Below are 115,343 nucleotides of genomic sequence, written 5' to 3' on the forward strand. Positions count from 1 at the left end.
CTAATATCTTTTTTTTCTTTATCAGATTTAGAACGAAAAATGTTTTTAAAAATGCTCATTTATAACTTTGCTATTAACCTATTCTGCTAAGGTAATTACCAAATATAAAAAATCTCAAATTAACTATAGCGTTAATTTGAGATTTTAAGACTATTTTATAAAAATAAGGTTTATTCTTCTTCCTCTTTTTTAGAATTGTTTTCTTTTTTTAATAGTTCTGATGGTTTTTCAGAAGTAGTATCAAAAGGACGCTTACCTAATATTTCTTCAAGATCATCTTTAAAAATAACTTCTCTTTCAATTAATCTTTCGGCAAGTTTATCTAGCACATCTCTTTTAGATTCTAAGAGTTCTAATGCACGTTGGTACTGCGTTTCAACTATGTTTTTAATTTCGTTATCTATAAGTTCTGCTGTATTTTCACTATATGGTTTTACAAAACCACTTTCTCCAGCAGGATCGTAATATGTAATATTACCTACTTTTTCATTTAAGCCATAAATCATAACCATAGCTTTTGCTTTTTTGGTTACATTTTCTAAATCGCTTAATGCGCCAGTAGAGATTTCATTAAAAATAATTTTTTCGGCAGCACGACCACCCATAGTTACACAAATTTCGTCTAAAAATTTGCTTGTTCTAGTAATAAAGGCTTCTTGTGGTAAGTACCATGCAGCACCTAATGAGCGTCCACGAGGTACAATAGTTACTTTAACTAAAGGATCTGCATGTTCTAAGAACCAACTTACAGTTGCGTGTCCTGCTTCGTGATAAGCAATGGTTTTCTTTTCTTCGACAGAGAATAAATTACTTCGTTTTTCTAGACCACCAATAATTCTATCTACTGCGTCTAAGAAATCTTGTTTATCTACTGCTTTCTTATTATTTCTAGCTGCTATTAATGCAGCTTCATTACAAAGATTTGCTATATCTGCACCAGAGAATCCTGGTGTTTGTTTTGCTAAGAAATCTACTTCTAAACCGTCTACTTTTTTAAGCGGTCTTAAATGTACTTCAAAAATAGCACGTCTTTCGGTTAGATTTGGTAAATCTACATGTATTTGCCTGTCAAAACGACCAGCACGCATAAGGGCTTTATCTAAAATATCGGCTCTATTGGTAGCAGCTAATACAATAACGTTTGTGTTTGTACCAAAACCATCCATTTCTGTTAGTAATTGGTTTAATGTGTTTTCACGTTCATCGTTACTTCCTGACATTGCATTTTTTCCTCTTGCACGACCGATGGCATCAATTTCATCAATAAATATAATTGCAGGAGATTTTTCTTTGGCTTGTTTAAATAAGTCTCTTACTCTAGAGGCTCCAACACCTACGAACATTTCAACGAAATCTGATCCAGATAATGAGAAAAATGGCACTTTTGCTTCACCAGCAACAGCTTTTGCTAATAAAGTTTTACCAGTTCCTGGAGGTCCTACAAGTAAGGCTCCTTTTGGTATTTTTCCTCCTAAAGAAGTATATTTTTCTGGATTTTTAAGGAAGTCTACAATTTCTTGTACTTCTTCTTTGGCTCCTTCTAAACCAGCAACATCTTTAAAAGTTGTTTTTACTTTAGTATTCTCGTCGAATAGTTTGGCTTTAGATTTTCCTATATTAAAAATCTGACCACCAGCGCCTCCTCCAGCACCACCAGACATACGGCGCATGATAAATATCCAGACAGCAATTAAAAGAATAAACGGTAGTAGACTAAAAAGCAAATCTGATAACAAATTTTCTTCTCTGTCGTTATCGTAAACTGTATTAAGATTATTTTCGTCTATAATACTTGTATACTTATCTTCAAAATTTTCTAAACTACCGTATTGAAAAATGTAGTTAGGTGTTTTAGTAGCACTAAAACTAAAATTATTTGAAACAGACTTTTTATGTTTTTCAAGTTTTTCGGCTGCATCTGTAAGGTATACTTTTACAAAACCAGTGTTTTTAATGACATCAAATTGTTTAACGTCACCATCTTTTAAAATTTGATAAAACTCTATTGGTGTTATTTTTTTATTGTCATTAGTATCGCCTGTTCCAAAAATTTGAAAAGCGATTAATGCAATTAAAAGAGCTCCTGAAATCCAATACGGATTAAACTTAGGTTTTTTTGGAGCTTGCGGTTTATTATTATTTGCCATGTATGGGTTTAAAATTTAGATTCAATAAGTGTAGTTTTAGCGTCTCCCCAAAGACTTTCAATGTCATAATATTCACGAATATGTTTTTGGAAAACATGTACAACAACATTTACATAATCCATTAAAACCCATTCTGCATTGTCTTCTCCTTCTATATGCCAAGGCTTATCTTTTAGCTCTTTGCTTACTTTTTTCTGAATAGAATTAACAATTGCATTTACTTGTGTATTAGAGGTACCTTCGCAAATAATAAAATAATCGCAAACAGTATTATCAATTTCTCTTAAGTCTAGAATAGTTGTTTCTTTTCCTTTTACATCTTCAATACCACTAATAATTGTAGTTATTAATGCATCGTCATTTACTTGTTTTTTAGCCATTAACTAATATTTAATTTGTGCAAAGTTATTATTTTTTGGTTCTTTATACTTTAAAATTTTTATAAAGATTAATTATAAAATTTAAACAACGAAGATAACCAATTTATATGCGTATAATCAAACTTGATGCCATCGATTCTACAAATACTTTTCTAAAAGAGATTAGTAGCGCAGATACTCTTGAAGATTACACTATTGTTGTTGCTAAACAACAGAATAGAGGACGTGGGCAAATGGGCAAAGTTTGGGCTTCTAATGCAGGAGAAAACCTTACGTTTAGTGTGTTTAAACGTATAAGTAACTTGCAGTTTTCTAATCAGTTTTATCTTAGTATTGTTACTTCGCTTGCATTATATAAAACATTAAAATATTATAATGTTCCTAATTTATTTGTAAAATGGCCTAACGACATTTTGTCAGCGAATAAAAAAATAGCAGGTATTTTAATTGAAAATATTGTAAAAAAAAGCAAATTAGAATATTCTATTATTGGCATAGGTTTAAATGTTAACCAAACAGAATTTAATGATTTAGTTAGTGCTACATCCTTAAAAAATAGTTGTGGTAAAACTTTTGATTTAGATGAAGTAATGCATAAGTTTATAGTTGAATTTAAAATGGCATTTAAAAGTTTAGATTCTGGTGCTACTGAAGCATTAAAAGCAGACTATGAATCAAAATTATTTAGAAAAAATAAACCTTCAACATTTAAAAATGCCGAAGGTAATTTGTTTTCTGGTTTTATTAAAGGCGTTTCTTCAAGTGGTAATTTAGTACTCTTATTAGAGGATGAAATTATAGAAGAATTTACTTTAAACGAAATAACCTTATTATATTAAACAGCTACAGTCATGTTTCCAGCTAAAGTGTCTATAAACTTACTTATAGGACCTTTAATCATCATTGCCATCATAGCATTAAATTCTCCTTGAAAGTTTAGTTGCACTTCACTAGTATTGCTATCTATTTCTGTAATATTTGCAATTAGAGAGAAATCTAATTTTCCGCCAGCAGCTCCAAGAATTATTTTGCTGTGTGGTACAGTTTCTTTTTTCTTAAGTACAATTTCTGGCATGCCTTTTAACGCAAATAAAAATTTATCTTCGTCAAGAATTTCAAATTTACTTATGTTTTCTGGCATAAGTGTTTCGAAGTTTTTAACGTTGTTTAAAAAATTAAAAGCGTCTTCGGCAGATTTATTTAAAGTAACTTTTTTAGATTCTAAATTCATATTAGATTTTTTATTATTTTTTTATAGTATTTAGATATCAAGAAGCATTCCATTCGCTAGGATTACTATTCCAAGCAGACAAAGTTTCTAATTGATCTTCTTTTATATAATTTGTTTCGGCAGCTTCAATAAGTAAATTTTCATAATTACTTAAAGTATGTAAATCTATATGTTCTGCTTCAAAATTTTCTTTGGCAATATCAAAACCGTAAGTAAAAATAGCAATCATTCCTTTTACATTTACATTTGCTTGTTTTAATGCTTTTACTGCATTAAGACTGCTCTTTCCGGTGCTAATTAGGTCTTCTACAACAACAACATTTTGTCCGCTTTCAATAAAACCTTCAATTTGGTTTTGGCGGCCATGGCCTTTTGCTTCTGGTCTTACATATATAAAAGGTAAGCCTAAATATTCTGCAACTAACATTCCAATACCTATGGCTCCTGTAGCAACACCTGCTATTGCATCTGGTTTTCCATATTGCTGTTCTATAAACTTAGCCATTTCTTCACGTACATAATTTCTTATAGGTGGAAATGATAAAATAATACGATTGTCGCAATAAATAGGAGATTTCCATCCAGAAGCCCATGTAAATGGTTCTTTTGGGCTTAATTTAATAGCGTTAACTTGTAGTAAAACCTTTGCGGCTTGTCTGGCGATGTGTTTGTCAAAAATCATAATTGCAAAAATAAACAATAATTTAACTTTATGGCTTAGTTATAAATCTAAAAAAATATTTTTTTAAGACGTAAGAAACTAAAATAAAAATAATATTTTTACCAAAGCTAACCAATTGCTAGACGCTAAAATATGTATTACATTTTTGTAAACAACAAACCTATAATTTTAACAACCATAGTTGAAAAAGAAACCGATTTTAAAAACTTTTTGTTAAAAGATGTTGATATTGAAGAAGCTATAAAAGTACTTAAAAAAAAGAAAATTAATTCTATTAGGCTTATTCATCACAACGAAGAAACTATACTAAAAAAGTTTTTAAAAAAATTACCTAACGTTATTGCTGGAGGAGGAAAAGTTTACAATAATAATAATGAAGTATTGTTTATTTTTAGGAACAATAAATGGGATTTACCAAAAGGTAAAGCAGAAAAAAATGAAAGTATCGAGGAAACTGCACTTCGTGAAGTAGAAGAAGAAACAGGAGTTACTGGTTTAAAAATTGTAAAACCATTAGAGACTACTTATCATCTTTTTAAAAGAAACGATAAATTAAAAATTAAAATTACCTATTGGTTTAAAATGAAAACCAATTTTAAAGGTGAATTATATCCGCAAGAAGCCGAAGGTATTACTAAAGTACAATGGCTAAATAAGGAAAAATCTCTAGAAGCGTTAAATAACTCTTACTCAAATATTAAGTTGTTAATAAAAGCAAAAAGTAATAAAATATAAGCGTTTTGTTTTAGAGAGTTTTCTTACAGGTTATTTAATCTTGCTTTTTGCACCATTCGTAGAATAATAGTGTATTATGACCGAGAAATTTTAAGATAAATTTATGATTATTTAAGTTTGATTGTTATTACAAATTAAATTAATTAATCATGAAACAAAAACTACCTAAAAAACTCCCTCAAGTTAAAAGGTTACAAAACTTTTTAGCAGTAATATTGTTGTGTTTTTCATTACAATCTTACGCAACAACCGAAGAAACCTTAATATCTAATGAAGATACCTGGTGCGGTTCTATTTCTGGTTTTAAATTTTCTAATGGAAATTCTTCTACAACTATAACAAATGGTGGAGAATATTACATTGGAGATTTGCCAAACAATTTTTATATAAACGTATTAGTGTCTGGTTATTCTAGAAGTGCTAGAATTAAGGTTAAAAACCTTTACACGGGACAGTATGCTTATATTCAAGAAAACTATTTACCATATACTTTTCCTAACGGCGGAAGTGCATGGAGTTATGGACCAGGTTATTATGAAATTGAAGCAAAAATTTATAAATATAATAGTTGCTCTGGTTGGTACTGTGATAAAGAAAAAATTAGATTTAAGTTAACTAATACTCCTTCTTGTGGTGAAATTGATGGTTTAGTATTCTCTAACGGAACAAACACTGTTAATATTAGCAATGGAGGCAGTTATGATATTGCAACTTTACCATATAACTTTTATGTTGATGTAGTTGTTTCTGGTATGACAGATAGTGCATACAATAAAATAAAAAACTTAAACACTGGTCAAGTTTATACAAATACTGAAAATATATTACCATATACTTATCCAGGTGGAAATGGTGCGTGGTCTTTAGGAACAGGAACATTTCAATTTATTTCTAAAGTGTACAAATACGACAATTGTTATGGTACACAATGCGATTACATTTGTTACACCTTTACATTGTACGAACAAAACTGTGGTGATATAACAGAATTACAGTTCACTAATGGTACAGAAACAACAACTTTAACAGATGGAGCAACTTATCAGTTAAGTGATTTACCATCTAATTTCTATGTAGATGCAATTGTATCTGGAGCATCAGAAAGTGTTAGATTTGAAGTTGAAAATGTAGAAACAAACCAACAATACTCAATAATTGAAAACTATATTCCATATACTTATCCAGCAGGTGGAGGTGCTTGGAATTTAGGAACAGGTACTTTTGAAATTAAAGCTTCTATGTATTCTGGAAACTATTGTAACAGTACACTGTGTGATGAAGAAACAATTACTATTACAATAAGCGATATAGAAGATGTTGCATGTGAAGCAGATTCTGGAACAATATCATTAAGTACTAATACATTACCAATATTAGATTTAAGTTCTACTGTTGCAATTAACATATCTTTAAATGGAGATGCTGTTGTACCATCAGGATTTGATAAAGCATTTATTTTATCTCAACCTAACTTAAATGGTGAGTTAGTAATAAAAAGATGGACGAGAACAAGTAATTCGTTTACTTTTTCAGGATTACAAGATTTAGGTGTTTATAGAGTACATGTTTTAGTATTTAATCCTGCAACTCTTGATTTAGCTACTATACAATTACAACAAACTACTGCAACAGATGTTGAGAATTTAATAAGTTCAAATAACCTATGTGCTTCTTTAGAAGAGGTAGGAGTGCAATTTTTAGTAATAGCACCACCACCAAAACAAGCTTCAACAAATAATGATGATGCATCAGGAGATGTTAAAGATCCTATTGTTAAAGATGTAATTGTTGAAAAAGAAGCAACTGAAGAAGAGTTTAAACCTGTTTTAGATAATAGTACAGATATTAAATTATATCCGAATCCTGCTAGCAACAATTTAAATGTAGAATTGTTATTATTAGATGCAGAGGTTATGCATTATACAGTATATAGTATAAATGGAAAACAAGTGCTTAGAGGAACTTTTGATAATTCTACCTTTGGTAAAACTAAAGTAGATGTTAATGGTCTTTCTAACGGTTTATATATTATAAACTTTAAATCTAACTTTAGAAGCTTTAGTAAAAAAGTTCAAGTTTTACATTAAAGCTTGAATAGTTGTTAAACTATAAAAAAAAGACCACTATTAATTTAGTGGTCTTTTTTTTATTTAAAAATTAATAAAGTACTCTATAAACAGGATACTGTAAATGAGCTTTCTCATAATTTTCGCTATGCTTATGTAGCCAATTTAATTGTTGATACCAGTTATTGTTAAACAGTGAGTCTTCTTCTTTTTTAGTTTCAAACTTTATTTTTAATTCTGCATTACTTTTTAAAAGCTCTAAAGCTTTGTCTTCCCATACGTAAGCAGAAAATCCTTCTTTTTGCTGTAAAATAGTATCGAAAAAATTCCAGTTAAAAAATGAATCTGATGCTTGAGGTTCTAAAGTTTCTATAATATACCTGTAGTTAGGTTGGCCTGTTTTAACCAAGTAATCTCCTTTTTTAAATGTAATAGTTTGTTTAGTTGTAGACACTGAAGTATTAAAGTGAAGATAATGACCTTCATATGGTGTTTTACGGCTTTCATACTCTTCAATTTTATAGCTCTGTACAACTAGCGTAGAATCTTTTTTAAGTTTAGTTATTTCTGTATTGTTCAGTTTTAATAATTCGATAATGTTATACCAACCTTGCGGAATTATATATGCTTTTGGAACAGTAATTTCTGTTGTTGGTTTAAAATAATTTTGATAATTAACAGTTTTTTCAAAAGGCCTGTTTCTGTTATATTTTAGGCGATTTTTGCCAGTAATTTCGCTGGTAATCATTTCTCCTTCATAGCCTTTAAAGTTTAATTGAGAATTTTTGGTAGTATCAATTTCCCAATGTAAAGGATATTTTTTTTGAGCCATAAGTTTATTATATGCTTCAACTCGTAACTTTTTTATTGTTTCTCCATCATTTTCAATAATTTCAATCATACTTTTCATTAATTCATAAGTACCATATACACGTTGCTTGTAGGGTTTTAGCATATGTGTTTCCACCATCATACCAAGTGTGTTAAATAAAGTTGTGTAGCCGGTAGAATAACGAGGAGAATCAAAAAATTGAGAAAAACCATTGTCTGGAGTTTTATTATAGACATTTACATATGGAGTAATATCCCATTTTTTTTCAGCAAGTTTTTGTTCTAAATTAGGCATCATTTTAGTGTGTAGATAATGTCCTAAATCTCCACCAAGTTTATTGTGCTGTGTAAATAAATGTGTTAATGTGTATTGGTAATCTGCACCATTACTTACATGGTTGTCTATAAATACATCTGGTTTTACTAAGTGAAAAATTTGTGCAAATGTTTTAGCGTTTTTAGTGTCAGATTTTATAAAATCTCTATTTAAGTCAAAATTCCTAGCATTTCCTCTAAATCCGTATGCTTTAGGTCCGTTTTGGTTTGTTCGTGTTGTAGAGTTTCTATTTAAACTACCACCAATATTATAAATAGGGATGGTAACTAAAGCCGTTTTTTTAGGAGTTTCTATTTTTCCTTCGGCTAAATCTCTATAGAGTAACATAGTTGCATCTATACCATCACTTTCTCCAGGATGTATTCCGTTGTTTATTAAAAGTATACTTTTGTTTTTTCTTATTTCCGAAAATTTAAAAACGCCATCTTTATTATAGGTTATAATATGAAGTGGTTTTCCAGCGTCTGTTATACCTATAGAATCAATTGAAATAGTTGGGTAAACAGCAGCTAAGTTTTTGTAAAACTCAATAGTTTCAAAGTAAGTAGCAGTTTCTATACCATTAGATTTTTCAAAAACCGATGTAAATTTATATTCTTTTTTAGATTTACAATTAAAAATAAACACAACAAGTAAAAGCGCAACAATTTTTTTCATATTAATTATTTTAAAAATTAAAAGTAAACAAATATAGAATAAGCGACTTTGTCTATCTAGTAATTAAACGTACTTTTGCAGCTTCAAAAAATAGGACAATGACAGAGTTTATTAGAAAAATAGTACCCAATGCGAAAGATGATGTTTTAGCCGGAATTACCGTTTCGTTAGCTATGATACCTGAGGTTGTAGCCTTTGCGTTTGTGGCACAAATAGATCCGTTAATGGCATTATCTGGTGCTTTTATAATTGGTTTAATTACAGCAATTTTTGGAGGTAGACCAGGTTTAATTTCTGGAGCAGCTGGAGCAGTTGCAGTTATTTTTGTTAGTATGATTGCAGATGGGCATACAAAAGGTATGTTAATGGATACGCCTATAGAAAATATGGGTTTCTTTTACCTTATGGCATGTGTTGTATTAATGGGAATAATACAAATATTTGCTGGAGTTTTTAAATTAGGACGTTTTGTACGTTTGATTCCGCATCCAGTAATGATGGGTTTTGTAAACGGTTTATCTATAGTTATTTTTATGGCTCAAGTAAAAATGTTCTCTCATAAATCTTTACAAGTATCAGATGCTGGTGTAAATGAGTATGTAAGTACTTACATGCAAGGTTCAGAGTTATATACCATGATTGGTTTAGTGCTTTTAACTATGGGAATAATTTGGGTGCTCCCAAAAATAACTAAAAAAGTTCCTGCAGCGTTAACAGCAATTTTAATTACTAGTTTTATAGTTGTAGGTTTTAATTTAGATGTTTCTACGGTTGGATCTTACATAGTAGAAGGAGGAGGAACTGGTTTAAAAGGAGAGTTTCCAACACCTAATTTAGAGCTTTGGGAAAAATTGCCTTTTAATTTTGATACTCTTAAATTTATTGCTTTACCTGCGTTTTTAGCTGCGTCTGTTGGTTTAATAGAGTCTTTAATGACTATGAATTTGGTAGACGAGTTAACCGAAACTAGAGGAAATGGAAATAGAGAATGTGTGGCACAAGGTGCTGGAAATATAGTTTCTGGTCTTTTTGGTGGAACAGGTGGTTGTGGTATGATTGGTCAAACGGTAATTAATATAAATGCTGGTGGTCGAGGACGTTTATCGGGAATAATGATGGCTGTAACATTATTATCCTTTATTCTTTTTGCCGATAAATTAATTGAAATGGTGCCAATTGCTGCTTTAGTAGGAGTTATGTTTATGATGGTTATAGAAACGTTTGCATGGTCTAGTTTTAGAATACTTAAAAAAATTCCAATGTCTGATGCTATTGTACTTATTACAGTGTCTTTAGTAACTGTTTTTGTAGATTTAGCAGTAGCGGTATTTGTAGGTGTTATAATATCGGCTTTAGTATTTGCTTGGGAAAATGCTAAGAAAATTAGAGCAAGAAAGCGTATTAAAGAAGATGGAACTAAAGTTTATGAAATTTGGGGACCATTATTTTTTGGAAGTATTCAAGCATTTAACGAAAAGTTTGATGCTAAAAACGATCCGGAAAATATTGAGATTGATTTTGTAGAATCTCGTGTAAGTGATCACTCTGCAATAGAAGCTATTTTTAATTTAGTAGAAAAATATGAAACAGAAGGAAAAAAGATTAAGCTAAAACATTTAAGTGAAGATTGTAAAATTTTATTATATAAAGCTAGTCCAAAGTTTAGAGAGGTAATTGTTGAGGATATAGATGATCCTCGCTACCATTTAGCAGCTAATCCAGAGGAATTTCCAAAACCACTTTCGGAATATAAATTTTAATAAAAAAGCGAGCCAATTGGCTCGCTTTTTTATTTAGTTTATTGTTTAACCCGTACACTATCTGGAACTAAAACAGTGTAGTCTCCATTATTGCGTATTACTTCTCTAACAATGCTAGAACTAATAAATGATGTTCTTGCAGCAGTTAAAAGAAAAACGGTTTCTATTTTAGAGAGTTTTCTATTAGTATGTGCAATAGCTTTTTCAAACTCAAAATCTGCTGGATTTCTTAAACCACGTAAAATAAATTTTGCCTCCATTTCTTTGCAAAAATCTATGGTTAATCCTTTATAAGTAACAACTTTTACTTTAGGTTCGTTTTTAAAAGCTTCTTCTAAAAAACGCTTCCTGTCTTCTAATGAAAACATGTATTTTTTTTCAGAATTTACTCCAATGGCAACAATAACCTCGTCAAAAAGTTTTACACCACGCTTAATAATATCATAATGACCAAGAGTTATAGGGTCAAAAGATCCTGGAAAAAGTGCACGTTTCATGATTGTTGTTTTAATAGTTTTATTCTAAGTAATTATAATATAATTAAATTGTTTAGTTTTTGCAATGTATTTAACTTTAAACACAGTTTAAAGTTAGATATCTTTATTAAATTATTTTAAAGCTTCGTCGATAGCGCTTTCAAATAATTCTGCCATAGAAATGCCAGCTTCTGCGGCTTGTTGTGGTAAAATACTTTCGTTAGTTAAACCAGGAACAGTATTTATTTCTAATAAATGAGGTTCATCATCTTTAAAAATAAACTCACTTCTAGAGAAGCCTTTCATTTTTAAAACATCGTAAACCTTTTTGGCAAGAGTATTTACTTTATCTTCTTGTGTTTTAGTTAACCTTGCAGGAGTAATTTCTTGAGATTTACCAAGGTATTTAGCTTCATAATCGAAAAAATCGTTTTCACTTACAATTTCGGTAATAGGTAAAACTTTAGTTTCTCCTTTGTAGGTAATAACACCAACAGAAACCTCTACGCCATCAAGAAAAGATTCTATAATAATCTCATTATCCTCTTTAAAAGCATGATCTATAGCGGTTTTTAAATCTTCTTTTTTATGTACTTTAGAAATTCCAAAACTACTACCAGCTTTATTAGCTTTTACAAAGCATGGTAAACCTACCTTTGTAATAATATCTTCTTCATTTATACTGTCTCCTAGGTTTAGATAATAACTTTCTGCTGCTAAAATACCATATGGTTTTAATACGCTCAAGCAATCACGTTTGTTAAAAGTTAGAGCAGCTTGATAAGCATTGCAGCTTGTTTGTGGTATGCCAATTAACTCAAAATAAGATTGCATAAATCCGTCTTCTCCGGGAGAGCCATGAATGGCATTAAAAACACAATCGAAATTAATTTTTGTTTCGTTAACCAAAACAGAAAAATCGTTTTTATCAATTGTAAATTCAGTATCATAATCATCTACATAAACCCATTTGTTTTCAAAAATATGTATTCTGTAAACATTATATTTTTCTTTACTTAAAGTATTATAAACTACATTTCCACTTTTTAAAGAAATTTGGTATTCGCTAGAATAGCCTCCCATTATTATGGCAATATTTTTTTTCATTGTTAGTTTCCGCAAATGCGGTAATCTTAAAACAGTTAAACTTCGTATAATAATATTAAAGCTTAATAATAAGCTCGCAATTTATTAGTTTAGCTAAAATATCATTTATTTTATAGCAAACGAAAACCTTTTTGTTTTTATATATTTGCCACAGTATTTTTAACTTAAATCAACCAATGAGTATAATTAAATTTCTTACTAGTAAAACGTTTTTTAAACAACTAGGTTTAGCTATAGTTGCAGTATTAGTTTTATGTTTTATCATTTTTAAATGGTTGAATGTTACTACTAACCATGGTAATTTTGAAACAGTTCCAAACCTAACAGGAAAATCTATAGATGTTGCAAAAATTGAATTAGATGAAAATAACTTGGTTATGGAAATACAAGATTCGGCAAATTTTAATCCAGATTACCCAAAATATTCTGTAATAGAACAAGATCCTCCAGCAGGAGAAAACGTAAAAGAAAATAGAAAAATTTACATTACACTTAATCCTTCTGGTTATCGTAAAATTCCTGTGCCAGATATTATAAACCGTACATTTCGTCAAGCAAGACCAACTTTAGAATCTTTAGAATTTGAAATTGGTAAAAAAACCTACATAGATAATATTGGAAAAGATGAGGTTTTAAGCTTACGCTATAACGGAAAAGTATTAAAACCAGGAACCTTGTTGCCTAAGCACTCTAAAATTGATGTTGTTTTAGGAAACGGAAATCGTGCAAACTAATATAATGGCAGATTACACACCGCAATTACCCGAAAAAAACGAAGAAGGAGAAACGCTTTACGAGCATCATGCCTTTACAGCAGATAAAGGTCAAGCACCTTTACGCATCGATAAGTGGCTAATGAATAAAGTAGAAAATTCTACAAGAAATAAAATTCAAGCAGCTGCTAAAGATGGTAATATTTATGTAAACGATGTTGTTGTAAAATCTAATTATAAAGTAAAGCCTTTAGACGAAATTCGTGTGTTGTTTTCTCATCCACCATTCGAGAATTTATTGGTTGGAGAAAACATGCCTTTAGACATTGTTTACGAAGACGATACACTTTTGGTAGTTAATAAACCAGCAGGTATTGTAGTGCATCCAGGACATGGAAACTATTCTGGAACACTAATAAATGGTTTAATTTATCATTTTGATAATTTACCAAAAAATTCTAGCGATAGACCAGGTTTAGTGCATAGAATAGATAAAGATACTAGTGGTTTATTAGTAGTTGCAAAAACCGAACATGCCATGGCACATTTATCTAAACAGTTTAAAGATAAAACCAGTGAGCGCGAATATGTGGCTATTGTTTGGGGAAATATAACTGATGATGAAGGTACCATTGAAGGCAACATTGGTAGGCATCCTAAAAACCGATTACAAAACACTGTATTTTTTGATGATGAAGCAGATAAAGGAAAACCTGCTGTAACACATTACAAAGTATTAGAGCGTTTAACCTATGTAACCTTAGTAAGTTGCAAGCTTGAAACAGGAAGAACACACCAAATTCGTGTACACATGAAACATATTGGGCACACGCTTTTTAACGACGAGCGTTATGGTGGTGAGCGTATTTTAAAAGGTACAACCTTTACCAAATACAAGCAATTTGTAGAAAACTGTTTTAAAATTTTACCAAGACAAGCACTGCATGCAAAAACTTTAGGTTTCGAGCACCCTAAAACAGGAGAATTTATGCGTTTTGAAACGCCTGTTCCAAAGGATATGCAAGATTGTATAGAGAAGTGGAGAGGTTATAGTACGCACTTAGAATCTTAGTTGGGCGTTACCTAAAGGTCGGGCTTTCCGCTATATCTTTTTTTTACGTGCCTCAAAAAAAGGATGCCGCATCAATCCCTAACGCAATTAACCTATAATCAATATTTATAATTGTATAGAACAATTCATTTTTATTGAGTTAATTTTTATAAGGTAAATTGTAAATTCGTAATAGAAAAAAGAATTTATGAAATTAGTATTATCACCAGCAAAATCTTTAGATTTTGAAAGCAAATTACCAACAGAGAATTATACAGAAGCTCAATTTTTAAATCAGTCTGAGAAAATTAGCAAAATACTTAAAAAGAAATCTGCTAAAGGAATTTCAGAATTAATGCATGTTAGTGATGCTTTAGGGCAGCTTAATTACGAGCGTAATCAAGACTGGCAATTGCCATTTACTACAGAGAATGCAAGGCAAGCAGCTTACGCATTTAGTGGTGATGTTTATAAAGGATTAGATGCTTATACTATTTCAAAAGATAAAATAGACGTTTTACAAGAAAAAGTAAGAATACTTTCAGGTTTGTATGGTATTTTAAAACCCTTAGATTTAATTCAACCATATAGATTAGAAATGGGAACTAAATTACCTATTGGCACCAAAAAGAATCTTTATGAATTTTGGAAAAAAGACGTTGTAAAAGCACTTAATGAAGAATTACAAGACGATGAGGTTTTTGTAAATTTAGCCAGTAAAGAATACTTTAAAGCAATAGATGTTAAGGCGTTAAAAGTACCAGTTGTAACTGTAGACTTTAAAGAGTTTAAAAACGGAAAATATAAAATTGTAGCCTTTTATGCTAAATTAGCAAGAGGCTTAATGGCTAGATATATTGTAGATACAAACGCAAAAACAATAGACGATTTAAAAGGATTTAAAACCGAAGGTTATGGTTTAAGCGATGAGTTGTCTAGTAAAAACCACTTGGTATTTACAAGATAATTATGGCTTAATTTTTTTATTAATTTCAATTTTAGTTTCAGGGCGTACTCGTTTTTTAATTTTTGGTCGTCTAACACCAAAAGTTCCTCTGCTAATTTTGCCGCGTTTTGTTTTTTTATCTCCTCTTCCCATAGTTCTATATAATATTGAATTCATTAAAGATAGCAAATATTTTAGGAGTTACTTTAGTATATTTATCACTTTAAATTAATTTTAACTAATGTATTATTACTTAATTTTTGCTTTACAAGCTTTTTGTATTTATCATGTTATAAAATATAGAAATCAATATTACTGGATTTTTTTAATCCTTTTTATTCCTGTAATTGGTTGTTTAATATATTTAGTAACTCAAGTTTATAATAAGCGCGATGCTAATATTATTAAAGAGAATTTAACTTCGGTTTTAATACCAACAAAAAAGGTTAAAGATTTAGAGAAAAGACTTCAATTTTCAGAGACATTTCAAAATAGATTAGATCTAGCAGATGCTTTTTTTGAAATGAAAGATTATAAAAATGCCATAACGCATTACGAAGTGGCTTTACAAGATAAAAGCCAGAACAACTATTTTATATTAGAAAAATTAATAGCAGCATATTATAACTTAAAAGATTATAATAATACCATTTCTTACGGTGCAAAGCTTAAAAGTCATCCGGAATTTACACAATCGAAATCAGAATTTATTTATGGTTTGGCATTACATAAAACAGGACAAACCAATGCTGCCGAAAAACATTTACAATCTATAGACCAGCGTTATTCTAATTACACCGAGAGATTAGTATTAGCAAAATTTTATATAGAGAATAATAAACTAGAAGCAGCAAAAGATATTTTAAATGAAATATCTACAGAGTCTAAGCACATGACTAAGCCTAACAAAAACAAATACAGGTCAACTATTAATGAGGTAGAAAAGCTTTTAAAAAGTATGTATTAAATGTTTAAGCACAAGCATCCATACAAACCATTTATTAAACACGATACTAAAAAACTTATTGTTGGAACATTACCACCTCCAAGATTTACTACTGGCAATTTACTAGAAAAAGATGTCGATTTTTGTTATGGTAGTTATTATAATAATTTATGGTTGTTTATAGATAAAATACACAATCTCAATTTACATTACGATAATTCTCAAGAAGCGATACAACAAAGAAAAAAATTTTTAATTAATAATAAAATAGGTGTTTGCGACATTGTGGAAAGTTGCGAGCGTGAAAAAATTGATGCTTCAGATTTAGGAATGAAAAATATTAAACTTAGAGATATTATTGGGTATTTAAAAAAATATCCAAATATAGAAACGCTTCTTTTTATTGGTGGACGTTCTAAAAATGGTCCAGAGTACTTTTTTAGAAAGCATATAAAAGCATATAATTTAAAGCTACAATTAATATCTAACAATACTCCTAAAATTCATGAATTTGTTATCAATAATGAAAATAAAGACTCAAAAAAAGCATTAAAAAATAGAGTTGTTAAAACAGTTTCTTTAACATCTTCTTCTGGCGCTGCTAATATTTCAATAGGTAGTAATCCTTTATACAAACAACTTAAAGCTAGCAATCCTAAGTTTAATACTTTCGATTTTAGAGTGCTTCAATACCGTGAGTATTTATAATAATTTAAGATTTTTATAACTGCCTGCTTATTTTCTTAATAGCAGATTCTATAGATTTTTCGGGTTCTATAATATTGTATTCTCCCCAAAACTCAGAATCAGCAAAACCAGAAGCCTCATCTGCTAAAATGCTGTATCTTTTTAACCTATTTTTTGGTTTGCCTACATCTTCTGTAATATTTCTATTCCAATCTGTAATAGCCATTTCACTTTGTAAAGTATAACGACTATTAAACCATTTGTTTTCCCACTTCACTTTAAATGAAAGTTCTATATTACTATAACCATAATACCATTTTCCATCTTTTACTCTATAATTTACACGAAAAGATGCATTTGTAGGATATACAGTTGCTTTATTAGGTTTTTTTCTAACAAAAAGTTGGCTTGATAGTTCTCTGTTGCTTACGTTTAAATTATATATAGCACTTGTTAGTGCATAATTTTCTGCATCTATATATAATTTACCATAATACATTGGTTTGTATATGTTTTCTTTTTGTTTAAAATTAACCACAAAAACCAGTTTATTATTTATTTGTGTAGATTTATTAAAACTAAAGTTATAATCATTAATATCTGTATCGTTAAAAACAAACTCTGGATACTTTATTAAATCTGTGCTTAATGCACTATAAGGACCACCTTGTAGTTTAAGGGCTAGAGTATCTAATCTGGAGTAATCTGTGTTTTTTCTGGCTTTTACAAGTTCAATAACGTCTTTTCTACCAGATGTGTAAGGTTGTTTGTAAATTTTTAAAACAGCTTCAGATAGTGATGCATTTCTATTTCCTTTTTTTATAGTTTCTCTATAAAAGCTAGTCATTACAGTTTCGTTATTTAAGTAATTTTCTGCTTTAAGACTTAATGTTTTTTTTACCAAACTTAAGGCGTCTTTTGGTGCGTTAACATCTACTTGAGCAAGCACTGTAGCAGCAATAACTAGTTCAATTTTAGTATTATTTTCTTTAAATTTAGAAAGCGGTATTTGTAGTTTTTTATAGCCTAAATAAGATACCAAAACAGATTTGTCTATATATTCTGTAGGTACTTTTAGTAAAAACTCTCCCTCACTATTTGTAATCGTACTAATGTTTGTGCCAATAACAATTAAATCGGCTAGAGCTAAAGCATTATTAGTATCTGTATCAACCACTTTTCCTTTAAACTCAACTATGTTTTGTGCAAAACCAAAAGAAAAGATTAATAAAAAAAAAGAAATTAAAATATAAAGTTTATTTGCTGTAAAATATTTGTTATTCATCATGCTATAGCGTAATTATATACCATTTAAAGTTAAGGAAACCAAAGGAGATTATCTTCATTTTTTATGTTAATTTTAAGACTATACTTCGTCTAAAGAGTCTTATATTTACACCGAATTACCTTTTTTTATGCCAGTACAAAATATTTCGTTTAAAGACACAGGATATTTTTCTAAACTTATTTGTGATTATTTAGCTGAAGCTGAAACACTAAAGCCTTTTTATAATCGTTTTCCAAAACTTGAAAATTTTCAGGCTCAAATTAAAGAAAAAAGCACTGCTTTTAAGCAAGAAACTAGAGACGTTTTAGTAAATGTTTTAGAAGAACAATATAAAAGTGTTGAAACATCTAAAACTACTTTTAGTAATATTAATAATCTGCAAAGTAGTAATACGTTTACTGTAACAACAGGACATCAATTAAATTTATTTACAGGACCGTTATATTTTTTACATAAAATTGTATCTACAATAAATTTAGCTAAACAATTAAAAACAGAATTTCCAGACCATAATTTTGTACCAATATATTGGATGGCATCCGAGGATCATGATTTTGATGAAATAAATTATTTTAATTTCAAAGGAAAAAAAATACAATGGAACCTTGAAGCTTCAGGTGCCGTTGGAGATTTAAAAACCGAAGGCTTAGAAGATGTGTTTAATATTTTTTCTAAGGAATTAGGTGTTGGTAAAAATGCCGAAACTCTAAGGACTCTATTTAAAAAAGGTTATTTAGAGCATAATACGTTAGCAAAAGCTACATTTTACATAGCAAACGAGTTATTTAAAGACTATGGATTAGTAATTGTAGAAGCTAATAATACAGCGCTAAAACGATTATTTGTTCCGCATATGCAAAAAGAATTGTTGGAGCAAATTTCAGAACAAAATGTATTAGAAACTAATGCTAAAATTGAAGCGTTAGATTTTGGAATACAAGTAAACCCAAGAGCAATAAATTTATTTTATATTGGAGAAGGTATTAGGGAGCGTATTGTTTTAGAAAACAATGTTTATAAAGTATTAAATACAAACATAAGCTGGAGTAAGAGTGAGTTGTTAAAACATCTCGATGAGGTACCAGAGCGTTTTAGTCCTAATGTAATATTAAGACCATTATATCAAGAAGTTATTTTACCAAATCTATGCTATATTGGAGGAGGAGGAGAACTAGCGTATTGGTTTCAATTAAAATCTAATTTTAAAGCACATCATGTAGTTTTTCCTATGTTGTTGCTACGTAATTCTGTTTTAATAAAAACAAAACAACAAGCTCAAAAGCTCGAAAAATTAAATATATCAAACAAGGATATTTTCTTAAAACGAGAATCTTTTATAAACAAAAAGGTAAGAGAAATTTCTAATATAGATATCGATTTTTCGTCACAAATAAAACATCTTAAAAATCAATTTAAAGATTTATATAATTTAGCTAAGCAAACCGATGAGTCTTTTGTTGGAGCAGTATCTGCACAAGAAAAAAAGCAAATAAATGGTTTGCAGAATTTAGAAAAACGTTTATTAACAGCGCAAAAGAGAAAACTAAAAGATCATGTTATGCGAATAACAGATTTGCAAAATGAGCTGTTTCCGAATAAAAGTTTACAAGAGCGTAATACTAATTTTAGCGAATTGTATTTAGAGTTTGGAGAAGATTTAATACCAGAATTAATAAAAAATTTAAAACCTTTAGACGGCGAGTTTACTGTGTTAACAATTTAATTTAAAATTCACAAGTCTACATTCGTAAATTAAAAATCTATTACTATTTTTGCGCATGCAACACGATAAAGTACTTATTTTAGATTTCGGATCGCAATACACACAGCTTATTGCGCGCAGAGTTAGAGAGCTTAACATCTATTCCGAAATAGTCCCTTTCAATAAAATTCCAGAAAATATTGATGATTACAAGGCGGTTATCCTTTCAGGAAGTCCAATGTCTGTAAGATCAAAAGATGCTTTTCATCCAGATTTAAAAAGTATCCGTGGAAAAAAACCAATGCTCGCTGTTTGTTATGGAGCGCAATATTTGGCTCATTTTTCAGGAGGTGAGGTGGCAGAATCTAATACTAGAGAATATGGCCGAGCAAATTTAAGTTTTGTGGAAGATGATGCATTTTTAAAAGGCATTTCATCAGGAAGCCAAGTTTGGATGAGCCATAGTGATACTATAAAAAGTTTACCAGAAAACGGAAAGCTTTTAGCAAGTACACACGATGTTAAAAATGCAGCATATAAAATAGAAGGCGAAACCACATATGCAATACAATTTCATCCAGAAGTATACCACTCAACAGATGGAAAACAATTACTATCAAATTTTCTTATAGATATTTCTAATGTTAATCCAGATTGGACACCAAACGCATTTGTGGGAGAAACAGTAGAAGCACTTAAAAATAAAATAGGAAACGATAAAGTAGTTCTTGGTTTATCTGGAGGTGTAGATTCTTCTGTAGCTGCAATGTTATTGCATAAAGCTATAGGTGAAAACCTGTACTGTATATTTGTAAATAACGGCTTATTACGTAAAAACGAATTTACCGATGTCTTAGAGCAGTACAAAGGTATGGGCTTAAATGTAAAAGGTGTAGATGCTTCGGCACGCTTTTTGGAGGCACTTGCAGGAAAGAGTGATCCAGAAGAAAAACGTAAAGCAATAGGTCGTGTATTTATAGAAGTATTTGATGATGAAGCACACGAAATAGAAAACGTTACTTACTTAGCACAAGGCACAATCTATCCAGATGTAATAGAAAGTGTAAGTGCAACAGGAGGACCAAGTGCAACAATTAAAAGTCATCATAACGTTGGTGGATTGCCAGACTTTATGAAACTTAAAATTGTAGAACCACTTAAACTCTTATTTAAAGACGAAGTACGTAGAGTAGGAGCATCAATGGAAATGGACAAACAACTGTTAGGGCGTCATCCTTTTCCAGGACCAGGTTTAGCCATAAGAATCTTGGGAGATATTACTCCAGAAAAAGTGCGTATTTTACAAGAAGTAGATGCCGTTTTTATAAACGGATTAAAAGATGCTGGCTTATACGATAAAGTTTGGCAAGCAGGAGCAATTTTATTGCCAGTTAATAGTGTTGGTGTTATGGGAGATGAGCGTACATACGAAAAATGTGTAGCACTTAGAGCAGTAGAAAGCACAGATGGAATGACTGCAGATTGGGTAAATTTACCATACGAATTTTTGCAAAAAACCAGTAACGATATAATAAATAAAGTAAAAGGTGTTAATAGAGTAGTTTACGATATTAGTAGTAAACCACCAGCAACAATAGAGTGGGAGTAATACACTCTTTTATTATTAATAACATTATAATATATAGAAATTAGTAATAATTTTTGGGCGTTACCACAAGGGTCGCGTTTTCCGTTATATCTTTTTTGCAAAGTAATCCCAAACTAGTTTTGGGATTACTTTGCAAAAAAGGATGCCACTGCAACCGCTAACGCAACTTTTAACGTATAATAAACATATGAAAAAAATAATATATATACTTAGCCTATTATTATTCTTTACTTGTGCCTCTGTAAATGCACAAAAGTATAATACACATAGAGTTAAATCTGGAGAAACATTAGAGACAATAGCTAAAGATTATAAAGTATCTACTACAGATATTTTAAAACTAAATCCAGATGCTAAAGAAAAATTGAGACCTAATGCTATTTTAATTATCCCAAACGAAAGTAGTGAAGCAGTTACGTCTGTAACACCAGTACAAACAGCCCAAGATACCATTGTAGAAAAAACTTTCGACCATTACATTAAGCATAAAACAAAACGAAAAGAAACCTTGTTTAGCATCTCAAAAGAGTATAATGTAGAGATTGAAGATATTAAAAAGCACAATACATTTTTATATGCCAATAATCTTAGAAAAGGAGACAAACTTCAAATTCCAGTTTTTAAAACGGTAACTAAATATGTAAAATCAAAAAATGCTACATATGTTGTACAACCTAAGGAAGGAAAATGGAGAATAGCATATAAATATGGTATAACAGTACAAGAACTAGAAGCATTAAATCCAAACATGCCTAGCATGTTAAAGCCAGGTCAAACAATAAATGTTCCAAATTTAGAGAGCAATAAAGTAAAAACTTTCGATGAGCAATACAGTTATTATAAAGTATTACCAAAAGAAGGCTTTTATAGATTAAAAGTAAAATTAGGTTTAGAACAAGCCGATTTAGAACGTTTAAATCCTGAACTTACCACAACAGGATTAAAAGAAGGTATGATTTTAAAAGTACCTTTAGATACTATTGCAAATAATACAACTATAGATAACTCACAATTTAATGGCATTGATAATGTTTCAGAAATTGTACAATTATCTAATAATGTAACAGATAGTAGTACTAAAAATATAGCTGTAATGTTACCTTTTACGCTTAATAAAATTAATACAGATTCTGTTTTCGATTCAAAATCAAAAATTAAAAATGATAGAACATTAGGTGTTACTTTAGATTTTTACTCTGGTGTATTAATAGCTTTAGACTCTGTTAAAAGATTAGGTGTAAATTTAAAAGTAGATGTTTACGATACGCAAAATAGATTAAGCGAAGTAAGTTCTATTATAAGAAATAACGATTTCTCTAACACGCATGCAGTTATAGGACCTTTATTACCAAATAATTTTAATACAGCGGCAAGTGCTTTAGAACAAGATAATATTCCAATAATTTCGCCAGTTGTTAAAACTGTAAATATTGGCCGTAATGTGTTTCAGTCTAGACCAAATGATGCCGATTTAAAATCTAAAATTATAGATTATTTTAAAGCAGATTCTACTGCTCAAATTATAATAGTTTCAGATTTAAAAAGAAAAGCCTCAAGTACAAACCTTAAAAATAAATTTGCTAATGCAAAACTAGTAAATTCTCGTTTAGACAAGAAAACACAAAAGGATGAATATTTTGTAGTAGAGCAAGATTTAGTAAGCGTAATAAAGCCTGGTAATAACGTTGTGTTTTTAGAAACCGATAATGCTGGTTTTGTGTCTAATGTATCAAGCTTACTTAATGGATTACAAGTAGAAGGCACAAAAATTACTTTAGCAACTACCAACGAAAATAAAGCTTTTGAGCATGATGAGGTAGATAACTATCATTTATCTAATTTAAATTTTACTTATCCTTCAATTTCAAAAATGTTAAACTCAGAAACTAGTAATTCATTTGTAAAAGAGTATAAACAGAAATATAATATTTCTCCAAATGCTTATGCCATTCGTGGTTTCGATTTAACAATGGATGTGGTATTACGTTTGGCAACCTCTCAGGATTTATACCAATCTGTAGAAGACGCTCCAATGACATCTTATATAGAGAATAAATTTGCTTACAAAAAGAAATTGTTTGGAGGCTATTACAATGAGAGCGTGTATTTAGTACGATATAAAGACTTAGTAATTGAAGAAGTTAAGCAATAAATAGTATAATTTATTCGTTTTCAATTGGTTATATGTAACTAAGTTTATGGGTAAATTTCTTTTTATTATTGGTTTTTTATTATGTTTTCAAAGCGACCGTTCAGAATTTTCATGGCAAGAAAGCGATAAATTAAAATGGTCCGATTTTAAAGGTGAGCCAGATATAAGTTCTCATGCAGCAGCTGTAACAGCATCTGGCATAACGTTTAGTTACTCTATAGAAAAAAGCAGTATTCGTGGTGTTACAGGCTTTAAAGCAAAGGTTTTTGCTCATTTTTACCCAGAACATTCCTGGTGTAAAAAAGAAGTTATTAACGACCACATATTAAACCATGAGCAGTTTCATTTTAATATAACCGAATTACATGTAAGATACTTACGCGAAGATATTTCAAAATTAAAAGTATCAAATACTGTCGCTAAGGATTTGGATAAATTACACAAACAAGCCAATATAGATTTATCTAAAATGCAAAATTTATACGATACAGAAACCAATTATTCTATTAACAAAGAGGAACAAGCAAAGTGGGTGACTTTTGTAAATACAGAATTAAAACGCTTAGAAAAGTTTAAAAGCAACTAATGCAACTACAACCCGATAAAACCTTCCTTATTAAATTAGCACATACTAAAATGCCTTTTGGTAAATACGAAGGCAGGTATTTAATAGATTTGCCAGAATATTACGTGGTTTGGTACCATAACAAAGGTTTCCCAAAAGGAAAATTAGGCGAAATGCTTGAAACCGTTTATATGCTTAAATTAAATGGTTTAGAAGAATTGGTTAGAAATATACAACGTAATTTCAATAAGATTTAGATTTTTTTTGAATTTCGTCTATCGGTTTTGGCTATGGTTTCGTTGCGTGAAAATCCGCGAGGATTTTCCGCCGTAAACCAAATATAGTAAAAGAGAAAGGATTTTCCGATAGGAAAATCCGTAGCAATGAATTATAGCCGGTGTTGTATGCAGTTTTTATTATTCAAATTTTTCTTTCCACTCACGTTGTTTTAATTCAGTCAGCGAGTCAATTTCGTTTAGATAGTCCGCTTTCCAGTCAGTTCCGTTTTTATTGGTCAAATATTTATCAATTTCAGCGTTATACATTTCTATTCCGTTTAATTCAGTTCCGCTTACGATGCATCCAAATCCGACATTTGTGAATCCATATTTCTGGCTTATTTTGTCCATTTCCATTGGTGAAATCATTAACTCTCCAACTAATACTTTGTGAGGTGAATTTTTATTAATGTCAGATTTAGCAGTTAAGTAATTAAATCGGTTAAAAAATCCATAATTCCACAACCCAATTCCGATTAGAATTAATATTATTCCACTAAATATTATCGTTTTTCGGTTCATTTCTCAAATTGCATACAATGTTCCGCCTGATATGAAATCGTTTTAATGTTTTATATCAGACGATAGACGAAGTTAGTGTATTTTTTTAACCAAGTCAAGTATATAAAATTTAATGTTTGTGTATAGGAAGTTACGTGTTTAAGTAGCTGATTTAGCAAATAAAAAACCGAATAGAAAATCTGTGAGGATTTTCAGAAGTAGGTGAGAACAAGTAGCTACTTATAGTCATTGTTGGCTGTCAGGCTTTATTTACTTTTACCTTTAAATTCAGTTTCAAGAAATTTTTGTTTCCATTCTCCATTTTCATAAACTCCTACAATGAAGTCGTATGTTTTTTCATCTTTATAAATCCACATTTCCGTAACAAATGTTCCTTCGTAATTATACATGTATTTCAAGTTTTTTTCTTCGCTTTCCACAGTTCCTTCTGTTAGATTGCCAAAAATATCGAACTCCCAAAACCTTATTTTTTTAAATTTTTCGTCATATTGTCTGATTCCGTGATTTCTTAAACCGAATTCAGTTTGTTCTTTATTCGTGAATCCCAAGGATTCAACTATAACTATTTTGTTGTCTAATGAAAATTTCAAACTTATCTCTTGTTTGAATTTGCTTCCATCTCCCCAAGTTCCTTCTGCTTTCCATGTGTAATTTTCCAATGATTTAAATATTGTCAAAGAATTATCTTGTGCCATTAATACAACTGGCATAAGAAAAAGTAGAATGATTAAATTTTTCATAAGGTTCTTTCAATTGTTTCAGCTTGCTGTCAATGCTCCGCCTAATATGAAATCATTTTAATGTTTTATATGTGACTATAGACGAAGTTAGTGTATTTTTCTAATGATATCAAGTCACTGCAATTTAAAACCGCTTTTCAACCAAGCGTTTTGGTTGTAACGATTTATCGGTAATAATTTCAAAATCTATAACACCTAAAACTAATTCTTCTTCGGTAATAACTTCTACTTTCCAAAGGCCTTCTTTTACATTGCTTTTGTAAGTATAACCACGGAAACCATGATCTCTTCCTCCTGTAATATTGTAGTCAATATCTTCCACAGTTTCCCAAGTACTTGTGTTTTTGTTATACCATTTCCACCTGTGTAATACTTGCTTTTTTAAATGGGTTGGAGCAAAAATAGAAGCAAAAATATAAACTTTATCGTTTGGTTTGTGTATATACTTTTCTCTGTGTTTTCGCCAGAAAATATACCATTCTTCTGCTTCGTATGTAACAATATATTTATTATTCCTTTTAATAACACTGTGTGCTACAACACCGTTAGATAATGCTAAAGGTACTGGAGGAATAAGGTTTAAAAAGTAAAATGAATTAATAAATATGTAAATAGATATAATTATGCCAACAAGTTTTGCATAGTGTACTTCTAAACGTGTGCTTGGGCTTGAGCCATAAATAAATGTTATAAATGCTAAAGTAATACCTAAACTAACAAAGCCAGAGAGAAGAAAAATAGAAGTATTCATTTCTTTTATAAACACTGGAATTATAAAAGAAAAGAATGTAAAACTTATAAAAAAATACACACTAAATTGTAGATACTTATTTGCAATTCGTTTTTTAAAAAACTCATTAGCAAACAGCAATAAAAGCAATAAAATAAAAAAGGAAACCGTTTTAGAAACCGAAACACTTCTAAAAAAATAAATAACATATGCGCTAGAAAGGCCACCAAAAAAAAACTGTATTGCCAGTGGTAAATAGAGTTCGTAGCGTCCTAACAATGTGTTTTGCCACTTACCATCATCTGCTAAATTATACAAATAAATTGTAACAGTAAGCAAGGTCATGTGTAGACACAATACTACGGTATCGTAAAGCCTATCTACACGGCCAAGTGTTAAAGTATCGAAAATAAAACCAGCTATAAAAAAAAATATTGGTGCATATTTTTTATGCTCCATTATAAACATTCTAAATTTACTGTCTTTGTATTTGGCAATTATTTTTTTCATAAAAAGTTAAGCGAAGTGTAAATATAAACTAATAAACAAAATGTAAAGGGCAGTTTTTTGCTGTATTAAATTATTAAGGTTTTAATAATGTTAAAAGAAACTTGTAATGCTTAATTTAATAAAATATATAAAAGTAATCTTTAGCTTTTTCTTAGTTTTGCAGCTTAAAATTTTACAAAATATTACACATGATTACAGTAGATAATTTAGCAGTAGAGTTTAGTGGTACAACTTTATTTAGCGATGTTAATTTTGTTATAAACCCTAACGATAAAATTGCACTAATGGGAAAAAATGGTGCAGGAAAATCTACTATGATGAAGATTGTTGCAGGAGTACAAAATGCTACTCGAGGCAAAATAAGTCATCCAAAAGATACTGTAATCGCTTACCTTCCGCAGCATTTGTTAACCGAAGATAATTGTACTGTTTTTGAAGAAGCATCTAAAGCATTCGCTCACATTTTTAAAATGAAAAGCGAAATGGACACGCTAAATAAAGCACTTGAAACTAGAACAGATTACGAGAGCGATGAGTACATGTCTATTATAGAAAAGGTAAGTGAGTTAGGTGAGCAATACTATGCTTTAGAAGATGTAAATTACGATGCAGAAGTAGAAAAAGCTTTAAAAGGTTTAGGTTTTAAACAAGAAGATTTTACAAGGTTAACAAACGAGTTTTCTGGAGGTTGGCGTATGCGTATTGAATTAGCCAAAATACTACTTCAAAAACCAGATTTAATTTTATTAGATGAGCCTACAAACCATATTGATATTGAATCTGTAATTTGGTTAGAAGACTTTTTAGTTAATAAAGCTAATGCGGTTATGGTTATTTCTCACGACCGTGCGTTTATAGATAATATTACAAATCGTACTATAGAAGTTACTATGGGACGTATTTACGATTATAAAGCAAATTATTCTCACTATTTACAATTACGAGAAGATAGAAGAAGCCACCAGATAAAAGCTTACCAAGAGCAGCAAAAGTTTATTGCAGATAATATGGCTTTTATAGAACGTTTTAAAGGCACTTACTCTAAAACAAACCAAGTATCTTCTCGAGAGCGAATGCTAGAAAAACTACAAATTATTGAAATTGATGAAGTAGATAATTCTGCATTAAAACTTAAGTTTCCACCAGCACAACGTTCTGGAGATTATCCTGTAATTGTAGAAGGTTTATCTAAAAGCTATGGCGATGTTTCTGTTTTTAAAGATGCTAGTTTTTCTATAGCTAGAGGCGAAAAAGTTTGTTTTGTTGGTAGAAATGGAGAAGGAAAGTCTACAATGATTAAATCTATTTTAGGCGAAATTGAAGTAGAAGGGAAGTGTAGTTTAGGGCATAATGTGCAAGTAGGTTACTTTGCGCAAAATCAAGCCGCTTTATTAGACACAGACTTAACTGTTTTTCAAACTGTGGATGCAGTAGCAAAAGGAGATGTAAGAACTCAAATAAAAAATATCTTAGGTCGTTTTATGTTTAAAGGTGACGATATAGATAAAAAAGTAAGTGTACTTTCTGGTGGTGAAAAAACAAGGCTAGCAATGGTAAAACTATTATTAGAGCCTGTTAATTTGCTTATTCTGGATGAGCCAACAAACCATTTAGATTTAAGAAGTAAAGATGTTTTAAAAGAAGCGCTTCAAAGTTTTGATGGTACTTTAATTTTAGTATCTCACGATCGTGATTTTTTACAAGGTTTATCTCAAAAAGTATTCGAATTTAAAGATCAACGTGTTATAGAACATTTTGAAACTATCGATGCCTTTTTAGAAAGAAACCGTATTAAAAGTATTAAAGAAATGAATCTTTAAGCTATTATTTTTTTACTTTTTCTTTTATCCAATCTACTTGTTTTTTTACTGAAGCTGGTGCATTAAATCTATAGCCAAAATAAAGCTTAGCATAACTTCTATCGCTTATAATATTAGTTTTCGTTTTGGCATTAGACGCTTTAGAGTCGAAATTAAAGTTAGCTCCAATAACCATATTTGGAGAAGTATAACCAAAGTATAATCCTAAATTTAAAGCGGTGGTAAATAAAGTGTTTTGCTCATTAAATTTATCTAAATTATAATCTGTAAAACGTAAACCTATACCTGGAGAAATTGCAGGAGTAACAAACCAATTGTTTTCTATAACCCAAGTGTAATAATAATCTGTAGCTAGAGAAATACTATAAATATTTTGTACTTCTTTTAAACTATCTATACGATCTGTAATACGTTGGTAGCCATACCGTAAATTTGGTATTAAACTTCCTGCGCTTTTTCGTTGCCATTCTGTATTAAATAAAACATGTTTTAAAGAGAAATTTGGATTTAAAACATAAGATGTTGTACCATTCCAACTTATGGTTTTAAAATATGGAAATTGTTCTTGAACGTTTTCTAAAATTTCTCCATCTCTATAAAAACCACGAACACGTCTGTATTGAAAACTCTGTATCCATTGCTTTACAAATAAGCGCATTTTAATATCTTGAAAAGATGTTTTGTAAGGTAGGTTTCTAGCTTTAGGAGAAAAGCCAATACTTAGCCCAAGAAATTCGTAATTAGCAGATAGTGTAAACTTAAAATTATTATTTGCGGTTAAGCTAAAATTCTCCGTATCGTTTTTTTGTATAGAATACGATTCGGTTTGTGTATTTATATTTGCTTTTAATATTATTTTGTGTTTAAATGAAGTAATATATGTAGAATCCTTATCCACTGTTTCTTGGCAAAAACCATTAAAAGTTAACCCAATACAAAAGAAGAAAAAGATATATTTCATTTTAATTATAACAGATTTATAAATTGTTTTACACCTTTTGTTGCTGTGCTTTCTATAACAGTTAGGTTGCTATTGCTACCAATAGAAGGTTTTGGGTCTATAAAGTATGTTGGTGTATTTTCTGGTACATAGTGCATTAAACTAGCAGCTGGATACACTTGCATTGAAGTGCCAATAATAAGTAAAATATCTGCTGTATTACATATTTCTATGGCTTTATCAATCATTGGTACAGCTTCACCAAACCATACAATATGCGGTCTTAATTGATGGCCATTTTCGTCTAAAGTTCCAATATATACATCTTTAGTCCATGGTTTTACAAGTGTTTCATTCTCAACAGAGCGTACTTTTAATAATTCGCCATGTAAATGAATAATGTTGCTGCTACCGGCACGCTCGTGTAAGTCGTCTACATTTTGTGTTATAATAGTTACTTTATAATCCTTTTCTAAGGATGCTAAATCAAAATGAGCTGCATTAGGCTTAACCTGTAAAAGCTGTTTTCTACGTTGGTTATAAAAATCAAGAACTAATTCAGGATTATTTTTAAATCCTTCTGGAGAAGCAACCTCCATAACATTGTGGCCTTCCCATAAACCATTAGCATCACGAAAGGTTTTTAAACCACTTTCGGCACTCATTCCTGCACCAGTTAATACGACAATGTGTTTCATTCAAAATTAAAATTAAAAATATAAAGTTAGTATTATTTATTTTATGGTTGTTAGACTTGCGATTAATCTGTAATTTTGTTTTCGCTATGCATTCAATATAAAAAACCAAATAGAATGAAAACACTTTTTAAATTCCTAATATTATTACCGTTAGTATTAATATCTAGTTGCCGATCAGACGATGCCGAAACCGACCAAGTTTTAGAATTAGCGTCTAAAAGTTATGTGCTTACTATGGTAGATAATTCTGGAATTTCTGGAACAGCCAGAATTATTAGAAACTCGAACTTTACTTTAAGTATAGAGCTAAACCTTAATGGTACAAGTAATAACGATTTTCATTCTGCTTTTTTATATATGGATAATGTAGCTAATAATGGAGAAGAGGTTGCTTTAACTTTAGATACAGTGGTAGGCGAAACAGGAAGAAGCGTTACTGTTTTTACTGCTTTAGATGATGGTACACCAATTTCTTATGATGCATTATTAAATTTCGATGGACATATAGAAGTAAAGTCTAACGATGTAAATTTAAATACGCCAGTTGCAAATGCAGATATAGGGCAAAATGAATTAACAGCAAATCAAATTACTTACACTTTAGAAGAAAGAGATTTAACAGACTGTTTTGGAGATATAACTTTTAAAGAGCGTAAAAATGGCGAAGCATTAGCCGTTTTTAACCTTACAGGAACACCTTCAGGCGGAGAGCATCCAGCATTTATACGTTCTGGAGATATGGCAACAGCTTCAGGAGTTAATATTTTTACTTTTAATTTAATTAATGGTACAACAGGATCTAGTGATACAAATGTAGAAGAGTTAAACGATGGTACTCCTTTTTTATATAATGATGTTTTAACTGTAGATGGTTATATTGATGTAGAATTAAGCACAAGTAATACATTGTTAATTTCTCAAGGAAATATAGGAGCAAATTAAATAAAGAAGATATAGATTTTTTAAAACCTGATGCTGTTGCGTCAGGTTTTTTTATTTTTACAAAATGATTGATATAAAACTTCTAGAACACCTTGAAACTTATCTTACCGAAAGCAGGTTACATCGTTTCCAAAAAGTATTAAATGAAAGAACAAAGCATTTTACTGTAGCTACAGAAGATGTTTACCAATTACATAACACTAGTGCTGTAATGCGCAGTTGCGATGTGTTTGGAATTCAAGAAGTAAATATTATTGAAGAAACTAATAGCAAGAGTATAGATAGAGAGATTGCTATGGGAGCTCAAAAATGGGTAGACTTAAATCGATACCATTCTGTAAAAGATTGTATAAAAGATATAAAGAAAAAGGGATATCAAATTGTTGCAACAACACCGCATACAAATGATTGCGAGTTATACGATTTTGATGTTACTAAAAAATCTTGTTTCTTTTTTGGAAGAGAAACCGAAGGACTTAGTGATGAGGTTTTAAAAGAAGCAGATGTTTTTTTAAAAATACCAATGGTAGGTTTTACAGAGAGTTTAAACATATCTGTATCTGCAGCTATAACACTTCAACATGCTACATCAAAACTTAAAAAAACTACTATAGATTGGCAATTAACAGAAGCAGAGAAATTAGAAAAACGATTAGACTGGTGTAAAAAAACAATTAAAAGCCATGACGAAATTGTGAAACGATATTATGAAGAGCAATAGCGATTTGCAGTTTTATTTTCTAGTTAAGCTATAAGTGAGTCTTTATAAAAAAAACAGCCTAAAAATATTTTTAGGCTGTTTTTTTGTGATTATATAATCTTACTATTTACTTTCTGTCGCGGCTTAACACTTTGTATTCCTCGTAACATTGGCTAATAGCATCTAACATTTGTAAATCGTTAGCTCTATTAATAAAATCTTTAGAGTAGTTGCATTGCGATACAATTTCGTCTAAATCTACTTTTGTAAGTTGCAATAATACCATAAGTGTTTCTCTATCGAATCTAGACGCTAAAAGATTTCTAATTTCATCGTCTTTTTTCATTTGTTTAAGTTTCTTTAACTCTGTACCTTTTCTACTAAATGTATTATAAAGAAAATCTAACGGATTAAATATAGAACCTAAAACTTTACTAATTTTACTAGGAGATTTGTTATTTCCTGCTTCGTAACCTGTACTTAATCCAGAAATACTATAACGATAATTAGTGTTTACTTGTACTTGTTTAATGTCTAATTCTAAATAGCCAGTAAGTTGTAACTCGTTAACAACTACTTCTTCTAAGGCAAGTGCCAATTCTGTTAATATAATATCCGAACTTCCAAATTTAAGCCAATCGTTAGTTACACGTACTTTAATAGATTTGTAACCAACATAAGTTAAATGTAAAGTATCGTTTGCTTTAGCCTTAAGTTTAAACTCTCCCTTACTGTTAGTAGATGTTCCAATAACTTGATTAAGGTTTACAATATTAACACTCTCTATAGGATTTCTTGTTTGAGAGTCTATTATCACACCTTCAACAGTATTTTTTGCTACTACAGTTGCTGTTTTATCCTCTTCTTGTGCAACAGCATAGAAGGAACTAATTATTATAAAAAAAAGAGTTAAAAAGTGCTTCATTGTAAACATATATGCTATAAAAGTACTAAACAAATTTTATTTAGTACTCTTGCAGCTTTTTATTTGACTAAATATTAACACAAAGGTTTAATTTTTATCTTCTAGAACGTCTTGGTCGAGAATGTGTTGTTTTAAATTCACTTTTATCTCTATCGCCACTATCGCTTCTTCTAGAGCGTGATGGTTTATCGTCATTTCTTCTTTTTCTATCACCTCTGTCAGATCCTTCGCTACGTCTGCTGCGTCTGTCGTCATTTCTTCCTCCAGAACGTCTTTCGCTACGTCTTCTATCGCCACCGTTTCCGCCATCGCGTCTTCTTCCGCCACCAGAGCGACCGCGACCACGACCACCACGATTTGGTTTATCTTCGGTTACTTCAACATTTACAAAGCGACCTTCGTGTTTAAACTCATTAAAATGTGCTAAAACTTTTTCTTCGTGTTCTTTTTCTGTGTTGAAGAAAGAGAATGTATCTTTTGTATCTACTTTAAATAAATCGTCTTTAGTTAAACCTAGTTGTTCCTTTAAAAAGTCTTTTAAAGTCATCCAGTTAAAACCATCTTTTTCTCCTACGTTAATAAAGAAACGTGTTGCATTACCACTTGAAACACGACCACCATCGCGGTTTGGATCTCCAGCCGATATGTTTAAGTCTTTTGCTTTTTGGTAGTAGTTAAAGAAACGTGTAAACTCTACAGAGAAGAATTTTTTAATTAACTCATCTTTAGAAGTATCTTCAAACATCGTGTTTATGTCTTCTAAATACTTGTCTATTTCGTGATTAATTTCTGTATTATGAATTTTGTTTGCTAAAGACATTAATTGTACTTCGCAAATTTCCATACCATTTGGTATGTCTTTCTTTTCAAATTTCTTATTAATAATACGCTCAATACTTCTAAGTCTGCGTACTTCACTTTTAGAAACAATTACCATAGAAACACCTGTTTTTCCTGCACGACCAGTACGACCGCTTCGGTGTGTGTATGTTTCTATTTCGTCACTTAATTGGTAGTTAATTACGTGTGTAACATCGTCAACATCAATACCACGAGCGGCAACATCTGTTGCTACAAGCATTTGTATTTGGCGTGTTCTAAATTGTTTCATTACAATATCACGCTGGTTTTGACTTAAATCACCGTGTAAAGCTCCTGCGCTATAACCATCTTCAATTAATTGCTCGGCAACTTTTTGTGTGTCACGTTTTGTTCTACAAAATATTACCGAAAAAATATCTGGATTAGCATCTGCCAAACGTTTTAAAGCTTGGTAACGATCACGAGCATTTACTAAGTAGTATTCGTGAGTTACGTTAGAGGTACTTTCGTTTTTATGACCCACAGTAATTTCTTGCGGTTCGTGCATGAAATTTTTAGCTATTCTAGCAACTTCTTTTGGCATAGTTGCAGAAAATAACCATGTACTTTTGTCTTCTGGTGTTCCAGAAAGAATATCTGTAATATCTTCTTTAAAACCCATGTTTAGCATCTCATCAGCTTCATCTAAAACCGAATATTGAATTTTAGTAATATCTACTAATTTTCTGCTAATCATATCTTTCATACGACCTGGCGTTGCTACAATAATTTGTGCGCCACGTTTTACTTCGCGTGCTTGCTCTGTAATACTAGAACCACCATAAATTGCAACAACATTTAAACCTTTACAGTATTTACCGTAAGCTTTCATTTCGTTTGCAATTTGTAAACAAAGTTCACGCGTTGGCGATAAAATTAAACCTTGAGTTGTACGACTGTTAACGTCAATTTTTTGAAGCATAGGGAAACCAAAGGCTGCGGTTTTTCCTGTTCCTGTTTGTGCTAAAGCGACTAAATCGCCTTCGTCTTGTAATAAAATTGGGATTGCTTTTTCTTGTACTTCAGATGGTGTTTCAAAACCTAAATCTGTAATACCTTGTAATAGGTCATCGTTAAGACCTAATTCTTGGAATGTGCTCATTCTTTTTTATGTATTTCAATGTCAATCTGTTTGGTGTTACAAATAGAAGTGCATTGAACATACTTAACCTAAAACTTCTAGTAACACATCCTCACTCTGAGGAGTCAATTAAACGCCATTTTGCGTTTTCAAGGTGCAAAGGTACATATATTTTACGATTTGTAACTATCTTATTTTTATTACTTAATATATATTTATTTTCTTTATTGCGCGGAAAGTGCTTTTTTAAAAAAGATTCCGCGTATTATAATTTTATATTACGCTGAAAGTTGTATATTTACATAGATTCCGCTAAGTATAGTATGAAAATTATAGGTAGAAAAGACGAACGTAAAACCATGCAAGCTATGCAGCGCGATACAAAAGCACACATGTTGGCTATTATTGGTCGTCGTCGTGTTGGTAAAACATTTTTAATACGCGAAGTATATAAAAACGACAAGGTTTTTGAAATGACTGGTTTAAAAGATGCTAATCTTCACGACCAGTTAATGAATTTTACCATACAAATGAATTTGTATTTTAAAGCTGAAAAACCTTATACAAAGCCCGAAAGTTGGTTAATGGCTTTTAGTGAGTTAAGTGCAGCAGTGAGCAATAGTAGTTTAAAAAAGCCTGTTGTTTTTTTAGATGAATTGCCATGGATTGCCAGTAAGCGCTCTGGTTTTATGGAAGCTTTGGCACACTGGTGGAATAATTGGGCGTCGCAACAAAACATAATTGTAGTGGTTTGTGGCTCTGCCGCATCATGGATGCTTCAGCATGTGGTAAATGCAAAAGGTGGTTTGCATAATCGAATTACCAAACTTATTACATTAATGCCTTTTACATTACATGAAACCGAAGCTTTTTTAAAGGGAAAAAATATAGTAATGAGTCACTACCAAATTATACAGCTATATTTAGCATTAGGTGGCATTCCGCATTACTTAGATCAAGTAGAAAAAGGTAAAAGTGCTGCACAAAACATTAACGATTTGTGCTTTAAAAAGGATGGCTTTTTAACTACAGAGTTTAATAACCTTTATCCTGCTTTATTCGATAATGCAGGAAGCCATATTAAAATTGTAAAAGCTTTGGCTAGTAAGGCTAGCGGATTAAACAGACAAAGTATTTTAAAATTAACAAAACTGTCTGATGGTGGTTATTTTACAAACATTTTAAACGAGTTAGAGGCTTCAGGATTTATTTCAACCTTCGAGCCTTTAGAAAAAAGTAAAAAAGACACACTTTTTAGGTTAACCGATGAGTACTCGTTGTTTTATCTCACCTTTATGGTAGGACAAAATAAGCTTAACAAAAGTGATTGGCTACGTGTTAGCGAAACACAACCGTATAAAATTTGGTGTGGTTATGCTTTCGAGAATTTATGTATTAAACATATTGAAAACATTAAAGCGGCTTTAGGTATTTTGGGTGTAGAAACTAAAGTGAATAGTTTTTTGCACAGAAAGGATGCTAACTACCCAAAAGGCTTCCAGATTGATATGCTTATTGATAGAAAAGATAACATAATAAACATTTGCGAAATGAAGTTTTATGCCGATGAATTTGCTATTACTAAAGATTATGCACAAAAACTACGTACCAAACGCGAAGGTTTAAAAACGGTTACAAAGTCTAAAAAAATGGTACATATTACTTTTATAAGTGCCTACGGTGTTTTAGAGAATATGCATAAAATGGATTTGGTAGAGAATGACTTTACAACTTCAATATTTTTTGATTCGTAATTTAAACTATCGTTTATGTATAAGAATAGTTGCGGGTTTGTATGCGAGGATTTTCCGAAGGAAAATCAGATGTAGCAAATACGCAACTACCTTTATTTAAGCACAAAATAGCAATTATTTTTATACTTTGTTGTGTGTAGTTTTATTTTTCTGCTATTCGTCTTATCGATAAAATTTAACTCCAGTTCCTCATTCTTAGTGAGACAAGTCAAATGTGGCAGTTTGTATTGGAATTCCTTATTTATTGAATCTTTAACTTTTTTTAATTCGTTAAAATCTGAATAAATAATCAGTATATCAACATCATTATAATGTTCATTTTTTAAGAATGAACCAAATAAATAGAATTCAAATTCAGACTTTAATTTTAAAGTGTTTATAAAGCTAATAAACTTTTCTATAAATTCGGTTAACTCCAAGACGTATTTAATTTACCTAGCAACTCTCCCCATTTACAAATATCAATATTTAAAGACTTTGCAATTGTGTATGCTTCAGTTGATATCCTTGCGTTGGGATTAGTCGAAATCATAACTTTAAAATCATTAAATCTAGCTTTATATGACCTGACAGATTCTGCTCCAAGCTCATAGTCGTTGTTCATAACAGCGATGACATCTTTTAGTACAACTCTTTCAATTTTTATTCTTTTGTTATCTAGTCGTTCAATTGATTTTACCTTGTCGTGCTGATTTAAGCCTCGATGGACAAAACCAAATTCTTTATCTAATTGCAATGAGTTATCTTCTTTATTAGCAAATCTCATTAGGTCTCCCATTCCACCAAACGAAATCTTTTTACTGTTCAAAAAATTCATTGCAGAACCACTAATTTTATATTCCTTTTTAATATTTGTAATGAATTTAATGTCGCTCTTGTAATTTACAATTTCCTCAATGTCATTTAATTTGATTGATTCTAATGACATTGTGAAAGTTAAAAATGATGCACCTTTTTTTCTTTCTATTTTTAAAAGGTTATTATCACTTGGGATTATTGTTTTAATACTATCAAAATCTTTTAATTTATCTTTTAAAAAATTACTTGACCAATTGTCATTATACATACGTTTCTGTTATTTTTATTGGAAATTGAATTCCATTGGATTCTTCGTTATAAATATGCTTTGATTCAAAATCGTGTAAATGATGCTTGAAACTTTCAAAAACAATTTTCTCATCACTATTTAACAAGTCGTAGTTAGAATCAATTATATTTAATATTTTTCGATTATTAGGTATTATAAATTCTCTGATTTTCTTTAACCATAAAACTGGCATTGTACTTTCTGGATTATACCTTTCATCTGTATTTGGTCCATAAGTTTCAAAAATCATTCTGTTTTCTAGTAAAATTGGCTCTATATGCTTTCTTGCTTCATTTCTATTTTTGTATTTTTTTATCCCAAATACATTATTAAGTTTATTTTTATGTTCACTTTTCCATTTGAGAATTAGTTCTGTAGGGAAGTCATCTTCTGCTTTGTCGATTGTAGTATGGCAATTAGGACATAGTAATATTAAATTTTCATAACTACCCTTTTCTTCAGGTGTTAATTTGCTGTTTTTTCTAGCTCCTTTATTAACACTAATAATATGTGCAATTTCAGCAATATGAATTTCTTTTTCTTCAAAAGTTTTGAATAGATTTTCGTTGCAATCTGGATTTTGACAAAAACCACCTGAATTTGCAAATAATTTAGTTTTAGTAAATGGATTTGGTGATGCTTTTCCTCTTTTACAACTCATTCGGTTGGTTAGTTTAAATTACACACAACGTGTTGACTGATATGAAAACGTTTAAATGTTTTATATTAAGCGATAGTTTATGCTGCGAAGGTAATTTTTTTTAATAAATAATTATATGCTTTTGCATAGGTACTCTTGGAATTTTAGCAAATAAAAACTGAATAAAAACTTCGTTAGGATTTTCAAAAATAGTTGAGAATAAGCAATTACTTATAGCTGTTGTTGTGTGGCTTTTTTTCTTATCATTAATTTTTTCATACAGCCAAATCATCAGTTCTTATTTTTTTAGAATCGTTCTCTTTTTGTTGCAACAAAGCAAATCCAAAAGTTAGAACTCCAACTCGTCCAATAAACATTAAAATAATTATCAATATTTTACCAATATTAGATAAATCTCCTGTAATTCCTGTGCTTAATCCAACAGTTCCTAAAGCGGATGCTACTTCAAATAATATACTGTCAAAAGAAAAGTTTTCAAAGTAAGAAAGTAAAAATGAAAACAAGAAAATTAAACTTGTGTAAAGCATAAAAGTAGATGTCGCAACATATATTCTCTCAAATGGAATGAGTCTGTTTAAAAATGTGATTTTTTTCTGACCAAACAATCTGCTTTTCAATATCGATAGCATTGCCGTCAATGTTGTTATTTTCATTCCACCTGCTGTTCCTGAAGGCGAAGCTCCAATGTACATAAGAAAGGTTATAAGCAATAATATTGGCAAGGATAATTCACCAATAGGTATTGAGTTAAACCCAACTGTTGTCATAGCTGACATTGCTTGAAAGAAAGATGTCATTAGTGAACTACTTGAACCAAGAATAGATGTTGACTCTGTTGTGTAAATGAGTAAAGTACCTAAAAAAAGTAAAAACAAAACCCCATAGATAATGATTTTAGTTGTGAACGATATTTCTTTTGATTTACCTCTAATTCGATACCACAAATCTGTAATTACAATAAAACCCAAAGAACCAGAAATTGCTAATACAGAAATAATTGTGTTTATAAAAGTATTGTCTTGATAGCTTTCGAAACCATCATTAAACAATCCAAATCCAGCTGTGCAAAACGATGAAATACTATGAAAAATTGAAAACCAAATTGCTTTTAAACTGCCCATTCCTGAATTGGTAAAGGCAAAGTAGAAAAGTATAGCTCCAATAGTTTCCATTATTAGGGTAAAAACAATAACGCTTTTGATGAAATCTTTTATCTGAATTGTATTGGGTAAAGTAAATTCCGTACCTATTAATTTACTATGCCAATGCGTTATTTTTTTGGTAGTAAATAATAAATAGTATGTTGTTAGTGTCATATATCCAATTCCGCCAATTTGTATTAACGCCATAATAACAAATTGACCAAAAAAATTATAGGAATCGAAAACGCTTATAGTTACAAGTCCAGTAGTTGAAATAGCTGAAGTTGAAATAAACAAATTATCTAAAAAGTATATATCGGTTTTGTGGAATAAAGGAATAGACAGTAAAAGAAATCCAATTAGCGTATACAAAAAGAATCCCCAAACTAAATTCATTTGAGGTGATTTACTAATTTGAAATTTACGATACCAATTAGATATTTTCTTGTATGTTTTATTTTTCATTCTTTGTATTTCGTTTTTTAATGACATACAACGTGTCGACTGATATGAAAACGTTTAAATGTTTTATATCAAACAATAGTTTAAAATACGAAGTTAATTGATTTTTAATAGATAGTTACTTGTTTTCTACATAAATACTTATTGTATTTAAGTACCTAATTTTGTAACATTTAAAAACCAGATGTGATTTTTAAAGTATTTAGAATTAGGCAAGAGTGATGCAATTATTTATATGCGTTGCTGTACTTGGTTATTTATCTATGCGTTGATTAATTGATTTCTTTATATTTTCCAATTCTACAATACCATATTCTAAATTTGGAAGATAAGCATTGTATATTTTCTGGTAATTACTTATTACATAACGCCTATATTCTTGACTATTTACAAAATAATCTTGTAGCTCTTTACTACTATTGTCTTTTGTTATTGTTTTACTTATCCACTCTGGATACCAACTGTAATTATCTCTAAATGTAGTTACAAGTAGCCAAGTTTCATTAGAAATTTTTTCCTCTAAAGTTTTAAGAAATGTACCAGTATCATATATTTCAATTAAATGCAATGATAGGCTATCTTTAGAAGCGACAGATTTTAAGCGTTCAATACCACCTTTATTCATATTAGTTATTGGACCTCCAGCCATTAATCGAGATAATCCATCGTCTAATAAATCTATAGTTCTAGTGTCTGAAATGACAGCATCGTAAACAGGTTTTATAGAGTCGTAATATTTTATAGTGTTTGAAAACTCGTCGATATCGTTATCTAAATCTAATTCAATTTGGGTGTAAATATCAGTAATTTCAGCTTGTTGTTTTCGGTTTTCATTCCAATTGTTAATTTGTAATGCAATTAAAATTCCAATAACCACAAGTACAATCTCGCCAATGGCATAAATTAAATATTTACTAAACTTATTTTCGGAGAGTAAATTTTATCATTTAATAGCGATTTTTAATAATAAAGTATTTTGTGTTAATTCTTTAAAACGTTTAAATGTTCTCTAGTTTAAATTTTTAGTTTCTTTCTATTTTATAGAATGCCAATTAATGTAATAGACTTAATCCAAATCCAACGTCATTATAATTTTAGAATTTTTGGAGTACATGATAATAGCTTTTTGTTGTTATTAATTATGTGGTTGTAATGGTATGATAATTATTGTTTTAAAATTATTTAAAACTAAGTTAATAAATAAAATATAAACATTTAAGCATGACTAAATTATTACAAATGGTAGGAGAAGTTTAAATAAGCTATGAGCTTTGTTTTAAGTTATGGTTATAAGTATTATTACTTTAAATTTTCACTTATTGTTTGTTACCTTCTATATTTTAAAAATGTCAATTTGACATTTATTTAAGTTAAAATGCGTGTTTATTGTGAAAAATTGACAACTAAATATGTGTTTTAAATATAATTTTAATGATATTTTTTGTTTAATAGATTTTGGTATTTTTTTTGTTTTATATAAGTCGAAATCAATAAGGATTTCAAATTTGAAACATTGTTTAATTTAAAATTTTGTAATTATGAGCAATTTAGTTAGTGTTCCTAAAAACGGAAGTTTAGCAAACAGCAATTCAAATCAAAACTTCCCGACTTTGTCAAATTGGTTAGATGACATATTTAATCGAGACCTACCATCGGTATTTACCTCAAACTTTAATACAAGTATTACTTTACCCAAAGTAAATATTAAAGAAACTGCCGATGCTTTTATTGTTGAAATGGCAGTTCCAGGTCTAAAAAAGTCTGATTTCTATATTGAAATCGATAATCAAGCCTTATCAATTTCTACAGAGACAAAGGAAAAAAATGAACATAAAGAAGAAAATTACACACGAAGAGAATTTGGTTACTCTTCATTTAAAAGAACTTTTACTTTGCCTGAAACTGTAAATGAAGAAAAAATTAATGCAAGTTATAACGAAGGTATTTTAAATATTCTTTTACCCAAAAAAGAAGAGGCAAAACAAAAGCCTCCACGAAGCATTAAAATTTCATAATTTAATCACTACATTTTTGTTTAAATAATGAATATATAGAGGATATCAATTTACTGGTATCCTCTATACTTCTATACATGTCTAACTTTTAAAGTTTATAGCTATGAAAAAATATATTTTATTATTAATAATTGGCTTTTTAAGTGTTAGTTGTAATAGCCAAAATGATGACATAAAAAACACAGAAAAAAAAGAGGAAGACAAAACGACTGTTAACGAGCCGCAAGGCGCTTGGAAAGTAGATAAAGAATTTGACGAAAACGGAAATTTAATTAGATACGACAGTATTTATTCTTGGTCTTCTAACAATACATATAATAACCTATCATTATCAGACCGTGATAGTTTAATACAATCTTTTAAATCAAACTTTTTTAAAAATTTCTCTGGTTTTAAAAATAATGGTTTCGACGATGTTTTCTCTAAAGATTCTCTTTTTAGCAATTATTACTTTAATGATGATTTTTTTAAAAGTGATTTTGGCTCAGATTTTATGGATATAGATAAAATAAGGCAACAAATGATTAAACGGCAGAAACAATTTTTAGAAAAATATCATTCAGAATTTATTAAACCAGAAGACGAAAACTAAATAGTTTTCGTCTTTTTTTTATAGAAAGATAAATACATAATACGTTTACAGTCGCTTATCGCACGTATTTATACCTTTCTAAAAAACACGTATTTACACTCTATTGTGTTGGTTTTAAGTTATTTACATTTGTTTTGTTGTAGTCTGTTATTTTAATTAAAACCACAATATTATGAGTTTTGCAAAACTTGCACCACCTAAAGACTTTACAGTAAGCTTTAAAAATATAAATAGGTTGTCTACCAATATTCAAACCTTTAATAAAAATATTGAGATGAAAGCTAAAATCAATTCGCTTTCGGGAACGGCCTTTAATTTTGCTGTAGATATTAGAGATAATCTTGTGCCAAAATTAAAAAGTATTGGGTTGGATTTAGCTGCATGTATAAATATAGCAGAGAAGGAAATTAAAACTTTTGGTGAAAATATGGTTAAAATATGTGAAGCTTTAAAAGTCTCTAATGTAGATGTTAATGAGTTAAAAGGAGCTTTAAAAACTGCTCTTGCTCAATCGCAATTAGTACAAAAAATAATTAACGAAGGTATTACTCCAGATTTAGATTTGTATGAACAAAAATTAAATGGATTAATATCAGAATTATCCAGTGAAAAATTAGCGATTAAAGATAATGATGGAGTATTAAAAAGGCATAGAAATGAAATACTCCAGAAAATAAAAGCGAGAACACATACAGTATCTGGCGTTGTTGAAACAATTTGGGATGCCATTACTTTCCAGTTACAAGATAAATTAGAAAAAGATGAGAGAGATTTAGCGCAAATACAATTGCAATTTAATGCAAACTCAATTGCTATTGGAGCAGCTTCTAGTATGATTGGAACTCTAACGTCATTTGACGCAGAGATGGATAGTCAAAGTCGATATTGGGTTGTTTTTTCAACTTTATTACATGCGTTAGACACAGACATTAAAGAACTATTAAATACACATGATAATGATATAGAAAGTCTATATATAGAATTGGTAGAATCTGATTGGACAGCTATAAAAAACGCCAAATAATTTGTAATTAATATTAATCAAAACCAAAAAATAATTATGGAAACTTCAACAAAAAAAGGGTTTAAAGCTCTATTACCAGGAAAAGAATTTGTAAAAGGTACTTTTAACACAGTTTCATTTCAAAAAATCATACAACATTTTATTAACTATGTCCAACAATGTGGAATACCATCAATTAATACAAATTATGCAAAAGGAAAAGTAGAACAAAAAGTGATTGATGATTTAAATGCAATTAACATAAGTTTAAAAACACATTTCAATAAAATTCAAAATGATGCACAAAAAGAACTTGCTCAAGTAGAAAACACAAATACTATACTTGGTAAAATTTGGCATTTTTCTCGTACTGGAGAAGTTTCGGTAAAAGCTATTTATACCGCTGTAAAAAATAATCCAAATCCTTTAAGTCCAGAAACAAAAACAAAAATAACTAAGTATTTAAATTTAATAGATAAATCACTTGCAGATTTAGAAAGTAGTATTCCAGCAGATGCTTTTGATGTTATCCATAAAGAACTAAACAAGGATATTAGTAATTTAAATACAGATTTTACTAACATGCAAGCAGCAATTCCCGATGGCGATGGTAGTAAATTAGATTTAACCAATTTAACAGAAGCAGAGGCTAAAAGTAAATTAGATAAACAAATTAATTCTTTAAATAATAATATTAGCACGCTACAACAAGAAATAGCTTGGGAAACAGTAGGTCAAGTTGGTATTGGAATTGTTGGAGGTTTAATTGCTATAACTAATTTTTGGAATCCAATAGGTTGGGCCGCCGCTGCTGGAACTGCTGTTGGTGAGGCTGAATTAGCAGTAGATAAAGCAGATAAAATAACAAAAGTTGCTACAGATCAAACCAATGTTTTTATTTCTGAAGCTGAAGAAAGTATTCTTCAACCTTATTATGCAACGAAGCATTATGCTACACAAATTAAATCTATGGTGGCAGGATTAGAAAGTTTGTCTCAAGGTATTGGCGCAATTAGAACCTATATAGATGCTAGTTTAACAGATATGGAAAGTTTTATAGCAGATCTTGGTGATTTAGATAGTTTAGATTTAGATTACGAATTAATAAGTGGTGATTTTAAAGATCTTACAGATTGTGTACACACTTTAATGGGACCAGTTTTTGATAATGAAACATTAGAAGATCCAAAATGGTCTGCTATGGCTAGTGATGGTAAATGGGCAAAAATTTTAGAAGATCCAGATTCTCCTTTTTATATTAAATTAATGAAAGAAATGAACGCCGAAAGTCAAGCATCATCAACACCAATACTTAACTCTGTAGCATAATGAAAGGAATAGATTTTTTACCTCAGGACGACATTATTGAATTAATTCCTTCTATGGCAACAATTCAATTTACAAGAAATTTTTCAGATTATGTAGAGCAAATGCCCATTCCAAAATTGTATATTGATAAAGTTGATGATATACAGATAGTAGGAGAAATTAAAATGCTACAAAGAAAAATTGATATAGAATATCCACACATCCAAAGTTTGTCTGGTGAGTGGTTTGGTATTACAGAAAATAATATCACATCAATTTTTATAGATTTACAACATTTTGCTAATGTAGAATTTCATAGCTATTATGATTATATCTGCCATCATAATAAATCAAAAAACGCCAAATTATTACTTGCAACTTTAAATAGATTGAAAGATTTATTAATGGCTAAACATTTAAATGCAAAAAAAGCTTTAAGTGCTTTGGTTGTTTATGAAGGAGACCTTTCTAATTATAGAGTAATTTTAAAAAACACATACGAAGAGGCAAAAAACTCTTTAAGTAATTTAACAAATTATACAGATGAGTTAGAAACTAAAAGAGAACAACTTCAAGAAAAACTTAAAGCAAATAACAAAGCGATTTCAAAATTAGCTTTAGAAGAGGCCAAGGATGTGGTAAAAAATGGTGTAGCTATTGCGGTTAGCGTTGGCTCAGAAAAGTATACAGACGCCATTAAAACTGGAGCTATTTTGGCAATGAATGCTGCCGAAGCAGGAGTTAAAATAATAGCTTTAGATGTTGAGTCTATAAAATTAATTAACGAAATTCAAAAATTAACCCAAAAGCTTAGTGGAGTAGAGCGTGATCTACAAGTTCTAAATAATGCTGTAGCGCAAATGGCATCTATTAGTGAAAGTCATGAGTTTTCAAAAACAATAGTTACTACACTTGAAAATTATTGGAAAAGTTTACATGAATATGTTTCTAATCTTATAAAAGATGTAAATAATAACAAAACGTTGGATTTGCCAGAGGCTAAAGTGTTAGATAAATCATGGGTAGATACAATAGCTAAACCTTTAAAACATGTTATGAGTTTTAGTAATTTATCAACTCTTGAAGAATGGGATTTAAATGATATTGACTTTAAAAGTATAAATGCTTAAAAAATTTATAAGCTATCAATAAAACCTCTTTAATTAATTATAGAGGTTTTATTAATTTAAAAACTATAATTAAGCTCAAAACCTATATTTTTTATGCAAGCAATATTTGTAGTTATTATTTATCCCAATTCTGTTCAAAATAGTCTATATATTGAGCATATTTTGAGTTTTCTTTAGCATAGCTTCTAGTTAATTTGGCCCATTCGTCAAATTTTTTCTTATTTTTTAATTTAAAATAAGCTTGAGACATATTTACAGACATTTCACTTTTCTCAAAATTATTATCAGACATTTTAATTCCTTTACGGTATGTTTTCTCAGCTTCTACAATTTTATTTAATCCTAAATATGAATATCCCAATTCTCTGTAGAAATAAAAATTCTTTGAATTATTTTTAATTGCTTTTTCTAATATAGGAATCGCTTCTTCAAACTTTCCTAAATGATTATAAGCATAAGCCAATTCAAATTCAAGTCCTTCAAAATGAGGTTCAATTTTATAAGCCTTTAACAATGGTTTTAGTGCTAATTCGCAAGCGCCAACGTGGTTATAGTGATAGCCTTCTTGTTTTAAATAAGATACTTTATTGGAGCCTTCTTTATAAAGAGATAACCATTCTGGTTCTTTAGGTAATTTTAATGCAGAAATTTGTTTTTCGGTTAAAACAGAAACAGGACTTGTGTTAGGTTCAAGTCGATATTTTATAAATCCTATATTAGAATCTGATTTTATATTAATTAATTCCTGCTCTTTTATTTGGAAATTGGTTTCGTAATTAAATGTAAAACCTGCTTGATTGTCTATATAAATAAAGCCATAGGCATAAGTGGAATCTGTATCTTTTTTAGGAAAGGCAACCCATTTATCAATTGCGTTATAAAATTTTGTGTCGAATTTTAATTCAGTTAAATTATTTTGTGAAAACCCAATATTTGAAATTAATATTAGAGATAAAATTGTAATTTTTAAAGTTTGTTTCATAATTATACACAATTGTATTATTGTTTTAAAAGTAACAATTTTATAGAGATTACAGGTTGTTTCTTTAAAAATTAATGGTTTTTTAAAATGGTCTTAAATGTTTGTGTGCGTTTTTTTGTTTAATATTTTTATAAAAAGTTAATACTTACAAACTATTTAAAAACGCTACTAATTTTAAAACAGCATTACCACGATGCCCAATTTTATTTTTCAAGTTTAAATCTATTTCGGCAAAAGTTTCAGTATAGCCATTTGGCATAAAAATAGGATCGTATCCAAAACCTTTTTCTCCTTTTTTTATTTGCGTAATTTCGCCTTTGCAAATACCTGTAAAGGTTTCTAGTTTGTTGTTTAAATGTAATGCGATTACAGTTTTAAATTGGGCGTTTCGGTTTGTTTTTTTTGCTAAATTTTTAAGTAATAAATCCATATTATCTTTAGCATTACGTTGTGGTCCTGCATAACGTGCGCTAAAAACACCAGGTTCGTTATTTAAACTTTCAACTTCCAAACCCGTATCATCTGCGAAACAGTCGTAGCCATAATGTGTTTTAATGTATTCGGCTTTTTGTATAGCATTACCTTTAATAGTATTTTGTGTTTCTGGAACATCTTCAAAACAGCCAATATCTTTTAAGCTTAATAGTTTTATATGCTTTGGGATTAAAGATTGTACTTCTTTTAACTTATTAAGATTGTTTGTTGCGAATACTAATTGCATAGTGTGATATAATTAACTTATTTTAGCTTAAATGACAAAAGTAATTTTAATGAGGCAATTAGTATGTGTTTTAGTGTTCCTTTTTTCTGTATTAAGTTTTTCTCAAAACACTAAAAAAGAAAAAATTTACGAGTTTAATTATCTTTTAGAGTATTCTAGTACAGGAGGAGAATGTTTTGATAAAAAATGTAAATTTTTTAAATTAATAAACTCTAATGACAATACTTATAATTTAACTTTTTATAATAAAGGTAAGGATTCGTTTAATTTATATTTTAAGGATTTATATAATTATTTTTCTAATGCCGAGATATTAAAAACAGATTTTGTTAAGCCCGATACATTAGATTTTAAATGTGGTTATAAAAACATTTCTAGAAATGGTTATGCAAATGAAATTGTAGAATTAGACGATAGTTATAAGCTTAATTACCATAAGTTAAAAGATACTGTAATTAATGGAAAAGCAGCAGTTAAATTTGCTCCTATTAGAAAAAGAAGGTTAAAAAGAGGAAAAATAGATGTTGATGATTTTGTAGTAATAGAAAATAATCCAGAATTTAAAAAAATAAATTTTAATAACTATTTTGAGTTAGAACAATGGAATAAAAGTAAGTTAGATTTTGAAGGTTTATTAGTATTTAGAAAAATAAAAGTAACTAATAGAAACTTAAAAAACTTTAAATTAAAACTTGTTAATACGGTTAAGTTTAAAAAAGTGCTTAAACTAACTGTTGATTGCGAATAAGTTAATTTTATACTTGCTTTTATTTAAATGGTTTATAATTATTAACGACATATATATTATAATTTTAATGAAAAAACTCACTAACCTTATTAATGCTAGTTTTTTATTTTCTAAGTTTTGGTCAAGAAACTAAAAATGAAAGAATATATAATTTTGATTATGTTTTAGAATACGAAAATGCAACCGAAGATTCATTAGGCTTATCTAAGGCTTATGTTTTTGTAAATTCAAAAGATAACTCCTATAATTTAACTTTCTCTAAAATTAGGGATAATGGTTATATGAAGTTTATTCATCACAATATAGCAAATATGAATTCTACTATAGAAAACGACTTGTTTTTTAAAGCAGAGACAATTACGCTCGATTGTAATTATAGTTTTTAACCGGCAAATTATTTTAAGAAGTATAGTTTTAAAATAGAAAAAGATACAATTATACATAATGATACACTTAAGTATTATTCTTTTAATAGGTATAATAAAAAACGCAAGAATAAAATGTTATCTCATCATTTTATTATTCAACCTGATACAGAATATATTTTACCTTTTTTCTTTATAACAGATGAATATGAAAAATGGAAATCTTCGGAGTATTTACCTAAAGGTATATTTAGAAGAATTTATTTTCAAGATAAAAACAATAAAATAGTAGAAATGGATTATAGACTTTTATCCATATATAAGTACAAAAAACAAATTATTTTGCCTAAAAAATCTTGTGCTGAAGAATAGTCTATTTACCTGTGGTGATAAGGTTCGTTTCTTAAAATAGTAAATCCACGATACAATTGTTCAATTACAAATAATCGTACCATTTGATGAGAAAACGTCATTTTAGACAGTGAAATTTTTCCTTTTGCCTGATTGTAAATAGCTTCGCTAAACCCATAAGGGCCACCTATTACAAAAACAAGTTGTTTTATACCAGAATTCATGTGTTTTTGTAGATAGTTAGAAAAGCCAACACTGTCGTGTTGTTTGCCGTTTTCGTCTAACAAAATTAATACATCGGTATTAGCTAATTTTCCTAGAATAAGTTCGCCTTCTTTTTGTTTTTGCTGTGCTTCGCTTAAGTTTTTAGAATTTTTTATATCTGGAATAATTTCCAATTTAAATTTAATATAAAAGCCTAAACGCTTTTGGTATTCGTCTATTAGAGCTTGAAGTTGCTTATTATCTGTTTTGCCAATGGCAAGGAGTTTAATAGTCATACGCCAAAGGTAAAACTTTTTGTAATTTGAGATTTAATATTTTCATTTTTTTGATTTGCAATCATTATTTTAGCTAAAACAATTTTTACAAATGATTTCTCAAGAACAATTTAATAAAGAAATAGAATTAATAATCGCTAATGCCATTCGTGAAGACGTTGGAGATGGAGACCACAGTTCGTTATCCTGTATTCCAGCATCTGCTCAAGGTAAAGCTAAGCTATTGGTAAAAGACGATGGAATTATTGCTGGAGTAGAATTTGCAAAACAAGTGTTTGCTTATGTAGATCCAGAAATGAAAGTAGAAACCTTGATAGAAGATGGTAGTAAAGTAAAATACGGAGATATTGTATTTTATGTTACAGGAGCATCACAATCTATTTTAAAAGCCGAAAGATTAGTGCTTAATGCCATGCAGCGTATGAGTGCTATTGCTACTAAAACTAAAATGTTTGTAGACTTACTTGATGGCACTGGAACTAAAATTTTAGACACTCGTAAAACCACTCCAGGCATTCGTGCTCTAGAAAAATGGGCTGTTAAAATTGGAGGAGGAGAGAACCACAGGTTTGCATTGTATGATATGATTATGCTTAAAGATAATCACATTGATTTTGCGGGCGGTATTACAAAAGCTATAGAAAAAACACAACAGTATTTAAAAGATACCAATCGCGATTTAAAAATAATTGTAGAAGCAAGAAATTTAAATGAAATTGAAGAAATTCTTAAAAGTGATGGTGTATACAGAATTTTAATAGATAACTTTAACTACGAGGATACTAGAAAAGCTGTAAAGTTAATTGGAGACAAATGCTTAACTGAAAGTTCTGGTGGAATAAACGAAAAAACAATTAGAGATTATGCGCTTTGTGGTGTAGATTATATTTCGTCTGGTGCATTAACGCATTCGGTTTATAATTTAGATTTAAGTTTAAAGGCTGTAGATTAAAATAAAATATAAATGCCAGAAACAAGAGTCGATGAACTTATTGAAGAAATAGTTGTAGACGAGCAACTTAAAGAGCAGAATATAAAAGAAAAGCTGCTTAAAATTCCAGTGCTTAATATTATAATAAAATTTTTAAGCAAAATAAAGTTACCTGGTTTCGAAGGTTTATCGCTTTACGATTTGTTAGAATTATACGTAATTGGTATTGCTAAAGGAGCGTTAACAGCTCGTGCAAGTGCAATAGCGTATAGTTTTTTTACAGCACTATTTCCATTTTTGCTTTTTATAATAATTATTATTCCAAGTATACCAATGGATGGTTTTGAAACCGATTTTTTAGCATTTTTAGAATCTGTATTACCACCAACAACAACAGACTTTTTTCACGAAAATATTTTTGAAACCTTAAAAGGCAGTAATAATAATACAGGCTTATTATCTACGGTTTTAATTGTTGCTGTTTTTTTAATGGCAAATGGCGTAAATGCATTGTTTTCAGGTTTCGAAAACTCTTATCACGAGCAATTAACAAGAAATCCATTTAAGCAATACTTTTTTGCTATGGGTGTAGCATTAATTTTGTCTTTACTTTTAATTTTAACAGTTGCTGTATTAGGATATTTTCAAATATATGTAGTAGATAATACATTAGCTTTTTTTAGAGAATACGGTTATGAATCTAGACGTAAAACTGAGTTTTGGGCAAGTATAGCACAATATGCTTTTTTTGTAATTGTTACTTTTTTAGCTACAGCAACGTTATATTATTTAGGAACACGAGAAGGTAGAAAAGCTAAATTTTTCTCTGTAGGAGCATTTTTTACTACAATATTAATTATGCTAACTTCGTATTTGTTTGGTGTTTATATTGAAAACTTTTCTCGATACAACGAGCTTTATGGTTCCATTGGCGCATTGTTAATATTATTGTTTTATCTCTGGCTTAATGCTAATATTTTATTGTTGGGTTTTGAATTAAATATGTCTATAATGAATTTAAAAAAACAACATAGTTATGAGTAGAATATTATTAGTGTTTTTTTTATTTTCCTTTTCCGGATTTTCTCAAGGTGTTTTGGGAAAATGGAAAACAGTTAATGCTAAAGATGGAGAGTCTAAATGCATTGTAGAGATTTATGAGAAAGAAGGAAAAGTATTTGGGAAAATTATTGAAATACTAAATCCTGAAGATAAAAATGCAATATGCACAAAATGTACAGGCGAAGATAAAGATAAGCCTATTCTAGGTTTTGAGCTTATCAAAAATATGACTAAAAGTGGTAAATACTACAAAAACGGTACTATTTTCGATCCAGAAAATGGTAAAGAATATAAGTGTAGATTAGCATTAACAGAAGATCCAAATGTATTACAGGTTCGTGGTTATATTTCTTTTTTATATGCCACTCAATATTGGGTTAGAGAAAGCTAATCAAACCGTTTTAAAAACTCTTCTTTTTTTCTAACAGAAATAGGAACTTGTGCATTGTTAGACATTACAACATAACTGTGTTTTCCTTTGTAATATTTTTTAACATGATTAATGTTTATTAAATAGGATTTATGTGTTTTAAAAAACGACGTTTCATCTAATAAATCTTCATAAAATTTAATAGGTTTTGAAACTACTGTTTTTTTATTTTTAGTGTAAATATGAGTAATACTTGTATCTGCTTCTAAGTGTACAATATCTTCTGTTTTAAGCGTTTCAAAGCCAGTTAATGATGGAATTGTAATTATTTTATTTTTATTAGGTTTTAAATTATTAAACAGGTGCTTTATTTGACTTTCAATTGTTTCATTATTTTTTTTGTTTTTTAACCTATTTACCGAATCGTTAAAGTCGTCAACATCAATTGGTTTTAATAAATAATCAAACGCACTAAATTTAAAAGCTTTTATAGCGTACTTATCAAAAGCGGTTGTAAATATTACTTTAAAATTTACTGCCTGCAAATTTCTTAAAAAATCAAAACCTGTTCTGTCATGAATTTTAATATCTAAAAAAACTAAATCTGGTTGCAATTTTGGTACGACATTTAAAGCTTCTTCAACAGTATTGCAAATAGCAATAACGTTAAAAGTATTTGGGTGTCTTGAAATTAAATCTTGTAAGCGAGTAATACAATGTTGCTCGTCGTCTATAAGTATTGTTTTAATCATTTAATATACAAGTTGTATTGGCAGCAATACTTCAATTCTAGTGCCTTGAGATTTGTCAATAATTTTAATATCGCCTTTGGTTTTTTTTACTTTATTAATAATATCAATTCTACTTTTTGTAATAGCCATTCCCATAGATTTTTTGTTTTCTAAATAAGTTATGCTATTTGTTTTTTCTCGCCCTACACCATTATCATCTACACTACAAAGAATCATTTTATTCTGCTTTTTAAAAGTAATAATAATACTGCCTTTTTTGTTAGTTTGAGATAAGCCATGAATAATACTGTTTTCTATAAACGGTTGTAAAATCATAGGAGGAATCATTATATTCTCTGGGTCTAGGCTTTTTTCAACTTCAATAGTATAATCAAATTTTTGTTCAAATCTTTTGCGTTCTATATCCAAATACATTTTTAAAAGTGCAATATCTTCGGATAATAAAATTTCACTTTTTTCAGAGTTTTCTAAGGTTAACCTCATTAATTTTGCAAACTTACCTAAGTAATCGCTAGCAGATTTTGTATCATTTTTTAAAATATAATCACCAATAGAATTTAAGGAATTAAATATAAAATGAGGATTCATTTGCGAGCGTAAAGCTTTAAGTTCTGTATCAGATACTTTAGCATTAAACTCGGCTTCTTTGGTTTTTGTTACAGCTTCTTGTTTTCTTCGGTATAATATAAATCCAATTAAGGATGCAAAAATTAGAGCACTACCTCCTATAATAGATGTGTTTTTAATTGATTTTTGCCTTTCAATTTCTACTTGGGAAATAGCTCTGTCTTTATCTGCTTCGTATTGAATTTCTTTTCTTGAAATTTCAAGTTTTCTATCTGCATTAATAACACTATCTCTTAAAACAATATGTTCTTTAAAGGCAGTGAGTGCTTTTTTGTAATCGCCTTTACTTTCATAAACGTTTGCTAACGTTGCTAAAGCACTATTTTTTGTGGCCATATTATTTAATGCTTTATTTAGTTCTAAAGCATGTGTGGCATAATATTCGGCTTTTTCAATTATATTATTTTTTAAATAAACTTCAGCAGCATTTACATATGCCGATACTCGTAAAACTTCTAGTTTGTGGTTTTCAACAAGTTCTAAACTTTGGTTTGTGTTATTTAAACCGTCTACCATATATCCGCCATTGGTTTGTACTAAACCCAAATTACTTTTAATATTAGCTATGTGTAGAATTTGCTTTACTGTATCTGCAACTGCAATAGCTTTTTTATAGTAAAAAATTGAGGAGTCGATTTTTTTTTGATGACCATAAATATTGCCAATATTAAAATAGGTATTGGTTCTGTGTATAGGATATTTTAATAATGCTTTATAGCTAGTTAATGCTTTTTTATAATCTTGTTGTTCGTAATGAATAAGTCCAATGTTTGTAAGTACTCCCACCGAATATTTATCGAGTTCTGGATGTTTTTCTATAATGGTATAAGCATCTTGATAATGATCTAAAGCTTTTAATGGATTAGATTTAAAATAATGCTCAATAATACCAATACTATTAAGAGCAAGTACCATTCCTTTACTATAATCGAGTTTTTTTGAGATTTCTAAAGTTTTAAGATTGTAATCCATCCAAGTAGAATCTGTTGGAGTTAAAAACATCTTTCTAGCCACAAGTTTTGTCCTTAAATCTATATAAGTAGTGTCTTCGGTTTTGTAGTTTTTAATAACGTTTTCAAGAGAATCAATGGTCTTGTTTTGAGAAAAACATATCAAGGATACCATGAAAAAGAGTGTTGGTAGTACTTTTTTCATTTTAAACTTTAATAATTAATAGCTGTATAAAAATAGCAATTAATTGTTAGAAGTAACTTACAAAAGCAACGTTAATGTGTTTAAAGTCAACGATAATAAGTTTGTTGTAGTTTTTTTGATAAAAATAGGATTGCTTTATAAAGGCTTAATCCAAATAAAAAAAGAAATGAAAGCAAAATTACTTTTTATTTTTATTCTTATCATTTCAAATGCAAACGCACAACTGCAAGCACCGCCAGTTCCAGAGACTTGGGAAACAGATCTTTGGTTTGTAGACGATTGGTTACATGTAGCTACTGTAAATTATAGTTTTAATTCAGATTGTCTGCCAGATTATGTTTTACAACAAACATTAGATTTTTCAACAAGTATTTTTGGAAATAGTACACAATTAAGCATTAGTTATAATGCTAATTCCCAAATGACGACGAGTACAAATGAACTTTGGAATGCCAATCTTCAAGTTTGGGAGAACGAAAGGCGTACAGATTTTTCATACCTAGGTAATAATTTAAGTTTAGTAGAAGTTTATATTTGGGAAAATAGTAATTGGGAAATTAACGAAACCATTGAAAACGCTTATAATGGCAGCGATTTATTAATAGAGTCTCTTTATAAAGAATGGAGTATACCTTTAAATAGTCTTGTTAATAGAGATAAAAGTAATTACACGTATACTGCATTTTCTCAAATAGATACAATTATAAATAGTAATTGGGATGCGGTTAATTCAATCTGGATAGATAGTTCAAAAATAACTTATGTATATAATTCAAATAATGTAGTAGTTTCTAAAATTTCCCAAAATTGGGATGGCAACCAATGGGTAAATAATAATATTGAAGTTTATAGTTACGATAGTAATGGTTTTTTAATAGAACTGTTACAATCAAATTGGAACTTAAATACAGGCGTTTACGATGAGACTCAAAGAAAGCTTTACACAAATAATAGTGATGGTAACCAAATTATAGTGGTAGATCAAACTAATGTTTTAGGAACTTGGACTAACACTACAAGAGATCGCCGTACGTATCCAAACTGTCAAACTCTTAATGCGGAAGATGTCGTTTTTTCAAGTTTAGAAGTTTACCCAAATCCAGTACAAAATCAACTAATTATAGAAATAGAAGGCAATACTACAGGTGTCATTAGGATATGCGATGTTAATGGGCGCAAAATTTTTACTCAAAACATATTAAACAGAATTAATAAAGTGGATGTTTCAACATTAAAAACAGGAATGTATTTGTTACAAATTACTAAAGACAATAAAACAAGTACAAAAAAAATAATTAAACAGTAGCTTAATTTATGTTTTAAAAAAAGTTCTAAATAAAAATTTATGAAAACAAAAAGAATATTACAACAACGCATATGTATAGTTATGGCTCTATTATTTTTAATACCATTGCTAGGTTTCTCTCAGAAAAAAAGATTAAAACCACCAAAACGAGTCTCGAAAATTGAAAGTGTAGATCAATTTGTAGAAAACTCTTTTGATTTATATCATAAGGTATTTGTGTACGATAGTTTAACAACAGTTGGAGTAGAGGTACCTGCTGAAATTGAAGATACTTTAATTGAACGGGCAGAACGAGATGTAGATAGTTTGTGGCAAATTTTACCAACAATTTTAGATGATATGACTAGTGGAAACGCTAATATTATGAAAAAAGGAAAAGCAACCATTAATTTAAATAAGTCTAAAAAAGCACTTAAATACTGTATGCAAACGGTTAAAATGTATTTTAAAGGTGAGGAAGAAGAGAGTGTTGATGACAATAAAAATTAAACAATAATTAAAAATGAATGTTTTAAAAATTATAGTTGTAACAAGTCTTTTTTTCTTAGTCAATTTGGTTAATAGTCAGTCGTATAAACCATCATTTAGAGTAGATATGTGCGATTGTTTAACATTAGAAATACAAAAACGTAAGCTTACAGAAAATGCATACAAAGCATGCTTTAGAGAAACATTACCAAAATATGCAACATTAATTGATGCTCAAATTGTTGAAGAAGATATTAATAAAAAAATGCTTTTAGGCCAATTAGCTAGAAAGGATTTGCTTATTTCTATAAGACCAGAATTGGTATATACTTGCGAAGCTTATTTTAATCATTTAGAAAGCGAAAAATTAAGTAAGAAACTTATAATTAGAGAACAAGCTAGAGAAAGTGATTTAGAAAAATTTAATCAGCTTGTTGCTATGTCTCCAAATACTTATAGTTATTTTTCTAGAGCACAATTGCATTATAATTTAGGAAATTTAGATGCAGCAGAAACAGATATTAAATCTTGTATAGAAATTAACCCAAATAAAGATAACATAAAATCAAGACGACACGAACTGCTTTTAATGGCACTAATACATGAGGAAAGAAATAATTATACAGAAGCTATTACTTTATACGACCTAGCTTATTTTGGCGAGATGGATGTTGAAGTAGCTATTTTAAGAGCCGTAGCAGATAAAAATAATGGCGGCTCAATTGCTAATATTCCAAAACTTAAAGATAGCGCAGAAAATGTATTAAGTTCTAATAAACCTAGTAGAAGACGCTCTACTACAAGCAATCAAACAAGAAGTCAATCTCAAAATAAAACGCAAACGACACAAAGCATACAATCTAAAAAGAAAAAAGATACATCGTCTTTAAAAAAACTATTTAAAATAGACGATTAAATTTTAACCTTAAAAACCATTACTTTTAGCAATGGTTTTTTTGTGTAAACCTATTACCTTTGGGCTATGGGTTATTTTATAGACGTAATATTGGCAATTCCCGTAGAAAGGATGTTTACCTACAGTATAACACAGGCAGAATCTGAGTTTTTACAAGTAGGTATGCGTGTGTCTGTGCCTTTTGGTAAATCTAAAATTCACACCGGATTAGTAGGAGCTATACATACTAACGCACCACAAATTTATGAAGCTAAAGAGATTCATCAAATTTTAGACGAAACACCTATTGTTACTCAAAAACAACTTGAATTCTGGCAGTGGATTGCAAAGTATTACATGTGTACTGTTGGAGAAGTAATGAGAGCAGCTTTACCAAATGCATTTATTTTAGAAAGCGAAACACTAATTAGTAGAAATTTAAAAAAAGAAATAAAAGATACAGACTTAAAGGACGACGAATTTTTAGTTTTCGAAGCTTTGCACCATCAATCTACTTTAAAAATACAAGAAGTATCTAGTATTCTTGATAAAAAAAATGTGCTTCCAGTAATTAAGCGATTAATAGATAAAGAAGTTATTTTATTGCAAGAAGAAATTTACGATAAATACAAACCAAAATACGTAAGGTATGTAAAACTTCAGGCGCAATATACAAGCGAAATAGGGTTACATCAACTCTTGCAAGATTTAAGTCGAGCCGAAAAGCAAAGACAAGTTGTTATGACTTTGTTTTCAATTTCAGCAAAAACAAAGAAGCCTATTAAAGTAAAAGATTTAATAGAAGAAAGTGGAGCTTCTGCTGCAATTGTAAAAGCGTTAATAGATAAAGAGATTCTAGAGGAATATCATATTCAAACCGATCGTGTTCAATACGAAGGAGAAGATAATGAGGCAACAAAAGCATTAAACCAATACCAAACAGAAGCGTTAAAACAAATAAAAAATAAGTTTGAAACTCAAAATGTAATAGTATTGCACGGCATTACTTCTTCTGGAAAAACAGAAGTGTATGTTAAGCTTATAGAAGATGTTTTATTAAAAGGAAAGCAGGTGCTATATCTATTACCAGAAATAGCATTAACTACACAATTAGTAACAAGGCTTCAAAACTATTTTGGAGAGCAGGTTGCTGTGTTTCATAGTAAATACTCTGCTCATGAACGTGTTGAGGTTTATAATAATGTATTAGAAAACACTAATACAGCTAAAATAATTTTAGGTGCCCGCTCTTCTATATTTTTACCATTTCACGATTTAGGATTAATTATTGTAGATGAAGAACATGAACAATCTTTTAAACAATTTAATCCAGCACCACGATACCATGCAAGAGATGCAGCAGTAGTTTTGGCTCATTTGCACAAAGCTAAAACACTTTTAGGAAGCGCAACACCAAGTTTAGAAAGTTACAAGAATGCAATAGATAATAAATATGGTTTAGTAGAAATAAATAGACGTTATAATAATGTGCAATTACCCGATACAGAATTAGTAGATATTGCAGATAAATATAAGAGAAAACTTATGAAAGGTCATTTTAGCGATAGAATGATTGAAGAAATCACCGAGGCCTTAGAAGAAGGATATCAAGTTATTTTGTTTCAAAACAGAAGAGGTTATTCACCAATAGTAGAGTGTAATACTTGTGGTCATTCTCCACAATGCCCAAATTGCGATGTAAGTTTAACTTATCATCAATATAGAAAACAATTACGTTGCCATTATTGTGGACATAACAGCGCAATGTTGCAAAAGTGTATGGCTTGTGGAACTTCAAATTTAGATACTAAAGGATTTGGAACAGAACAAATTGAAACCGAAGCAAAATCACTTTTTCCAAAAGCTAAAGTTGCACGAATGGATTTAGATACCACACGCGGGAAACATGGCTACGAGAAAATAATAACAGCTTTAGAACAGCAAGAAATAGATATTTTAGTTGGTACACAAATGCTTACTAAAGGATTAGATTTTAGAAATGTAAAACTTGTTGGGATTATGAATGCAGATAATATGCTCAATTTTCCAGACTTTAGAGCTCACGAAAGAAGTTTTCAACTCATGCTTCAGGTTTCTGGTCGTGCAGGAAGAACAGATAAAAGAGGGAAAGTATTAATTCAAACTTATAATCCTTATCATAAAATTTTACAACAAGTGTCTACCAATAATTATTTAGACATGTTTAAAGAACAGCTGCAAGAACGTCGTGATTTTAAATATCCTCCTTTTTTTAGACTTATAAAAATAACATTAAAACATAGAGATTATAATAAAGTAGAAACAGCTAGCGACTGGTTTGCAAAGTCTTTAAGGCAAGTTTTTAAAACTAATATTTTAGGCCCAGAGTTTCCGCCGGTATCTCGCGTAAGAAATCAATACTTAAAAAACATTTTAATTAAAATTCCGCAACAGCAATCTTTAGCAAAAACAAAAGAAGCTATTAATAAAATTAATTCAAGTTTTGAGGCTGTTGGACCTTTTAAAGGTGTTCGCGTTATAATAAACGTAGATAATTATTAGTAATAATTGTTGTTACAGCACTTTGCGAGATTTGTATAAAAAAGCACGCTTAAAAAGACTGTTTAAAAGTAAAAATCCTACTCGATAGAGTAGGATTAGTTTAGTTAATTAAAATAAGTGCGGTTAAGTTTAAATATTATTTAGGGCATCAACAAGCAATGTTTTTTTATTTCTACTTAAAGGGATTTCGTAGGAACCAACTTCAACATTTTTACTGTTAAATCTATCTACTTTGTCAAGATTTACAATATAAGATTTGTGTATTCTTAAAAATTTACCGTCAGGTAATTCGCCTTCAAAAGCTTTCATTGTAGATAAAACAACAAGAGAAGTATCTTCGGTAACTAATTTTACATAATCACCAAGAGCTTCAATCCATTTTATATCTTTAATATATACTTTACGTTTTTTAAGGTTACTTTTTACAAAAATATGTTCACCTTCGGTTTCGTTAAAATCTAATTTAAGTTTATGTTGTTCTAAAGCTTTTTCAACAGCTTGATTAAAACGTTCACGAGTAATAGGTTTTTGTAGGTAATCTGTAGCATCGTAATTAAAAGCTTTAAAAGCGTATTCAGTTTTTCCAGTAACAAAAATAATTTGTGGTCTGTTATTTAATACGTCTAAAAGCTCGAAACCATTAAGTACGGGCATTTCAATATCTAGAAATATAAGATCTACCTTGTGAGTATTTAATCCGTTTTTTGTTTCTAAAGCACTGCTGTATTCAGCAATAAGATTTAATGAGTTATTGTTCTCAATCAATTTAACTATTGAAAGTCTTTGTATTGCTGAGTCATCAACTACTACACAATTTAGAGTCATAGCGTTTGTATATTTGGGTTTAATTATCGACAATGTTACAAAAAATTCGGATTAAAACCAAAAAACATCGCTTAAATGTAAAATTTAACATTTTTTTTAGATTTAAAATGAGCTTAAAAATTGTTTCAATTTAATTTTAAAAAGAATTGTGAGTTATAATAAAAAGAGTTATTTTTGCACTCATTTTTAACACAAATAAATAGATTTTTATGAATCATTATGAAACTGTTTTCATCTTAAATCCCGTTTTATCTGATACACAGATAAAGGAAACAGTAAAGAAATACGAAGATTTTCTTACTGAAAGAGGAGCAAAGATGGTAGCCAAAGAAGATTGGGGCTTAAAAAAATTAGCTTACCCAATTCAAAACAAAAAAAGTGGATTTTACCACTTATTTGAGTACACTATAGATGGTGAACACATTACTCCTTTAGAAGTAGAGTTTAGACGTGATGAGCGTTTTATGCGTTACTTAACTGTAGCTTTAGACAAGCACGCGATTTCGTGGGCAGAGAGAAGAAGAGTTAAATTAAACAAAAAAGCGTAATTATGGCATCTATCGAACAACAAGCAAAAGGAAAAAAAGAAGGTGAAATTAGATATTTAACACCTTTAAATATTGATACGAACAAGCAAAAAAAATATTGTCGTTTCAAAAAATCTGGAATCAAGTATGTAGATTACAAAGATGCAGATTGGTTATTAGGGTTTGTTAATGAGCAAGGTAAAATTTTACCAAGACGTTTAACAGGAACTTCTTTAAAATACCAAAGAAAAGTATCTGTAGCAGTAAAAAGAGCACGTCACTTAGCTTTATTACCATACGTAACAGATTTATTAAAATAAAACTAGCATAACAATGGAACTTATATTAAAACAAGACGTTGAAAACTTAGGATTTAAAGACGATGTTGTAACGGTTAAGAACGGTTATGGTAGAAATTTTTTAATTCCTACAGGACACGCTGTATTGGCAACATCTTCTGCAAAGAAAGTATTAGCCGAAAACTTAAAGCAACGTGCCTTTAAAGACAAAAAATTAATTGAAGAAGCGAATACTACAATTGAAGCTTTAAAACAATTAGATATTAAAATCGCTGCTAAAGCAACAGAAGGAGCTTCAGCTGGAGATAAATTATTTGGATCTGTAACTAAATTAGATTTAGTGGATGCTTTCGAAAAAGAAGGACACACTATTGATAGAAAGTTTATCACTATTACAGGTGGAAACATTAAACGTTTAGGACAGTACACAGCAACTGTACGTTTACACAGAGAAGCAACAGCAGATATTGATTTTGAAGTTGTAGCTAAATCTTAAGATTTTAAATCACATAATACAAAACCGTTTGGAGTCTCTTCAAACGGTTTTTTTAATTTTAAATTTTACGCTAACGCAGAATTACTAATGAAAAAACATTTACATTTTATAGTATTAATTGTCTTACTTGTTTCTTGCAAGAATGATGTTTCTAAAAATGAAACTTTACCTCAAACTAATACAGAAATTATAAAAAAGTCTGTTTTAATTGAAACTTTTAAATATAAGCCTAATGCAGCACCAATTATAAGTGTACATCGTGGAGGAAAGAGTATAAAAAACTACCCAGAAAATTGCTTAGAGACTTTACAATATGTAAACGATAGTATTCCTGCTATTTACGAAATAGACGTAGCTAAAACAAAAGATTTTAAACTTGTATTATTACACGATAATACTTTAGATAGAACAACTACAGGTTCTGGAAAAATTTTAGATTATACTTATCAAGAATTACAAGCCTTTAATATGGTTGACGATTTTGGTAACGAAACCAGTTTTAAAATTCCATTATTTACTAATGTTTTAAAATGGGCAAAGCAAAATAATGTAGTGTTAACAGTAGATATTAAAAGAAGTGTTAATGTTGAAACAGTAATAGATGCTATTAGAAAAGAACAAGCAGAAGATAACTGTATTATAATTACTTACGATTTAAAACAAGCACAGAAAGCTTATAAGTGGGCACCAGAACTTCTATTATCTGTTTCTGCAAGGAATGATAAAGAGTTAGACTGGTTATTGCACTCTAATATTCCTACCGAAAATATGTTAGCTTTTACTGGAACACGCCTATCTCCAGATGCGTTTTATAAAAAAGTACAATCTTATGGTATAAAAACAATTTTGGGTACATTAGGAAATTTAGATAATCAAGCAAAATCTAAAGGAGAAGTGCCATACAGTGTTTGGAAAAATAAAGGAATAGATATTTTTGCAACAGACAGACCGTTTGCGGTAGCAAAAGCTTTAAATATTAAAAAATAGAATAAACAATTAAGATGAAATACGCTAGGTTAACAAAAGAGCAGTTTGAAGAGTTACATAAGGAGTTTATAAACTTTTTAGCAACACAATCTATAACAGCAGAAGAATGGGCAAATTTAAAAGCCAATAAGCCAGAATTAGCAGAAGTAGAATTAGATGTTTTTAGCGATTTAATTTGGGAAGGAGTACTAAATCAAACCAGATATTTAGAACACATTTCTCCAAACGATATTCATTTGTTTTCTTTAAACGAAGATAACATGCATTTAATTGGTATTAAAGTAAAAGAAGATGTCGATTTAACAACAAAAGAAGGCTTTAATTGGTTAAGAAATAACTTAATGCATGATAATGTAGAGTTTGTACAAGCTAAAAAGGACTACAGCGACGATAAAAACTTAGATAAATTTACACTTATTCAGCAAGGATCTAACATTACTAAGGGCGAATTGTATGAATATATGTTTAAACTTATAAATTAACAAATTCCTGCGAATGCAGGAATCTCATTAATTAACTTTCGTTATTTACAACTAAACGACTATTTTTGTCATTCCGCACTTGATGCGGAATCTAAATTTAAGAAAACGTCACTTCGAGTGATTTGTGAAGCATGAGCAAATTGTATCGAGAAGACATTAAAAAGATTCCTGCCTTCGCAGGAAGTTGATATGGCACAAAAACCAAGTATACCAAAAGGAACAAGAGATTTTAATCCCGAACAAGTTGCAAAACGCAATTACATATTTAATACTATAAAATCTCAATTTAAAACTTTTGGATTTCAACCTATAGAAACACCAAGTTTTGAAAATAGTGATACTTTAATGGGAAAGTATGGTGAAGAAGGTGATCGCTTAATTTTTAAGATTTTAAATAGTGGTGATTATTTATCCAAAGTAAATGATGAAGAATACGCAGGTAAAGATTCTAATAAAATTACCGCTAAAATTTCAGAAAAAGCTTTGCGCTACGATTTAACAGTGCCATTTGCTAGATATGTAGTGCAACACCAAAACGATATAGATTTCCCTTTTAAGCGTTATCAAATGCAACCAGTTTGGAGAGCAGATAGACCACAAAAAGGACGATTTAGAGAGTTTTATCAATGCGATGCAGATGTTGTTGGCAGTGATAGCTTATGGCAGGAAGTAGAATTTATACAACTTTACGATAATGTGTTTACTGCTTTAGGTTTAAAAGGAACTACTATTAAAATAAATAATCGTAAAATACTTTCTGGTATTGCTGAAGTAATAGGTGCTAGCGATAAACTTATAGATTTTACTGTAGCTTTAGATAAGTTAGATAAAATAGGAGAGGAGAAGGTAAAAGAAGAAATGTTAGGTAAAGGAATTTCGCAAAGCGGAATAGATAAATTGCAACCATTGTTTTCTTTAACTGGAGATTTTAATTCTCAAATAGAAAGTTTAAAAGACATTCTTAGTACTTCCGAAGAAGGAAAAAAAGGTATTGAAGAATTAGATTTTATTAATAAAGCAATTAGTGAGCTAGACCTAAAAACGGCTAATTTACAGTTAGATGTTACTTTGGCTCGAGGATTAAATTATTACACGGGCGCTATTTTTGAAGTGTCTGCACCACAAGGAGTAAAAATGGGATCTATTGGCGGTGGAGGAAGATATGCCGATTTAACTGGTGTTTTTGGTCTTAAAAATGTAAGTGGTGTTGGCATAAGTTTTGGGTTAGACCGTATTTATTTAGTGTTAGAAGAATTAGGATTGTTTCCAGAAACTATTGCTAAAAGTACAGAAGTTCTATTTATAAATTTTGGAGATGCCGAAGCATTATTTAGTTTAAAAGCAATTAAATATTTAAGAGAAACTGGTATTAATGCAGAGCTTTATCCAGATAAAATAACAAATGGAAAGCATATGAAAAAGCAAATGAATTATGCTAATAAACGTAATATTCCATTTGTGGTTTTAGTAGGTGAGGAGGAAATGAATAAGAATAGTTATACTTTAAAGAATATGAAATCTGGAGAACAGAATAAAGTAGAGCTAAAAAAACTAATAAGTTTATTAAAAAATTAATAGGAATATTATAATAATTAAAAAACCTGAGGACTTGTTGTTCTCAGGTTTTTTAGTTTTTATTTAGATGCAAGTAATAAATTAATTAACTAATATTTTTTTTGATTTTGATTCTACATCCGAATTAACTCTTAAAATATATTGTCCAGACTTTAAGTTATTTGTCTGTATTACAATTTTTTCTTCTTTACCAATGGAATTATACTTTGCTTTTAATTTTCCAGAAAATGAATAAATTTCGACAGATGTAATAGGAGCAGTATCAGGATTGTTAATACTAATTTGTTTTGAGTTGTTTAAAAACTGAATTTGAACACCAGCTTCAGCCTTTAATCCTAGGCTAATATCTATGTTTATGCCAAAACCGTCTTCGTCTTCTTCATCGGTATTATCTGTTGTAGAATTTTCTTCTTCTTCTTCTTCTGTGTTTTCATTTTCATTTATAAAACGTAATTCAAACCGATTTACATAGTCTCCAGCATTTAAAGCTAAAGAAACTCCAGTGTTATTTTTTATGTTGTAATAAGTGTTGTCTTCTTTATCAAAAAGAAAAATCTCTCTATCCTCTGGTACATTTTGTAATTGGTCTATAACTATAGTGTAATCACCATCTATAGCAGTATGTACACCTATAGGTAAAATTGAATTTTCGTCTATATTGTCTATACCTTGAATATTAAATTTTCTATTATCTATTATCCAGTAAATATCATCTGGATTAGTGTTAAAAATTTCGGCATCGTAACCAAAATCTATTCCTGCAGTCGCATTATTATCTACAGTAACTAAAATTTGTTTGTGAGTATTGGTTGTAGAGGTAAAGCCTAATCTAATTTTCATTCTATTATCATTATTAGTCCCTTGTTGAGCAAATAAATTGATACAGAATAATGTAATTATAAACGTATATAATATTTTTTTTAGCGAAAAATTATTCATGGTTAGCGATTTTAAAAAACAAAAAAAGTAAGATTTTGTTTCTCTCAAATTTATAGCAATAAGTAAGTTAAATTTTAAAAAAAGCTACAAAAAACTAATAAATACGATATACGGCAAGTTTGTGTTAATTTTTACGATTAACTACTTTTTACATAAAAAGAAAGCCTGAAACTTAATGTTTCAGGCTTTAGAATTTTTAGATTTCTATATATTACTCAACTAAAACTTTTTTAGAGAGTTTTCCGTTTTCGGTATTAATTTCTATAATATATGCTCCAGTAGAAATATTATTAGTTTTTAATTCAATAATACTATCATTTTCTATTTCGGTATATTTTATAATTGACTGACCTAAAATATTAAATAATTCTACAGATTTAATAATTTCGAATTCTGGATTATTAATAACAATAGTTTCGTTATTGTTTGCAAAATAATATTGTAAACTAGTTTCAGCTTCAAAATCTTGAGTGCTTAAAGTATTTGCGTTAGAGAACCTTAAGTCAAAACGGTTTAAATACTCACCTGCATTTAAATTAACGGTAAATTCTGGGTTATTTCTAATATCAAAATAAGTATCTGTAACGTTGTCATAAATGTATATTTCTAAATCATTAGGAACATTTTCTAGAGCATCAATTTTAATACTGTTATCTCCGTTTTCATTAGTAATAATTCCTAATGGTAAAATTGTAGAAACATCTATTTGGTTTGTTCCTTGAATAAGATATTTTTTATCATCTATATCCCAAAACATGTCGGTAACTTGAGAATCGTTAGACTCTCCATCATATCCAAAATCTACTTGTGGTGTAGCATTTACATCTTGTGTTACTAGAATTTGTCTTGTATAAGTGTCATTAACAGAATTAAAACCTAATCTAATTTTTAATCTATTATCATTATATACAGTTTCGTTTGGTTGGTTATTGCTTTGTCTTATAAATACAGAGTTAGCTCCTTCTTTTTCAAAAACACGTTGTCCGTTATTAAAGTTTATAGTTCCAGAACTAGATCCTGTAATAAAGAAACTTTGTCCAACAGGAATATAACGGTCTGGAGTTTTTGTTGGTGTTCCTCCTGTTGTAGTTCCTCCTGTTGTATAGTCGTGTTGCATAGCTGGTATACCTCCCGAAAGATTATATGTTGCATAACCTCCTTCATATTGTGATACATAATGAGATCCTCCACCAAAGTGTTCCCAAAAATATACTGTACCAGTAGTGTTTGTGTTATTTAATATAAATGTATTAGCGTCTAATGCTGATGCATATGGGTTACCAACTAAATAATCATAATTATTATCTATAGTTAAGTTAATATCACCATTATTAGGCTTTCCTCTAAAAACATAGTTTTGTTCTAAAGCAATATTGCCATTAGTGTTACTTACACCTTTCATTGTAAATCCTTCTCCTGCAGACATTGTTCCAGTACTACGTACATGTTGCCAGTTATAATAGTCTGTAGCTAAGTTTGCATACTTCCAAATCCAGTAATCTGCAATACCTATAGGTGAGCCAGATGTTCCATCATAACCATTAATTATAAAATTAATAGCTTGTGGTGAAGCAGGATTAGTACCGTCTAACAATACATCTGGAATTGTGTAATTATTGTTGTTAGTGGTCGTGTTACTAACACCAACTGGTGAAGACCAATAATTATATGTGTATAAATCTTGTGTACCTTGTTGGTCTCTTTCTAATAGTCCAGAACTTGTTACATCTAAATCTGAATCTATAGTTTGTATTAATTGAGATTCTCCTTCTAAATCTATTTTACCATCTAAGTTCAGATAGTGAGATATTGTTAAAGCATTCCCTGAGTTTGTAGCTGTATTTCCTGCTACAGATAAAGTGTTACCTATAACATTAAGAGATAATAAAACTCTATTGCTATTGTTTGCAGTAGGTAACGATGTATTATCCATAGTAATGTTGTGGTTTGTTTCTACAATATTCCAATCTACAGTAGTGTCGCTATTTACTATAGAAGCTGCACCAGGAATTGTTTGCACATCTCCGTTAAGCCATGTACTGTTTAAATTCCAATCTGTATTATTTGCCGTTTGGTAAGGTAATGGTGCAGTTTGAAAATCTACTGTGTTTAAGTTTCTTAAAGCACCTTGATTTCCATTCCCAGAAGCATCTTCTGTATTTGTATATGTATAAATAGACATTGGATAGTATGCAGCTAAAGCATTCCATGGTATGGTTGCAACATCGTTTTTAGTTATAGACGATGGAATAACTTTACCATTAACAAAACCAGTGTTTTCTTGAATTTCTTGATTCATTATATACTGTAATTGTGCTTGAGTAAGTTCTGTATCCCAAATTCTAACTTCATCAATATTTCCTCTAAAGTATTGTGTAGGCGTGTTTTTTCCTGCAGCAGCAATATTAAAAGACTCATCTGTATCTATAGGTGCATTTCTATTTGCAGATCGGTCTAATACACCATCAATATATAGGTAAACTCTTGTGCCGTTGTAGATGGCAGCAACGTGATGCCACTCATCGTCTGGAATAGAAGTGTTAGATGTTAGGTTTTGGTTGGTTCCATTTATCCAACGCATTTGAATTCTGTTATCATTTATTATCCTAAAATCATAACCTTCTGTATAAGCTACATCTCGTTTAGATATAATAGATGCATTACCAGTATCTGCGGCATCTCTTTTTATCCAAGCAGAAATTGTAAATCCAGATGGATTTAAATTTAACTTATTAGACATATCGATATAGTCTTGCGAACCGTCAAAATAAACAGAACGTGTTACTTCTACTTGCGGTGCATAACCAAAAGTAATATATTTAGTACCATTAAAATCGTAATCTGCTTCTAGATTAGATCCATTTATTTGCATTAATCTATAATCTGCAGTAGGATCGAATACTGGTGTATCTGAAATAAACATATAATAACTTCCAGGAGGACTAATATTTCTGATAGCATCTTGAGGAATACTTACTTTTACAGAACCTACATCTCCACCAGTTTCAACAACTTTCCAGATACGTTGCATTCCTAAAAAGCTTACAGGAGTCGACAATCCAGAAATTCCAGAACTTAAATCTACAGCAACAGTTATTGGAGCAGCATCTAAACTAGCATTGTTATTTCCCCAAACTAAGTAGTTTTTATCATTTAAAGTTTCAGTATTTGTTGAAATGTTTTCTGAATTAGTGTTATAAATGTCGTTTAATCCCATAGTAAGGATACCTTCAATTCTTCCAAAACCATCTACAGCATCATTTACACTTCTAGATTGTTTTTGGTTTAATTCTCCATCATCATCTCTACCAATACCAGCAATATCGTAATTGTATCCAATGTTTGCAGATTGATCCCAGATAACGCCTCCGTCACTATCTACATAGTCTTGCGAAGTACCGTTAACACCTAATGTTATACCATATTTAATGGCAAGATAAGATTGTATTCTATTACGTTCTTGAGTAAGGTTGGCATCAGATTTTCTTGAGTTATATGTTATTACTTCTGCAATACGACCATCAAAACTACCATTCCAGTATTGGCTTCTTCCTAACCAATATCTTCCATTGTTAATAGTAGCATATCTGGAAATGTCATTTGTTTCGTTTCCAACCTGGTTGGCGTTGAAATATAATTCCATATCAGTATCAGATGCATTTTGTCTAATATTTATTATTTGAATTTTATTATAATCGTTAGTTGAGTTTGTATCTGCTCTTCCATATCCATTTTCGGCAGGATTTGAAGGTGTTTCGCTAGTTGTACCAATACAGAAAGTTAACCTTTCGTTATTAAACCTTGCAGTGTAAGATCCATAACCAAAACCAGTAACATCTTCTGTATAACTTTCAGTTAAGGGATCTGAGCCTGTAAAAGTGTCTAAAGGAACCATTCCTGTAGTAATTGTAGGATCTGGCATTAGTACCACAAACATATCATTTGTATTAAAACCTCCAGTTCCTTTTAGCTCATCTCTATTAGTAATATATGTCATATCAGCATATGCTGTAGTGTTGTCGTTTTCAAACTCAATAACAGGATTAAAGTTCATGTTTTTTACAGTATTGTTTCTAAATACTGGTTCTTGACCAGCAACAACAACTTCTGCATTATTTCCTTTTCCATTATCTATCCATTGGCTTACAAGAGATCCATCGGTAGCAGTTGTAGTTCCGTTTACTTGATCTGCTTTTAACCATAAGTCTAAGCCAGATACTACTCCTCCAGGAGCTACTGTAGGTGTACAAAATGTAGTCGCAGAAATTTTAATATTATCTACATAAACTCTATCATTACTATTGTTAGCATTACAACGTACTCGAAACCTACTATTGGTTGTAAAAGAATAATCTGTTGCGAAAATTGTAGATGTTTTAGAGTAAGCAAATGGAGTTTCTGTAGCTTCGAAATCTGCATTTTTATTTACTATAGATCCACTTACAAAATTTCCAATTACTATCCAGTTTGTACCACCATCACTACTATATTCAATAAAAAAGCGTTCTCCGTTATCCATTCCTTCAGGTTTGAAAAAGAATTTAAAATCTACTTTGTCATAAGTAAGTATATCGAAAATAGGAGAAATAAATGATGAAGTATTTCCAGTTGCATCACTATTACTAACTCTTAAACTAAAGTTGCCATCGTAAGACCATGTCGCATTATTTTGACGAGATGCATTAGCACCGCCAGAAGTCCAGCCTTCTAAACCGCTTTCAAAAGTAGCGTTGTGTATATCTATAGATCCACAAGGAGGTGGAATAAATCCTGTACCTTGAATGTTAAAATTATATGGGTCTTCGTCACTATCATTATTATCAATACTAATACTAGCAGTTCTTAAGCCAACAGCACTTGGATCAAACGTGATAGCAAAAGTTGTACTATTACCTCCAGTAATTGGAGTAGTAGGTATTGTAGTAATTGTAAAGTCTGCTGCATTGGCACCAGTTATATTGACGTAAGGAGTGCCTCCTGTTAAATTTAAATCTGAAGAACCATTATTCATAATTGTAAAAACATTTACATTGGTTCCTCCAGCAATATCGATTGTTCCAAAATCTGTATCATCTGAAAAATCCGGAGTAGTATCGCCATCTAAAATAGTAGTAGCGTTTCCTTGGATGTTTATTTCTGAAAACGGAGTAAAACCATTACCTTGAATATTAAAAGTGTATGGGTTCTCATCAGCATCATCATTAGTGATTTTTACTGTAGCTGTTCTTAATCCTACATCACTTGGATCAAAATTAATAGTAAAGGTTGTGCTACTTCCTGCTGAAATTGAATTAGAAGGTGCTGTAGTTACCGTAAAATCACCAGCATGTAATCCTGATATAGTTATATAAGGAGCAGCTCCTGCTAAATTAAGTGTAGCTGAACCTAAATTTTCAATAGTAAATGTATTGTTTTGTGAACCAATTACAACATTTACAGTTCCAAAATCAGTATCATCTGCCACATCTGGTGTTGTGTCTCCATCTACAATATTTACAGCATTACCTTGAATATTAATTTCTGGTTGTGGAGCAACACTTGTAACTAATGAAATATCATCAATAGCCATATCTCCTGTAAAGTTATTTTTTGTTTCTTCTCTAAAGCGAATTTTAACGGTTTGACCTACATAAGCGCTTAAATCTATATCAACTAAATTCCAATTTTGATTACTACTTGTTTGGTCTTGTCCTAACTGAGACCAAAGTGTTGAGAAATTTACACCATTATCTGTACTTAATTCTACAAAAAGGTCTCCCATACTATCACCATACATATGGTAATAAAATGAAAAATCTGCTGCGGTTTCAGATGTTAAATCAAAACAAGGACTTGATAAAATAAAAGTATCATTATAATTAGGGCTACTAGACTCAGTAAACATATACCAACTCCCTCCATTAGCTGCAGATGGTCCTGTGTTGTTAGATGGTGTACCTCCACTTCTTCTAGTCCAATCATTATCATCATTAGTACTTTGTATCCAATTTCCTATACCAGATTCAAATCCTTCATTGTAAGGAAAAGTGTCTACTGTAGTTTCACATGAATATCCAGTAATTACTATATCATCAAAAACGGCATATTCATCAGTTCCGTTACATTGGCCTGTAAATCGAAAGGCAGAATTTGCATTGAAATTATATGTTGCACTATTTAATGAAAAAGTGAAAGTTTGTTGAGTTGTACTTGAATTAGCAAACTCTACACCTCTTCTGTAATCTTCTAGTGTAACCCATGAAGTACCATCAAAATATTGCAAATTAAAACCTTCATTATTATCAATATTTAATGAAGTAAAACAAAATTGAAAATCAACACTATCATAGGCTGTTAAATTTAGATTAGGAGATGTTATTCTACTAGAGTTATCCAAATTGTGCGAATAGTACACAAAAATAGCACCAACATTAGTACAACGGTAATTATTATTAGTAGTACGATTTGCATAAGTGCCACCACTTGTCCAACCTTGAAAACCGCTATCAAAAGTGTAATTTCCAATTGTAGTTTGCGAAAATGTTACATTAAAAAATGATAAGATAAAAAGTAGTAATGCATACTTTTTAAATGCGAGGGTAGAATTTTTCATAAGTAGTTAGGTTAATTTAGGGAACCTAGTTTGTAATAGGTTGTAAAACTACAATATTAGTCCTTAAAAAGCAAAAATAATCGATGAAATGCATTTTGTGTTTTTAATATATTGATTTTCAGTGTTTTGCGATATAAAAAATCAGTGTATTTGAGCGTGTAATTGTGTATTTTGTCGATGAAAGATTGTTTGAAAATAAAAAAGTTGAGCATGTTAATACCCAACTTTTTTTATTAATTAAATAATTACTTTAGAATTTAATCATTTTTTGAGTATGAATAATTGAATTTTTAGAATTAGAAAGTCTTAAAAAATAAGGAGCTTGATCTAATCTTTCTAAACCATTAATTGTTAATTTTCTTAATGATGGAGTAGTAGCCTTAGTATAAACAACTCTTCCATTTAAATCGTAAATTGTTACTGTTATTATTTCATTATTATAATTTAATGGTAATAAAATATTAATAGTTGAATTAAAAGGATTAGGACTAATACTAATGTTTTCATTTTCAAATTCTGTAGATCCTAAGGTTTCTTCATCATATCCATCACAATCTTCATCAATACCATTTTGAGGAATCTCAGTTGCTTCTGGATTTATTAAGTTGTTAGAATCATCACAATCTGTATCGTTTGTAACGTAGCCCATTGGCTGAGTACAATCTTGAATTGAATTATTTGCATCACCATATCCATCATCATCTGTATCTGCATAATAAGTGATTGCTGTTCCGTTATTTGTTATTTCCCATGTACATGTAGTTTCGTTAAACGTTGCAGTTTCGTAACATTCTGTAGCAGGTTCAGGATCTTGAGTTCCTATGTTTTCCCATTGGCATGTGCTATCGTTAAATTGGTAATTATCCCAACAATTAACAGCAGTTGGTTCAGGATCTTGAGTTCCTATGTTTTCCCATTGGCATGTGCTATCGTTAAATTGGTAATTATCCCAACAGTTAACAGCAGTTGGTTCAGGATCTTGAGTTCCTATGTTTTCCCATTGGCATGTACTATCGTTAAATTGGTAGTTATCCCAACAATTAACAGCCGTTGGTTCAGGATCTTGAGTTCCTATGTTTTCCCATTGGCATGTGCTATCGTTAAATTGGTAATTATCCCAACAGTTAACAGCAGTTGGTTCAGGATCTTGAGTTCCTATGTTTTCCCATTGGCATGTGCTATCGTTAAATTGGTAATTATCCCAACAATTAACAGCAGTTGGTTCAGGATCTTGAGTTCCTATGTTTTCCCATTGGCATGTGCTATCGTTAAATTGGTAATTATCCCAACAGTTAACAGCAGTTGGTTCAGGATCTTGAGTTCCTGTGTTTTCCCACTGGCATGTACTATCGTTAAATTGGTAATTATCCCAACAGTTAACGGCAGTTGGTTCAGGATCTTGAGTTCCTGTGTTTTCCCATTGGCATGTGCTATCGTTAAATTGGTAATTATCCCAACAGTTAACAGCAGTTGGTTCAGGATCTTGAGTTCCTGTGTTTTCCCACTGGCACGTACTATCGTTAAATTGGTAGTTATCCCAACAATTAACAGCCGTTGGTTCAGGATCTTGAGTTCCTATGTTTTCCCATTGGCATGTGCTATCGTTAAATTGGTAATTATCCCAACAGTTAACAGCAGTTGGTTCAGGATCTTGAGTTCCTGTGTTTTCCCACTGGCATGTGCTATCGTTAAATTGGTAGTTATCCCAACAGTTAACAGCAGTTGGTTCAGGATCTTGAGTTCCTGTATTTTCCCATTGGCATGTACTATCGTTAAATTGGTAATTATCCCAACAGTTAACGGCAGTTGGTTCAGGATCTTGAGTTCCTGTGTTTTCCCATTGGCATGTGCTATCGTTAAATTGGTAATTATCCCAACAGTTAACAGCAGTTGGTTCAGGATCTTGAGTACCTGTGTTTTCCCAAGAACAATTTGTATAGTTGTAAGTGTAATTGTCCCAGCAATTTACTGTAGGAGGTTCATCTTGTAGTGTTATTGTTACAACGGCTGTACAAGTGTCAGAATTTCCATTAGCATCCGTCACAGTTAAGGTTACATTATTTGCACCTTCATCTTCGCAAGTAAAACTTGTTTTAGATGCAGAAATACTAGCTATTCCACAATTATCTGAAGAGCCATTATTAATTTGAGACGCTGTTATTGTTGCATTACCTGAATTATCTAATTGTACAGTTATGTTTTGGCAAACAGCGGTTGGATTTTCGTTGTCCGCTATTATGTTTACATTAAACGACGCTGTTTCCGTATTACCACTATCATCGGTTACTGAGTAGCTTATAGTTGTGTTTCCAGTAGGAAAAGTGTCTCCACTGTTTAATCCTGTAGCATCAGTTCTAACAACAGTTAAAGTGGTATCACAATTGTCTGTTGCTGTTGGGTCTGTCCATGTTGGATTATTGTTTCCACAGGTAAATGATTGGTCACTAGGTACATTAACGAATTCTGGGTTTACTTGGTCTACTACAGTAACAGTTGCGGTACAAGTATCGGTTTGAGATTCGGCATCTGTAACAGTAAGTGTTACGGTTACTGGAGTTCCAATATTAGAACAATCGAAAGTATCAATATCTATTGCGTAGTTTGTAATAGCTACATCGTCTGTAGAACCATTATCTATATCTGTTGCTATAATAGTTGCATTACCGGTATTATCTAATTGTACTGTAATGTTTTGGCAAGCCGCTACAGGTGGTGAAGAAGTGGCTACATCTGCTGTAAAATTAATATTGTCTACAGAGATATCACTTCTAAAACCAGAACCAGTAATACCATGAAAACGTAATTTAATTGTTTGGCCATCGTAATCAGATAAATCAATAGTTTCTGTTAACCATGGATTTGAATTAGCTGTTGTTTGAGAGTTTGGCTGACCAATTTGAGTAAAAACAGTATTAAAAGTTGCAAAATTATCTGTACTAACTTCTACATATAAATTTCCCATTGTTGCACCAAACATATGGTAGTCGAAAGAGAATTGAGAATTTTCGTAACCATCTAATTCAAAACATGGACTTGTGATATAAGCAACTTTGTTTGGATAACCTGTTCCTTCTCCTGATGCTTCAGTATAAATATAAAACGTGCCATCACTTGCTCCAGAAGGACCAGTAATATCTGGATTATTAGTAGTGTTTGTTGGTGTCGTTCCAGAGTTTCTTGTCCAATCTATATCGTCTCCACTTGTGTTATTTGTCCATAAACCGAAATCTGCTTCAAAACTTTCAGAGTATGGAAATGAGACAACAGGAGTGCCTGTACAAGGAACAGCTGCCGGAGTTGTAAAATTTTCAATAGCGCTATAACTAGAAGTGTTAGTTTCGCATCGTGTTCTTACACGTACATCGTAATCTGTATCTGCCGACAGTCCTGTAATAGTGTAGCTATTTGTAGAAAGGTTTGTAACAGTTGTCCAACCAGCTGCTCCAGATCCAGTTTCTCTATATCTTAAATCGTAAGTAGCAGAAGTTACTTCAAACCAATCTACTTGTGCAGAGAATGCTGAAATGTTTGAAAATGTAATATTTGTAGGAACAGTAGTTTGGCAAGCTACATTAACGCTAATAATTTTAAAATCGTCTATAAAGAAACCATCGTTTGTTGTAGAATAGTTTTCGTTTACGTTTAATGCATCTGTTCTAAAATTGAATCTTATTTTTACGTTGTTTGAGTTAATAAGAGAAGCGTAATTGCTGGCGTCTATGGTAAATTCTTCCATAACCCAATTATCCATTCTGTCTCCGTCATAAACTTGCCCAGAACTATTAGCTTGAAAATTGGCATATGAAGAACTTTTATTATCATGACTAGTTGTTGCACTAGTTGCATTTGGCTTTGTGTAATTTCCACAAAGTGACACCCAACTAGAACCACCATCTGGCGAACCTAAAACTTCAACAAAATCATAATTTCTTTCTATATCCCATTTTGAATAAAACTGTATAAGGACTTCTTCTGAATTGGTAAAATCGTAACTATTTGTGGTAGTTAATGTTTTTGTAACATTATTATTATATGTTCCTGTGCTAATAGCGTTAGATCCTGAATATGCATCAGACGTTGTGTTAATCCAACCATTAGATTGTGTCCAACCTGTTAAACCTGTAGCATCTGGATCGTGGTCGAATAATAGTGTTGGTTGATAATATTTTTTATAGTTAGCTTCATAAATAATACCATCATCATTAGAAAGTTTAACATTGTATTGAATTTCTTGATTAGTAGTAATACTTGGATCTAAATTTAAAGAAAATGAAACTGTTCTTTGAGAGAGTACAGGCATTCCTGTTTCTGTTACAGGAGAAGATATACTTGTTATATTAGAAGAAACAGGAGTTACTGTAACTGTAAAATCACTTGCAGTTTGCCCAATACGTTCAATACCAAACTCTATATTTTCAGTTAAGTTTGTTAGATTACTTTGTGTTAAATCGTGTAGTTTGGCATATTTTCCACCATAATAAGCTGTGGCTAAGCTAATTCGCATAGAGCGTTTAGCAATAGGAATAATTGTAGAAGGTGTTGGCCAAAAACCTTCACCACCATGCTCTGGAGTAGTTGCAATAATTGCTTGTCCTGAACCTGTAGATCCATTGTTATCTACGTCACCACCCATCATCCAATCATCTGGTATTCCATTAGATTCGTAAAAAATAGTAGCACCATATAGATATCTATTATACCTAGTCATTTCCTCATGCCATCTGTAAAATTCGTCCTCTCTACCAGAACTATCGGTAGGTTCGCCTCCATAAGGATGCGGTACAGAGTTAGCATAAGAGTGGTTCCATACTGCAGATTTAATATTTCGTGTAGTAATAAAATCTACCATAATTTGTGTTTCTGGTTCAGACTCTGGAGCTGGTCCTCTGTACGTTCCATTTGCTCCGTTATTAGTAGATAATCCTGAAGAACCAATATCGTTTAGACCCCAATAGTAATCGAAGTTTCTATTTAAATCGACACCTCTATTTTCTGAAGTATTTCCAGTGCCTCCGGTATTAGGTCTTAAATTTTTACGTTGGTAATAGCTCCCATCGTCTACTAATCCGTCTAATCTTGCATCTAAATGTTCATTCCATTTTAAACCATCAGGATTTACAACAGGTACAAAATATAATTCGTTATTATCTACTAGCTCTTTAATGGCAGGATCTGTAGCGTAATTTTCAACTAAATACCACATAAAGTACATGTTATTCATTAAAGCACTTACCTCTCTAGAGTGAATCATAGAAGTAAATAATATTTGTGGTTTTGTGCCTTCTGGTGTTGTACTTTGATCTCCAGTTATTCTTATATAATATATAGTTTCTGGGTCCCAAAATGTTTTACCGTCTCTATCTGGTTGATTTTCAAATGAGCTCGCTGTACCTTGTCCAGAGTAAGTAAGACCATTATTTGTAATTGTGTTTGCTGGATTTCCCCAAGTTTTTTGTCCGGTAGAAGATGCATTTGCCTTAACAGATACAATATCTAAACTATTAGTTTGAGAGTATGTGTACATGTCATCTAACTCATTTTGTACTTCTCTATATGTTAAACATCCAGCCCAATTACCTAAATTGAAATTTTGAGGTTCGACAAAATCTATTTCGTCACACCCAGTATATTGAATAATGTTATTTGTTACAATATTTGAAATTGAAGATTTATTATTGTTAGATTGTGCCGCTGCTCGAGATTGAGCATTTTTTAATTCGGCTTTAGCTTTAGGAAGGTCTCTTTTTGCTTTTTCGGAGTAAAATTTTTGTAAATCGTCTATTTCAACCGTAAAAGAAACATTGTTTGCTCTTAAATTATTAATCTCTTTTGCAGATAAATCAAGAGAAATAGCTTCTCCTTCATGTTTAGCGCCACAATTTAAATCAATGCCTTGCAAAGCAATAGTGTTTGCTATATGTTGGTTTGCATGGTTAATTTTAATGCGAGAATACTTTTCTTGCGAAAAAGAAAATGCCACCATAAATAAGGCAACACATAGTAAAGTAATTTTTTTCATGTTTAGTAGAATTGGATTATCTAATTTAGTTTGCTAAACTATTAAAAATGATTCAAATATCATCTATAAAACGCAAAAAAACACGATTAAAAGCTATTTGGTGTTTTAAACAGCTGATAGTTAAATAATTATGAAATGCATTTTTATCGGATTAAATACGTATTTTTGATGTAAATAAAGTTTTAAAGTCTGCTTCTATAATTAATTTATACTTTAAACGGTTGTATTATTATGTAATTAAATTCTATGTTATTTTAAAAAAACAATAAACAGACTATTAGTTTCTTAGAAGGTGATATTATGTGTTTTTATAATTATATCGTAATAATATTCGCTTATCTTGCGGCCGTTTTATTTGTATAAAATAAAATTAATTTTAAAGTATAATTATGGATAATAAGCTTGATAAAAAGGATAATATAGACCAAATAAATAATGTTATTAAAAATTATTTTAATAATAATACTAAAGTAAACTGGATTGCAATAAAAGATATCATGCCAGATATGGTAAGCGCTGGTGTATTTAATAAAGATGTTAAAAAGGGTTTGCCCTTTAGAAAAGTATTAAGAGCTTTAGATAAGGATAATAAACTAGATAGAATACCACTTATTCATGCAGAGAGAACAGAAACAGCTGTGTATTGGTATTTAGTAAGGGAAGGTGCTAACTTGCCAAAAAATGATGCTATTGTTACTGTGTCTAAAAAAGAAAAATTAAAAGAAAGTAGAGAGCGTAGCGACGAGTTCTATATTTTAAATATTTGCGATGAGCTACTTAACGAAAAATCTTCACGTAAGCATACGTTTGCTTCTTTAGTTGGAGATTTACATAAAAGAGGAAAAACTAGAACAAAACTTCCTTTAGCTGCATTTTATAACGATGCTAATTTAGTTATTGAATTTCTAGACAAGCAAAATAAAACAGAGCAAGAGATAGAAAAATTAAAGGTAATGACGGTAAGTGGTATTACTAGAGGTGAGCAAATAATAAAGTATAAGAATAAACGAAAAGATATACTTAAAAAGAAAAATATTAATTTAATTGAAATTGATTATGCTTTATTTGAACAAGATAAACAACAGAATTTAAAGCGTGAGAAGAATGAAGATGAAAAGCTTCTTAAAAAAATTCTTAAAAATTATATTAAATAATTTTCGTTAAAACTATTCTTTTATAATAACTTCTAAAATATTTGCATTACTACTATTAGCTTCGTTAGATATAAACAATCTACTGTCGTCACTAAAAGTAATACCTTCCGGTTGTTCAAATTTCTTCTTATCTAATGGTAGTACTTTAGATAATTCACCATTTTTGGTAAGTATTAAAAGTTTTGGATTTTTACCTTCAATAATATAAATATCTTTAGTCTTCGGGTGTATTGCTATATCCGAAGGATTAAAGGTTTTTTCGATACTTTTTTGTTTATACGATTTAAATTTAATGTCATTTAAATTAATTTTAGCAATAGGCTCTAAGTTCATTATTTTAGTATCTAAAGGTATTTCATAAATATTTTTGAAACTCTTATCGTCTAAATCTATATTTTTTGCAATGGTAAGTAATCGGTTATTATTTGGATCAAAAGTTAAACTCTCAATATTATTTTTTACTTTAAAAGGTGTTTCAATTTCAGAAATTTCAGGATTTTCAGACTCATAATCTTTAATTTCAAAAATAACACCTTCGCTATGCATTACATAAGCATCAGATTCGTTTATGGCTATAGCTTCGTAATCTCCAGGTTTACCAAATTTTACTTTATATTCTATTTCATTATCATTTATATTATAAATAAAAATAATGCCATCTTCATCTTGAACACATGCAAATCGCCCATTACCAAGAGAGGTAATACCGCTAATTTCGTTTAATATCTCTGGTAAAATATATGCGTTTTTTATAGAGTAAGTTGCATGGTATTTATCTTCTTCTGTTAATTGCTTTTTAAGAATAGAGTCTGTAATTGGTTTTTGTAATCCTAAAATTAAAACACTTACAAGAACCGAAATAATTACAGTAATATTAAAGTTTGATATTTTCATATGTGTATAAGATACTTTTTATTAATTAATACTTGTGTTAAAAAGTTTATAAAAGTATTAATACAAAAATATGAACTTTAAGTGTTAGTTAAAAGTTTAGTTAGAAACCTTTAACAAAATAAAATTGTAATATTTATTTAAATTTGTTTACTATTTTTAGCATCTTTTCGGTTAAACTATACAACCAATATAATTGTTCCCAAATCAAGTGTGCCTCTTTGTGGTTTCTTATATTGTTAGTTTGTAATAATACTTGATTGGTTATAGTTTTAAACGGAAAAATAAAAGCATTGTCTTTTGTTTCTAAAGTCTTATTTTTTAACTCAATATCTTCAAAGTTAATAGTTGCTAAATCTTTGCAAATAGTATTAAGATTGTTTGTTATTTTATTAGTAATTAATTTAAAATCTTTTGAAGCTTCTGTTGTAGCATGATTTTGAATATATGCGCTTAATGAAGCTAAAGCAGAAAGAAAACTATGGTTTATAACAACTAATTGGTATATGTCATCAATATGATTTTGTTTGGATTTAGGCTCTTGAGCCATACGCTGAAACGCAGAACTTAAATTAGAGGTTTGTAAAAAGGCTTCTTTTCTATTAACTTTTAAACTTGTTGGTACTTTTCCTTTAGTTTGATAATGATTGGTAATAGAATTAAAAAACAATGTATTTGCTTTTAAGCTGTTTTTTAAATACTCGTTTATTTCCATAAAAGACCAAGCAGGCCATAACCATAGCATTGCTGCAAAAGATAATAATGCTCCAATTAAAGTATCTAAAACTCTAAACTGGATAACTTTTAAAATATTAGGTTCTAAAATAGCATAAATAAAAATTACACTAAGTGTTATAAAAGTAGCAGAAGCTTTATAGTTTTTCTGTACCATAGAAAAAGCAATAACCAAAGCAATTATACCTAAACCACCATATAAATAAGGACTATTTATTAAAAATACTAAACCACTTGCTAAAATAGCACCTATTAATGTTCCAATAATTCTATCTTTAGTTCTTGTTTTTGTTAGACCATAACTTGGTCTCATAATCACAATTATTGTAAGTATAATCCAATACGGATTCTGAAAATCTAAAAACATACCCACAGCATAGCCAAGCATTACCACAAATGCTAAACGTAAAGAGTGTTTAAAAATATTAGATCTAAAACTAAAATTTCTAATTAGTAATTTAGGGTTATAGTCTTGTGAAACTATAAAACGATTTAATTTATCGTTTTTAATATAATCATCACTTTTTAAATCTGGATTACCTAAAAGCCATTTAATTTTCTTTAGTTTTTCGTTTTGTTTTTTTTGATAGTCTAAAAAATTATGAAGCATTAAGTATAATTCATAATCTTCAGAGTTATTTTCATTTTTAAATTTTAAAATACTTTTTTCTAAAGTGGTAAATGCTTTGGTAAGCATATTACTAACTTGTATTTTTTTTGGATTATTAATATTTTCAGCAATACTTAATAATTGTTTTGATAGTTCTGAAATTATATTTTTAAATTCTCTTTTTATATTTGGATGAAGTTTAAGTAAAGCATCTCTTTTATCGTTGTTTACAGGATTTGCAATTGCATTTTCTAAAATTTCAATTAGCTGTATAAATACAAGTAGCCTCTTACTTTGGTAATTAGATTTTCCAGAGCTTTTTCTTGATAAAATGAGTATTTCTCTTAAAGTTTCATGATGCTCGGTTAACTCACTTTGCAAAGTCATAAGCTTAGTTTTTAAGCTGTATTTTTCTTTTTTCTTACCTATTAATTTTTTTCTAACATTTAGAAATTCTGCTGTAAGTACAATGGTTTCTTTAAGAAGTTCTTCGGTTTGTGCTTTAGGGTTTATATAATACCATATTGTTGATATTAATAAATACCATAAACCACCTAAACCAATTAATAATGCATATTGGTAGACTTCAAGATTTTCTAAAGTATGTGCAAAACTTAAAACTAAAGCTAATAGTCCAGAAAAGCTTATTAATGAAGCTCGAAACCCATAAATAGAGATAAAAGCAATACAAAAGGTTAAAACACCTAAAATTGGATATAAAAAATAACCTGTTAAGTGAAGAAAGCCACCTATAAAACTTATTATAGAAACTAATAAGGCAGAAAATAATATGCCAATTTGCTTGTGTTTTAAACTACCATTAACATCACTTGGAGAGCACCAAAAAGCACCAAAACATAAGGCTAAACCAATTTCAAAACGTTTAGTAATTATGCCTAGAATTATAGGTATAATAACGGCAAGACTAATTAAAATAGCTTTGCTAAAACTTGTGCTTTTAAAGAAATTTAAAAGTTCCTTAGAGTTATTTAAAATATAATTTAAAATATGAAGTTTGCTTAAAATTTAAAGTAAAGGTACAATATGAATATACAAATTTGTGCTATTAAATTTGAGATTATTTTATTTAACCAATATGCTTTAATTTAAAATAGCTAAAAGAAATAAACCTTGTAACAAACCACAACTACATTACACGAGTAGACTTAAAAAACTTCATGTAATCCTCTGGAATAGTGTCTATATTTACTAAAGATCCTTCTTCTACATAAGGGTAAATTTCTTCGTAAGTTTTAACATCATATAAACCAACTCGTTTGCTAATGTGATTTCTAGTTAATTCGTTAGGACTATTTAAGCCAGCAGCAGCAACAAGTTCTAAAAAGCTGTGTATTGTTGCTTCATGGTAGCGTTGAGCTCGAGGTGCTTTATCATCTACAACTAATCCTTTAACTAAAGAAGGATTTTGTGTTGCAACACCTACAGGACATGTGTTTGTGTTACATTGTAAAGCTTGAATACACCCAATAGATAACATCATAGCTCTAGCACTATTACAACCATCTGCACCTAAAGCAATTGCTCTTGCCATATGGAAACCAGAAATAATCTTACCAGCAACAATAACTTTAATATCTTTTCTTATACCAAATCCTACAAGTGTATCATGAACAAAAATTAAACCTTCACGCAAAGGCATTCCCATAGAGTTCGAAAATTCAACTGGAGCTGCACCGGTACCTCCTTCGCCACCGTCTACTGTAATAAAATCTGGTTGTATTCCAGTATGAAGCATAGCTTCACAAAAATCCATAAATTCTTGCTTTCTACCTAAACATAGTTTAAAACCAATAGGTTTCCCGTTAGAAAGGTCTCTTAGTTTTTTTATAAAATGCATAAATCCTATTGGATCTTTAAAAGCAGAATGTGAAGGTGGAGAATGTACTGCAATTCCTGGTTTTACATGTCTTATTTTAGCAATTTCTTCTGTGTTTTTAGATGCCGGTAAAATTCCTCCATGCCCAGGTTTAGCACCTTGAGATAGTTTTATTTCTATCATTTTTACTTCTGGTCGTAGAGCATTTATTTTAAAGGTTTCCTCATTAAAAGTGCCGTCTTCGTGTCTACACCCAAAATATCCTGTTCCTACTTGCCATATTAAATCTCCTCCGTGCTTTAAATGGTATTCACTAATTCCTCCTTCTCCTGTATTATGTGCAAAATTTCCCATTTTAGCACCTTTGTTTAAAGCGAGAACTGCATTATTACTTAAAGAACCAAAACTCATTGCAGAAATATTTAATAAGCTTGAAGAATAAGGTTGTTTACAATCTTTACCACCAATCATTAAACGAGGAAAAACGCCAATATCTTTAGGGTTTGTTTTTGCATACATAGAATGTTCTAGCCATTCGTATCCAGAATGGTAAAGGTCCATTTGTGTACCAAAAGGCTCGGTGTCGTTTTCTCCTTTTGCACGCCTATAAACTAAAGATCTAAGTATTCTGTTTAATGGACGACCTTGCGTATCTGTTTCCACAAAGTATTGCATAATTTCAGGACGAATAGACTCTAAAACATATCTAAATCTTCCAATAAGAGGAAAGTTTCTTCTTATAGTATGAGATTTTTGAAATATATCAAAAAGTCCCATTAATATTAAAGGTGCAACTATTAAAAATAACCACAGAATAGGTTGCCAAAATAGCGCAATAGATATAATTGCAATAGTTACTAAAACAGATATTAATAAAAAATATTCGCGAACTTTCATAAAGTGTCTTAATTAATGGATAGAAAATATTTGTTATAAAAACAGTCTGTTTTTACAGCAAAAGCAAATTTATAAAATTTTATTAGGATGTTTCCAATTTTAGAAACTATTAGTTTTCTATATATGTTTTATAAAATTAAAACGGCTATGTTTGGGTTAAATAATTTTTAGCTTTTAATAAAATATATACGCTTTAAATTATTAGTATTTAAAGCGTTAATCGCTATTTTTGTTGTCTGTATAAAAAAGAAATAAATATAGTTTACAAACATGAAAGCAGTCTTTAAATATATAGTTGTTATAATACTTTTATTAGGTGTTAATAGTGCTACTGCACAAGACAATAAAATAGAAATTGTTGGTATGTTGGTAGACAATCAAAGTAATCAAACAATTCCTTACGCAACAGTAGCTTTGTATAAAAATAATAGCAAAGAGATTATTACCGGAACGACCTCAAACGATGAAGGAAAATTTACAATAAACACCTCTGCATCTAATTTTTATATTCAAATTAGTTTTATCGGTTTTAAAACAAAGCGTATTACCAATTTTACAGTAAAAAATAATAAAATAGATTTAGGAACTATTGTACTTTCTGAAGATAACGAAACGCTAGAGGAAGTTGTAATTACTGGAGAGGTTTCAAAAACTGTTTTTAAATTAGATAAACGCGTTTTTAATATAGGGAAAGATATTAGTAGCACTGGTGTAAGCGCATTAGAGGTGCTTAATAACGTTCCTTCTGTAAATGTAAATATCGAAGGAGAAATAAGCTTACGTGGAAGCTCTGGAGTTCAAATATTAATAAATGGAAAACCATCTGTATTGGCAGACGAGTCTAGTAATGCGTTAGGTACTTTAACAGCAGATATGATTGAAAGTATAGAGATTATTACCAATCCATCAGCCAAATATGAAGCATCTGGTACAGCTGGTATTTTAAATATAATTTTAAAAAAGGAAGAGAAAAAAGGATGGAATGGTTCCATTTCTGCAAATACAGGCACACCAGACAATCATAGTGTAGGTATTAGTCTTAATCGCAGAACAGAAAAATTTAATTTATTTACACAAATTGGTGTTGGTTACCGTTCGCTACCAAGAGACAATGAAGCGGTTAATAGAAACTTAATAGATAACGAAGTTATATATAGCAACGGTACAGCTTATAGAGACGAGACGTTTTATAATATAACTTTAGGAACAGATTATCATATAAATGATTTTAATGTACTAACCTTATCAGGAAATTTTGCATACGAAGTTGAAGACCAACCTTCTAAAACAAATTTTAGTTTTTATGATTCTAATAATACTTTAATTTCCAATTGGTTGAGAGAAGAAGTAACCGATGCTACCAATCCAAAATATCAATACGAACTTAATTATAAAAAACAATTTAAAAATAATAAAGACCACTCTTTACAACTTAGTGCTCTAGGTCGTTTTTTTGGAAAAGACCAAGCTTCACAATTTAAAAATACTACTATAGCAGGATCAAACGTTGATGGTAATCAACAAACAGATACAGAATTCCAACAATCAGATTATACTTTTAAAGCAGATTATACAAATCCATTATCTAAAACTTATAGTATAGAAGCTGGCGCACAATATCTAATTAACGATGTTGGTAACGATTATGAAGTAAGAGACTTTACAGATGGAGTTTACGTAGTTAATCAAGATTTAACTAATAATTTTGAATACAATCAAAAAGTGTTAGGTGTTTATTTTACAGGTGCTTATGAGCTTGATAAATGGGGAGTTAAAGCAGGAATAAGATTAGAAAATACAGATTTAAATACGCTGCTAACAAATACAAACGAAGCTAATTCTCAAAATTTTACAAATTATTTTCCATCGTTTCATACCTCTTATAAAATAAATGATAATGTATCTTTTCAAGCCGGATATTCTAAACGAATCTTTAGACCAAGACTATGGGACTTGAATCCATTCTTTAATATTAGTAATAATTTTAATGTAAGACAAGGAAATCCAAATTTACAACCAGAGTTTACAGATTCTTACGAGTTAACAAGTATTTATAAAATAGGAAAAGCCTCTTTTAGTTCAAGTTTATATCATAAATATACTACAGAAGTTGTAGAACGCGTTTCTACATTTGCAGATAATGTAACAACTACAACGCCAGAAAACATAGGTACTAATGCATCGGTAGGTTTCGAAACTAACGGAAAATATAATGTTAATAAATGGCTTGTGTTAACAGGAGATTTTAATTTTAATTTTTTCGACCGTGTAGGAGCTTTTCAAGAGCAATCGTTTAATTTTTCTGGCAACCAGTGGTCTTCAAGATTAGGTTCTAAAATAGGCTTACCTGCAGACATAGATTTAGAATTAACAGGTAATTATCAATCTGGTTTCAAAACCTTTCAAGGTGACGTAACAGGTTATGCTTTTTTAGACTTAGGAGTTAGAAAAAAAATATTAAAAGGAAAAGCAGTAGTTAATTTAGGTATTCGAGATATGTTCGAGTCTCGCATCTCAGAAACCTTTGTATCTCAACCAACTTTTCAAACATATAGTTTTAGTCAAAGAGGACGTTTTGTAACATTAGGATTAAGTTATGGTTTTGGTAAAGGAGAAGCTATGACGTATTCTGGAGGAAGAAGGCGTTAATTTATTTTTAGAGTTTATACTTCTTAAAACTTATAATATGCTAAAGTGTTTATTTTGTGTTAAATAAAAACTAAACTAAAAATATACTGCAAGCTTTTCTATATTGAAATCTTATCTTTGAGATTAATATTTTTGTTAGAAAACTAGCCGTATGATTAAAAAAGTATTCCTCACACCATTCCAAAAATTTGTAAAAATTGAAAGCCTTAGTGGTATTTTGCTTATGCTTGCTACAATTATAGCATTAGTTTGGGCAAATTCACCATTTGGAGATGTTTATAGAGAATTATGGCAATACGATATTGGCATTATTACAAAAACCTTCGAATTTAAAAAGCCTCTAATCCTATGGATAAACGATGGCTTAATGGCTATATTCTTTTTCCTAATTGGTCTAGAGATTAAACGCGAATTAACTATTGGTGAGTTAAACTCTCCTAAAAAAATAGCATTTCCGTTAGTAGGAGCAATTGGCGGTATGGTAATTCCGGTTGTGTTTTTTTTACTTTTAAATAATAATCCGGAAACAGCTAAAGGTTGGGGAATCCCAATGGCAACAGATATTGCATTTTCGCTTGCTATTTTAAATGTTTTAGGAAAAAAAGTGCCATTAAGTTTAAAAGTTTTTTTAACAGCATTTGCAATAGTAGACGATATTGGAGCAGTACTTGTAATTGCTTTGTTTTATAGTGGTAGCATAAATACAACACTATTATTAGTAGCTATACTTATGTTGGCGTTTTTATACTTTCTTTCTTATAAAGGTTATTATTCTAGATTTATAATGTTTTTCTTTGGTGTAATTATTTGGTTTTTGTTTTTAAAATCAGGCATTCACCCAACTGTTGCAGGAATATTACTGGCTTTTTCAGTTCCAATTAGTCAAAAAATAGATACAAGTACATTCTTAAATCAGCTAGAAAATGTTTTTAACAATATAAAAAAAGCAAGTGTTTTAAAAAAACCAATTTTATCTGCAGAACAAATTCAATCTATAGATAATTTAAACGATTGGTCTAACAAATTTCAATCTCCCTTACAGCATTTAGAACATAACCTACATGGTTGGGTAGCGTACTTTATAATACCAATATTTGCATTGGCTAACGCAGGAGTTTTAATAAGTGGTACCGAAAATTTAAATATTGCTTTAGTAACAAATATTATTATTTGTTTAGTTTTAGGAAAAGGAATTGGTATAAGCTTAATCGTACTTATTGCTAAAAAAATAAAATTAATAGAAGTACCGCACGATATAAGTTTTACGCATATTTTAGGAGTATCTTTTATTGCGGGAATTGGTTTTACAATGGCAATTTTTATTGGAAGTTTAGCATTTGCATCTACACCAGAATATATAGATTCTGCCAAAATAGGAATCCTTATTGGTTCCCTTATTTCAGCAATTATAGGATATTGCATTTTACGTTTTAATAAAACAAAAGCAGAACAAGTAATAATTAAATAGTAAAACAGCTATATAATATAAATTTATACCTTATCATAAACGCTTTAACTATTGTTATTTTACAAATGAATTGTAATATCTTGTTGTTAAAAATATGATATGTTAATTTAAGAATATGAGTAGCGCAGAAAAAGCATTAAAAGAACGAATAAAAGAACTCACGTGTCTTTACGAAGTGTCTTCTATTGTAGAAAATGCCAACATAGAACATATAGAAAGTACGCTAAAAGCAATTACTTATAGCCTTAAAAAAGGATTTCAATTTCCAAAAGAAACAGAAATAGAAATAATAACAAAAGCTAATACGGTTTCAACAAACAAAAGCACAGAAAATACAGTCACTATTAAGGCTAATATATCCATTTTTAATAAAGCTGAAGGGCAATTAATAGCACATTTAAATGCAAATAAATTTAAAAGAGAAGATTTTTTAGATGAAGAGCAACTTTTGCTTAACAATATTGCATTAAAAATAGGAAGTCTTCTAGAGCGATTAGAAATTATTAAAAATGAAGCTTCTCTAAAACGACAAATGGAGCGGGCAGATCGTTTAAGTATTTTAGGCGAGATTACCGCAGGAATTGCACACGAGTTAAATACACCTTTAGCTAATATTTTGGGTTTTGCCGAATTGTTAAAAGACGATTTAAAAGCTAGTAACAAAGCAATAGAAGATGTTAATAAAATTATACAAAACGCTATTTTTTCTAGAGAGGTTGTAAAAAAACTTATGTTTTTTGCCTGCGAGATGCCTCAGGAAATGAAACGTGTAAACGTAATTCCAAACATTAAAAATGCTATAAATTTATTAGATGCTACTTTTAGAAAAGAACAAGTTAAATACATTGTTAAAATAGAAGAAGAAGAGTTGTTTTTAAAAGCAGATCCTATTCAATTAACGCAAATTATATTTAATTTATTAATGAATGCTATTTATTTTTCGCCTAAAAATGGATTGGTAGTTGTTGAGGCTAAGAGTAAGCAAAATAACATTATTCTCAAAATTAAAGACGAAGGTAAAGGTTTTTTACCAGAAGATTTAGATAAAATATTTCAACCTTTTTTTACAACTAAACCAACAGGAGAAGGCTCTGGTTTAGGATTAAGCGTTGTACATGGAATAGTATCATCTCATAAAGGCATAATAAAAGCAGAGAATAACAAAAATAACGGTGCTACATTTACCGTAATACTTCCTAAAGAGTAAAAATTATGCAATTACAAAAAGAAAATATATTAATTGTGGATGATGATGTTAATATTCTAGAATTATTACAGCGCCACCTTCAATCTTGGAATTATCATGTTTTTAAAGCTATCTCTGTAAAAGAAGCAGTTGTAATTCTACGAGATACAAAGATAGATTTATTAATAACCGATTTAAAGATGCCGGAATTAGATGGGTCTGAGTTAATAAAATTTGTATCAGAACATTATCCAAAACTTCCAAAATTAGTAGTTACAGGTTATCCTTCGGTTCAAGATTCTTTGTCAGCAATTAAATCTGGAGTTGTAGATTATTTAACCAAACCATTTACAAAAAACGAATTAAAGCTTGCGTTAAATCGCTCCTTAAAAGCTACAGAAGACAAACAGTTAGAAAACAAAAAGCTTGATGTTAATAATAAAGCTTATGGAGAAATTATTGGTAATTCTGAAAAAATAAATAATGTTATTCAGGTTATAGAGCGTGTAAAAAATAATAAAGCAACCGTTTTTATAAAAGGAGAAAGTGGTACAGGAAAAGAATTGGTAGCAAGAGCAATCCATTATCAAGGTAAATTTTCTAGAGCACCTTTTGTAGCTGTAAATTGTGGAGCAATACCAGAAAACCTATTAGAAGCAGAACTTTTTGGATACATAAAAGGTGCTTTTACAGGAGCCGAAACTAATAGAGAAGGTTTTTTTCAAGCGGCAAATGGCGGAACTATTTTTTTAGATGAAATTGGTAATGCTTCCTTAACTGTGCAATCTCGGTTATTACGTGTGTTGCAAGAAAAAGAAATAGTAAAAGTTGGTGCTACAAAAGCCGAAAAAATAGATGTTCGCATTATTGCAGCTACAAATAGTAATCTTCGCGCTATGATTGTAAAAGAAACTTTTAGAGAGGATTTGTTTTATAGACTTACAGTTGTAGAAATTGAAATAGCGCCTCTAAGAGAAAGAAAAGAAGATATTACTTTATTGGTAGATAAATTTCTTTTTAAATATGGTATTGAATATAAAGACAGATTTATAAAAATTACACCAGAAGCTTTATCGGTTTTAGAACGATATAATTGGCCTGGTAATATTAGAGAATTAGAAAACGTTATTCAGCGTGCTGTAATAATGTGCGATAAGCATATAGATATTACACATTTACCAGAACATTTAAAGTATGTTTTAAATTTTGATGAAAGTGAATTGCCTGCTTTAAAAGTAATAGAAAAACAATATATAGAAAAAGTATTAAGGCTAACAGAAAATAATAAAACTAAAGCGGCACAAATACTTGGAATAGATAGAAAAACAATTAGGAAAAAATTAGAAGAATAATTTTTGCTTTTCAGTTTAATATTTTTTCATAATAAATCTTCACAAATAAATAATATTTATTTCACACCTAAAATAGTGGTACAATATTACTCAATCGGGACTTTTTGTACCGCTAAAATATTTCTTTAAAATATTAAATATTTTAGCTTTTTCTTTGTTTATAAGGGTTTTGGTGTCTTGCTGTTTTTTAATTCTTCAATTGGCATACGCATTGCTTTTAAGCTTATAAATAACCTTATAAGTTTTAATTATGAAGCATTTTAATATTTGTCCTATTTGTATACATCAAAGCTATTGTGCATTAACAACGCAAAAAGATAAAGTATGGTCTTGCAGTGAGTTTGATGCAATCGAACCAAGCAACTCCATAATAAAAAGCAAACCACAAATAGAAAAGAAACTAGAGTTAATATAATTTTTAAAGTAATAAGTATTATGAATTTAAACACATTTATGTCATTATTTTCTAATAGACATGTAGTAAATAAAAATTCTAGTTCTAGAGCAACTAGAAGCCGATATATCACAGAAAAATATAATGAGAGATCGATAGTAAATCGATATTTTAAATAAGAATAAAATATGACAACAATTACAGCAGATTTAAAAAAAGAAACAAAAAAAGTACCTGTAAAAGGTATGATGGATAACGTTATGGAGCAGTTTAATAGTGCTGCAAACCATATAAACCTGCATCCAAATATTAAAAAAATATTAAGTATTACTAATAACGAAATTCTTGTAAACTTTCCAGTAAAAATGGATAATGGAGATGTAGAAGTTTTTACAGGCTATAGAGTGCAACACAATAGTGCTTTAGGTCCATACAAAGGAGGTTTACGTTACCATCCAACTGTAGACATAGACGCTGCAAGAGCTTTAGCTATGTGGATGACCTGGAAAACATCGTTAGCAGGTTTGCCATACGGTGGAGGAAAAGGAGGTATTAAAATTGATCCTTCAAAATATTCAGAATCAGAATTAGAGCGTATAACAAGACGTTTTACCTATGCATTAGCAGATAATATTGGGCCAGAACACGATATTCCAGCTCCAGATGTTAATACAAGTAGTCAAACTATGGCATGGATTGCGGATACGTATATGAGTACGCGTCCACCAGCAGAGCGATCAGCAAATCAGCACGTAGTTACTGGAAAACCAGATGGAAGCGGTGGATTAGAAGGTAGAGATAGAGCTACAGGTTATGGAGTGTATTTATCTATTAAATTTTGGGCGAAAAAGAATAATGTAAACTTAAAAGGTAAAAAATATATTGTTCAAGGATTTGGAAATGTAGGTTATTGGGCTTCTTATTTCTTAGAAAAAGATGGTGCATTATTAGTTGGAGTTCAAGATGCTTATGGAAGTATTAAAAGTGCTAATACAATAAAAGTAGAAGATCTTTTTAATTACGCTAAAGCTAATAAAGGAAGCATTGTAGGTTTTCCATATTCTGAGCCTGTAAGTAAAAACGATTTTTTTAGTTTGGATTGTGATATTTGTATTCCTGCGGCTTTAGGAAACCAAATAACAAGTGAAAATGCACCTTTTATTAAAGCAAAACTTATAGCAGAAGGAGCAAACGGTCCAACAAACGTTGAGGGAGAAAAGGTTTTACTAGAAAGAGGTATAGCTATTATTCCAGATATTTTATGTAATTCGGGAGGAGTAGTAGGTAGTTATTTCGAGTGGTTGCAAAATAGAAATGGTGAAATTTGGCAGTTAGACGAGGTAATGGCCAAGCTAGATAAAAAGATGCAAGAATCTTTTAATAAAGTTTACGATTATTCTAAAGAAGAAGGTATAGATATGCGTACAGCCGCTTTTTGTATAGCAATAAAACGTATTGAAAAGGCATACATACAAAGAGGTATTTTTCCTTGATTTATTAATTATAATAGTATTGTAATGAAGTACAAGACTTTAATTTTAGAGAAAAAAGAGTATGTATATTTAAAACGTATACTTAATATTTCGGGTTATGCTAATGATGATGTAGTAAGAAAATCATTATTAAAATTAACCGAAGAATTAAAAACAGCGAATATTCTGGATGAAGAGAAAATGCCTAAAGATGTAGTTCGATTTAATAGTGTTGTTACTTTAAAGTCAAACAAAGGATGGGAAAGAGTTTTAGAGGTTGTAATACCTCAAGATAAAGACCTATCATTAAATAAGATTTCTATTTTAACACCAATGGGAGCAGCGCTTTTTGGTTATTCTAAAGGAGATATTGTTGATTGGGATTTTCCGGGAGGAAAACAAAAACTAAAAATTGTAGATGTTACAATCTCAGAATCTTTAAAAGGATTAGATGTTGTAATTTAAAATAAACTTATTATGAAAACTAAAAATATTGAAATTTTCGATCATGATACAAACGTAGATGTCACACATAAAATAAACACTATGGAGTTAGACAATTGGTTAAATCATTTAGAATATATTAAAAAAGAACTTATAAATCTTATTAATATATGTAAAAACGAACTTAACGAAAAGTTTGATGATGATAGTGTAGTTGAACGTTTTGAAAAAAAAGAAATAGAAAACGAAACGCTTTACAATGCACTTAAAAAGTATTCTAATTCCAGATCTAATATTGTGGAATGTGAAGATACAGAGTGTGATATGGTTTACATAACAGAACACGAAAGCTATAGAAGAAGCTATTTATACCATTTAGATAAATATAGAAGATTAAAAGATGAGTTTTTTAATAAAGTTCAAGGCAATTTTACTTTAGTAAAAACTAATAAATAATAGACTAAGTAGATTAAGTTGGTAGGGTTAAATAAAATAGAGTCGCATAGAAGACTTTGTCTAAAAAAAGACTTAATCGAGTTGTCTTATTGGCATAATACTTTAGAGGCTTTTAATATTGAATTAGATTATTTAAGTATTATTGAAAAGCAATTGTTAAAAAATGTTTCTGTTTCTAACATAATAACCGCATTACGTAGAAAAAATGTTATGCTTATGGCTAGTTTATGTAAGTATGAGCAAGAGCTTCTTCAAGAAATCGAGTACGGTAAAACAGAATACGATTTAAATAGGTTAAAAGTGCATGGACAGAAACAAGATAGTTATATTTCTTTAGTAAAAGATTTTTCTTTGTTCAAGAATCAATATTATACATTACTAAAAAAATTTAGAAGCAATTAATAGCGAATATTCTTTTAAAAATAAAAAATGTTGAATTAACCCAATTCAACATTTTTTATTTAATCCTAAATTAGATCGATTAGCTTGTGTAAGCAACAACCATACAAAGTTGTATATTGCAATACAACTTTATGTCATGCTTGTAACACACAAAAAACATATTAAGCTTTTATTTTTGTTGGTTTTTGTATTGTTTTCTTTTCAATTAAACGCACAAGAAATACCACCAATAAATGTTTTTACACCACAACAATATAATGGTGAATATCAAAATTGGGCAATTTCTCAATCTTTAGATAAAACAATTTATGTAGCAAACGATGCTGGTCTTTTGGAGTATAACGGAGCTAAGTGGACAAGATATAACTCTCCAAATGAAACCATATTACGTTCTGTAAATGTGGTAGGTGATAAAATTTATACAGGCTGTTACATGGAATTTGGCTACTGGAAAAAAAACAGTTTTGGTATATTAGAATACACATCACTTTCTCAAAAAAAAGACTTTTCTGTAGTTGAGGATGAGCAATTTTGGCAAATTGTAAATCTTGATAAATGGATGATATTTAGATCACTAAATCGAATTTATATTTATAATACTTTAGATGAAACTTTTAAAATAATAGAATCAAAATTTACAATTACTAAATTGTTTAAAGTAGATAATACTATTTATTTTCAAGATATTAATAAGGGAATTTTTAAAATTATAAACGGAAAAAAATCTTTATTTATAGATAGTGAAATTATAAGAAATAATGCTATTGTAAATATATTTAACTACCAAGGAAATTTATTAGTTCAAACAGAAAACAACGGTATTTATGCGTATAAAAACAATATATTAATACCATGGGAAAAGGAGATAAACAAATCTTTAGTTAATTATAGTGTATATAGCAGTATAAGGTTAAAAGATGGAGGTTTTGCCTTTGGTACTATTTCTAATGGAGTAATTATTTTAAATAAAAATGGAGATTTAGTTTATAAAATAAATCAAAACTTAGGTTTAAGTAATAATACAGTGTTGTCAGTATTCGAAGACTTAAATAATAATTTATGGCTTGGTTTAGACAACGGTATTAATTGTATAAATAGTAAATCTCCAATAAAAATTTTTAACGACTTTAAAGGAGAACTTGGTTCTGTTTATACATCTGCAATTAAAAATGAAATTTTATATTTAGGTACAAATCAAGGACTTTTTTATAGAGATATTAATGATACTACAGAATCTTTTAAGTTTATTGATGGTACTCAAGGGCAAGTTTGGAATCTGCAAATTATAGACAATCAATTATTTTGTGGGCATAATTCTGGGACGTATATTATTGAAAAAAATAAAGCAAAAAAAATTTCTAATATACAAGGAACGTGGTCTATAAAGAAAATTGAAGGAGCGCCTAATTTGCTAATGCAAGGAAATTATAGTGGACTATATATATTAGAAAAAATAAATAATAATTGGACTTTTAGAAATAAAATAGAAGGCTTCGATATTTCTTCTCGTTTTTTCGAAATAGTAAATAACACAACTATTTTTGTAAGTCATGAATATAAAGGTGTTTATGAAATTACTTGTAATTCAGCATTTACTAAAATTAAAACAGTAAAAACTAAAAATATTAGTAAAGGAGCGCATTCAAGCTTAATTAAGTATAACAATAATTTAAATTATGTTTATAGAGAAGGATTCTATAAATACGATTTTGAAAAAAATAAGTTTGTAAAAGACACAATTATAAGTAGTTTTTTTCCATCAGATAATTACGTTTCCGGTAAATTAATACATAATAAAGAATCTAACTCTCTTTGGGGATTTACAAATACAGATGTTATATATATAAAACCAGGAAAATTATCTGCTAAACCAGAAGTAAAAAGAATAGCATTGCCAAAGCGTCTTAGAAATAGCGTTACTAGTTATGAGAATGTAATTCATATAAAAGGTAATGAATATTTATTTGGTACTGCATCAGGTTATTTAATAATTGATACCGAAAAATTTAATAATGCTACTGGAAATGTTGCGCTTAATCAAATTATAAGTAGTAAAAATAATGGTGAAAGTACATCATTAAGTCTAAATGAATTTGCAGATTTAAAACCAAATAGTAATAATATAGAGTTCTTATTTAGTTTTACACAATTTAATAAATTTAATGTTGTGGAATATCAGCATAAATTAGATGGTATTTATAATACTTGGAGTAATTGGTCTTCAACACCAAGTGTAAGATATAAAAATCTACCTTCAGGAGACTATACTTTTGTTGTAAGAGCAAGAGTAGGGGAAGATGTATCAAAAAACGCTACTTATCAATTCTATATAAATAAGCCATGGTATGCGTCTAATGTGGCAGTTATAGCATATGTGTTAAGCACGATTTTTATAATTCTTTTATTACATTATTTTTATAATAGGTATTACAAAAAGCAAAGAGAAAAAATATTAATTAAAGCACAACGAGATTTAGAACGTAAAGAATTAGAAAATAAGCAACAACAAATGCAATTTAAAAATCAACAGTTGCAACAAGATATAGAAAACAAAAATAGAGAGTTAGCTATTTCTACTATGAGTTTAATTAAAAAGAACGAATTTTTAAATAGTATTAAAGCAGAATTAAATAATAAGGAAACAGATGCTAATATTAAATCTGTTATTAAGATAATAGATAAAAACTTAAACAATACAGATGATTGGAAATTCTTTCAAGAAGCTTTTAATAATGCAGATAAAGACTTTCTACAAAAATTAAAAATAAAGCATAGTAGCTTAACTCCTAATGATCTTAAATTGTGTGCTTATCTTAGATTAAATCTGTCTTCCAAAGAAATAGCGCCATTACTTAATATATCGCCAAGAAGTGTAGAGGTTAAACGATATCGTTTGCGTAAAAAAATGAATTTACCTCATAAAACGAGTTTAGCAAACTACATCATAGAGTTGTAGTAACACAACATTATCTATTTTTACCTATACATTACCACAACATTTATTTTTTTTGTTGTTTTTTTTAACAGGTAAGTATGCTATTTTGATATTTCTTACACCTTATGTTTAAAGGTTTAGCACTATTAATCTAATAATTTTAGGCTCTTTTTTTTGTGTTGTATATTTTTTGTTGCGGTTATTTTTAACAAATCTTTAATAAACAGTTTTAATTTTGAGGAAACAATAAATCTAACTTTATGAAAATAAAAATAACCTTATTATTAACCTTGTGCATAAGTTACTTTAACTACGCTCAAAATATTAATATTTCGGGTACTGTTACAGATGCTGTAGATGGAGGCCCAATTCCAGGTGTAAATATTATTGTTAAAGATTCTAATATAGGATCCTCTACAGATTTCGATGGTATTTACAATATTGAAAATGTACCAACAAATGCTATACTTCAATTCTCTTATGTAGGATATATAACTAAAGAAATTGCAGTTAATGGTCAAACATCAATTAATGTTTTATTGGAAGGAGATGTTGGAAAACTGGAAGAGGTTGTAATAATAGGATATGGAACTCAAAAGAAAAAAGAAGTAACAGGTGCTGTAGCTACAGTTTCGGCAGAAACAATAGAGGCGCTTAAGCCAACTCGTATAGAGCAAGCTTTACAAGGTCAAGTTGCAGGTGTAAATGTAACCTCTCAATCTGGTGCACCTGGTAGTGCTTCAGATATTAGAATTAGAGGAGTTTCAACTAATAAAGATAATAGACCTTTAATTTTGGTAGACGGAAACGTTATTGAAGATTTAAGTGTTATAAACCCAAATGATATTGCAAGCTATACAGTATTAAAAGATGCAACAGCAGGTATTTATGGAGTAAGAGCTGCAAATGGTGTTATTTTAATAACAACAAAAACAGGTAAAAAAAATAAACCAATGTCATTTAATTATGATGCTTATGTTGGTTTTCAAGAAACAACAAGAAAAATTCCTTTGCTAAATGCAACAGAATATGCTTTAATAAAAAATGAAGCAGCTGCTGCAAGTGGTAATAATTTACCTTTCCCTAATACATATGGTTTAGGTAAAGGTACAGATTGGCAAGACGAAGTTTTTGAAACTGCTCCAATATTTAGCAATGCAATAACTGCAAGCGGAGGGACAGAAAAGTCAACATACTCATTTGGTGCTTCTTTATTAACTCAAGATGGTATAGTGGGAGGTAGTAAAGCTAATTTTACACGATATAATTCTCGTATAAATTACGGTTTAGAAATTATAGAAAACCTTAATCTTAAAGCTAACCTTATATATACAGGTACAACCAGAAAAACATTGCCAGAAAGTGGTTTAGGTTCTGTATTGTTTAATGCTGTAAACTTTGCTCCAACCGATGCGCCAACAGATGAAAACGGAGCATTCACCTCTTCGGCAAATTATCCTATAGAGGTTGTAAATCCTTTAAAGCAAATTGAAAACACATTTAACAGAGCTAAAGTCGATAAAATAAGTGGTGTCTTTGGTTTAAATTATAAATTCTTAGATGGTTTTTCTGCAGAAGTAAATTATCAATGGAATTATGCCGAAGTAAGAGAACGTTATTTTTCTCCAATAGTAGAATATGGAAATAGTTCAGTTTTCGATAATGTTAGTGGCATTTCTTTAACCGAAAACTTAAATTACTTTAGAGATTATACTTTTGATGCCATCGTTAATTATGAAAAAAATATTAACGATAGTCATAATGTTAAATTAACTTTAGGTAACTCTGTGTTTAAAACTTCAGGAAACTTTAATTCGCTAGTAGGAGAAAATCTTCCAGAAGGTACAGTTTTTGCTTCTGCAAACGTATTTGATGCTTTAGATGTAACAAATCCAAATTTAGGAAGAAGTACAGAGTTCGATTCTAGATTACTATCTTATTTTGGAAGATTGCAATATAATTACAAAGGCAAGTATCTATTTTCTGCAGTATTAAGACGAGATGGTTCTTCAAAATTTGGTCCAGAAAATAAGTTTGGTTATTTCCCATCAGCTTCTGCTGGTTGGGTCGCTTCAGATGAAAGTTTTTTAGAAAATAGTAATACTATAAATTTCTTAAAATTTAGAGGGTCTTATGGTGTTTTAGGAAACGATAGAATAGATGAGTTTAAGTTTGTATCTACCCTTAATGGAGAAGGCGTTTATGTGTTTGATGACCAAATCATAACTGGTTCTGCTACTGGAGCAATTGCAAATCCAGAAGTAAAATGGGAAGAGCAAAAAGCTTTAGATATTGGTTTTGAAACAAGACTATTTAATAATAAAATAGATATTACTGCAGATTATTTTAAACGTAAAACAGAAAATTTACTTTTAGATATTCAAACATCTTCAATTTTAGGTACTACAGCTCCAGCGGCTGGACCACCAACGGTTAATGCAGGTACTGTAGAAAATAAAGGTTTAGAATTTCAGATTAGTTATAAAGACAATCTATCAGATAATTTTAAATTTAATATCAGTTATAATTTTACAACCTTAAAAAATGAAGTTTTAGAAGTTAATAATGGAGCAGATTTCGTAGAGGGAGGTTCTTTTGGAATTGGTCAAGAGCCTCCTGCTAGAATGCAAGTAGGACAACCAATAGGTGTATTTTATGGATTACAAACAAATGGTGTTTTTCAAACACAGGCAGAGGTAGATGCGCATCCATCTCAGTTAGCTTTAGGTGCCAATGCACAACCTGGAGATTTAAGATATGTAGACCTTAATCAAGATGGTAAAATAGATATTGAAGATAGAACATTTATTGGAGATCCAATTCCAGATGTAACAATGGGATTAAACTTAACATTCGATTATAAAAATTTCGATTTTCAAACTTATTTCTTTGCTTCAATAGGAAATGATATAGTAAGAAATTACGATAGAAATAGTGCAAAAACAAATTTAACATCTTATGCTTTAGACAGGTGGACTGGTCCAGGTTCAACAAACTCTAATCCAAGAATTACAGAAGCAGCAACTACTAATTTTCTGTTTTCAGATTATTATGTAGAAGACGGCTCTTTTGTAAGAGCACAAAATATGCAGTTAGGTTATACATTCGATAAAGATAAGTTACAAAATATTGGTTTAAATAATATTAGGCTATATGTCTCTGTATCTAATGTGTTTACTTTAACAGAGTATAGTGGTTTCGATGCTACAGCATCAAATGGAGCTCCCATAGGAAGTGGATTTGATCCAGGATTTTATCCAAATCCAAGAACATTTTTATTTGGTACTAACGTAAAATTTTAAATTATGAAAAATATAAAATATATAATTCTTTCATCTGTTGCATTAATTGCTACTATTTCTTGTAGTGATGATTTTGTAGATGTTGAACCTGCAAATCCAGCATCAGACAACTATTTTAATACAGAACAAGACTACCAAGATGCGTTAGTTGGAGCTTACGATTTGCTTCAAACTACTTATCAAAATGTTTTATTAGGCGAAATAGCATCAGATAATACTTTGTGTGGAGGAGAAAGTGCTACAGACGTGCCAGGTTTTCAGCAAATTGATGATATGATTCATACTTCAAGTAACTCACAATTACGAGCTATTTGGGGTTGGATGTTTGCAGGTGTCAATCGTGCAAATTTTATTCTTGAGTTTCAGGATAATATAGACTTCGACGGAAAAGAAAACATATTAGCGCAAGCAAGATTTTTAAGAGCATACTATTATTTTGAACTTGTAAAATGGTTTGGAGATGTGCCATTAGTTGTAGATAAACGTATTCTTTTTGGAGAACAAAACGATTTAGATAGAACTCCAAAAGAGGCTGTTTACGCTCAAATAGAGTTAGACTTAATTTATGCAATAGATAACTTACCATATACACAAACACAAGTAGGGAGAATTACAAAAGGTTCTGCCGAAGCACTATTGGGTAAAGCCTATTTATATCAAGACAAATTTGGTGCTGCAGCATTAGTTTTAGAAAATTTAATAGATAATGGGCCTCATGATTTAGTTACTGATTATACAACACTTTTCGAAAATGATAACGAAAATAATATAGAGTCTGTATTCGAGGTGCAATATACAGATCAAGAAGGTGCTGGTTTCGAATGCTTACAATGTAGTGAAGGTAATGTAGCAGTTGGTTTTAATGGTATTCGCAATTATAACGGGCCATTATTCGATTCTGGTTTTAGTTTTAATGTTCCAACACAAGAAGCTGTAGACGAGTTTGAAAGCGATGACCCAAGATTTGAAACAGCAATATTAGATATTGAGGCTTGGGCAGCTTCAACAGGAGCAACTTTTGGTACAGGCTACGAGCATACAGGTTATTATAACAGAAAATATATAGCACGTAAAGGAGATAGTAATATTGGTGATCAAAACTTAACAAATCCAAATAATTATAGGGCAATCCGTTTTGCAGATGTATTACTAATGGCTGCAGAGGCTTTAAATAGAGGAAGTATTGCAGATGATAGAGCTCAAAATTACTTAAATAGAGTAAGACAACGTGCCTTTGGAGATATGAACCATGATGTAACAGTTTCTGGTACAGCTTTAACAGAAGCTATTTATCACGAACGTCGTGTAGAACTTGTAGGTGAAGGACATCGTTTTTTCGACTTGGTTAGAACTGGTCGAGCTGCTCAAGAAATTGATGGATTTATAGCCGGAAAACATGAGTTATTTCCAATACCACAAATAGAAATAGAATTAACTGGTAATCGTTGGGCGCAAAATCCAGGATATTAATAAAAATTAAAATGAGAAAAATCATGAAAAATTTAAAGTACATTTTTAGCTTATTTATTATTATCACAGCTTTTTTAGGTTGTGAACAAGAAGACGATTTACCGGATGTTAGCGCATTACCAGCACCATTTAATGTAGCTGCAGTTGTAACTATAGCTCAAGATAACTCTGGATTAGTAACTATAACACCAACAGGAGAAAATGTTGCTAGTTTTAGAGTAAATTATGGAGATGGATCTGGAACAGATTCAGGACTTTTAAATCCTGGAGAAAGTGCTCAAAACACTTACGAAGAAGGAGTTTATGAAATTGTTATTGCAGCAACTGGAATTAATGGAAAAACTACTATAATAGCGCAAACTATTGAAGTATCGTTTCAAGCACCAGAAAATTTAGTAGTCACTATCGAAAACGATGCTAATATTTCAAAACAAGTAAACGTTACTGCTTCTGCAGATTTTGCAATGTCTTATGAGGTGAATTTTGGAGATCCAGCAGGAACAATAATAATGTCTAATATAGACGAGACAACTTCTTTTGTTTATAACGATGCAGGAACTTATACAATAACAGTTACAGCATTTAGTGGTTCTGTAGATACAATTTCTTATTCAGAAGAATTTGAAGTAACAGAAATTTTAGCGCCGTTAGTTGCAGCACAAGCACCTCCAGCAAGAGCAGCAGAAGATGTAGTTTCGGTTTTTAGTGATGCCTATACAAATGTAACTTTAAACGAGCTGCCAACAGATTGGTCTTCTTCTGCTTTTGAAGCTATTACAATAGAAGGCGATAATGTATGGAAGTTATCTGGTTTAGATTTTATAGGAATGGTAACAAATTACGATAGTGGTATAGACCTTTCTTCTATGGAAAAAATGCATATCGATTATTGGGTACCATCAGGAATAACAAATGGTTTATCTGTTAAAATTGTAAATACAGTAGATGGAGGAGAAGCAGAACAACCTTTAGGAGATACTGTTGCAGGTTCATGGCAAAGTATAGAATTAGACATGACAGGTTTCGATAATGGAAATTTAGCAAACAAAAATAGTATTACACAATTATTAATAGACTCAGATGAAGTCGCTGCATTTGTATATATAGATAATTTCTACTTTTATAAAGAACCAAGTGTTTCTTCTGTACCTTCAATACCAGTAGATTTTGAGTCAACAACAATAAATTATCAGTGGACAGGATTTGGAGATGCTAGTTTTGGTCCAATACCTGCAGAAGTAATAGCAAACCCAGATGCAACAGGAATAAATACAAGTGCTAACGTTTTAAAAATTGAAAAAACGGTAGGAGCTCAAGTTTGGGCAGGAGCATCTATGAGTTTAGATGGAGCTATAGATTTTACAGACGGTACAACAATTAATATGAAAGTTTGGTCGCCATCTGCAGGAGCAACTATAAGATTTAAGTTGGAAGATTCAATGTCAACTCCAGATGCAAATGGAAATCCAACTATTGTAGCAGAGATAGATGCTGTTACAACTGTAGCGAATGGTTGGGAAGTATTATCTTTTGATTTAACTACTTGGGCATCGTTTAATACTTTAGAGTCTTACGACACTATAGTTATTTTCCCAAATTTTGGAGCAGGAGGAAATGGAGAGACATTTTATTTCGATGATATCGTATTTGCTAATGCAGTAACTGCAAATCAAATACCAGTTTCTTTCGAAAACTCTAATATAGTTTACGAGTGGACGGGATTTGGAGATGTAAATTTTGGCCCAATACCAGCAGCTGTAATTGCAAATCCAGATGCAACAGGTATAAATACAAGTGCTAATGTTCTAGAAATACAAAAAACTACAGGCGCTCAAATATGGGCTGGAGCATCAATGAATTTAGATGGAGCTGTAGATTTTACTAACGGAACAACAATTAATATGAAAGTTTGGTCTCCAGCAGCAGGCGAGACCATTCGTTTTAAATTAGAAGACTCGATGTCTACGCCAGATGCAAATGGTAATCCAACAGTTTTTGTAGAAATAGATGGTCTTACAACGGTTTCAAACTCTTGGGAAGTGATTTCTTTCGATTTAACAACCGGAGCTACTTTTAGTACATCAGAATCTTATGATAGAATAGTTATTTTTCCAAATTTTGGAGCTAATGGAAGTGGAAATAGCTACTATTTTGATGATGTAGAATTAACAAACTAAAATATAATTATGAAAAAATATAATAATTTTATTAATATAAGTTTACTAGCACTGTTTACAGTTTTCTTTATCGCATGTCAAGATGAAGATCAAACTTTTGGAGAAATTTTAGCACCTACAAACATAGTAGTTGTTCCAGAAATTGCAGGGCAAGATAGTGCTAACCCAAATGGAGACGGAAGTGGAATGGTAACATTTACAGCCACAGCAGATAACGCATTAAGTTATAAGTACAGTTTTGGTGCAGCACAACAAAATGCACCATCCGGAGTAACTACTTTTACATTTTCAGATTTGGGTGTAAACACTTATACCGTAGTTGTAGTCGCTTATGGTGTTGGTGGAGTTTCAACAAGTACAACAATAGAGGTAGATGTTTTAGCAACTTATTCGCCACCAGCAGATTTATTAGCAACTTTAGTTGGAGATGGGTCAAAAACATGGAGAATAAAATCTGAACAAAATGCACATTTTGGACTTGGACCTGTAGGAGGTACGGTTCAAGCAGAATGGTATCAAGCTGGTCCAGAAGAAAAATCTGCAACCGGCATGTATGATGATCGTTATATTTTTAATGCAGATGGTACTTTTACTCATATTACTAATAGTACAAACGACGATCCAACTGTAGATGTAACGGGTACTGTTTTTGGAAGAGATCCACTAATAAATGAATTAGGACCACATAACGAAACACCAAACGGTGCCGATATAGAAAACTATCCTTATCAAGATTATTCAGAAAGTTGGGTGATAACTGCGCCAGGAGGAATAGAAACAATTAATTTAACAGGCTTAGGTTTTATTGGTTATTATACTGGAGGAAACCATAAATATGAATTATTCCAACGTACAGAGCAACCACCTAACGAATTAGTTTTAAGAACTACAGATGGTAATAGCGAATTCGATTGGTGGTTTATTATTACATCTGAAGAAGAAGGAGCCTCTAACGATTTTCAATCAATTTATAATAACTTGGTATGGCAAGATGAATTTGATGTAAACGGAGCTCCGGATCCAGAAAAATGGACTTACGATTTGGGAACTGGAGATAATGGTTGGGGAAATCAAGAATTACAAACCTATACAAATAATCCTGAGAATATAATTATTGAGGATGGTATGCTTAAAATTACTGCAAAAGCAAATGGTTCTGGTTATACTTCAGCAAGAATTAAAACCGAAGGTCTTTATGAGTTTACATATGGTAGAATAGAGGCAAGAGCAAAATTACCAGCTACTGCAGGAACGTGGCCAGCTATGTGGATGTTAGGAGCAGATTATATAACAAATCCATGGCCTGCATGTGGCGAGATAGATTATATGGAACATGTTGGTAACGATCTTAACACTATACACGGCACATTACATTATCCAGGAATGTCGGCAGGTAATGCAGATGGTAATTCCACTACAGTAGACACAGCTACTTCAGAATTCCATGATTACTCTGTGGAATGGACACCAGATGTAATAAAAATCTTGGTGGATGGAGAAGTATACCATACAGTAATTAATTCTGATTCATTACCATTTAATAGTAATTTCTTTTTAATTCTAAATATGGCAATAGGAGGCACTTTTGGAGGAGATGTAGATCCAGCGTTTACAGAAGAAACTTTAGAAATTGAATATATAAGAGTTTATCAATAATAGAATATGAAAAGAGTTAGTATAACAATATTGTTATGTTTTTTAGTAATATTTTCATGTAAAAATGAAAGTAGTAGTACAGATAAATATTTGGCTGTAAATTCTTCAAATGAAATATCTAGTGTTTCCTCTATAGAAAAGAAAGTTGCAGATTTATTATCAAAAATGACTTTAGAGGAAAAGATAGGGCAGATGAACCAGTATAATGGATTTTGGGATTTAACTGGTCCAGCACCAGAAGCCGGAAATGCAGCGAAAAAATACGATCATTTACGTCAAGGTTATGTAGGCTCTATGCTTAATGTAAGAGGAGTTGAAGATGTTAGAAAAGTACAAAAAATAGCCGTAGAAGAATCAAGATTGGGAATACCATTAATAATTGGTTTCGATGTTATTCATGGTTATAAAACATTATCACCAATTCCACTTGCAGAATCTGCAAGTTGGGATTTAGAAGCAATAAAGGTTTCTGCAGAAATGGCTGCTTTAGAAGCTTCTGCAGCTGGTATTAATTGGACTTTTGCTCCAATGGTGGATATTTCTAGAGATGCACGTTGGGGACGTGTAATGGAAGGTGCAGGTGAAGATACTTACTTAGGTTCTAAAATTGCAGTAGCAAGAGTAAAAGGTTTCCAAGGAGAAGATTTATCTATAAGTAGCACTATTGCAGCTTGTGCTAAACATTTTGCAGCCTATGGTTTTGCAGAAGCCGGTAGAGATTATAATACGGCAGATATTGGTACTTCTACATTAAATAATGTTGTTCTACCTCCATTTAAAGCTGCTAAAGACGCAGGAGTAAGAACATTTATGAATTCGTTTAACGAACTTAATGGTGTACCTGCTACTGGAGATAAATACCTTCAAAGAGATATTTTAAAAGATAAGTGGGAGTTTGATGGTTTTGTGGTTTCAGATTGGGGATCTATAACAGAGATGATTGCTCATGGCTTTGCAAAAGATGGAAATCATGCTGCAGAAATTGCTGCAAATGCTGGTTCAGATATGGATATGGAATCTTATTTGTATGTTAATGAATTAGCAAAATTAGTAAAAGATGGAAAAGTAAAAGAGTCTGTTATTGATGATGCTGCTAGACGAATTTTAAGAGTAAAGTTTGAACTAGGATTATTTGATGATCCTTATAAATATTTAGATGAAGCTCGTGAAAAAGAAGTAACAGGAAGTAAAAAACTTCATGATGCTGCTTTAGATATGGCTAAAAAATCTATTGTTTTACTTAAAAATGAAAATAATGTATTACCTCTAAAAAAAGAAGGTAAAAATATTGCAGTTATAGGTGCGTTAGCTTCAGATAAAACGAGTCCTTTAGGAAGTTGGAGAATTGCAGCCGAAGATAATAGTGCAGTTTCGGTATTAGAAGGTCTTTCGGCTTATAAAGGTAATACAGTAACGTATGCAAAAGGAGCAGATGTAGTTGTTGGAGAACCTAATTTTATTACAGAGGTTAAGATTAATTCAACTAATAAAAGCGAATTTGGAAAAGCAATTGCTACAGCAAAAAGTGCCGATGTTGTAATTATGGTATTAGGAGAGCATGGTTTCCAGAGTGGAGAGGGACGTAGTAGAACAGATTTAGGGTTACCAGGAGTGCAACAAGAATTGCTAGAAGCCGTTTTTAAAGTAAATAAAAATATAGTATTGGTTTTAAATAACGGTAGACCATTAGCAATTAACTGGGCCCATGAAAACATACCAGCTATTTTAGAGGCATGGCAATTAGGTACACAAAGTGGGAATGCTATTGCGCAAGTACTTTATGGAGACTACAATCCGAGTGGGAAATTGCCAATGAGTTTTCCAAGACATGTTGGCCAAGTACCATTGTACTATAACTATAAAAATACAGGAAGACCTAGTTTACCAGGACCAGATGTTGTATTTTGGTCTCATTACCAAGATGAAAAAAATGATCCGTTATATGTTTTTGGGCATGGGTTAAGCTATACAACTTTTGAGTATAACAATCTTAAAGTTAAAAATTTATACAAAAATTCTAAAAATGTTACTGTAAGTGTAACGGTAACAAATACAGGAAAATATAAAGGAAAGGAAGTTGCTCAACTTTACTTAAAAGATGAGTATGCTAGTGTTACTAGACCAGTACGAGAATTAAAAGGATTTGAATTAGTTGAGTTGAATCCTAGTGAATCTAAAGAGATAGAGTTTACGCTTTCAGAGAAAGAGCTAGGATTTTTTAATAATCAAAACCAATTTGTTGTTGAACCAGGAAACTTTAAAGTTTTTGTAGGCGGAAGCTCTAAAGCACAACTTGAAGCTAACTTTAAATTATAATGATTTAAAAAAAGTAATTAAAAATGAAGATTGATAGCTTTTTAATTAGTAAGTGTGTTTATTAAAAATAAACACACTTTTTTTATTTTTCAATTGTAAAAGAAAAAATACTTCCTAAACCTTCTGTAGAATTAACAGAGATACTACCTCCTTGATGCTCGACTAGTTTTTTAACAGAAGCTAAACCAATTCCAGTACCTAAATTTCCATGCTTATCTTTAACCTTAAGAGTGGTAAATAAATCAAAAATAGAAGTTAATTGGTTGTTAGGCATGCCTTTACCATTATCTTTTACACTAAAATTATAATATTTTTCAGATTCGCTAAACTCTACAAATATTTCTGTTGGATTTTTATCTCCATATTTTACTGCATTAGTCAATAAATTAACAAAAATTTGAAGTATTACAGATTTGTTTACTATAATCTCCTTATCTGATTGAGTAGATTTTAATATTACATCACGTTCTGGAATAGCAATTTTAGTAGCTTTTGTAATTAAATCGTTAAAAGTTGTTGTTTCTTTATTGAGTTCTAATAAATCATCATTTTTATAATATATTAATAAACCATCTATGTAATCTTTTAAAGCTGTAGATGAGCTTTTTAGATAGTTTAAATATGTTTTAGACTCATCATTAAGTTTGCCTTTATTTTCGTCCTCCAAGAGCTCTGTTAAAGCTATAATATTTGTTATTGGTGATTTTAAATCATGAGAAACTATTGAGGCAAATTTATTAAGTTCTTGATTACGTTTCTCTAATCTTTTTTTTATGTCTTCTAATGCCTTGTTTTGTAAGCGTTGCTCAAAAAGATTAACTACATGTTTAGACATGGAAATTAAAGCTTTTTTTTGCGTTTTATTTAATTGTCTTGGTTCATGATCGTAAACACATAAAGTGCCTAATTTATAACCTTGCGGATTTATTAACGGTACACCTGCATAAAAAATGGCTTTATGTTCTTCTACCAAAGGATTGTTTATAAATCTTTCATCTTCTCTAGCGTCTTCAACAACCATAATTTTTTCTTTTTGATTTATAGCATGCCCGCAAAAAGAAATATTTCTAGGAGATTCTGAAATAGGAAAACCACAATTAGATTTAATATAATTTCTATCGTTATCTAAAAGTGTTATAAGTGAGATTGGAGCTTTTGTTATATACGACACTATTTCGGTAATATTGTCGTAGCTTTCTTCTGGTAAGGTATCTAAAATGGAATAGCTTTCAACTGCTTTTTGTCTCTCGTACTCATTTTTAGGTGTTAATGGTTCAATCATAAGTAGGTTTTAATGTAGGTGGTTGAATTTTGATAATGAAACTTAGTTTCATTAATGCAACTACGTAAATATTAACATTATAGTTTTAAAAAATAATATAATTATTTACTTTCCTTAATTGTTATACTATTTCTTGTAAACTAAATTTTAAAATTCTTTCACCTATTTTCAATTAGATTGTTTAAACATGGTAAGAGAGCGTAAAGCAAATATATTAATAAATCTTATTTAATTTTTAGTATAAATAGATGCTATTAAATATATAATTTTTAAACTATAAAAGATGAATTTTAAGGCTTGCAATAATCTATTTTTTTATTAAGTATTAAAACTTAAGGCTTAAATTTGTTTTTTAATCTTGTAAATTACAATTATGGAAAAAGATTTAGGTAATTATAGAAAGTCTTACGAAAAAAATGAATTACTTCTTAAAGACACACCAGAAAATCCTATTGAGTTATTTAGAATTTGGTTTAACGAGGTTGATGCTCATTTTACAGAAGATGAAACTAATGCAATGACACTTTCTACTATAGGAAGCAATGGTTTTCCTAAAAATAGGGTTGTGCTACTTAAAAAATATACTCACGAAGGTTTTATTTTTTATACAAACTATAATAGTGAAAAAGGCCAGGCTATAAATAAAAATCCCAAAATATGTTTGTCTTTTTTTTGGGCTGGTGCCGAAAGACAAATAATAATAAAAGGTAAAGCTGAAAAAATTGCAGAAAACTTAAGCGACGGTTATTTTGAGTCTCGACCTAGAGGAAGTCAATTAGGAGCTATTGTTTCTAACCAAAGTAGCGTTATTAAAGATAGAGATGTTTTAGAATCTAATTTAAAAGAGCTTGAAAAAATTTACGAAGGCAAAGAGATACCAAGACCAAAGTTTTGGGGAGGTTATATTGTTAAGCCAATAGAATTTGAATTTTGGCAAGGTAGGCCTAATAGGTTGCATGATCGTATACATTATAAGCTTGAAAAGGATTTTTCATGGGTAAAAACAAGATTATCACCTTGATGCACGTTTAAGTGTTTGTTTTAAACGTTAAAGAGTTGTGTTTTGTGTTTAAAAAGCGGTTTTTAACGATTAAAAACATATGTTTTCGATGAAATGCATGTTTTTAATCGATTTTAACATTTCTTTAACATTTGGTTGGGTTATAGTTGGGTATATTTAATCACCCAAACAAATTATCCCAAATATGAAAACTAATCTTAACCTACTATTGTTAGCCTTATTTTTAATTTTAGCAACTTCTTGTTCTAAAGAAAACGTAGACGATACGGAATTAGGAAATATTATTATTCCAGAGGCAAAGACTATTGAAATTGAAATTATGGAACTTATTAATGCATATAGAATAGAAAATGGTTTAAATGCTTTATCTAATCACGGATTAATAAAATCTCAAACATATAGCCATTCAGATTACATGGCAGAAACAGATAATATTTCTCATTTAAACTTTTATTTTAGAAAAAACTTTTTAGTAAATAATGCAGGAGCTAATATTGTAACAGAAAATGTAGCTTATGGGTATTCTTCTGCAGAAACTGTTGTAAATGCTTGGATTAATAGTGAAGGGCATAGAATTAACATGTTAGGAGACTACACTAATTTTGATGTATCGGCAGAACAGAATGATGAGGGTAAATGGTATTTTACTAATATTTTTATGAAAAATTAGTCTTTATATATGCTATAAATAGCAAATATTTAAATAATTAATTAATAGAGTAGAGGTAGCAATATAAAATTGCTACCTCTTTCTTTATAGTATATTTTATTTCTATTAATTATTAAATAAATAAAAATGTATAAAAAAAATTAAATAATTTTTATCAATTCTTATTTAGTATTTGTTATTAAGTAATAGGTTATATAAAATGATTTATCTAAGAGCTTTAATACAAAAATGATATAATTTTAAGCAACTTATAATAAAGAATTATAAACGGTAAAGTTTTTACTACTTGGTATGATTAGAAAGAGTTGTTATTTAAATAAACTTGTAAATAGTATTAATTATTTTGAAAAAGTAAACAATAATTAATTTACATAACCACTAGTAATTATAAATTTAGAACGTCTGTTTGCTTGATGTTCTTCTTCACTACATTTATTTTTGTTAGCATCATCACAATGGTTAATTAATTGGCTTTCGCCATAACCAATAGCACTTTCAATTCTATTTGTTGCAATTCCTCTTGAATATAAATAGTCTCTAGTTGATTTTGCTCTTCTATCAGATAATTTTTCGTTATAAGAGTGTCTACCACGGCTATCTGTATGAGATTCAATTTTAATTACCATATTAGGATGTTCTCTCATAACAGCAACAATGTTTTCAAGTTCGTAAGCAGCATCTGGTCTAATGTTAGACTTATTATAATCGAAAAATATAGGATTTATTACAATTTCACTATCTATAATTAATGGAGTTAGATAAAGATCTACAATAGTTTCTACACCACTTTCTTGTGATGTAACAACATCTTTTTGGTCTGGTCTGTAAATAATTTTTTCGGCAAGTACAACAAAAGTTTTATTGCAACCTACATCTTTAAATTCATACTCTCCATTTTCATTAGAAGTTTCAGTTTGAATTACCTTACCACTTTCATCCATAAGTTTAACAATAACTTTTGCTAATGGCTCGTTAGATAATTTGTCTCTTGTTATACCTTTAATTATTTGTTTGCATTCGTACTTACCAAAACTATAAATATCATCTCCTCCTTTTCCACCTTCTCTATTAGAAGAAAAGTATCCAGTGTTTGTGTCTGTATTAATAAAAAATGCAAAATCATCAAAGCCACTATTATATGGCGCTCCAAGGTTTCTTACATAAACATCGGATGTGTCTTTTTTTAGTGCATTAGTTTCAAAAATATCATAAAGCCCTAAATTTATATGTCCGTCTGACGAAAAATATAATGTAGAATCTTTTGCTATAAATGGAAAGTTTTCTCTTCCTTCTGTATTAATTTTTCCTCCCAAATTTATAGGGTTTCCAAAGGTTCCATCTTTATTTATTCTAACTCTATAAATATCTGTAAGTCCTAATGAGCCTTGACGGTCTGAAGAGAAATATAAAAATTTTTCTTCTGGATCTAAGGCGGGAGAGCCAGTTGAGAAATCTTCGCCATTAAATGGAAGCTCTTCAATTTTTTTCCATTTTCCGTCTATATTTTTAGCTCTGTATAATTTTATTTGAGATGTGCCTTCTTTATCGTATTTAGCTTTATTTTTTTTGTTTAAATTAATTCTAGTAAAATACATTGTTTTACCATCTTTTGTTATGGCAACAGAACTTTCATGAAAGTCAGAATTTACTTCATTAGAAGATATTAAAGCAGGAGTTTCAACTATTTTCTTACCATCTTTAATTGTTACTGTAGATTGGTAAATATTTAAAAAGGGTTCTTTATTCCATTGGTATAATTTTTTTTCATCTAAAATAGTATCTTTCACTCTTGTTGATGCAAAATATAGGATGCTGTCTTTTTCAAAGCTACCAAAATCTGAATATTCGGTATTAATGTCAAGGTTTTCAAAATCTACATAAACTTTTTCTACAGATTCTAATGCTTCAAATTTTTCAATATCAAATTCATCATCTTTAACTCGTCTGTCATTTTTTTTACGTTCTTTAAAAATAACAGACCATTTTTTAGATTCTTCAAATTGATTTAAACTTCTTAATGTTTGAATATATTTATATAAATATTCTGGATTAACATCTTTATACTTTGTCACTGCTTTTTTATACCAGTAACTCGCTAATTGTACATTAGAATTATTGTAATAGCAGTCTCCTAGTCTTGTTAAAACATGTTCTGTAGTATCGCCTTTTTTTAAAACTTCTAAATATAATTCTGTAGCTTGATAATAGGCATAATCTTTAAAAAAATTATCGGCAACTTTAATTTGTGCAGTCGAAATTGAGACTGTAAAAAAGAACAATATGTATAGTATGTTGTTTTTCATTATTTATTAGAAATATCTTGGAGATTTAATACGTTTTCTTGGTTTATAGACTTCGAACATTAATAAAATTTCATGCGTTCCACTTGTGTATGGTCTTAAATCAGACAGAAAATATTCGTAAGTATAACCTATTCTTAATTGTTGAGATACTTGAAAATCTGCTAAAGCACCAATTGTTGATGTGTCTTGATTATATCGATAACCTCCACCGATCCAGAATTTTTCGAAGAATAATAAGTTTGCATTTATATCGAATGAAATTGGAGCTCCATTAGTAACTTTAAATAGGGTAGAAGGTTTTAATTTTAGATTTTCATTAAGTTCAAAAACATAACCACCAGTAAGATAATAACCAATACGTTCTAAAGCTAAATACTCTGGTCCAGCATCTTCGTTTCCTCTTAAATTATAGTCTGTATTTAATATTCTTGGAGCAGATAAACCTAAATACCATTTGTTACTATGCAGAAATAAACCTACACCCATATTTGGATTCCAACGACTTGAAATATCGCTAAAAAATGGATCTGAATAGATTTGCTCATCATCTAAAAAATCAATAGTATCTAAATTATAATGTGTAAAACCCCCCTTTAAACCAAAGGCTAGTTTTGTAGTTTCGTTTACATTAATTGTGTATGAAAAATCTCCATACATGAATACAAAATTTTCATAACCTAACTGGTCATTAATTATAGATAGCCCTAAACCTACTTGTTCATTTTTTAATGGAGAGTGTATAGATAGTGTTTGTGTACTAGGTCCACCTTTTAATCCTACCCATTGACTTCTATGTAAACCAACAACACTAATTGTTTCTCTACTTCCCGCATATGCTGGATTTACAGATATTGTGTTAAACATATATTGAGAAAATTGAGGTAGTTGTTGAGCATATGAAAACAAACAACTTAATGCTATAATAGCAAATATGTAAACTCTATTTTTTTTCATTAATTTTTTTATTTAGTACCTAAATATAATGGTCCTGTAATTGGATCTGCTCCGCTATCTCTTAAAGTTACTACATAGTAATATGTTCCATTTGGTAACTTATCTGCCGATCCAACAGATTGTTTAATAGCTTGACCACTCCAATCATTTTTATAATCTTTAACATCGTAAACTATAGCACCATAGCGGTTAAATATTTGTAAATCTATAATGAATCCACATTTTAAGTTTCCTTGAACAAAGAAGAAATCATTATGCCCATCTCCATTTGGTGTTACAGCTTTAGATATAGTATAACCTTCAGTTCCACATGGTTGTACACTACATTCGTCATTAATGTTTAATGTTAATCTTGTTGTAGCAATACAATCGCTACTTGAAACAGAGTAATTAAATATATAATCACCAAGTTCTAAATCTACAGGATCAAAAGTACCATCGTAATCAACAATAACGTCTCCTTGTTCTACAACCCATTCACCAGTATCGTCAATACCTTCTGCTAAATAATCAAATAAATTAACAATACCATCAGTATTACAGTGCTCCGCATCAATATCTGTTACAAAGTCTTCACTAATAACATTTACTATATGAGTATACACGCTTGAGTTATTACAACTATCTGTAGCTGTCCATTCCCAAATAATTTGATAATCTTCACCATTTCCAAGATTATTATTAGTTTCTGTGAAGTCGATAACAACATCTATGTTAGAACACTCATCAGAAAATTGTAAAGTTGGAGGTGCAGGAATTTCAGAACAAATAACGTAAGATTCTGGTTCAATATTAGTTAATAAAACAGGAGCACTAGTATCTTCAA

The 115,343-nt window shown here is 30.1% G+C and carries 95 protein-coding genes (2 of these 95 running past the window's edge); 57 read left to right on the plus strand and 38 right to left on the minus strand.

Features of this window, described 5'->3' with window-relative positions; translation table 11 throughout:
- The 3 genes from CLV86_RS10570 to rsfS all read right to left on the minus strand — a co-directional run.
- Window positions 1–59, minus strand: partial view of an LUD domain-containing protein gene (locus CLV86_RS10570; RefSeq protein ID WP_121052228.1) — the start only. It extends 547 nt beyond the left edge of the window; 59 of the gene's 606 nt are visible here — the first part of the coding sequence; its start codon is at window positions 57–59; the stop codon falls past the left edge of the window.
- A 111-nt stretch (window positions 60–170) separates the two neighbouring features.
- Window positions 171–2,147, minus strand: coding sequence for an ATP-dependent zinc metalloprotease FtsH (gene ftsH / locus CLV86_RS10575; RefSeq protein WP_076732577.1), 1,977 nt, complete (start codon window positions 2,145–2,147; stop codon window positions 171–173).
- A gap of 8 nt (window positions 2,148–2,155) precedes the next feature.
- Window positions 2,156–2,527: a ribosome silencing factor gene (rsfS, locus tag CLV86_RS10580; RefSeq protein ID WP_076732580.1), complete on the minus strand. Its 372-nt coding sequence runs from the start codon at window positions 2,525–2,527 to the stop codon at window positions 2,156–2,158.
- A 107-nt stretch (window positions 2,528–2,634) separates the two neighbouring features.
- Here rsfS and CLV86_RS10585 point away from each other — a divergent pair, with 107 nt between their 5' ends.
- Window positions 2,635–3,366: a biotin--[acetyl-CoA-carboxylase] ligase gene (locus CLV86_RS10585; RefSeq protein WP_121052230.1), complete on the plus strand. Its 732-nt coding sequence runs from the start codon at window positions 2,635–2,637 to the stop codon at window positions 3,364–3,366.
- Here CLV86_RS10585 and CLV86_RS10590 read toward each other — a convergent pair.
- Both CLV86_RS10590 and pyrE read right to left on the minus strand, forming a co-directional pair.
- Complete coding sequence (locus CLV86_RS10590) at window positions 3,363–3,758, minus strand: orotate phosphoribosyltransferase (protein ID WP_076732585.1); 396 nt, start codon at window positions 3,756–3,758, stop codon at window positions 3,363–3,365. The two genes, CLV86_RS10585 and CLV86_RS10590, sit on opposite strands and share 4 nt — an antisense overlap.
- Before the next feature lie 37 nt (window positions 3,759–3,795).
- Window positions 3,796–4,440 carry an orotate phosphoribosyltransferase gene (gene pyrE / locus CLV86_RS10595; RefSeq protein WP_121052232.1) on the minus strand — a complete coding sequence of 215 codons (645 nt, stop codon included), beginning with the start codon at window positions 4,438–4,440 and terminating at the stop codon, window positions 3,796–3,798.
- A gap of 132 nt (window positions 4,441–4,572) precedes the next feature.
- On the opposite strand from pyrE, the gene CLV86_RS10600 reads away from it, so the two are divergent.
- Window positions 4,573–5,175 carry an NUDIX hydrolase gene (locus tag CLV86_RS10600; RefSeq protein ID WP_121052234.1) on the plus strand — a complete coding sequence of 201 codons (603 nt, stop codon included), beginning with the start codon at window positions 4,573–4,575 and terminating at the stop codon, window positions 5,173–5,175.
- Window positions 5,176–5,324: 149 nt separating this feature from the next.
- Complete coding sequence (locus CLV86_RS10605) at window positions 5,325–7,262, plus strand: T9SS type A sorting domain-containing protein (protein WP_121052237.1); 1,938 nt, start codon at window positions 5,325–5,327, stop codon at window positions 7,260–7,262.
- Between the two features lie 70 nt (window positions 7,263–7,332).
- Here the strand turns inward: CLV86_RS10605 and CLV86_RS10610 are convergent, their stop codons facing one another.
- Window positions 7,333–9,066 (minus strand): M14 family metallopeptidase, encoded by a 1,734-nt coding sequence (locus CLV86_RS10610; protein ID WP_121052239.1) that lies wholly within the window; start codon window positions 9,064–9,066, stop codon window positions 7,333–7,335.
- 98 nt (window positions 9,067–9,164) lie between these two features.
- On the opposite strand from CLV86_RS10610, the gene CLV86_RS10615 reads away from it, so the two are divergent.
- A complete protein-coding gene (locus tag CLV86_RS10615; RefSeq protein ID WP_076732597.1) occupies window positions 9,165–10,826 on the plus strand; it encodes a SulP family inorganic anion transporter in 1,662 nt (553 codons plus the stop codon).
- A 38-nt stretch (window positions 10,827–10,864) separates the two neighbouring features.
- Here the strand turns inward: CLV86_RS10615 and coaD are convergent, their stop codons facing one another.
- Complete coding sequence (gene coaD / locus CLV86_RS10620; protein WP_076732600.1) at window positions 10,865–11,323, minus strand: pantetheine-phosphate adenylyltransferase; 459 nt, start codon at window positions 11,321–11,323, stop codon at window positions 10,865–10,867.
- Between the two features lie 111 nt (window positions 11,324–11,434).
- Complete coding sequence (locus CLV86_RS10625; RefSeq protein WP_121052241.1) at window positions 11,435–12,409, minus strand: D-alanine--D-alanine ligase; 975 nt, start codon at window positions 12,407–12,409, stop codon at window positions 11,435–11,437.
- A 176-nt stretch (window positions 12,410–12,585) separates the two neighbouring features.
- Here CLV86_RS10625 and CLV86_RS10630 point away from each other — a divergent pair, with 176 nt between their 5' ends.
- The 3 genes from CLV86_RS10630 to yaaA all read left to right on the plus strand — a co-directional run bounded on the left by CLV86_RS10630 (window position 12,586) and on the right by yaaA (window position 15,140).
- Window positions 12,586–13,143, plus strand: coding sequence for a PASTA domain-containing protein (locus CLV86_RS10630; protein ID WP_121052243.1), 558 nt, complete (start codon window positions 12,586–12,588; stop codon window positions 13,141–13,143).
- A 4-nt stretch (window positions 13,144–13,147) separates the two neighbouring features.
- Window positions 13,148–14,194 carry an RluA family pseudouridine synthase gene (locus CLV86_RS10635; protein WP_121052244.1) on the plus strand — a complete coding sequence of 349 codons (1,047 nt, stop codon included), beginning with the start codon at window positions 13,148–13,150 and terminating at the stop codon, window positions 14,192–14,194.
- A gap of 187 nt (window positions 14,195–14,381) precedes the next feature.
- On the plus strand, window positions 14,382–15,140 hold the full coding sequence (gene yaaA, locus CLV86_RS10640; RefSeq protein ID WP_121052246.1) for a peroxide stress protein YaaA: 759 nt from the start codon (window positions 14,382–14,384) through the stop codon (window positions 15,138–15,140).
- Here the strand turns inward: yaaA and CLV86_RS10645 are convergent, their stop codons facing one another.
- Window positions 15,141–15,272: a 30S ribosomal protein THX gene (locus CLV86_RS10645; RefSeq protein ID WP_076732614.1), complete on the minus strand. Its 132-nt coding sequence runs from the start codon at window positions 15,270–15,272 to the stop codon at window positions 15,141–15,143. It abuts the gene before it with no gap.
- Window positions 15,273–15,360: 88 nt separating this feature from the next.
- Here CLV86_RS10645 and CLV86_RS10650 point away from each other — a divergent pair, with 88 nt between their 5' ends.
- Window positions 15,361–16,086, plus strand: a complete 726-nt coding sequence (locus CLV86_RS10650; RefSeq protein WP_121052248.1) for a tetratricopeptide repeat protein — start codon at window positions 15,361–15,363, stop codon at window positions 16,084–16,086.
- Window positions 16,087–16,773, plus strand: coding sequence for a uracil-DNA glycosylase family protein (locus CLV86_RS10655; protein WP_121052250.1), 687 nt, complete (start codon window positions 16,087–16,089; stop codon window positions 16,771–16,773).
- A gap of 13 nt (window positions 16,774–16,786) precedes the next feature.
- Here CLV86_RS10655 and CLV86_RS10660 read toward each other — a convergent pair whose 3' ends face one another.
- Entirely contained in the window at window positions 16,787–18,040 is a 1,254-nt protein-coding gene (locus CLV86_RS10660; protein WP_121052252.1) for a carboxypeptidase-like regulatory domain-containing protein, read from the minus strand.
- 127 nt (window positions 18,041–18,167) lie between these two features.
- Here CLV86_RS10660 and bshC point away from each other — a divergent pair, with 127 nt between their 5' ends.
- The 5 genes from bshC (at window position 18,168) to CLV86_RS10685 (ending at window position 24,325) form a co-directional block, all read left to right on the plus strand.
- Window positions 18,168–19,763, plus strand: coding sequence for a bacillithiol biosynthesis cysteine-adding enzyme BshC (gene bshC / locus CLV86_RS10665; protein WP_121052254.1), 1,596 nt, complete (start codon window positions 18,168–18,170; stop codon window positions 19,761–19,763).
- Between the two features lie 55 nt (window positions 19,764–19,818).
- Entirely contained in the window at window positions 19,819–21,351 is a 1,533-nt protein-coding gene (gene guaA / locus CLV86_RS10670; RefSeq protein WP_121052257.1) for a glutamine-hydrolyzing GMP synthase, read from the plus strand.
- 187 nt (window positions 21,352–21,538) lie between these two features.
- Complete coding sequence (locus CLV86_RS10675; protein WP_121052390.1) at window positions 21,539–23,503, plus strand: PBP1 and LysM peptidoglycan-binding domain-containing protein; 1,965 nt, start codon at window positions 21,539–21,541, stop codon at window positions 23,501–23,503.
- Between the two features lie 46 nt (window positions 23,504–23,549).
- Entirely contained in the window at window positions 23,550–24,089 is a 540-nt protein-coding gene (locus CLV86_RS10680) for a DUF922 domain-containing protein (protein ID WP_121052259.1), read from the plus strand.
- Window positions 24,089–24,325, plus strand: a complete 237-nt coding sequence (locus CLV86_RS10685) for a DUF3820 family protein (protein WP_121052261.1) — start codon at window positions 24,089–24,091, stop codon at window positions 24,323–24,325. The genes CLV86_RS10680 and CLV86_RS10685 overlap by 1 nt, the downstream gene beginning before the upstream one ends.
- Before the next feature lie 159 nt (window positions 24,326–24,484).
- On the opposite strand, the gene CLV86_RS10690 is transcribed toward CLV86_RS10685, so the two are convergent.
- From CLV86_RS10690 to CLV86_RS10700, 3 genes are all read right to left on the minus strand, one after another.
- Window positions 24,485–24,868, minus strand: a complete 384-nt coding sequence (locus tag CLV86_RS10690) for an FEKKY domain-containing protein (RefSeq protein WP_121052263.1) — start codon at window positions 24,866–24,868, stop codon at window positions 24,485–24,487.
- Window positions 24,869–25,113: 245 nt separating this feature from the next.
- On the minus strand, window positions 25,114–25,578 hold the full coding sequence (locus CLV86_RS10695) for a hypothetical protein (RefSeq protein WP_121052265.1): 465 nt from the start codon (window positions 25,576–25,578) through the stop codon (window positions 25,114–25,116).
- A gap of 154 nt (window positions 25,579–25,732) precedes the next feature.
- Window positions 25,733–26,848 (minus strand): DUF2914 domain-containing protein, encoded by a 1,116-nt coding sequence (locus tag CLV86_RS10700; RefSeq protein ID WP_121052267.1) that lies wholly within the window; start codon window positions 26,846–26,848, stop codon window positions 25,733–25,735.
- Window positions 26,849–27,036: 188 nt separating this feature from the next.
- Between CLV86_RS10700 and CLV86_RS10705 the strand changes: the two genes are divergently transcribed.
- On the plus strand, window positions 27,037–28,668 hold the full coding sequence (locus tag CLV86_RS10705) for an ABC-F family ATP-binding cassette domain-containing protein (protein ID WP_121052269.1): 1,632 nt from the start codon (window positions 27,037–27,039) through the stop codon (window positions 28,666–28,668).
- Between the two features lie 4 nt (window positions 28,669–28,672).
- Here CLV86_RS10705 and CLV86_RS10710 read toward each other — a convergent pair whose 3' ends face one another.
- Window positions 28,673–29,629, minus strand: coding sequence for a DUF4421 family protein (locus CLV86_RS10710; RefSeq protein ID WP_121052271.1), 957 nt, complete (start codon window positions 29,627–29,629; stop codon window positions 28,673–28,675).
- 5 nt (window positions 29,630–29,634) lie between these two features.
- Entirely contained in the window at window positions 29,635–30,306 is a 672-nt protein-coding gene (locus CLV86_RS10715) for an SIR2 family NAD-dependent protein deacylase (RefSeq protein WP_076732647.1), read from the minus strand.
- 114 nt (window positions 30,307–30,420) lie between these two features.
- Here CLV86_RS10715 and CLV86_RS10720 point away from each other — a divergent pair, with 114 nt between their 5' ends.
- Both CLV86_RS10720 and CLV86_RS10725 read left to right on the plus strand, forming a co-directional pair.
- On the plus strand, window positions 30,421–31,248 hold the full coding sequence (locus CLV86_RS10720; protein WP_076732649.1) for a hypothetical protein: 828 nt from the start codon (window positions 30,421–30,423) through the stop codon (window positions 31,246–31,248).
- A gap of 64 nt (window positions 31,249–31,312) precedes the next feature.
- Window positions 31,313–31,969 (plus strand): TrmH family RNA methyltransferase, encoded by a 657-nt coding sequence (locus tag CLV86_RS10725; protein ID WP_121052273.1) that lies wholly within the window; start codon window positions 31,313–31,315, stop codon window positions 31,967–31,969.
- 106 nt (window positions 31,970–32,075) lie between these two features.
- Here CLV86_RS10725 and CLV86_RS10730 read toward each other — a convergent pair whose 3' ends face one another.
- Window positions 32,076–32,873, minus strand: coding sequence for a carboxypeptidase-like regulatory domain-containing protein (locus tag CLV86_RS10730; RefSeq protein ID WP_121052392.1), 798 nt, complete (start codon window positions 32,871–32,873; stop codon window positions 32,076–32,078).
- A gap of 94 nt (window positions 32,874–32,967) precedes the next feature.
- Window positions 32,968–34,836, minus strand: coding sequence for a DEAD/DEAH box helicase (locus tag CLV86_RS10735; protein WP_121052275.1), 1,869 nt, complete (start codon window positions 34,834–34,836; stop codon window positions 32,968–32,970).
- Between the two features lie 302 nt (window positions 34,837–35,138).
- Between CLV86_RS10735 and CLV86_RS10740 the strand changes: the two genes are divergently transcribed.
- Entirely contained in the window at window positions 35,139–36,569 is a 1,431-nt protein-coding gene (locus CLV86_RS10740; RefSeq protein WP_121052277.1) for an AAA family ATPase, read from the plus strand.
- Window positions 36,570–36,661: 92 nt separating this feature from the next.
- Here CLV86_RS10740 and CLV86_RS14455 read toward each other — a convergent pair whose 3' ends face one another.
- From CLV86_RS14455 to CLV86_RS10765, 5 genes are all read right to left on the minus strand, one after another.
- Entirely contained in the window at window positions 36,662–36,988 is a 327-nt protein-coding gene (locus CLV86_RS14455; protein WP_170148537.1) for a nucleotidyltransferase domain-containing protein, read from the minus strand.
- Window positions 36,979–37,635, minus strand: coding sequence for a hypothetical protein (locus tag CLV86_RS10750; RefSeq protein ID WP_121052279.1), 657 nt, complete (start codon window positions 37,633–37,635; stop codon window positions 36,979–36,981). Before CLV86_RS10750 ends, CLV86_RS14455 begins: the two co-directional genes overlap by 10 nt.
- Window positions 37,628–38,317, minus strand: coding sequence for an HNH endonuclease (locus tag CLV86_RS10755; RefSeq protein WP_121052281.1), 690 nt, complete (start codon window positions 38,315–38,317; stop codon window positions 37,628–37,630). Before CLV86_RS10755 ends, CLV86_RS10750 begins: the two co-directional genes overlap by 8 nt.
- Before the next feature lie 254 nt (window positions 38,318–38,571).
- Window positions 38,572–39,924, minus strand: a complete 1,353-nt coding sequence (locus tag CLV86_RS10760) for a TrkH family potassium uptake protein (RefSeq protein WP_121052396.1) — start codon at window positions 39,922–39,924, stop codon at window positions 38,572–38,574.
- A gap of 250 nt (window positions 39,925–40,174) precedes the next feature.
- Complete coding sequence (locus CLV86_RS10765) at window positions 40,175–40,807, minus strand: DUF6090 family protein (RefSeq protein ID WP_428841389.1); 633 nt, start codon at window positions 40,805–40,807, stop codon at window positions 40,175–40,177.
- A gap of 652 nt (window positions 40,808–41,459) precedes the next feature.
- Between CLV86_RS10765 and CLV86_RS10770 the strand changes: the two genes are divergently transcribed.
- The 5 genes from CLV86_RS10770 (at window position 41,460) to CLV86_RS10790 (ending at window position 45,969) form a co-directional block, all read left to right on the plus strand.
- Entirely contained in the window at window positions 41,460–41,936 is a 477-nt protein-coding gene (locus CLV86_RS10770) for an Hsp20/alpha crystallin family protein (protein ID WP_121052285.1), read from the plus strand.
- 103 nt (window positions 41,937–42,039) lie between these two features.
- On the plus strand, window positions 42,040–42,528 hold the full coding sequence (locus tag CLV86_RS10775) for a hypothetical protein (RefSeq protein WP_121052287.1): 489 nt from the start codon (window positions 42,040–42,042) through the stop codon (window positions 42,526–42,528).
- A 172-nt stretch (window positions 42,529–42,700) separates the two neighbouring features.
- Complete coding sequence (locus tag CLV86_RS10780) at window positions 42,701–43,552, plus strand: hypothetical protein (RefSeq protein ID WP_121052290.1); 852 nt, start codon at window positions 42,701–42,703, stop codon at window positions 43,550–43,552.
- 36 nt (window positions 43,553–43,588) lie between these two features.
- Window positions 43,589–44,860, plus strand: a complete 1,272-nt coding sequence (locus tag CLV86_RS10785; RefSeq protein ID WP_121052292.1) for a hypothetical protein — start codon at window positions 43,589–43,591, stop codon at window positions 44,858–44,860.
- Window positions 44,860–45,969 carry a hypothetical protein gene (locus CLV86_RS10790; RefSeq protein WP_121052294.1) on the plus strand — a complete coding sequence of 370 codons (1,110 nt, stop codon included), beginning with the start codon at window positions 44,860–44,862 and terminating at the stop codon, window positions 45,967–45,969. The genes CLV86_RS10785 and CLV86_RS10790 overlap by 1 nt, the downstream gene beginning before the upstream one ends.
- Before the next feature lie 115 nt (window positions 45,970–46,084).
- Here CLV86_RS10790 and CLV86_RS10795 read toward each other — a convergent pair whose 3' ends face one another.
- Both CLV86_RS10795 and CLV86_RS10800 read right to left on the minus strand, forming a co-directional pair.
- On the minus strand, window positions 46,085–46,951 hold the full coding sequence (locus tag CLV86_RS10795; RefSeq protein ID WP_121052296.1) for a tetratricopeptide repeat protein: 867 nt from the start codon (window positions 46,949–46,951) through the stop codon (window positions 46,085–46,087).
- Between the two features lie 145 nt (window positions 46,952–47,096).
- Complete coding sequence (locus CLV86_RS10800) at window positions 47,097–47,672, minus strand: non-canonical purine NTP diphosphatase (protein WP_121052298.1); 576 nt, start codon at window positions 47,670–47,672, stop codon at window positions 47,097–47,099.
- Between the two features lie 31 nt (window positions 47,673–47,703).
- Between CLV86_RS10800 and CLV86_RS10805 the strand changes: the two genes are divergently transcribed.
- From CLV86_RS10805 to CLV86_RS10815, 3 genes are all read left to right on the plus strand, one after another.
- The gene (locus CLV86_RS10805; RefSeq protein WP_121052300.1) at window positions 47,704–48,420 is read left to right on the plus strand and encodes a hypothetical protein; all 717 of its coding nucleotides are present in this window, start codon (window positions 47,704–47,706) and stop codon (window positions 48,418–48,420) included.
- Between the two features lie 92 nt (window positions 48,421–48,512).
- A complete protein-coding gene (locus CLV86_RS10810; protein WP_121052302.1) occupies window positions 48,513–48,806 on the plus strand; it encodes a hypothetical protein in 294 nt (97 codons plus the stop codon).
- Between the two features lie 114 nt (window positions 48,807–48,920).
- Entirely contained in the window at window positions 48,921–49,157 is a 237-nt protein-coding gene (locus CLV86_RS10815; protein WP_121052304.1) for a hypothetical protein, read from the plus strand.
- Window positions 49,158–49,162: 5 nt separating this feature from the next.
- On the opposite strand, the gene rlmH is transcribed toward CLV86_RS10815, so the two are convergent.
- Window positions 49,163–49,636, minus strand: a complete 474-nt coding sequence (gene rlmH, locus CLV86_RS10820; RefSeq protein ID WP_121052306.1) for a 23S rRNA (pseudouridine(1915)-N(3))-methyltransferase RlmH — start codon at window positions 49,634–49,636, stop codon at window positions 49,163–49,165.
- Between the two features lie 91 nt (window positions 49,637–49,727).
- Here rlmH and nadC point away from each other — a divergent pair, with 91 nt between their 5' ends.
- Genes nadC through CLV86_RS10835 form a run of 3 tightly spaced genes read left to right on the plus strand, consistent with a single transcriptional unit; the run spans window position 49,728 to window position 52,020 of the window.
- Entirely contained in the window at window positions 49,728–50,588 is an 861-nt protein-coding gene (nadC, locus tag CLV86_RS10825; protein WP_076732708.1) for a carboxylating nicotinate-nucleotide diphosphorylase, read from the plus strand.
- A 12-nt stretch (window positions 50,589–50,600) separates the two neighbouring features.
- Entirely contained in the window at window positions 50,601–51,611 is a 1,011-nt protein-coding gene (locus CLV86_RS10830) for a YihY/virulence factor BrkB family protein (protein ID WP_121052308.1), read from the plus strand.
- On the plus strand, window positions 51,604–52,020 hold the full coding sequence (locus tag CLV86_RS10835; protein WP_121052309.1) for a DUF2147 domain-containing protein: 417 nt from the start codon (window positions 51,604–51,606) through the stop codon (window positions 52,018–52,020). Before CLV86_RS10830 ends, CLV86_RS10835 begins: the two co-directional genes overlap by 8 nt.
- Here the strand turns inward: CLV86_RS10835 and CLV86_RS10840 are convergent.
- Both CLV86_RS10840 and CLV86_RS10845 read right to left on the minus strand, forming a co-directional pair.
- Window positions 52,017–52,751 carry a LytR/AlgR family response regulator transcription factor gene (locus CLV86_RS10840; RefSeq protein WP_121052311.1) on the minus strand — a complete coding sequence of 245 codons (735 nt, stop codon included), beginning with the start codon at window positions 52,749–52,751 and terminating at the stop codon, window positions 52,017–52,019. The genes CLV86_RS10835 and CLV86_RS10840 overlap by 4 nt on opposite strands.
- Entirely contained in the window at window positions 52,752–54,533 is a 1,782-nt protein-coding gene (locus CLV86_RS10845; RefSeq protein WP_121052313.1) for a tetratricopeptide repeat-containing sensor histidine kinase, read from the minus strand. It lies immediately after the preceding gene.
- Between the two features lie 166 nt (window positions 54,534–54,699).
- Here CLV86_RS10845 and CLV86_RS10850 point away from each other — a divergent pair, with 166 nt between their 5' ends.
- The 4 genes from CLV86_RS10850 to priA all read left to right on the plus strand — a co-directional run bounded on the left by CLV86_RS10850 (window position 54,700) and on the right by priA (window position 59,743).
- Window positions 54,700–55,839 carry a T9SS type A sorting domain-containing protein gene (locus CLV86_RS10850; protein ID WP_147427033.1) on the plus strand — a complete coding sequence of 380 codons (1,140 nt, stop codon included), beginning with the start codon at window positions 54,700–54,702 and terminating at the stop codon, window positions 55,837–55,839.
- Between the two features lie 39 nt (window positions 55,840–55,878).
- Window positions 55,879–56,328 (plus strand): hypothetical protein, encoded by a 450-nt coding sequence (locus CLV86_RS10855; protein ID WP_121052317.1) that lies wholly within the window; start codon window positions 55,879–55,881, stop codon window positions 56,326–56,328.
- A 13-nt stretch (window positions 56,329–56,341) separates the two neighbouring features.
- Complete coding sequence (locus CLV86_RS10860) at window positions 56,342–57,223, plus strand: tetratricopeptide repeat protein (protein ID WP_121052319.1); 882 nt, start codon at window positions 56,342–56,344, stop codon at window positions 57,221–57,223.
- A gap of 66 nt (window positions 57,224–57,289) precedes the next feature.
- The gene (gene priA / locus CLV86_RS10865; protein ID WP_121052321.1) at window positions 57,290–59,743 is read left to right on the plus strand and encodes a replication restart helicase PriA; all 2,454 of its coding nucleotides are present in this window, start codon (window positions 57,290–57,292) and stop codon (window positions 59,741–59,743) included.
- A gap of 129 nt (window positions 59,744–59,872) precedes the next feature.
- On the opposite strand, the gene CLV86_RS10870 is transcribed toward priA, so the two are convergent.
- The gene (locus CLV86_RS10870) at window positions 59,873–60,568 is read right to left on the minus strand and encodes a LytR/AlgR family response regulator transcription factor (RefSeq protein ID WP_076732722.1); all 696 of its coding nucleotides are present in this window, start codon (window positions 60,566–60,568) and stop codon (window positions 59,873–59,875) included.
- A 209-nt stretch (window positions 60,569–60,777) separates the two neighbouring features.
- Between CLV86_RS10870 and rpsF the strand changes: the two genes are divergently transcribed.
- The 6 genes from rpsF to hisS all read left to right on the plus strand — a co-directional run bounded on the left by rpsF (window position 60,778) and on the right by hisS (window position 64,934).
- The gene (rpsF, locus tag CLV86_RS10875) at window positions 60,778–61,116 is read left to right on the plus strand and encodes a 30S ribosomal protein S6 (protein ID WP_076732723.1); all 339 of its coding nucleotides are present in this window, start codon (window positions 60,778–60,780) and stop codon (window positions 61,114–61,116) included.
- A 2-nt stretch (window positions 61,117–61,118) separates the two neighbouring features.
- Window positions 61,119–61,415 (plus strand): 30S ribosomal protein S18, encoded by a 297-nt coding sequence (gene rpsR, locus CLV86_RS10880; RefSeq protein WP_076732725.1) that lies wholly within the window; start codon window positions 61,119–61,121, stop codon window positions 61,413–61,415.
- 13 nt (window positions 61,416–61,428) lie between these two features.
- The gene (gene rplI, locus CLV86_RS10885; protein ID WP_076732727.1) at window positions 61,429–61,890 is read left to right on the plus strand and encodes a 50S ribosomal protein L9; all 462 of its coding nucleotides are present in this window, start codon (window positions 61,429–61,431) and stop codon (window positions 61,888–61,890) included.
- 87 nt (window positions 61,891–61,977) lie between these two features.
- Complete coding sequence (locus CLV86_RS10890; RefSeq protein ID WP_076732729.1) at window positions 61,978–62,877, plus strand: glycerophosphodiester phosphodiesterase family protein; 900 nt, start codon at window positions 61,978–61,980, stop codon at window positions 62,875–62,877.
- A gap of 14 nt (window positions 62,878–62,891) precedes the next feature.
- Window positions 62,892–63,359 carry a DUF6495 family protein gene (locus tag CLV86_RS10895; RefSeq protein ID WP_121052323.1) on the plus strand — a complete coding sequence of 156 codons (468 nt, stop codon included), beginning with the start codon at window positions 62,892–62,894 and terminating at the stop codon, window positions 63,357–63,359.
- Window positions 63,360–63,548: 189 nt separating this feature from the next.
- On the plus strand, window positions 63,549–64,934 hold the full coding sequence (hisS, locus tag CLV86_RS10900; RefSeq protein WP_121052325.1) for a histidine--tRNA ligase: 1,386 nt from the start codon (window positions 63,549–63,551) through the stop codon (window positions 64,932–64,934).
- 81 nt (window positions 64,935–65,015) lie between these two features.
- Here hisS and CLV86_RS10905 read toward each other — a convergent pair whose 3' ends face one another.
- From CLV86_RS10905 to CLV86_RS10915, 3 genes are all read right to left on the minus strand, one after another.
- Window positions 65,016–65,873: a T9SS type A sorting domain-containing protein gene (locus tag CLV86_RS10905; RefSeq protein ID WP_121052327.1), complete on the minus strand. Its 858-nt coding sequence runs from the start codon at window positions 65,871–65,873 to the stop codon at window positions 65,016–65,018.
- A gap of 211 nt (window positions 65,874–66,084) precedes the next feature.
- Entirely contained in the window at window positions 66,085–72,465 is a 6,381-nt protein-coding gene (locus tag CLV86_RS10910) for a DUF8202 domain-containing protein (protein WP_121052329.1), read from the minus strand.
- A gap of 250 nt (window positions 72,466–72,715) precedes the next feature.
- Window positions 72,716–78,484 carry a M14 family zinc carboxypeptidase gene (locus CLV86_RS10915; RefSeq protein ID WP_121052331.1) on the minus strand — a complete coding sequence of 1,923 codons (5,769 nt, stop codon included), beginning with the start codon at window positions 78,482–78,484 and terminating at the stop codon, window positions 72,716–72,718.
- A 389-nt stretch (window positions 78,485–78,873) separates the two neighbouring features.
- On the opposite strand from CLV86_RS10915, the gene CLV86_RS10920 reads away from it, so the two are divergent.
- Window positions 78,874–79,638, plus strand: coding sequence for a hypothetical protein (locus CLV86_RS10920; RefSeq protein ID WP_121052333.1), 765 nt, complete (start codon window positions 78,874–78,876; stop codon window positions 79,636–79,638).
- Window positions 79,639–79,650: 12 nt separating this feature from the next.
- Here the strand turns inward: CLV86_RS10920 and CLV86_RS10925 are convergent, their stop codons facing one another.
- From CLV86_RS10925 to CLV86_RS10935, 3 genes are all read right to left on the minus strand, one after another.
- Window positions 79,651–80,532 carry an SdiA-regulated domain-containing protein gene (locus CLV86_RS10925; protein WP_121052335.1) on the minus strand — a complete coding sequence of 294 codons (882 nt, stop codon included), beginning with the start codon at window positions 80,530–80,532 and terminating at the stop codon, window positions 79,651–79,653.
- 133 nt (window positions 80,533–80,665) lie between these two features.
- Window positions 80,666–82,900, minus strand: a complete 2,235-nt coding sequence (locus CLV86_RS10930) for an FUSC family protein (RefSeq protein WP_346227146.1) — start codon at window positions 82,898–82,900, stop codon at window positions 80,666–80,668.
- A gap of 121 nt (window positions 82,901–83,021) precedes the next feature.
- Window positions 83,022–84,608 (minus strand): FMN-binding glutamate synthase family protein, encoded by a 1,587-nt coding sequence (locus CLV86_RS10935; protein WP_076732745.1) that lies wholly within the window; start codon window positions 84,606–84,608, stop codon window positions 83,022–83,024.
- Window positions 84,609–84,878: 270 nt separating this feature from the next.
- On the opposite strand from CLV86_RS10935, the gene CLV86_RS10940 reads away from it, so the two are divergent.
- The 15 genes from CLV86_RS10940 to bglX all read left to right on the plus strand — a co-directional run bounded on the left by CLV86_RS10940 (window position 84,879) and on the right by bglX (window position 108,287).
- On the plus strand, window positions 84,879–87,257 hold the full coding sequence (locus CLV86_RS10940) for a TonB-dependent receptor (RefSeq protein WP_121052339.1): 2,379 nt from the start codon (window positions 84,879–84,881) through the stop codon (window positions 87,255–87,257).
- Between the two features lie 151 nt (window positions 87,258–87,408).
- Window positions 87,409–88,725, plus strand: coding sequence for a Na+/H+ antiporter NhaA (gene nhaA / locus CLV86_RS10945; protein ID WP_121052341.1), 1,317 nt, complete (start codon window positions 87,409–87,411; stop codon window positions 88,723–88,725).
- Between the two features lie 115 nt (window positions 88,726–88,840).
- Window positions 88,841–89,932 (plus strand): sensor histidine kinase, encoded by a 1,092-nt coding sequence (locus CLV86_RS10950; protein ID WP_121052343.1) that lies wholly within the window; start codon window positions 88,841–88,843, stop codon window positions 89,930–89,932.
- A gap of 5 nt (window positions 89,933–89,937) precedes the next feature.
- Window positions 89,938–91,263 (plus strand): sigma-54-dependent transcriptional regulator, encoded by a 1,326-nt coding sequence (locus CLV86_RS10955; protein ID WP_121052345.1) that lies wholly within the window; start codon window positions 89,938–89,940, stop codon window positions 91,261–91,263.
- Window positions 91,264–91,513: 250 nt separating this feature from the next.
- Window positions 91,514–91,678: a hypothetical protein gene (locus CLV86_RS14285; RefSeq protein WP_170148538.1), complete on the plus strand. Its 165-nt coding sequence runs from the start codon at window positions 91,514–91,516 to the stop codon at window positions 91,676–91,678.
- Window positions 91,679–91,845: 167 nt separating this feature from the next.
- A complete protein-coding gene (locus CLV86_RS10960; RefSeq protein WP_121052347.1) occupies window positions 91,846–93,150 on the plus strand; it encodes a Glu/Leu/Phe/Val family dehydrogenase in 1,305 nt (434 codons plus the stop codon).
- A 24-nt stretch (window positions 93,151–93,174) separates the two neighbouring features.
- On the plus strand, window positions 93,175–93,594 hold the full coding sequence (locus CLV86_RS10965; protein ID WP_076732755.1) for a GreA/GreB family elongation factor: 420 nt from the start codon (window positions 93,175–93,177) through the stop codon (window positions 93,592–93,594).
- A gap of 12 nt (window positions 93,595–93,606) precedes the next feature.
- Window positions 93,607–94,029, plus strand: a complete 423-nt coding sequence (locus tag CLV86_RS10970; protein ID WP_076732757.1) for a hypothetical protein — start codon at window positions 93,607–93,609, stop codon at window positions 94,027–94,029.
- A gap of 18 nt (window positions 94,030–94,047) precedes the next feature.
- Window positions 94,048–94,431 carry a hypothetical protein gene (locus tag CLV86_RS10975; RefSeq protein WP_147427034.1) on the plus strand — a complete coding sequence of 128 codons (384 nt, stop codon included), beginning with the start codon at window positions 94,048–94,050 and terminating at the stop codon, window positions 94,429–94,431.
- A gap of 136 nt (window positions 94,432–94,567) precedes the next feature.
- Window positions 94,568–97,387 carry a helix-turn-helix and ligand-binding sensor domain-containing protein gene (locus CLV86_RS10980; protein ID WP_121052351.1) on the plus strand — a complete coding sequence of 940 codons (2,820 nt, stop codon included), beginning with the start codon at window positions 94,568–94,570 and terminating at the stop codon, window positions 97,385–97,387.
- A gap of 239 nt (window positions 97,388–97,626) precedes the next feature.
- Window positions 97,627–100,668 carry a SusC/RagA family TonB-linked outer membrane protein gene (locus CLV86_RS10985; protein WP_121052353.1) on the plus strand — a complete coding sequence of 1,014 codons (3,042 nt, stop codon included), beginning with the start codon at window positions 97,627–97,629 and terminating at the stop codon, window positions 100,666–100,668.
- Window positions 100,669–100,671: 3 nt separating this feature from the next.
- Entirely contained in the window at window positions 100,672–102,138 is a 1,467-nt protein-coding gene (locus tag CLV86_RS10990; protein WP_121052355.1) for a RagB/SusD family nutrient uptake outer membrane protein, read from the plus strand.
- Between the two features lie 23 nt (window positions 102,139–102,161).
- Window positions 102,162–104,315: a PKD domain-containing protein gene (locus CLV86_RS10995; protein WP_121052357.1), complete on the plus strand. Its 2,154-nt coding sequence runs from the start codon at window positions 102,162–102,164 to the stop codon at window positions 104,313–104,315.
- A 9-nt stretch (window positions 104,316–104,324) separates the two neighbouring features.
- Window positions 104,325–105,971, plus strand: a complete 1,647-nt coding sequence (locus CLV86_RS11000) for a glycoside hydrolase family 16 protein (protein ID WP_121052359.1) — start codon at window positions 104,325–104,327, stop codon at window positions 105,969–105,971.
- A gap of 6 nt (window positions 105,972–105,977) precedes the next feature.
- Window positions 105,978–108,287 (plus strand): beta-glucosidase BglX, encoded by a 2,310-nt coding sequence (bglX, locus tag CLV86_RS11005; RefSeq protein WP_121052361.1) that lies wholly within the window; start codon window positions 105,978–105,980, stop codon window positions 108,285–108,287.
- A gap of 82 nt (window positions 108,288–108,369) precedes the next feature.
- Here the strand turns inward: bglX and CLV86_RS11010 are convergent, their stop codons facing one another.
- Window positions 108,370–109,569 (minus strand): GAF domain-containing sensor histidine kinase, encoded by a 1,200-nt coding sequence (locus CLV86_RS11010; protein ID WP_121052363.1) that lies wholly within the window; start codon window positions 109,567–109,569, stop codon window positions 108,370–108,372.
- Between the two features lie 373 nt (window positions 109,570–109,942).
- On the opposite strand from CLV86_RS11010, the gene pdxH reads away from it, so the two are divergent.
- Entirely contained in the window at window positions 109,943–110,590 is a 648-nt protein-coding gene (gene pdxH / locus CLV86_RS11015) for a pyridoxamine 5'-phosphate oxidase (RefSeq protein ID WP_121052365.1), read from the plus strand.
- A gap of 184 nt (window positions 110,591–110,774) precedes the next feature.
- Window positions 110,775–111,260, plus strand: a complete 486-nt coding sequence (locus CLV86_RS11020; protein ID WP_121052367.1) for a CAP domain-containing protein — start codon at window positions 110,775–110,777, stop codon at window positions 111,258–111,260.
- A 362-nt stretch (window positions 111,261–111,622) separates the two neighbouring features.
- Here the strand turns inward: CLV86_RS11020 and CLV86_RS11025 are convergent, their stop codons facing one another.
- From CLV86_RS11025 to CLV86_RS11035, 3 genes are all read right to left on the minus strand, one after another.
- On the minus strand, window positions 111,623–113,563 hold the full coding sequence (locus tag CLV86_RS11025) for an OmpA family protein (protein WP_121052369.1): 1,941 nt from the start codon (window positions 113,561–113,563) through the stop codon (window positions 111,623–111,625).
- 6 nt (window positions 113,564–113,569) lie between these two features.
- A complete protein-coding gene (locus tag CLV86_RS11030; RefSeq protein ID WP_076732776.1) occupies window positions 113,570–114,517 on the minus strand; it encodes a PorP/SprF family type IX secretion system membrane protein in 948 nt (315 codons plus the stop codon).
- 8 nt (window positions 114,518–114,525) lie between these two features.
- On the minus strand, window positions 114,526–115,343 hold part of the coding region annotated (locus CLV86_RS11035) for a T9SS type B sorting domain-containing protein (RefSeq protein ID WP_147427035.1) (this coding region is incomplete at its 5' end). 1,354 nt of the annotated region lie beyond the right edge of the window; 818 of 2,172 annotated nt are visible.

It is taken from the genome of Lacinutrix venerupis (assembly GCF_003663945.1).
Taxonomy (GTDB): Bacteria; Bacteroidota; Bacteroidia; order Flavobacteriales; family Flavobacteriaceae; genus Lacinutrix; species Lacinutrix venerupis.

Bases quoted from the DNA above. Each gene is read 5' to 3' on its own strand.
- CLV86_RS10605 (WP_121052237.1), top strand. From the start codon at position 5,325: ATGAAACAAAAACTACCTAAAAAACTCCCTCAAGTTAAAAGGTTACAA.
- CLV86_RS10835 (WP_121052309.1), top strand. From the start codon at position 51,604: ATGAGTAGAATATTATTAGTGTTTTTTTTATTTTCCTTTTCCGGATTT.
- CLV86_RS10585 (WP_121052230.1), top strand. From the start codon at position 2,635: ATGCGTATAATCAAACTTGATGCCATCGATTCTACAAATACTTTTCTA.
- CLV86_RS14285 (WP_170148538.1), top strand. From the start codon at position 91,514: ATGAAGCATTTTAATATTTGTCCTATTTGTATACATCAAAGCTATTGT.
- CLV86_RS10625 (WP_121052241.1), bottom strand. From the start codon at position 12,409: ATGAAAAAAAATATTGCCATAATAATGGGAGGCTATTCTAGCGAATAC.
- CLV86_RS10840 (WP_121052311.1), bottom strand. From the start codon at position 52,751: ATGATTAAAACAATACTTATAGACGACGAGCAACATTGTATTACTCGC.
- CLV86_RS10685 (WP_121052261.1), top strand. From the start codon at position 24,089: ATGCAACTACAACCCGATAAAACCTTCCTTATTAAATTAGCACATACT.
- CLV86_RS10950 (WP_121052343.1), top strand. From the start codon at position 88,841: ATGAGTAGCGCAGAAAAAGCATTAAAAGAACGAATAAAAGAACTCACG.
- CLV86_RS10985 (WP_121052353.1), top strand. From the start codon at position 97,627: ATGAAAATAAAAATAACCTTATTATTAACCTTGTGCATAAGTTACTTT.
- CLV86_RS10970 (WP_076732757.1), top strand. From the start codon at position 93,607: ATGAAAACTAAAAATATTGAAATTTTCGATCATGATACAAACGTAGAT.
- CLV86_RS10710 (WP_121052271.1), bottom strand. From the start codon at position 29,629: ATGAAATATATCTTTTTCTTCTTTTGTATTGGGTTAACTTTTAATGGT.
- CLV86_RS10980 (WP_121052351.1), top strand. From the start codon at position 94,568: ATGCTTGTAACACACAAAAAACATATTAAGCTTTTATTTTTGTTGGTT.
- rlmH (WP_121052306.1), bottom strand. From the start codon at position 49,636: ATGACTATTAAACTCCTTGCCATTGGCAAAACAGATAATAAGCAACTT.
- rpsR (WP_076732725.1), top strand. From the start codon at position 61,119: ATGGCATCTATCGAACAACAAGCAAAAGGAAAAAAAGAAGGTGAAATT.
- CLV86_RS10700 (WP_121052267.1), bottom strand. From the start codon at position 26,848: ATGAAAAAAATAATTGCCAAATACAAAGACAGTAAATTTAGAATGTTT.
- CLV86_RS10655 (WP_121052250.1), top strand. From the start codon at position 16,087: ATGTTTAAGCACAAGCATCCATACAAACCATTTATTAAACACGATACT.
- CLV86_RS11025 (WP_121052369.1), bottom strand. From the start codon at position 113,563: ATGAAAAACAACATACTATACATATTGTTCTTTTTTACAGTCTCAATT.
- CLV86_RS11010 (WP_121052363.1), bottom strand. From the start codon at position 109,569: ATGATTGAACCATTAACACCTAAAAATGAGTACGAGAGACAAAAAGCA.
- CLV86_RS10890 (WP_076732729.1), top strand. From the start codon at position 61,978: ATGAAAAAACATTTACATTTTATAGTATTAATTGTCTTACTTGTTTCT.
- CLV86_RS10780 (WP_121052290.1), top strand. From the start codon at position 42,701: ATGAGTTTTGCAAAACTTGCACCACCTAAAGACTTTACAGTAAGCTTT.
- CLV86_RS10925 (WP_121052335.1), bottom strand. From the start codon at position 80,532: ATGAAAATATCAAACTTTAATATTACTGTAATTATTTCGGTTCTTGTA.
- CLV86_RS10960 (WP_121052347.1), top strand. From the start codon at position 91,846: ATGACAACAATTACAGCAGATTTAAAAAAAGAAACAAAAAAAGTACCT.
- coaD (WP_076732600.1), bottom strand. From the start codon at position 11,323: ATGAAACGTGCACTTTTTCCAGGATCTTTTGACCCTATAACTCTTGGT.
- CLV86_RS10645 (WP_076732614.1), bottom strand. From the start codon at position 15,272: ATGGGAAGAGGAGATAAAAAAACAAAACGCGGCAAAATTAGCAGAGGA.
- CLV86_RS10750 (WP_121052279.1), bottom strand. From the start codon at position 37,635: ATGTATAATGACAATTGGTCAAGTAATTTTTTAAAAGATAAATTAAAA.
- CLV86_RS10830 (WP_121052308.1), top strand. From the start codon at position 50,601: ATGCCAGAAACAAGAGTCGATGAACTTATTGAAGAAATAGTTGTAGAC.
- CLV86_RS10615 (WP_076732597.1), top strand. From the start codon at position 9,165: ATGACAGAGTTTATTAGAAAAATAGTACCCAATGCGAAAGATGATGTT.
- CLV86_RS11020 (WP_121052367.1), top strand. From the start codon at position 110,775: ATGAAAACTAATCTTAACCTACTATTGTTAGCCTTATTTTTAATTTTA.
- rsfS (WP_076732580.1), bottom strand. From the start codon at position 2,527: ATGGCTAAAAAACAAGTAAATGACGATGCATTAATAACTACAATTATT.
- CLV86_RS10680 (WP_121052259.1), top strand. From the start codon at position 23,550: ATGGGTAAATTTCTTTTTATTATTGGTTTTTTATTATGTTTTCAAAGC.
- pyrE (WP_121052232.1), bottom strand. From the start codon at position 4,440: ATGATTTTTGACAAACACATCGCCAGACAAGCCGCAAAGGTTTTACTA.
- CLV86_RS10795 (WP_121052296.1), bottom strand. From the start codon at position 46,951: ATGAAACAAACTTTAAAAATTACAATTTTATCTCTAATATTAATTTCA.
- CLV86_RS10895 (WP_121052323.1), top strand. From the start codon at position 62,892: ATGAAATACGCTAGGTTAACAAAAGAGCAGTTTGAAGAGTTACATAAG.
- CLV86_RS10720 (WP_076732649.1), top strand. From the start codon at position 30,421: ATGAAAACACTTTTTAAATTCCTAATATTATTACCGTTAGTATTAATA.
- CLV86_RS10915 (WP_121052331.1), bottom strand. From the start codon at position 78,484: ATGAAAAAAATTACTTTACTATGTGTTGCCTTATTTATGGTGGCATTT.
- guaA (WP_121052257.1), top strand. From the start codon at position 19,819: ATGCAACACGATAAAGTACTTATTTTAGATTTCGGATCGCAATACACA.
- CLV86_RS11030 (WP_076732776.1), bottom strand. From the start codon at position 114,517: ATGAAAAAAAATAGAGTTTACATATTTGCTATTATAGCATTAAGTTGT.
- CLV86_RS10920 (WP_121052333.1), top strand. From the start codon at position 78,874: ATGGATAATAAGCTTGATAAAAAGGATAATATAGACCAAATAAATAAT.
- CLV86_RS10690 (WP_121052263.1), bottom strand. From the start codon at position 24,868: ATGAACCGAAAAACGATAATATTTAGTGGAATAATATTAATTCTAATC.
- CLV86_RS10730 (WP_121052392.1), bottom strand. From the start codon at position 32,873: ATGAAGCACTTTTTAACTCTTTTTTTTATAATAATTAGTTCCTTCTAT.
- ftsH (WP_076732577.1), bottom strand. From the start codon at position 2,147: ATGGCAAATAATAATAAACCGCAAGCTCCAAAAAAACCTAAGTTTAAT.
- yaaA (WP_121052246.1), top strand. From the start codon at position 14,382: ATGAAATTAGTATTATCACCAGCAAAATCTTTAGATTTTGAAAGCAAA.
- CLV86_RS10610 (WP_121052239.1), bottom strand. From the start codon at position 9,066: ATGAAAAAAATTGTTGCGCTTTTACTTGTTGTGTTTATTTTTAATTGT.
- CLV86_RS10650 (WP_121052248.1), top strand. From the start codon at position 15,361: ATGTATTATTACTTAATTTTTGCTTTACAAGCTTTTTGTATTTATCAT.
- CLV86_RS10815 (WP_121052304.1), top strand. From the start codon at position 48,921: ATGTTATCTCATCATTTTATTATTCAACCTGATACAGAATATATTTTA.
- CLV86_RS10590 (WP_076732585.1), bottom strand. From the start codon at position 3,758: ATGAATTTAGAATCTAAAAAAGTTACTTTAAATAAATCTGCCGAAGAC.
- CLV86_RS10635 (WP_121052244.1), top strand. From the start codon at position 13,148: ATGGCAGATTACACACCGCAATTACCCGAAAAAAACGAAGAAGGAGAA.
- CLV86_RS10845 (WP_121052313.1), bottom strand. From the start codon at position 54,533: ATGAAAAAAGTACTACCAACACTCTTTTTCATGGTATCCTTGATATGT.
- bglX (WP_121052361.1), top strand. From the start codon at position 105,978: ATGAAAAGAGTTAGTATAACAATATTGTTATGTTTTTTAGTAATATTT.
- CLV86_RS10630 (WP_121052243.1), top strand. From the start codon at position 12,586: ATGAGTATAATTAAATTTCTTACTAGTAAAACGTTTTTTAAACAACTA.
- CLV86_RS10600 (WP_121052234.1), top strand. From the start codon at position 4,573: ATGTATTACATTTTTGTAAACAACAAACCTATAATTTTAACAACCATA.
- CLV86_RS10715 (WP_076732647.1), bottom strand. From the start codon at position 30,306: ATGAAACACATTGTCGTATTAACTGGTGCAGGAATGAGTGCCGAAAGT.
- CLV86_RS10965 (WP_076732755.1), top strand. From the start codon at position 93,175: ATGAAGTACAAGACTTTAATTTTAGAGAAAAAAGAGTATGTATATTTA.
- CLV86_RS10800 (WP_121052298.1), bottom strand. From the start codon at position 47,672: ATGCAATTAGTATTCGCAACAAACAATCTTAATAAGTTAAAAGAAGTA.
- hisS (WP_121052325.1), top strand. From the start codon at position 63,549: ATGGCACAAAAACCAAGTATACCAAAAGGAACAAGAGATTTTAATCCC.
- CLV86_RS10760 (WP_121052396.1), bottom strand. From the start codon at position 39,924: ATGAAAAATAAAACATACAAGAAAATATCTAATTGGTATCGTAAATTT.
- CLV86_RS10790 (WP_121052294.1), top strand. From the start codon at position 44,860: ATGAAAGGAATAGATTTTTTACCTCAGGACGACATTATTGAATTAATT.
- CLV86_RS10740 (WP_121052277.1), top strand. From the start codon at position 35,139: ATGAAAATTATAGGTAGAAAAGACGAACGTAAAACCATGCAAGCTATG.
- CLV86_RS10955 (WP_121052345.1), top strand. From the start codon at position 89,938: ATGCAATTACAAAAAGAAAATATATTAATTGTGGATGATGATGTTAAT.
- pdxH (WP_121052365.1), top strand. From the start codon at position 109,943: ATGGAAAAAGATTTAGGTAATTATAGAAAGTCTTACGAAAAAAATGAA.
- CLV86_RS10870 (WP_076732722.1), bottom strand. From the start codon at position 60,568: ATGACTCTAAATTGTGTAGTAGTTGATGACTCAGCAATACAAAGACTT.
- CLV86_RS10910 (WP_121052329.1), bottom strand. From the start codon at position 72,465: ATGAAAAATTCTACCCTCGCATTTAAAAAGTATGCATTACTACTTTTT.
- CLV86_RS10990 (WP_121052355.1), top strand. From the start codon at position 100,672: ATGAAAAATATAAAATATATAATTCTTTCATCTGTTGCATTAATTGCT.
- CLV86_RS11000 (WP_121052359.1), top strand. From the start codon at position 104,325: ATGAAAAAATATAATAATTTTATTAATATAAGTTTACTAGCACTGTTT.
- CLV86_RS10705 (WP_121052269.1), top strand. From the start codon at position 27,037: ATGATTACAGTAGATAATTTAGCAGTAGAGTTTAGTGGTACAACTTTA.
- CLV86_RS10860 (WP_121052319.1), top strand. From the start codon at position 56,342: ATGAATGTTTTAAAAATTATAGTTGTAACAAGTCTTTTTTTCTTAGTC.
- CLV86_RS10855 (WP_121052317.1), top strand. From the start codon at position 55,879: ATGAAAACAAAAAGAATATTACAACAACGCATATGTATAGTTATGGCT.
- CLV86_RS10660 (WP_121052252.1), bottom strand. From the start codon at position 18,040: ATGATGAATAACAAATATTTTACAGCAAATAAACTTTATATTTTAATT.
- CLV86_RS10805 (WP_121052300.1), top strand. From the start codon at position 47,704: ATGACAAAAGTAATTTTAATGAGGCAATTAGTATGTGTTTTAGTGTTC.
- nadC (WP_076732708.1), top strand. From the start codon at position 49,728: ATGATTTCTCAAGAACAATTTAATAAAGAAATAGAATTAATAATCGCT.
- CLV86_RS10940 (WP_121052339.1), top strand. From the start codon at position 84,879: ATGAAAGCAGTCTTTAAATATATAGTTGTTATAATACTTTTATTAGGT.
- CLV86_RS10725 (WP_121052273.1), top strand. From the start codon at position 31,313: ATGATTGATATAAAACTTCTAGAACACCTTGAAACTTATCTTACCGAA.
- rplI (WP_076732727.1), top strand. From the start codon at position 61,429: ATGGAACTTATATTAAAACAAGACGTTGAAAACTTAGGATTTAAAGAC.
- priA (WP_121052321.1), top strand. From the start codon at position 57,290: ATGGGTTATTTTATAGACGTAATATTGGCAATTCCCGTAGAAAGGATG.
- bshC (WP_121052254.1), top strand. From the start codon at position 18,168: ATGCCAGTACAAAATATTTCGTTTAAAGACACAGGATATTTTTCTAAA.
- rpsF (WP_076732723.1), top strand. From the start codon at position 60,778: ATGAATCATTATGAAACTGTTTTCATCTTAAATCCCGTTTTATCTGAT.
- CLV86_RS10935 (WP_076732745.1), bottom strand. From the start codon at position 84,608: ATGAAAGTTCGCGAATATTTTTTATTAATATCTGTTTTAGTAACTATT.
- nhaA (WP_121052341.1), top strand. From the start codon at position 87,409: ATGATTAAAAAAGTATTCCTCACACCATTCCAAAAATTTGTAAAAATT.
- CLV86_RS10810 (WP_121052302.1), top strand. From the start codon at position 48,513: ATGCTAGTTTTTTATTTTCTAAGTTTTGGTCAAGAAACTAAAAATGAA.
- CLV86_RS10695 (WP_121052265.1), bottom strand. From the start codon at position 25,578: ATGCCAGTTGTATTAATGGCACAAGATAATTCTTTGACAATATTTAAA.
- CLV86_RS10850 (WP_147427033.1), top strand. From the start codon at position 54,700: ATGAAAGCAAAATTACTTTTTATTTTTATTCTTATCATTTCAAATGCA.
- CLV86_RS10735 (WP_121052275.1), bottom strand. From the start codon at position 34,836: ATGAGCACATTCCAAGAATTAGGTCTTAACGATGACCTATTACAAGGT.
- CLV86_RS10995 (WP_121052357.1), top strand. From the start codon at position 102,162: ATGAAAAATTTAAAGTACATTTTTAGCTTATTTATTATTATCACAGCT.
- CLV86_RS10770 (WP_121052285.1), top strand. From the start codon at position 41,460: ATGAGCAATTTAGTTAGTGTTCCTAAAAACGGAAGTTTAGCAAACAGC.
- CLV86_RS10775 (WP_121052287.1), top strand. From the start codon at position 42,040: ATGAAAAAATATATTTTATTATTAATAATTGGCTTTTTAAGTGTTAGT.
- CLV86_RS10785 (WP_121052292.1), top strand. From the start codon at position 43,589: ATGGAAACTTCAACAAAAAAAGGGTTTAAAGCTCTATTACCAGGAAAA.
- CLV86_RS10675 (WP_121052390.1), top strand. From the start codon at position 21,539: ATGAAAAAAATAATATATATACTTAGCCTATTATTATTCTTTACTTGT.
- CLV86_RS10905 (WP_121052327.1), bottom strand. From the start codon at position 65,873: ATGAATAATTTTTCGCTAAAAAAAATATTATATACGTTTATAATTACA.
- CLV86_RS10755 (WP_121052281.1), bottom strand. From the start codon at position 38,317: ATGAGTTGTAAAAGAGGAAAAGCATCACCAAATCCATTTACTAAAACT.